Consider the following 110334-nt stretch of genomic DNA (forward strand, 5'->3'; position numbering starts at 1 on the left):
AGCCCCTCCGAGCCGAAGACGTCCTTCTGGCCCAGCCGGGTGAGGATCCCCGCCGCGGGCAGTACGGCGATCGGCAGTTGAAGGCTCCGCCCCATCTTCTGCAGTCCCTGGAACAAGCCGTTCCACCACTTTTGCCGTGGCACTGCTGCGGCGCTGCTCGCACTCATCGGCGTCCTCCCTGACCGGCCCGTTTTTGGCAGCCGGGGCACGTGCGGCACACTGGTGTAGACCAGTTGTGGGCAGGCTGCTGTTGATCGTTATCATTCGATAGATACCAGCCATGTGCTCGCGTAGATGGGCCAACCGTGCGTTAACGTGACAAAGCGAACCGCACGGGCCGGAACCATGTACCTGGCCGCCGAGACTCGTTCTTCGTAACACTCAGGGAGACACACATGGCCACCAAGGCTGAGAAGATCGTCGCCGGGCTCGGCGGTATCGAGAACATCGAAGAGGTCGAGGGCTGCATCACCCGCCTGCGCACCGAGGTCATCGACCCCAGCAAGGTCGACGAAGCCGCGCTCAAGGCCGCCGGCGCCCACGGCGTCGTCAAGATGGGCACCGCGATCCAGGTCGTCATCGGCACCGACGCCGACCCCATCGCCGCCGACATCGAAGACATGATGTGAGCTGAGCCCACCGGCTCGCTCCACCACCCGACGGCCCCGAACCGGACGCACCCGGACGGGGTCTTCGCGTTACGCCGCAGGGACTAGGCTCGGAGCATGTCTCGCATCGACGGCCGTACGCCCGAACAGCTCCGCCCGGTCACCATCGAACGAGGATGGAGCAAGCACGCCGAGGGCTCCGTCCTCATCTCCTTCGGCGACACCAAGGTCTTCTGCACCGCCTCCTTCACCGAAGGCGTCCCGCGCTGGCGCAAGGGCAGCGGCGAAGGCTGGGTCACCTCCGAGTACTCGATGCTGCCCCGCTCCACCAACACCCGCGGCGACCGCGAATCCGTCCGCGGCAAGATCGGCGGCCGCACCCACGAGATCTCCCGCCTCATCGGCCGCTCGCTGCGCGCCGTCATCGACTACAAGGCCCTCGGCGAGAACACCATCGTCCTGGACTGCGACGTCCTCCAGGCCGACGGCGGCACCCGCACCGCCGCCATCACCGGCGCCTACGTCGCCCTCGCCGACGCCGTCGCCTGGGGCCAGCAGAAGAAGCTCATCAAGGCCGGCCGCAAGCCGCTCACCGGCACCGTCGCCGCCGTCAGCGTCGGCATCGTCGACGGCGAACCCCTCCTCGACCTCTGCTACGAGGAGGACGTGCGCGCCGAGACCGACATGAACGTCGTCTGCACCGGCGACGGCCGCTTCGTCGAGGTCCAGGGCACCGCCGAGGGCGAGCCCTTCGACCGCAAGGAACTCAACGCGCTCCTCGACCTCGCCGCCGGCGGCTGCGCCGACCTCCAGGCCCTCCAGCTCGGCGCACTGGAGCTCCAGACGCCGTAGCGGGCGTCCACCGCCGCGGCAGCGGCACCGAAGCGGCAACTGCACCGCAGCGGCAGCAGCGGCGGCAACCGCCGGGCCCCGCCCGGCGTCTGAGAAGGTACGGGCGCACGGTGTCACCACCGTGCGCCCGTCCACATACCCACGCCCGTATCCACGCCTCCGGGGGGACCCGAATGAAGCCTTCGCCCAAGCCGAAGCACCGCATGGTCGCCGTCGCCGTGGCGGCCGTACTCGCCGTCCCGGCCCTCGCCTCCTGCGACGCGATCTCCACGGCCATGGACTGCGCCAGCACCGCCGTGGCCATAGCGGACAGCGCCAACGACCTCCAACAGGCGGTCTCGCAGGCCGGCAACAGCCCGCAGGACGCCCAGAACGCCCTCAACCAGATCGACGCGAACCTGAAGAAGATCGGCGACCAGACGGACAACACCGACCTGGGCAAGGCCATCGACTCGATGACCACGGCCGTCAAGAACGTCCGCACCTCCATCGAGAACGGCAACGCGAACCCGGACATCAAGCCGGTCGCCGACGCGGCCTCCGAGATCTCCAAGGTCTGCACCCCGGGCTGACCGGACCGCGCGGCACGGGATAATCGGCCCATGACCTCGCCGCGCCTGATCCTCGCCACCCGCAACGCGGGCAAGATCACCGAACTCCACGCCATCCTGTCCGCCGCCGGCCTGCCCCACGAGCTGGTCGGCGCGGACGCGTACCCGGAGATCCCCGACGTCAAAGAGACCGGCGTCACCTTCGCCGAGAACGCCCTCCTCAAGGCCCACGCCCTCGCCCAGGCCACCGGCCTGCCCGCGGTCGCGGACGACTCCGGCCTCTGCGTGGACGTCCTGAACGGCGCCCCCGGCATCTTCTCCGCCCGCTGGGCAGGCACCCACGGCGACGACAAGGCCAACCTCGACCTGCTCCTGGCCCAGCTCGGAGACATCGCCGACGAGCACCGCGCGGCCCACTTCGCCTGCGCCGCCGCCCTCGCCCTCCCGGACGGCACGGAACGCGTGGTCGAAGGCCGCCTCCTGGGCACCCTGCGCCACACCCCGGCCGGCACCGGCGGCTTCGGCTACGACCCGATCCTCCAGCCGCTGGGCGACACCCGCACCTGCGCCGAACTCACCGCGGCCGAGAAGAACGCCATCTCCCACCGCGGCCAGGCCTTCCGCGCCCTGGTCCCGGTCATCCGCGAACTCCTGGGCTGACGCCGGACACGCCGAAGGCCCGGCTACGAGAGCCGGGCCTTCGTGTGGGTGCGGCCGGTGGGATTCGAACCCACACGGGATTTCTCCCACGGCGTTCTAAGCGCCGCTCGGCTGCCTGTTACGACACGGCCGCTTGGTGCTGTCATGGTAGCGGCCGGATCGTGAGCGCGACGCTGGGCTCCTCATTCGGATCGTCGACGGCCTCCACGGCACCAGGTGTTCGTGGTCGCGTGGCAGTTGGGGCACAGCAGTCGCAGGTTCTCGCGGCGGTCGTCGCTCCAGTCGCCGTTGATGTGATCCACCTCAAGCGACATCGGTAGCCCGCACCATTCAGGAGGTGCGCCGCACCGATCGCAGAGCTCAGGGACGCCGACATCGCGCAGCGCGCGGCGCAGAAGCAGGCTCTTCGTCCGTCGCTCCCCAGCGTGCTTGACGAGGATGTCCTCCGCCGCCCTGAGCGGAGTGGTTCCAGGCTTCCCGCGCTGGTGCGACTGTCCCAAGAAGTGCGACGTGTCGTGTCCTTCGTCGGCGATCCAACTGCGCAAGTACGCGCGCCGCCGGCTGTTGTCGGGCATCCCCAGACGCCGAAGGGTCTCGGCGATGCTGACGGAATCGGCTATGGCCCGTCCGAGTTCGTCCATGGACGGCCGATCAAGACGCCGGTTGCTCATCCCTGCCGCCTCTTGCCTCGGCCTCGATAGCCGTCCGTCGTGGAGTGGCAGTTGGGGCAGAGGAACCGCAGGTTCTCAGGCCGGTTGTCGCGCCAGTCGCCATTGAGATGGTCGACCTCCAGGGGGAGCGGATCGCCGAGCCAGACGGGCTCGATGCCGCACTGGGCGCAGCGCTCTTCCATGCCGAGAGCCGTCAAGGCGCGCTTGAGGCGTTCACCAGGGATCCGGCGTGCGCTCTCGGGTGCCTGTGCCACGAGCAGTGACTCCGGCGTTCTCCGGGCGTGGTACCTACCCGCGGCGGAAGACGGTGTGAAGTGCGATGTGTCGATCCCCGACGTCTTGACTCTTCGGCTGATGTGGGTGTGGTGCCCGCCCACGTTGTCCAGCCCCAGGCGTCGGAGTACCTCGCACATGTTCGTCGACGCTGACACCGCCTCCTGAAGGATCTCCTTCGTCCATTTCGCCCTTTCCTGTGCGAAATGTGCGATGTCCACCCCCAGGGCCCGCATCCGGTCGCGGATGTACCGGCGCGAGCCGCTCTTCGGGTCCACCCCCAGCTTCTCCAGCGCCTCGGTCAGCGTGCGCGACGTGCCCGCCGCCTGCGCCAGCCTCTCCCGTGTGTACGGGCTCACCGCCATCGGCCCCCTCCGTTCCGGCCACGTGTTCGCAGCCTCGTACGGAGTAACGGACCGATAGTCGGACGGTTACGGCGGATTTCGTCCGATAAACGGAGCAGCCCGCACCGGTTGGGTGCGGGCCGCTCCGTCGGGGAGGGGGTGGGTCAGATGCCCAGGTCCTTGATGATCTTGGCTACATGGCCGGTGGCCTTGACGTTGTAGAGGGCGCGCTCGACCTTGCCCTCCTCGTCGACGATCACCGTGGAGCGGATGACTCCGGTGACCGTCTTGCCGTACAGCTTCTTCTCGCCGAAGGCGCCGTACGCCGTCAGGACCTCCTTCGAGGGGTCTCCGACGAGGGTGACCTTCAGGTGCTCCTGCTCGCGGAACTTCGCCAGCTTCTCCGGCTTGTCCGGGGAGACGCCGATGACGTCGTAACCCGCCTGGGCCAGTACGGCCAGGTTGTCCGTGAAGTCGCAGGCCTGCTTCGTGCAGCCGGGGGTCAGGGCCGCCGGGTAGAAGTAGACGATGACCTTGCGGCCCTTGTGGTCGGCGAGCGAGACCTCGTTGCCGTCCGCGTCGGGCAGGGTGAAGGCGGGGGCGGTGTCGCCCGGCTGAAGTCGCTCACTCATGTCAGCAGTCTCCTCGGGAGGGGATCGTTACGGTCCGAGACTAAGCTGACAGACTGTTCATGGTGGGCCATGCCCCCCATACGACCGACCACGACGACGGAGGCAGCGCGGTGCCGGAAGCCAGGACCCCCGCACAGATCGAGGCGGACATCGTCCGCCGCCGCGAGCAGCTCGCCGAGACGCTCGACGAGATCGGCGTGCGCATGCACCCGAAGACGATCATCGGGGACGCGAAGGCCAGGGTCGCCTCGACGGTCGACCACACCGCCGGGCGTGCCTTCGTGGCCGTGAACCGCCTCGTGACGGACGTGAAGGGCGGGCTGTGCCACGACGACGGCGCGCCGCGGGTCGAGCGGATCGTGCCGGTGGCGCTGTTCGCGGCCGGTGTGGTCGGACTGATCGTGCTGTCCGTGCGCCGCAAGCGCTGATGACCCGGCGAAGTGCGCGGCGCGCGCGGGCGGGTAGGTTCGGGGCGTGAGCGACAACACCACCACCCACGACAAGCTGCCCATCCGCATGCTGCACGACCGTGTGCTCGTCCGGTCCGACTCGCCGGAGGGCGAGCGGCGCTCGGGCGGCGGCATCCTGATTCCGGCCACGGCCGCGGTGGGCAAGCGGCTCGCCTGGGCCGAGGTGGTCGCGGTCGGGCAGAACGTACGGAGCGTGGAGCCCGGTGACCGGGTGCTGTACGACCCGGAGGACCGGGCCGAGGTCGAGGTGCGGGGGGCGACGTACGTGCTGATGCGCGAGCGGGACCTGCACGCCGTGGCCGCGGAGCGGCTGGAGGGGTCCAAGGACTCCACGGGGCTGTACCTGTAACCGCGCGCCCGCACCTCGCCCGCACCGCTACGACCGCTGATCTTCGAAAAGGGCTGGTGGCCCAGGTCACCGGCCCTTTCCGCTGCCCTTTTGCTACGGTGGAGGGGAACCCCGACGAGACGCGCCGTACCGGGTAGCCGTGGCTGTACGACAAGACGACGCACCCCGTTCGCTCTCGTTCCGGAGGTGCCTGTCATGGCCTGGGTTCTGCTTCTCGTCGCCGGTCTGCTCGAAGTCGGCTGGTCGATCGGTATGAAGTTCACCGAGGGCTTCACCCGCCTGTGGCCCAGTGTGTTCACGGGCGCCGGCATCGTCGCCAGCATGGTGCTGCTGTCCTACGCCGCGAAGACCCTGCCGATCGGTACGGCGTACGGGGTCTGGGTGGGTATCGGTGCGGCCGGTGCGGCCGTGTTGGGAATGGCGGTGCTGGGGGAGCCCGTCACCGCCGCCCGGATCTTCTTCATCTGTCTGCTGCTGGTCGCCGTGGTGGGGCTGAAGGCGACCTCCGGTCACTGACCGGGCACGGCTCATTCCAGGAAATCGGCCGATGGGCGCCGGCCCTGGGTGGCGCCGCCCTGGGTCTGGCCTCCCTGCGTCTGGCCGCCCGTGGTCTGGCCCGCGGTGGTCTGGCCTGTGGTGTTCTGACCGCCGTTGGTCTGGCCGCCCTGGGTCTGGCCTCCGTTGGTCTGGCCGCCGGTGGTTTCGCCGCCGGTGTTCTGGCCGCCGTTCGTCTGGCCCTGGTTCTGGCCCTGGTTCCGGCCCTGGTTCTGCCCTTGGTCCTGGCCCTGGCTCCGTCCCTGGTCCTGTCCCTGGTTCTGGCCCTGCGTCCGGCCGTTCTGCGTCTGTCCGCCGGTCGGCGGGGTCGGCCGGGTCGGCGGGGCGGGGGGCTCCGGGGAGCCGCTGTCCGGGGTCTGCTGCCCGGTGTCCGGCGGGAACGGCGGGGGCACGGGCTGGGCCGCGCCCTGCTGGAGTTCGAGGTCGAAGTCCAGCGGGTCCGAGGACTCCAGGGCCGTCTTGGTGTACGCCGCCCAGATACGGGCCGGGTAGCCGCCACCGCCGATGCGGTTCTCGCCGAGGGCCCCGTAGAGGGGCTGCGGGACGCCGGTGTCGGGGTCCTGGCCCATCATCGCGACCACCGTGACCAGGTCCGGGGTGAACGCGGCGAACCAGGCGGCCTGGTCGTTCTCCGCCGTGCCGGTCTTGCCCGCGGCCGGGTGCCCGGCGGCGAGGGCCGCCGTCCCGGTGCCGTTGTCGACCACGCTGACCAGTACGGACGTGGTGGTGTCGGCGGCCTCCCGGTCGATGACCTGCTTCGGGGTGCGGTCCGGCAGGGGGAGGTTCTCCCCGTCCTTGGAGATCTTCTCCACCAGGGTGTAAGGGGTGTAGCGGCCGTGGTCGGCGAGGGTCGCGTAGGCCTGCGCCATGTCGAGGACGCTCGCCTGCACCGTGCCCAGGGCCATCGCCGGGCCCGTCCGGAAGTTGGGGGTGTTCTCCGGGACGCCGAGGGCGACGGCGGTCCGCTTGACCTTCTCCGTGCCGACGTCGACGACCATCTGCGCGTACACGGCGTTGACGGAGAGGTCGGTGGCGGTGCGGACGTTGATGTTCCCGTAGGACTGCTGGCCCTCGTTCTCGGGGTTGAAGGGGACGTCACTGCCGACGACGGGGCGTCTGTTGTCGCCGTTGTAGACGGTGTTGGGGGTGATGCGCACGCCGTCCTGGGTGCGGGAGCCGTTCTGCACGGCGGACGCGAAGACGAACGGCTTGAAGGTGGAGGCGACCTGGTAGTCGTGCCGGGTCGCGTTGTTGACGTACTGCTTGGTGTAGTCGATGCCGCCGTACATGGCGACCACCTTGCCGGTGGCCGGGTCGATGGAGACCCCGCCGACCCGGACCAGGCGGTCCGCCTTGCGCGCGTCCGGGTCGAGCTTGCCGATCACCTGGTTCCGGGCGGCGTCGACGAAGGCGGTCTGGCGGCGCTTGTCGATGGTCGTGGTGATGCGGTAGCCGCCCTCGGCGAGGGTCTTGTCGTCGAGGATCTTGCGCTCGACGACGTAGTCCTTGACGGCCTCGACGAGGTAGCCGCGCTGTCCGGAGAGCCCGGCGACCGGGCGGACCTTGCCCGGCTCGGGGAAGCGGGCCGCCGCGCGTTCGGCCGGGGTCATCCAGCCCTTCTTCACCATGCCGTCGAGTACGTAGTTCCAGCGCGCGACGGCGCGGTCGCGGCTCTGGGGGTGGGCGACGACGTCGAAGGCGCTGGGGGAGTTGAGGAGGGTGGCGAGGTAGGCGCCCTCGGCGGTGGTGAGTTTGCCGACGTCCTTGCCGTAGTAGGCCTGGGCGGCGGCCTGGATGCCGTAGGCGTTGCGTCCGAAGTAGCTCGTGTTCAGGTAGCCCTCGAGGATGTAGTCCTTCGACTTCTCGCGGCCCAGTTTGATCGCGATGAAGAACTCCTTGGCCTTGCGCTTGAGCGTCTGCTCCTGGCCCAGGTAGTAGTTCTTCACGTACTGCTGGGTGATGGTCGACCCGGACTGGGTGCCCTTGCCGGTGGCCGTGTTCCAGGCGGCGCGCAGCATCGCCTTGGGGTCCACGGCCCTTTCGGAGTAGAAGTCCCGGTCCTCCGCGGCCAGTACGGTCTCCTGCACGGTGCGGGGGACCAGTGAGAGGGGCACGTTGACGCGGTCGACCTCGCCGTCCCGGGCGAGCTGGGATCCGTCGGAGTACAGGTAGACGTTGGACTGGGCGGTGGCGGCGGCGTTGGCGGGTGGGATGTCGACCAGCAGGTAGCCGGCGAGCAGGGCGCCGCAGACGAGCAGGGCGGCCAGCAGGAGGGTGCCCACGACCGTGCGCCAGGTGGGGACGGCGCGGCGCCAGCCGGTCCGCCGCCGCCTGGTCTTGTCGGTGGGGGCGCCGTTGCCCGCGCCCGCTCGTTCGCCCCGGGACTCTCTCCGGGGCTCTCTCCTGGGTTCGTTCCGGGGGCCGGCGGGCGCCGGCCGGGGTCCGTCCGGGGCGTCGGGGTCGCGAGGGGTCCAGCCCGGGGGTGGTGACTGGTCGCTCATCTCCAGGGCTCCTCGCGGCTGCCGTACCAAATATCCACATCTGTACCTCATGGTGTCTACCTGATGGCCGGTGATTCTGCTCCGGACGGGCATAAATCGGTCGCGTGGATCGCCCCTCCGCACTAAGCTCGCGCGCTTTGGCCGACGTAGGAACGACGTAGGAACGACGTAGGAACGACGTAGGAACGACGTAGGAACGACGCAGGAACCACGTGGGAAACGGAGGGGTACGGTGCGTCAGAGAGCCGGGCTCTACATGGCCGTCGCGGCCGGCGGGTTCCGCCGGTACGCCACCTACGGGACGGCGACCGCGGCCGGGGTGTTCACCAACACCGTGTTCGGGTTCATCGTCGCGTACACGTACATCGCGCTGTGGGACGAACGGCCCGGCCTCGGCGGGTACGACCAGGCGGAGGCCCTGACGTTCGTCTGGGTCAGCCAGTCCCTGCTGGCGGCCGGGGCGCTCATCGGGGGCGGGTTCCAGGAGGAGCTCCAGGAGCGTGTGCGCACGGGGGACATCGCCGTCGACCTGTACCGCCCGGCGGACCTCCAGATGTGGTGGCTCGCCTCCGATCTGGGCCGGGCCGCCTTCCAGTTGATCGGCCGCGGGGTGCTGCCGCTGGTGGCGGGGGCGCTCGCGTTCCGGCTGGCGCTGCCCGCCGATCCGCTGCGCTGGCTGCTGTTCCTGGTGTCCGTGACGCTCGGGGTGGTGGTGGGTTTCGCGCTGCGCTACCTGCTCGGGCTGGCGGCGTTCTGGCTGATGGACGGTGCCGGGATCAACCTGATGGCCACCGTCGCCTCGATCTTCTTCTCCGGGATGACGCTGCCGCTGACGGTGTTCCCGGGCGCCTTCGGGGAGTTCGTCCGGGCCTTGCCGTGGGCGGCGATGCTCCAGGTGCCGCTGGACGTGCTGATGGGCAAGCACGCGGGGGCCGGGAGCGCCGCCGGGGCGCTGGGGTTCCAGGTGGCGTGGGCGGTCGTACTGCTGGGCCTGGGGCGGCTGATGCAGTCGGCCGCGACGCGGAAGGTGGTGGTCCAGGGTGGCTGAGGCGACGCTGGAGCGGCCGTCGGCCGGGGTGTTGGACGTACCGGAGCGCAGCCGGGTCGTGGAGGGGCTGCGCGGCTACGGGCTGATCGCGGGGATGTGGATCCGCTCGACGATGACGTACCGGACCTCGTTCTTCCTGTCCACGTTCGGGAACGCGGCGATCACCCTGCTGGACTTCGTGGCGATCTACATCATGTTCTCGCACGTGGAGGAGCTGGGCGGCTTCACGCTGCCGGAGATCGCCCTGTTGTACGGGTCCTGTTCGGCCTCCCTGGGCCTGGCCGACCTGCTGCTCGGCAACACCGACCGGATCGGCGTCCGGATCCGGGACGGGTCGCTCGACACCATGCTGGTGCGGCCGGTGCCGGTGCTCGCGCAGGTGGCGGCGGACCGCTTCGCGCTGCGCCGGGTCGGGAGGATCGTGCAGGGGCTGGCGGTGTTGGGCTGGGCGGTCTGGTCGCTGGGCGGCGAGGTGGCCTGGACGCCGGGGAAGGTGCTGCTGGTGCCGGTGATGATCACGGCCGGGGCGGCGATCTTCGGCGCGGTGATGGTGGCCGGGGCGGCGTTCCAGTTCGTCGCCGGGGACGCGGCGGAGGTGCAGAACTCCTTCACGTACGGCGGCTGCACGATGCTCCAGTACCCGCCGACGGTCTTCGCGAAGGACCTGCTGCGCGGGGTGACCTTCATCCTGCCGCTGGCCTTCGTCAACTGGCTGCCCGCACTGCACGTGCTGGGCCGGCCCGATCCGCTGGGTCTGCCGGGGTGGGCGGCTTATCTGAGCCCCCTGGTGGCCTTCGCGGTGTTCCTGCCCGCGTCGCTGGCGTGGCGCGCGGGAGTTCGTTGGTACCGGAGCACGGGGAGCTGAGGCCACGATGGGCACGGACACACTGATCTCGTTGGACGGGGTCGAGAAGGTCTTCGACGTACGGCGCCGGGTGGGCCTGGTGCGGCGGGAGAAACGGCAGGTCAGGGCCGTGGACGGGATCAGCTTCGAGGTCGCGCGGGGCGAGATGGTCGGCTACATCGGGCCGAACGGCGCCGGGAAGTCGACCACGATCAAGATGCTGACCGGGATCCTCACCCCGAGCGGCGGCCTGCTGCGCGTCGCGGGCATCGATCCGGCGCGGGAGCGGATGCGGCTCGCGCACCGGATCGGGGTGGTGTTCGGGCAGCGCACCACGCTGTGGTGGGACCTGCCGCTGAAGGACTCGTACGGGCTGATGCGGCGGATGTACCGGATCCCGCCGGCGCGGTTCAGGGAGAACCTGGAGCGGTGCGTGGACCGGCTGGACCTGGCCGAGCTGCTCGACGTACCGGTGCGGCAGCTGTCGCTGGGGCAGCGGATGCGCGGGGACATCGCGGCGGCGCTGCTGCACGATCCGGACGTGCTGTACCTGGACGAGCCGACGATCGGGCTCGATGTGGTGAGCAAGGCCAAGGTGCGGGGATTCCTGCGGCAGTTGAACGAGGAGCTCGGCACGACGGTGCTGCTGACGACGCACGACCTCCAGGACATCGAGCAGCTGTGCGAGCGGGTGATGGTGATCGACCACGGGCGGCTGATGTACGACGGGCCGCTGGGCGGGCTGCACTCGGCGGGGTCGGTGGGGGAGAGCGAACGGACGCTGGTGGTGGACCTGGATCGGGAGCTCGCGCCGATCGAGGTGGCGGGGGCGCGGGTGGTGAAGGTGGAGGGGCCGCGGCAGTGGCTGGCGTTCCCGGCGGGGGCCTCGGCCGCGCCGCTGGTGGCTGCGGTGGCGGCGGCGTACCCGCTGGTCGACCTGTCGGTGCGGGAGCCGGACATCGAGGACGTGATCGCGCGGATGTACGCGGGGCGGGGGTGAGGTGGGTCCGGGATCGGAGGGGTGGGTCGGAGGCGTGTCGGGTCGGGGTCGGTCGGGGTCGGGGTCGGGTCGGGGTGGGTCAGGGGTGATTCAGGGGTGAGCCAGGGTCAGGTGCCGGGCGTAAGTCATACAACTCCCCGGGATCACTGCATAGGCTGGGCCTCATGAGTGACGAGCGGCCCGAGAAGCCGTTGCCGGAGCTGAGGGCGTCGGATGCCGACCGGGACCGTGTGGCGGAGCGTCTGCGGGACGCCGTCGCCGAGGGCCGGCTGGACATGGAGGAGTTCGAGGAGCGGCTGGAGGCGGCCTTCAAGTCCCGCACGTACGCCGAGCTGGAGCCCCTGACGCGGGACCTGCCGGCGGTACCGGGAGCGGCGGCCCCGCTTGCCTCCGCCCATCCCGCGCACCCGGCGCACCCTGCTCCGGCCGGGTCCGGGACGGCGTGGCCCGCGCGGATCGGCGGGGCCGGCACCTCCGCCACGGCCGTCGCCGTCATGTCGGGGTTCCAGCGCAAGGGGCACTGGACGGTGCCCGCCCGGTTCAACGCGGTGGCGTTCTGGGGCGGGGGCGAGCTGGACCTGCGCGAGGCGAACTTCGCGCAGCGCGAGGTGGTGATCACCTGCGTGGCCGTCATGGGCGGCATCCAGATCATCGTGCCGCCGGGCGTGGAGGTCGACGTACGGGGCGTCGGGGTCATGGGGGCCTTCGACCAGCGCCCCGGTTCGACCCCCGCGGAACCGGGGGCTCCGAGGGTGGTGGTGACGGGCTTCGCCTTCTGGGGCGGGGTGGAGGTGCGGGTCAAGCCGCCGAAGGGGTCCAAGCAGCTGGGCCGGGAGAAGCCGCGCAAGGAGCTGTAGGCGGGGCGGGCGGCGGCGCCGGCAGGTATCCGGGGTTCCCCACCCGGGGCATCCGGGGCATCCGGGGCATCCCGGGATCACCCCCGGGGGTCATCCCTCGGGGGGACCGGTACGGCGCGCCGGGAACTCCTCGGACCTCCCGGGAGTCGGATGCTATGCAGACAAAACCGGCCACTGGGGGAAGGCAGGAGCGAACACGTGGAAGACGTGGAAGACGTGGACAACCGCATCAGAGCGGAAGCCGGGGCCGCCGCCACGGCCGCACCACCCACCCGCGGCGCCTTCGTGTTCAGCGCGGCGGACGAGGAGCGGCAGCGCGGCGTCCGCCGGATGAAGGCCACCGCCACCGGGCTGCTGCTCCTGGTCGCCCTGACCTACGTACTCGCGAGATGGGCGCAGCACACCGGCGCGGGCGCCTGGGCCGGGTACCTGGCGGCCGCCGCCGAGGCCGGCATGGTCGGCGCCCTGGCGGACTGGTTCGCCGTCACCGCGCTGTTCCGGCGGCCCCTCGGCCTGCCCATTCCGCACACCGCGATCATCCCGACCAAGAAGGACCAGCTCGGGGTCTCCCTCGGGGAGTTCGTCGGGGAGAACTTCCTCTCCCCGGACGTGGTCAGAGCCCGGCTGCACGCGCTCGGCATCGGGGGCCGGCTCGGCGCCTGGCTGGCGGATCCCGCCCACGCCGACCGGGTCACGGCGGAGCTGGCCGCCGCGCTGCGCGGAGCCCTGACCGTACTGCGCGATTCCGATGTGCAGGCCGTCGTAGGAGAGGCGATCACGAGACGGGCCGAGACCGCCGAGATCGCGCCCGGCATGGGGAAGACGCTGGAGAAGGTCGTCGCGGACGGCGGGCACCACCGCGCCGTCGACCTCATCTGCGCCAAGGCCCACGACTGGCTCGTCCTGCACGGGGACTCGGTCATGGACGCGGTGCAGGGCGGTGCCCCCGGCTGGACGCCCCGGTTCGTCGACCGCAAGATCGGCGACCGGGTCTACAAGGAGCTGCTCCGCTTCGTCACCGAGATGCGGGACATGCCGGCGCATCCGGCGCGGGGCGCGGTGGACCGGTTCCTCACGGACTTCGCCGCCGACCTCCAGTCGGACAGGCAGACGCGGGCGCGGGTCGAGCGCCTCAAGCGCGAGATCCTGGCGCGGGGCGAGGTGCAGGACGTGATCGCCTCCGCCTGGACCGCCGTCCGGGCGATGATCATCTCGGCGGCGGAGGACGAGCAGAGCGAGCTGCGCCTTCGGGTGCGCTCGTCGCTGATGTCCCTGGGGGCGCGGCTGGCCACGGACGGCCGGCTCCAGGGCAAGGTGGAGGGCTGGACCGAGGGCGCGCTGGTGTACGTGGTCACCACCTACCGCGCCGAGATCACCTCGCTGATCACCGACACGGTGGCGGGCTGGGACGCCGAGCACACCTCGCGCAAGATCGAGGCGCACATCGGGCGGGACCTCCAGTTCATCCGCATCAACGGCACGGTGGTGGGCGCGCTGGCGGGGCTGCTGATCTACACGGTGTCGAGGGTGTTCTGGTCCTGAGGGGGCCCAGGCGGGGTGCGCGGCGTCTGACGGACCGCGCCGCGCCGCGGCCTCGCCGTGCGGCGCCTCGGCGCGCTGTCCTGGCGCGCGGGGCCCCTCGGGGCGGGGGGAGACCCCGTGGCGCCCGAGGCCGCGTCCGAGGCCGCGCCCGACGCGGGGCAAGGCCCCCTCCGGGCACGGTGAGACCCCATGCCGCGGCCGCGCCCGAGGCCGCGGCATGGGGCTCGGACTCGGCCTCGGACTTGGCATCGGCACTCGACCGGCAAGGCCCGAAGGAAGCCGCGTCCTCGGCCGACAGAACCCGAAGGAAGTGGCGGACCTAGCCGCGGTCGGCGACGGCCCAGGCGGCGGCCGCGACCACCCCTGCGGCGCCGAAGACGGCCGGCCAGGCCCCGACCTTCTTGGCCAGCGGGTGCGCGCCCGCGAAGCCGGCCACGTACAGCGCGCCGAGCCCGGCCGCGGCCGGGGTTCCGGCCCGGCGGTGCCATTCCCGGCCGGCCGCGAGCCCGGCGGCGCCGAGGACGACGCCGCCCAGGGGGCGCTTCTTGGTCCAGCGGGCGACGGCGTAACCGCCCACCAGCCCGGCCGCCGCCACGATCGAGGTCGGTACCCGCTCCATGTGCCCCACTCCCTCTGCGCGTTCTGACGAAATCGTCTCGACGCCGACTCGACGGATGATCCGAAGAACCATCGATCCCACCGGCCCTACGAGGCTAACGCGGGCCCCGGGTGACCCGGCGGGCACCCAGCCCTCCCAGCACCAGCACGGCCCCGCCGACCACGGCGTCCGGCAGCCCGTCGCGTACCGAAGGCGGCAGCAACGCCACGATGCCGAGGACGAGGAGAAAGGCGAGGGCGCACCAGCCGGCCGCCCGAAGGAGTCTGTCCACGGCTGCTCAACGCGCCCGCCACGTCTGCCGACACGCGGAGCGGAGGGGATTTGTCGCACACTCGCCGGATCCGGGTGATGTCCGCCTCAGCAACCCGGAGCGCATAAATTCACTCTCCCAAGACAAACGGGAAAATCCCCACCAACACCACTGGCCCCACCCTCGACATCAGGAGCCCGGACATCGTGATCTGCTACGGACAGGCCGTCCTCGACCTCGCGGACGAACTGGTCGACGCCTACGCGGACGTCTTCTCCGCCCCACCGTGGAACGAGGACGAAGAAACCATTCGCCAGTTCGCGTCCCGCCTCCCGGTCGACGCCCGGCGCCGTGGTTTCCGTACGGCCCTCGCCCAGTCCACGGCCGGCATCGACGGCTTCGCCACCGGCTGGCTCACTCCGGCCGCCTTCCCGAAGAACCGCGCGTACGCCCAGGTCGCGGCCCAGCTCGGCCCGGCCCGCGTGAAGGAACTCCTCACCGGCGCGCTGGAGATCGACGAGCTCGCCGTACGCCCCTACGCGCGCGGCCACGGCACCGGGCGCGCCCTGCTCACCGAGATCACCGCCGACGCCCCGGACGGACGGGCCTGGCTGCTGACCTCCCGACTGGCCCGGGACACGGTGGCCACGTACCGCCGCCTGGGCTGGCACGAGGTCCCCGCGCTCCCCGGCACCGAGACGGGCGTGATCGTCTTCCTGGCCCCGGACCACCCGAACCGCTGACCCGGGGCCGCGGGTACGCCCACCCCCCGCCGGGCATACCCGCGCCATGATCACCCCCCACCCCCGCCCCACCCAGCCCCGCCCCACCCAGCCCCGCCCCACCCAGCCCCGCCCCACCCAGCCCCGGGCCTCCCAGCCCCGGGCCTCCCAGCCCCGGGCTACCCGCCCTCCAGCCGCCCAGCCCCCGGCACCCCACACCCGGGCGACCCAGTCACCGGCTCCCCAGCCCCGGGCTACCCGCCCTCCAGCCGCCCAGCCGTCGGCCGCAGCCTGCGCAGCCGCGCAGCGCCCCGCGGTACCGGGCCCGGCCGCACAGGGCCCGCCGTCGCAGGCTTCGACCACCCAGAGCCCGGCAGCACAGCGCCTGGCCGCGTCGATCCCGCCGTCGCAGTCCCCGGCCAGCCAGTCCCCGGCCAACCAACATCGGGGTGCCCAGCCCTCGGCTGTGGCCTGCGCAGCCGTGCAACGTCCGGCGCCGCAAGGCCCGCCTGGGTCGCGCCTGCCGTCGCAGTCCCCGGCCGCCCAACCCTCGGCCATGGCTTGCTCAGCCACCCAAGGCCAGGCCACGCAGGGGCCGCCCGCTCAGGCCCCGACCCCTCCACGCCCGGCTGTGCCGTGCCCGCTGCCACAGGCTTCGGCTCCCCAGGTCCAGCCGCCGACTGTGGACCGCTCGTCCGCGCAACACCCGTCAGCGCAGGGCTTGGCTGTGTCGAGGCCGCCGTCGCAGCGTCCGGCCCCCCAGGGCCCGGGTTCCCAGCTCGCTGCCTCCCAACGCCCGGCCTCCCAGAGGCAGTCCGGCCAAGGCCCGGTCACGCAAGGCCAGGCCACGCGGGCTCAAGCCACCCAGACCTCAGACTCCCAACGCGCGGCCACTCACACCTCGGCCCCACAGAACCAGACCCCCCAGCCCCCAGCCACCCAGCGCCCAGCCGCACAAGGCCCGCCCGCCCAGGCCCCGCCCCCCGCGCGCCGGGGTGCCGGGGACGGCGGGGACGGGGCGGCGCGGCTTGCGCGGCTGGCCCGGCGCCAGCTGAACCTGGCCACCCGCCACCAGCTCACCACCACCGCCGCAGTGCCCGACGGCACCGTCACCTCCCGTACCCGCCCCGGCGGCCCCTGGCAGCGCTTACTACCCCGCGTCTACCTCCTCCAGACCGGCCCCCCGGACCACCGCCAACGCGCCCTCGCCGCAGTCCTGTACGCCGCCGAGCCCGCCGCCGACCCCCTCTCGGGAGACTCGGCCGCCCTGACCGGCGGCGCCGCCCTCGCCCTCCTCGGCATCCGCGAAGCCCCGTACACCCCGGCCGACGTCCTGATCCGCGCCCCGCGCCGGATCGCCGCCACCGACGCCGTCCGCCCCCTGGCCACCACCCGCTGGCCCCGCACCATCGCGGTCTCCGGCATCCCGTGCACCCGCCCGGTCCGCGCCGCCGCCGACTTCGCGGCCCGCACCGAGGACCCCGCCCTCATCCGCTCGGTACTGGCCCACGTGGTCCAGGCCGGCTGGTGCCACCCGCAGGACCTGCACGCCGAACTCCGCACCGCCCGCCTCCTGTCCCGCCCCGCGATCGCCTCGGCCGCGGCGGAACTCCTGGCCGGCGTCCGCTCGGTCGCCGAGGCCCAGGCCCGCGACACCCTCTCGGTGACCGACCTCCCGACGCCCCTGTGGAACGCCCGCCTCTACACCCCGGACGGCGCCTTCCTGGCCAGCCCCGACGCCTACTGGCCCGACGAGGGCGTGGCCCTGGAGATCGACTCGGCCGAGTACCACTACACCCGCGACGCCTGGCACGCCACCCTCCGGCGCCGCCTCCGCCTGGAGTCCCACGGCGTCCTGGTGATCAGCGCGACCCCGTCGATGATCCGCGACACCCCGGCCGAAGTCCTCGCAGCCCTCCGCACCCTCCTCACCCTGGCCACAACCCGCCCCACCCCACCCACAGCCCTGGCCCGCGGCCACGTCCAACTGGAGCTCCGCTTATAGGCAGTGGGCTCAATCAGCGATCGCTTGACATCATGTGTCCATGTCTGAGCGATCAAGTTCTGTTGAGTTCGGAACTCCTGCCGGTGTGACCGAAGGGCAGTGGTTCAAGGGGCATAAGGAGCTGCACGCGGCGGGTCTCCATCGCTTCTCCGGGCGTGGGATCTCCGGTGTCGAGAAGACGGGTGCTGACTCGATCGTCCTCTCCGGGGGGTACGTCGATGACCGCGATGAAGGCGACTTGATCATCTATACCGGCGAAGGGGGGCGGGACCGCGACTCGGGGGAGATGGTGGCCGATCAGTCCCTTGCCTACAAGGGCAACGCTGCCCTCGTCGTGTCGCAGGCGATGGGGCATCCGGTGCGGGTGATCGAAGGGCTGGGAATCACGGGCGGCAAGCGTCGACGGGCGACGAAGGGTTACCGGTATCGCGGCCTGTACCGGATCTCCGAGCACTGGCACCAGGTCGGACAGGACGGCTTCGTCATCTGTCAGTTCAAGCTGTTGAAGTTGCAGCCGGGGGAGCAGGTCGCGCCACAGGCGGTCGACCCGCTGGAGGGAGCTGCCACCAACCTCGAAGAGCAGGTCCGCCGATACATCTCCCAGGACAGGCTCGTTCGGGACTCATCAGTGGTGCGCGCAGTCAAGGCCATGTACAAGAACACCTGTCAGATCTGCAGCCTCAGACTCGTCGTCTCTCCAGCGGGCGAGGCGTACAGCGAAGGCGCGCACATACAGGCCGTGGGGAAGCCGCACCTCGGCGTGGACAGGATCGACAACGTCCTGTGCCTCTGCCCCAACTGCCATGCGCTCTTCGATCGAGGAGCCCTGCAACTCACCGATGAGCTGCACGTCATCGACGGCCTCACCGGCCGGTTCCGCTCGGTGCTTGCACGGGCCAAGGGGCACGACATCGGCATCGAGTTCGCGCGCAAGCACCGAGAGCGCTGGGCCGGCAGGCTCACCAAGTAGGTCTCCCTACGCCCCGTGGCACTCCGCGTACGGCTTGCCCGAGGTGCACCAGCAGGGGGAGGAGGGGGTGGGGGGCCAGGGGGTGGCTTTGCCTCGGGCGGCGAGGGTGGTGGCGTACTCGGCCAGGAGGGACGGGGAGGCCGGGGAGGTCTTCTCGGACGCGGCGAAGGCCTCGTACGAGGGGACGCTCGCGGTGACGATGCCGAGGTTGGTGGTGCCCGAGGCGGCGAGGGCGCGGAGGGAGGCCTCGGTGGCGGCGAGGTGGGCCGCGTGGGAGGGGTACTCCGCCGTGAGGGTGGGGTACGAGGAGACGAGCTCCGCCAGCTCCGGCTGGGGCCAGTGGAGGATGGCCACCGGGAAGGGGCGGGAGAGGGCGGCGCGGCGGTCGCCGAGTTCGGCGCGCAGGCGGGCGATCTCGGCGCGGAGCTCGGCCGGGTCGTCGGAGCCCAGGGCCCAGATGCGCTTCGGGTCGTGGAGCTCGTCCAGCGGGATCGGGCCGATGTGGCGGGTGTCCGCGACCATGTCCCATTCGTCGTGCGGGAGCCCGAGGAGGCGGCGGACGCGGTGGCGGCCCGTGAGGAGGGCGGTGGTGGCCTGGGTGAGGGGGGTGTTGTCCGGGATGAGGAGGTTGGCGGCCTCGGTGAAGGTCTCCTCCGACGCGGTCAACTCGTCGTGGGCTTCGAGGGCTTCGGCGATGACCTCCCAGGGCGCCGGGTCCGCGGGTGCGGCGGCGCGGATGCCCTGGATGAGGGCGCGGGCCTCGGCCTCGTGGCCGTACTCCCACAGGTTCGCGGCCTGGAGCGCCTTGATGAGGTGCGGGTCGGCCGGATCGCCGGCCAGGAGTTGGTCGTAGAGCGTGCTCGCCCGTTCGCGTGCGTCGGCCAGTTCGAGGTGGGCCGCGGCCTGGAGGAGCAAGGGCTCCTGGTCCTCGGGGTAGCGGGTCGCCGTGCGGATGAGGCGCTCGGCTTCGGCGATGTGCTCGGCAGGCGTGTCGGGGCGCATGGTTCACACCGTACTGCCGCTGGTCAGTTGACGGGGGAGGTCTTAAGGTGCCGCCCGTGCGGGATCACGTACCTGTGGTGGTGCAGGGCAGGGGTCGGCGGGGCCGGCGGGCCGGCTTCGCGGGAGCGCTGTGGGCGGCGGCGGAACTGACCGTCACGGTCGGGCTGGTGGTGTTGTTGCTGGTGGTGCACCAGGTGTGGTGGACCAACCGGCAGGCCCTGGCCGCCGCGCGGGAGGAGGTCCAGGCCCTGGAGGACTCCTGGAAGTCGGGGGAGGGAGAGGAAGCGGGGGCGGGAGGGGATGCGGGGGAGTCCGGGGAGTCCGGGGAGTCCGGGCAGGTGGGCGGGGCGGGCGGGGCTCCGGTCGAGTCTCCGGTCGTGGAGAGTCCAGGTCCCGGTCCCGGTCCGGGTTCGGGGGGCCTGGGCGGTCCGTCCCCCGAGGGGCGGCCGGTGGCCGGCGCCGCCCGGCCCGTCGTGCCGCCCGCGCGCGAGCAGTCGTACGCCGTCCTGCGCATCCCGCGCCTCGGCCTCGTCGTCCCCGTCGCCCAGGGGATCGACAAGCGCGCCGTGCTGGACAAGGGGTACGCCGGGCACTACCCGGGGAGCGCGCAGCCCGGCGCGCAGGGGAACTTCGCGCTGGCCGGGCACCGGAACACCCACGGGGAGCCGTTCCGGTACATCAACCGGCTGAGGGCGGGGGACGAGCTGACAGTGGACGTGCGGGGCAAGAAGTACACGTACGTGGTCGGGAAGATCCTTGCCGAGACCACCGAGCGGGACACCGGGGTCATCGCGCCCGTGCCGCGCAGCGTGGTCAAGCCGGACTACGGCTACAGCGAGCCCGGCGCGTACATCACGCTGACCACCTGCACCCCCGAGTACACGTCGAAGTACCGGCTGGTGGTGTGGGGGACCCTGAAAGGCTGAACTCGTAGGGTGGGGCAGTGCGCGTGAGATGGATGAAACGTCCGCAGTTGCTCTGGCTTGGGGTTCCGTTCGTCCTCTTCCTCGGCGCCTTGCCCTTGGTGAACCGGGTGCATCCGCAGGTCGGCGGGCTTCCGTTCCTGTGGGTGTGGTTCATCGGGGCGACCCTGGTGACCCCGCTCGCCGTCTGGCTGGCCTGGCGGGGTGACCACCGGTGAGCCAGGCGGCGGTGGCCACCGGGGTGTTCGCCGTGTTCATGGTGGCGACCGTGGGGCTCGGGCTCTTCGCGGTGCGCGGGCGCGGCGGGGGTAGCGGTGGCGGTGGGGGTGGGGGCGGCGGTGGTCTCGCCGAGTGGTCGGTGGGCGGGCGCTCGCTGGGGACCGTGTTCATCTGGGTCCTGATGGCGGGCGAGGGGTACACCAGCTTCAGCTACCTGGGCGCGGCCGGCTGGGGGTACAACTACGGAGCCCCGGTCATGTACGTGGTCGCGTACATGACCTGCGGGTACGCCGTCGGGTACGTGGTCGGGCCGCTGCTGTGGGACTACGCGCGGCGCCACGGCCTCGTCGGGATCACCGACATGGTGGCCCACCGGTACGGGAGACCGTGGCTCGGGGCCGCCGTCGCGGTGCTCGCGACCGTCTTCCTGCTGCCCTACATCCAGCTCCAGATCACGGGGATGGGCGTGGTCGTGTCCACGATCTCCTACGGGGCGGTCTCGTTGGAGACGGCGTACTTCGTGGCCTTCGCAGTGACCACCGGGTTCGTGGTGGTGAGCGGGCTGCGCGGCAGCGCCTGGGTGTCCGTGCTGAAGGACGTGCTGGTCATCGGCACGCTCGGCTTCCTCGCCGTCTACGTACCGCTGCACTACTTCGGCGGCTACGGGGAGCTGTTCGACCGGCTCGTGGCCGAGCGCCCGCAGTGGCTGACGCTGCCCGGGCACGGGAGCGGGGCGGACGGGCGGGGGGAGCTGGGGATGGGGTGGTTCGCGAGCACCACCGTCCTCAACGCGCTCACCGTGGTCATCTTCCCGACCACCGTCGCCGGATACCTGGGCGCGCGCAGCGCCGACGCGCTGCGCCGCAACGCCATGCTGCTGCCCGCGTACAACGTGCTGCTGTTCGTGCCGATGCTGCTGGGGATGGCCGCGCTGTTCGTGGTGCCGGGGCTGGTGGGCGCGGACTCCAACCTGGCGCTGTTCAAGCTGGTCGTGGACTCGCTGCCGGCGTGGGCGGTCGGGGTGATCGGGGTCGCTGCGGCGCTGTCGTCGATCGTGCCGATGGCGGTGTTCATGCTGGTCATCGGCACGATGTGGGGGCGGAGCGTGCTGTCGCTGGTGCCGCGCTGGAGTGCGGGGGAGCGGCAGAAGACGGCCTCGCAGGTGGTCGTGGTGATCGCCGGGTCGGTGGCGCTGGTGATGACGTACGTGGCCCCCAACACGCTGGTCCGGCTCTCCCTCGTGTCGTACGAGGGGATGGCGCAGCTGGTGCCGATGCTGCTGCTGGGGCTGGTGTGGCGGCGGCTGACGGTCTTCGGGGCGGTGAGCGGTCTCGTGGCGGGGGTCGGGCTCGTCTGCGGGCTGGTGTTCACCGGCAACGACCCGGTGTGGGGGGCGAACGCGGGGATGGTGGCGCTCGCCGTGAACCTGGCGGTGGCGCTGGGGGTTTCCTGGCTGGGGCCCCGGGACGAGGCGGATGTGCGGCCAGACGAGGTGGTGTTGGCCCGTGACCCGGGGCCGGACGCGGGGAACGGTACGGGACCCGGGGCCGTTGTCGGTACGGGCGGTTAGTATCGATCGCGAGTACCCGATCTCGTACGAGAGTTCGTGCGGGAGGGGTTGTCGGCAGGCCGGGCTGTGCGCAGCCTGTGCACGGGAGGGGAAGGGGGCGGTCCGCATGACTGGGCGATCCGGCGCGCGTTCGTCGTCCTCCGCGTTCCCGTCCCCGTCGTTCCCGCTCCTGTTCTCGCGGGGATCGCAGCTGGTGGTGACCCTGCTGCTGCTCGGCGGGTTCCTCGGGCTCCTGCTCGGGGAGAACGGGCTGGCCGCCGCTGTCGTCGCCCTTGCCGCGGCTGTCGCCGTGGGCGCCGCCGCCCTGGCCGCGAGCCTCGTGCGGCCCGTGCCGCCGCACCGAATACGCACCGCGATCCGTGATCGCGAGCAGCGCACGGCGTTCCTGCCGCAGCGCGATCCCGACGCCTCCGGCCGCTCGCGGCCCAGGGCACCGGGCCGCCTCGTCCCGACGGCCGCGTAGGGGCGCGCACATCGCCTTGTCCTGCTGACTGATCACTGCTGTCGCCCCTCGCGGGTCGTCACGCCGAAATGCATCTCTTTCGACGTTCGACGAGACCCCTCGGAGGGCCCGCGTGTCCGTTTTCACCCACCTTGTTGCTGAGCTGGGCCGGCTGCTGGAGCCGGTACTGGCCGACTCCGCGACCGCTGCCGCGATCGTGCTGTTCACCGTGCTCGTACGGCTCGCCCTGCACCCCCTGAGCCGTGCCGCCTTCCGGGGTGCGACCCCGGCGGCGGGCTGCCTGCCGATGCTGCTCCAGCTGCCGGTGTTCTTCGTGATGTACCAGGCCTTCTCCTCGGCGGAGGTGGGCGGGGCGGCCAATGAGCTGCTGGGCCACCGGCTGTTCGCCGCGCCACTGGGGGGCCGCTGGGCCGACGCGCTCGGGGAGGGTGGCGTGTTCGGGGCGCCGGGGCTGGTGTTCCTCGGGCTGTTCGCGGCCATCGCGGTGGTGGCCGCGTGGAGCGCGGTGCGGGGACGGCGGGCCGCCGCGGCCGCGCCGCTGGTGCCGGCCGCCCTGCCTGCCGCCGCGGGCAAGAGCGCCAAGGCGGGAGCCAAGGCTGGGAGCAAGGCGGGGGGCGCGGTGAGCGCCAAGGCGGGCCCGAAGGCGGGTGGCCTGGGGAAGGCGGGGCTCGCGGCCGGGACTCCGCCGCAGCTCACGTCCGAGCAGCAGGCGGCGATGCGCAAGCTGGGCGGCGTACTGCCCCTGCTGTCGTTCGGGACGCTGATCACCGCCGCCGTGGTGCCGCTGGCCGCCGGGCTGTACCTGCTGACCACCACCGCCTGGTCGGTCGCGGAACGCGCCTGGCTCCAGTACCGCAAGGAGCGGCAGGCCGCCGATGGAGCGCTGCGTTCCAGTCTGTGAACAGGGTCTTGCGGATTGGTCGTGCATCTTGGAGGATCGACCAATCCTCCGATGGCCGCAACCCATCGTCCGGCCCGGGGCATGCCCATGGGCCGACCACCCTCGACCACGGGAGAATGCCCATGAAGCTGCTGCGTGTCGGACCGGTCGGGTCGGAGCGCCCTGCGCTCCTCGACCAGGACGGGACCCTGCGGGACCTTTCCGGCCTGATCACGGATGTGGACGGCGCCCTGCTGGCCGACGACTCCGTGCTGTCCCGGGTACGGGAAGCCGCGGCGTCCGGGGAGCTTCCGGTACTCGCCTTCGAAGGCCTGCGCATCGGTTCGCCGATCGGCCGCATCGGCAAGATCGTGGGCATCGGGCTGAACTACTTCGGGCACGCGGCGGAGGTCGGCGCGGAGCCGCCGGCCGAGCCGATCCTCTTCCTCAAGGCCGCGGACACCGTGGTCGGCCCGGACGACAACGTGCTGATCCCGCGCGGCAGCGTGAAGACCGACTGGGAGGCCGAGCTCGGCGTCGTCATCGGCGCCACGGCCCGCTACCTGGCCTCCGCCGAGGAGGGCCTGGCGCACGTCGGCGGGTACACGCTGGTCAACGACGTCTCGGAGCGCGAGTTCCAGATCGAGCGCGGCGGCACCTGGGACAAGGGCAAGAACTGCGAGACCTTCACCCCGCTGGGCCCCTGGCTGGTCACGGCCGACGCGGTACCGGACCCGCAGCGGCTGGACGTCAAGCTGTGGGTCAACGGTGAGCTCAAGCAGGACGGCAACACCTCGGACCAGATCTTCCCGGTCGGCGAGGTCGTGCGGTACCTGAGCCAGTTCATGACCCTGCACCCGGGAGACGTCATCGCCACCGGCACCCCGGCGGGAGTGGCCATGGGCCAGCCCGAGCCGAAGCCGTACCTGCGGGCCGGTGACGTGGTGGAGCTGGAGATCGAGGGCCTCGGCCGGCAGCGGCAGGAGTTCAAGAGCGCGTAGGGGCGCGCCCGGCCAGTGGCCGTGGGCCGCGGCCGATGCGGGGGAGGGGCGGATCGCCGGAGGGCGGCCCGCCCCTCTCGGGCTCCCGGGGGCGGGAGGTCTCGTACGCCGCGCACCGCTACCGGCGGGGCGGCGGGCCGGTGCCGGTGCCGGTGCCAGGCAGGCTGGTGCCGGGGTGCCGGGGTGCCGGGGTGCCGGGGTGCCGGGGTGCCGGGGTGCCGGGCCCAACGGGTGCCGGGGTGCCGGGTGCCTGGGTGCCGAGGTGCCGGGCCCACGGGTGCCGGGGCGCCGCGTCGAGGTGCCCGGCCGTCGAGCCGCCGGTCAGGACGGGTTCGTGGCCGCCCCGACCGCTCGGTAGCGACGCCGCTAGGCCCTGGCGTCAGAGTGGCTCCCCCAGCTACCGCCGGGAGGTGCCCCCCCGGGCCCGCGACGCCCGGCACCGGGGCTCGTCGCCTTGTCGGGGCGCCCGAGTACGTCTCGTACACGGGCGGCCCTCGGCCTTGCGATGCCTCCCCTCGCCCCTCCGCGGGCCTGGGGAGACCCCATGCCGCCGGACGGCGCGGGCCTTAACGGCGCCACTTCGACGACAGGGTCTAGGTCAGCTCCACCGTCACGCCCTCGCGCGACGAGCGGTGGGCCGCCTCCAGGACCGCCAGGCACTGCGCCGCCTCCGTCGCCGTGACCGGAGCCGGGCCGCCCTCGCGCAGCGCGGCCGCGACGGCCGCGTAGTACGCCGGGTAGTCGCCCGGCACAGTCCGCGTCGGGGTGCCGCCACCCGTCAGCGGCGATTCGCCCGAGCCCAGCCGCCCCCACATGTGCTCCGGTTCCACGCCCCACGGCTGGTCCCCGGAACCCGGCCGCAGCCCCTCGCGCAGGGCGGCCTCCTGCGGGTCCAGCCCGTACTTCACGTAGCCCGCCCGGGAGCCGAGGACCCGGAACCGCGGTCCCAGCTGCGCGGCGGTCGCGCTGGCGTACAGGTGCGAGCGGACCCCGCCCGCGTGGGTGATCGCGATGAAGGTGTCGTCGTCCGTCTGCGCGCCCGGACGGCGTACGTCGGCTTCCGCGTAGACCCGTACGGCCGGACCGAACAGCACCAGTGCCTGGTCGACCAGATGGCTGCCGAGGTCGTACAGCAGGCCGCCGATCTCCTCCGGCGCGCCGGACTCCCGCCAGCCGCCCTTCAGCTGCGGCCGCCAGCGCTCGAAGCGGGACTCGAAGCGCTGCACATCGCCCAGTTCGCCGTCGGCCAGCAGCCGGCGCAGGGTGAGGAAGTCGTTGTCCCAGCGGCGGTTCTGGAAGACGGACAGGAAGGTGCCGGTCTTCTCGGCGAGGGCGGCGAGTTCGCGGGCCTCGGCGGCGGTCGCGGCGAGCGGCTTGTCCACGACGACCGGAACGCCCGCGGTGAGGGCGGCCGTGGCGAGCGGGACGTGGGTCTTGTTGGGGCTGGCGATCACGACCAGGTCGACGGCCGGCGCCTGGCCCGCGCCGGCCCAGAGCTCTTCGGGGGATTCCGCGATCCGGACGTCCGGGTAGGCCTCACGGGCCTGGGCCTGGCGGCCCGGGTCGGAGGTGACGACCGTGTCGAGGACGAGCCCTTCGGTGGCGGACACCAGGGGGGCATGGAAAACGGAGCCGGCGAGTCCGTAGCCGATGAGTCCGACGCGGAGCGGGGAGGAGGCGTTCATGGGCATACTTTGGCAACAGCGTTGCCTAAGTGCAAGGGGAGTCGGCAGGGTGAACCAGGGCAATGAGGCTAATGAGCGCAATTGGGGCAGTCGGGGCGGTGTGAACCTGCCGGCCCTGCGCGGTCACAACGAGGCGCTCCTGCTGGACCTGCTGCGCGGCGCGGGTCCGGACGGGCTGGGCCGGACCGAGCTCGCCGCCCGTACGGGCCTCACCCCGCAGGCCGTCAGCAAGATCATGGTCCGGCTGGCCGCGGACGGACTGGTGGCGGAGGCCGGTCGAGGCGCCTCGACCGGCGGCAAGCCGCGCACCCTGCTGCGGCTGGTCCCCGGGGCCCGGCACGCGGTCGGGGTTCACCTGGACCGCGACGAGCTGCGCGCCGTCCGGGTCGACCTCGCGGGCGGCGTCGTCGAGCGGCATCGCGGCCCGCTGGACTTCGGGGCGGGCCCGGCGGTGGTGGTGGACGCGGTGGTACGGGCGGTCGCGCGGGTTTCCGATGTCGGCGGGGCGGGGCTGCCGCTGCTCGGGGTGGGGGTCGCGGCACCGGGCCCGCTCGACTGGCGGACCGGGGTGTTCGGGCGGGTGACGGGGTTCCCGGAGTGGGAGGGGTTCCCGCTGCGGGAGGTCCTGGCGGGGCGGCTGGGGCCGGACCTGCCGGTGGTGGTGGACAAGGACACCAACGCCGGGGTGGCCGCGGCGGGCCCCGACCCGGGCGGCTCCGTGTACCTGCACGTCGGGACCGGCCTGGGGGCGGGGCTGCGGCTGGCCGGCGAGGTGTACCGGGGGGCGCGCTCGGCCGCCGGGGAGTTCGGGCACCAGGTGCTGGAACTGGACGGGCCGGAGTGCCGGTGCGGGGGGCGGGGGTGCGTGGAGGCGCTGTGCCTGGGCGCGGTGGCGCGCGGGGACCTGGCCGAGGCGGCGCGGATCCTGGGGGAGGGGGCGGCGAACGTGGTGGCGCTGCTGGATGTGGACCGGGTGCTGCTGGGCGGGCGGGTGGTAGACGCCGACCCGGAGGTGTTCGTGGCCGGGGTCCGGGCGGTGCTGGCGCGGCGGAACCTGGCGCCGGTTCCGGTGGCCCCGGTGGCCCCGGTGTGGGCCTCGGTCCCGGTCTCGGGGTCGGCCCCGGCCCAGGCGCCGGCGGCGCCGGTGGTGGCGGTGGCGGTGGCCGGGGGCGGGGTGGCGGAGGGGGCGGCGGAGCTGGTGCTGGGCGGGTTCTTCGGACGGGTCGGTGGGCTGGGCCGGTGACCCGTGCGGGGCGGGGGCTCTGCTGCGGCGCCGCTGCCGGGGGCCGGGCCCGGGGTCCCGTCGCCTCAAACGCCGGCGGGGCTGGGTTTGCCAGGCACGGCCGGAGCGGCCCGGCGGGCGGAGGTGTTCGGCGGGGCCGGGGGTCGCCAGGTGTGGCCTGGGCTCCGGTGGTGTGGTGCGGCGCCGTTGCCGGGGGCCAGCCCCCGGGCCCCCGCGCCTCAAACGCCGGCGAGGCTGGGATTTGCTGGCCGGGTGGCCGGGTGGCCGGGTGGCCGGGTGGCCGGGTGGCCGGGCTGCACGGTGGCGGCTGGTCCGGCGGAGCCGGCCGGGGCCCGGCTTGACCGGGTGGGCCGATCAGGGGTAAACCGGGGCGACCCAGGCGTGGCGGTCCGAGAGGGGTCGGGCGGGCCTGGCAGGGTGCGGGCAGGCCGGGGTGATTGTCGCCTCGTCTGATCATCGTTCCCGTCCGGCGAGCTGCGAAGGTCTTCCATGCGACTGCGCAAAGCCCTTGCCCTCCCCGCCGCACTACCGGCCGTGCTGCTCCCGGCCGTCCTCTCCGCAACCCTCCTCCCCGGCCTCGCGCCCGCCGCCGCCGCGATCGGCCACGCCGCCTCCTCCGCAGCAGTCGGCCACGCCGCCTCCGCCGCGGTGGGCAACGCCGCTTCCGTCAACGCCGCCGCCGGCCATGCCCCCGACACCGCCGCGGTCGGCGCCACCATCACCACCGCCGCGGTCGGTACCACCGCCGCCTCGGTCGGCAACGCCGCCTCCGAGGTGGTGAGCCATGACGTCCCCGCGCGCGCCGCAGTGGGCCACCCCGCCCCCGCCGCAGCGGTCGGCAAAGCCGCGGTCGGCAACGTTCCCCTCGCCCCGCTCGGCAACGGCACTCCCGTCAACGCCCCGGTCGGCCACCCCGCCCCCGTCCCCGCCGCAGCGGCCGGCAACGGCACTCCCGCCGACGTCGCAGTCGACAACGCCCCCGCTGCCGCGGCCGGTACCACCGCCACCGGCCCCATCGGCAACGGCGGCGGCGCCTACCCCGCGCCCGCGCTGCCCTCCCGGGTGCAGGCCACCTGCGGCGACGGCAAGAGCACCGCCTTCCCCATCGGCGCCCGGATCCGCGGCGGACCGGCCGTCTACCGGACCGGCGGCGGGGCGCAGTCATGGTTCCTGGACCTGACCAACACCACCCGCGACGAGTGCACCGACATCCACCCCGTGGTCGTCTTCACGGACAAGGCGCGCGCCCTGCGTCCCGCCCACCTCCGGATGGAGTTCGACGCCCCCGGCGGCCCCTACCCCGTCACCCTGGAGCACACCGACCGCGACGAGATCATCGCGGTGTTCGACGGCGGCGACGCCTTCTCCGGGTTCTCCGTCGGCGCGGGCGGCTCCCTCACCGTCAAGGTGCAGCTCGCCTTCGCGCCCGACGCCCCCCACGGCGAGGTCGTCGCCGATGCCGCCCTCGTCCAGCGCAAGGCCGACGACGGCGACTGGGTCGGCGAGGCCGGCGGCTACCGGTTCTTCCTGGAGGGGCCGGACGAGCCCGTCGAGGCGGGATCGCTCGCGCACACCGGCCCCCGGGACTGGGCCTTCGGGGTCGGCGCCGTGGCCGCCCTCGCCACCGGCGGCGGACTGCTGATCGGAGCCCGCCGCCTGCGATCCACACCCTGAGGCCTGAGGCCCCCGGGGCCCCGCCCGTACGCCGACCCCCGTACGTCGACCCCGGCATGGCCGACCCGGGCACGGCCCCCCGACGCCGACGTGGGCACCGCCGACCCCCGACGCCGACCCGGGCACGGCCACCCCCGCACAGCCGGCCCCCCACAGCCCCCCCCGCACAGCCACCCCCGTACACCTCGCCCGCGTACAGTCCCAGGGTGGAAGAACAGACCCGGCACCAGCCCCACCCCCACCCCCACCACCCCGGCCTGCCCGTGCGTTCGGGGATTCCCGAGCACGGCCGCATCCCCAAGTACTACGCCGTCAAGGCCCGGGTCTCCGTACTCGTCGAGGAGCTGGGGGAGGGCGGGCTGCTGCCCACCGAGCGGGATCTCGCCGAGCAGTACGAGGTCTCGCGCGAGACCGTCCGGCAGGCCCTGCGCGAGCTGCTGCTGGAGGGCCGCCTGCGCCGCTCGGGCCGCGGCACCGTCGTCGCCGGGCCCAAGCTGGAGCAGCCGCTCGCGCTCGCGAGCTACACCGAGGGCGTGCGCCGCCAGGGCCGCCGACCCGGCCGCAACCTCATCGGTCTGGAGCGGTTCCCCTGCCCCGCCGAGCTGACCCGCGGCATCGGCGCCGAGGCCGGCGAGCCGGTCTGGCACCTGGAGCGCGTCCTGCTCGCGGACGACGAGCGGGTCGGCCTGGAGAGCACGTACATCCGCGTCGCCCGGGCGCCTCGGCTGGACAGTGATTTCCAGCCGGACTCCTCCTTCTACGAGTACCTGCACGACAGCCTCGGCATCTCGTTCGGCGACGCCGACGAGCGGCTGGAAACGGTCCTCGCGACCCCGCGCGAGGCGCTGCTGATCGGCACCCCTCCGGCTCTTCCGATGCTGCTCATCCACCGCTTCTCGCGGGATCAGGATGGCCGTCCGCTGGAGCGGGTACGTTCGCTCTACCGTGGCGACCGGTTCAGCTTCACGACCCGCCTGCGGCCCGAATAGCCGAGACCGATCCTCATCGAACCACCCTGAAAGGGGCGTAATGAAATCACAGAAAGATAACGGGTCTAGTCCAACAGTCGAGGGCTGTTCACCGGCGCGCCACCGGGCGGCCCCGCGCGGGCCATGGGCCGCCCGCACCGTGGACGGCGTGAGAGTCATAGTCGTCGGAGGCGGCGTGGTCGGCACCATGCACGCCTGGCAAGCAGTCCAACGCGGCCACGAGGTCGTCCAGATCGAGCGGGAGGCCGAGGCGCGCGGCGCGTCACTGCGCAATTTCGGCCAGATCTGGGTCAGCGGCCGGGCCGGGGGCGAGGAGCTCGACACCGCCCTGCGGGCCCGCGAGCTCTGGGAGCGGATCGGCGCGGAGGTGCCCGGTCTGGGCTTCCGCGCGATCGGCTCCCTCACCCCCGTCCGGGGCGCCCACGAGTACGCGGTCGCCGAGGCGGCCGTGGCCCGGCCCGACGCCGCCGCCCGCGGCTACAAGCTGGTCACCGCGGCCGAGGCCCGGCAGATCAACCCCGCCCTGCGCGGCGCCTTCGAGGCGGCCCTGTGGTGCGAGCGGGACGCGGCCGTGGAGCCGCGCACCGCACAGCTCCACCTCCGGGAGGCCCTGCGCGCCACCGGCCGGTACACCTTCCTCCCCGGGCGCGAGGTCCGCGAGGTCACCGGCCCCGGCGCCGTCCGCGACGACCACGGCGACGTCCACCGCGGCGACGCGGTGATCCTGGCCACCGGCGCCTGGCTGAGCGGCCTGGTCCGCGAGCTGGCGCCCGAGCTGCCCGTGCGCCGCGTCCGGCTGCAGATGATGCAGACCGCCCCGCTGGGAGAGGCGCTGACCACCTCGGTCGCCGACGCGGACAGCTTCCGCTACTACCCCGCGTACGCCTCGCCCGCCCTCGACGCCCTGAGCGCCGGACAGCCGCAGGCGCCGGTCGCCGCCGAGCACGGGATGCAGCTCCTGATGGTCCAGCGCCGCGACGGCGGACTGACCATCGGCGACACCCACGAGTACGAGCACCCCTTCGCGTTCGACACCCTCGAAGACCCCTACGAGCACCTCACCGGGGTCGTCGAGTCCTTCCTGGGCCGCCCGCTGCCGAAGATCCACCGGCGCTGGGCGGGCGTGTACGCGCAGTGCACCGACACCACCCGCGTCGTCCACCGCCAGCAGGTGAGCGAGGGCGTCTGGCTGGTGACCGGACCCGGCGGGCGCGGCATGACCTGCTCGCCCGCCATTGCCGAGACCACCGCGAACGAACTGGGCTGGTAACCAGCATGAGCAACGAATCCACGAACCACCTGATCGTCCTGGACATGGCCGGCACCACCGTCGCCGACGGCGGTCTCGTCGAGCGGGCCTTCGAGCGCGCCGCCGCGCACCTGGGCGTCGAGCCCGGCAGCGCCGACCACGACGCGAAGCTCCGCTACGTCCGCGACACCATGGGCGAGTCGAAGATCTCCGTCTTCCGCCACCTCTTCGGTACGGAGGACCTGGCCCGCCGCGCCAACTCCGCCTTCGAGCAGGCCTACGGGGAACTCGTCGACGGCGGCCTCATCGCCCCCGTCCCCGGCGCCCGCGAGACCATCGAGGAACTGCGCGCCGGCGGCCGCACCGTCGTCCTGACCACCGGCTTCGCCCGCGTCACCCAGGACGCCATCCTCGACGCCCTCGGCTGGCAGGACCTGGCCGACCTGACGCTGTGCCCCGCCGACGCGGGCGGCCGCGGCCGGCCCTACCCGGACATGGTGCTGGCCGCGTTCCTGCGCACCGGCGCGGTGTCCGACGTACGCGAGACGGTGGTCGCGGGCGACACGGCGTACGACATGCTCAGCGGTCGCCGCGCCGGGGCCGGGATCGTGGCGGGCGTCCTCACCGGCGCCCACGACCGGGCCACCCTGGACGGCCACGGGGCGACCCACGTGCTCGGCTCCATCGCGGAACTCCCCGGGATCCTCGCCCGGACGGCACGGGAGTCCGGCACGTGAGCGGCATCCGCTTCGACCGCGTCTCGGTCGCCTACCACGGCACCACCGTCCTGGACTCCCTCGACCTGACCGTCGAGCAGGGCGAGGTCATGGCCCTGCTCGGCCCGTCCGGTTCGGGCAAGACCACCGCGCTGCGGGCGGTCGCCGGGTTCGTGCGCCCCGTCGCGGGACGCGTGCTGATCGGCGGCCGGGACGTCACCGCCCTGCCGCCGCACCGGCGGGGCATCGGGATGGTGGTCCAGCAGTACGCGCTGTTCCCGCACATGCGGGTCGAGGACAACGTCGCCTTCGGCCTGAAGGCACAGAAGGCCGCCAGGGCCGAGATACCCGGCCGGGTCGCGCAGGCCCTGGAGATGACCGGGATGGCCGCCTACGCCAAGCGCTACCCCCGCGAGCTCTCCGGCGGCCAGCAGCAGCGCGTGGCCATCGCCCGCGCGCTCGCCATCCGCCCCGGGGTGCTGCTCCTCGACGAGCCGCTGTCCGCGCTGGACGCGCAGCTGCGGTCCGGGATGCTCGCCGAACTGGCCCGGCTGCACCGCGAGCTGCCCGACGTGTCGATCCTGTACGTCACCCACGACCAGGTCGAGGCGCTGACCCTGGCCGACCGGATCGCCGTCATGGACAGGGCCCGGCTCCAGGACTGCGGCACCCCGCAGCAGCTCTACCGGGCGCCGACCACCGAGTTCACCGCCTCCTTCGTCGGCAACGCCAACCTGCTGCCGGTCACCGTGGCCGACGGCGGCGCGGTGTTCGAGGGGCGCGCGCTGGAGCTGGACCGGGGCCGCGCGGCGCCGGGGGCGGGCGCCACCCTGTGCGTACGCCCGCACCTGATCGGCCTCGGCGAGGGCCCCAACGCCCTGCGCGGCAAGATCGCCGAGGTGCAGTGGCGCGGCTCGACGCACCGGCTGTACGTGGACGTCGACGGCCACCGCATCAAGGCGGACCTGCCCGAGCTGCGCGAGACGCCGGCCCTGGGCGACGAGGTGACCCTGCACTTCGAGCCCCGGGACGCCGTCCTGCTGTCGGCGGGGGTGTCCGATGGCTGAGGCCTCCGCGCCGGCCGCTCCGGGGCCGCAATCCCCTCCGGCGGACACCACGAACACCTCGGACACCACGAACACCTCGGACACCACGAACGCCACGGACACCACGGATACTTCGGACGCCTCGGCCGCCTCCGCCGCACCGGCCCCGGCGATCCCGCACCAGCCGCTGCGCGTCCCCGCGCCGGGCCCGCCCGAAGGCCAGGCCACCGGCCCCGCCGCCCCGACCACCGGCCCCCCGGCCCCGGCCCCGGCCGCGCGAGCGCCCCGTACCCTCCCCGGCCTGCTCTGGTCCCTCCCGCCGGTGGCCGTGCTCGCGCTGGTCTTCCTCTACCCCGTCGCGCTGGTCGTCCAGCAGTCCCTCACCCCCGAGAACGGCGGCGGCGCCTTCGACGCCTACTCCTCCGTCTTCGCCTCCACCGCCTTCCGCGAAGCCCTCGGCACCACCGTCTGGCTGGCCGTCGGGGCCACCGCCGGCTGCCTCGTACTCGGCTTCGCGCTCGCGCTGGTGATCGCCTTCGTGCCCTTCCCCGGAGCCAAGGGCGTCGCCAAGTTCATCGACGTCTTCCTCTCCTTCCCCTCCTTCCTCATCACCCTCGCCCTCCTCTTCATCTACGGCACCGTCGGCATGGCCAACGGGGTCTGGACCGATGTCCTCGGCGTCGCGGACGGCCCCTTCCACTTCCTGACGACGCCGTGGGGCGTACTCCTCGCGGAGATCACCTACTTCACGCCCTTCGTGATGCGCCCGCTGCTCGCCGCCTTCTCTCAACTGGACACCGCCCAGCTGGAGGTGGCCTCCTCGCTCGGCGCCGGACCCGCGCGGATCATCCGGCGCGTGATCCTGCCCGAGGCCCTGCCGGCCCTCGCCGCCGGCGGCAGCCTCGTCCTGGTCATGTGCCTCAACGAGTTCGGGATCGTCCTGTTCACCGGGGCCAAGGACGTCACGACGCTCCCGATGCTCGTCTACGGCAAGGCGATCCTCGAATCCGACTACTCGGCCGCCTGCGTGGTCGCCGTCGTCAACATCGCGATCTCCGTCGGCCTGTTCGGCCTCTACCGGGTGGTGAGCAAGCGTGCTGGTGCATAGCAAGGCCGGCCGCTGGGCCGCCTGGAGCCTCTTCGGCCTCCTCTTCCTTCCCCTCTTCGCCCTGCCGCTGCTCGTCGTGGTGGCGGCCTCCTTCGCCACCCACTGGTCCGGCGCCTTCCCCTCCGGCCCGACCACCGGGAACTACGCCTCCGCGGTACAGGGCGAGTCCCTCCAGGCCCTGACCACGTCCCTGGTCACCGCCCTGGCCGCCAGCCTGCTCGCGCTCACCGTCGGCACCTGGGCGGCGCTGGCCGCCGCCGGGCTGAACAAGCGCGGGAAGCGGTCCCTGGACGCCCTGTTCATGCTGCCCGTCGCCGTGCCGTCGGTGGTGGTGGGGCTCGCCGTGCTCGTCGCCTTCAGCCGGCCGCCGCTCCTGCTCAACGGGACCAGCAGCATCGTCATCCTGGCGCACGCGATCCTTGTCACGGCGTTCGCCTACCAGTCGGTCTCGGCTGCCATCGTCCGTCTCGACCCCGCGTACGAGCAGGCGGCGGCCTCCCTGGGCGCCCGTCCCGCGTACGTCCTGTGGCGGGTCAAGCTCCCCCTGCTGCTGCCCTCCCTCACCGCGGCGGCCGGGCTCTGCTTCGCCCTGTCCATGGGCGAGCTCAGCGCCACGATGATGCTCTACCCGCCGGACTGGATGCCCCTGCCGGTCCGCGTCTTCACCGCCACCGACCGGGGTTCGCTCTTCGGCGGATCCGCCGTCGCCGTGGTCCTGATGGCCACCACCCTGCTGGTCCTGCTGGCCGTCTCCCGCATCCGCACCAAGGCGTCCTACCGCTGAACCCCCGGCCCCCGGCCCCCCGAACGCACCCCCCGGCCGCCCCGGCCCCCGAACACCCACCGCGCACCGCTGAACCTCTGCTGACTCCCTTTCCCCGTAAGGAAGCTCCATGCCCAGCAACCCCGGCAGCCGTCCCCGTCTCCTGCGCACCACCGCCGCCGTCACCGGCAGCCTCGCCCTCGCCGCGGGCCTCACCGCCTGTGCCGGATCGGCCTCCTCCGCCGACTCCAAGGGCGGCGAGAAGGTCGTCACCGTCTACAGCGCCGACGGCCTCAAGAGCGAGAAGGGCGACGGCTGGTACGACAAGGTCTTCGCCGACTTCACCAAGAAGACCGGCATCGAGGTCAAGTACGTCGAAGGCGGCTCGGGCGAGATGGTGCAGCGCGCCGTCCGCGAGAAGACCAACACCCAGGCCGACGTACTGATCACCCTGCCGCCCTTCATCCAGCAGGCCGACGGCAAGGGGCTGCTCCAGGCCTACCGGCCGCAGGGCTCCGACCAGGTCAAGGGCGGCGACAAAGCCGCCGACGGCAAGTGGACCTCGGTCGTCAACAACTACTTCGGCTTCGTCTGCAACAAGAAGGAGCTGACCGACGCCCCCAAGACCTGGGAAGAGCTGCTCGACGCCAAGTTCAAGGGCAAGCTCCAGTACTCCACCCCCGGCGTCGCGGGCGACGGCACCGCCGTGCTCATCAAGTCGATGCACGACTTCGGCGGCAAGGAGCCGGCGATGGAGTACCTGAAGAAGCTCCAGGCCAACAACGTCGGCCCGTCCTCCTCCACCAGCAAGCTCGCGCCCAAGACCGACAAGGGCGAGCTGCTGGTCGCCAACGGCGACGTCCAGATGAACTTCGCCCAGTCCAAGGCCATGCCGAACCTGGGCATCTGGTTCCCCGCCAAGGACGGCGGCAAGCCGACCACCTTCGCCCTCCCGTACGCCGCCGGCCTGGTCGACAAGGCCCCGCACACCGAGAACGGCAAGAAGCTCCTCGACCACCTCCTCGGCGAGGACGCCCAGAAGCTGGTCAGCGAGGTGGGCGGGGGCTTCCCGGCGCGCGGCGACGTCAAGCCGACCGACGCCAACGCCGTCGAACTCACCAAGATCATGACGGGTGTCGAGGTCTTCGAGCCCGACTGGGCCGACATCGACAAGAACCTGACCGGCTACGTGGACGCGTGGAAGTCGGCCACCGGAAGCTGACCGGTCACTCCCCGGACACCCACGACCGGGACAGTGACAGATGGATAACGGGTCTGGACCGAAGGCCGCACCCTCGGTCCGGACCCGTCGCACGCCACTCGCGCCTTCCCACGATTACTCCCGGAGGAGTACGTGCCCACTGTCCTGCCGCCGCGCCGGGTACTGACGGTCGCCGCAACCGCAACCGCAACCACCGCCGCCCTGCTGGCCACCGCTCTCGGCGCGCACACCGCCACCGCGGCCCCCGCCGCCAACACCGACAAGGTCCTCGTCATCGGCCTCGACGGCGTGGTCCTCGACCGCGTCAAGGCCGCCGACGCCCCCCACCTCAACGGCCTGATGGCCGCCGGCCTGACCGCGAAGAGCACCCTCTACGCGAACCCCATGGCCGCCACCTCCTCCGGCCCCGGCTGGTCCACCATCGCCACCGGGGTCTGGCCCGACAAGCACGGGGTGAAGGACAACTCCTTCACCGGCAAGAACTACGCCGCCCACCCGGACTTCCTGACCCGCATCGAGAACGCCAGGCCGACGCTCAACACGTACGCGGCCGCCGACTGGGAGCCCATCACCTCCACCGACCAGAACGGCCCGATCTTCTCCCCGAAGGTCGACAAGCGGCTCTCCCTCAAGGGCGACCGCGACGGCTACGGCAGCGAGGACCCGAAGATCGCCGCCGCGGCCGCCGCCGAACTGCGCGACAAGAACCCGGACGCCGCCTTCGTCTACCTCGGGGAGGTCGACCACGCGGGCCACTCCTCCGGTGCCGCCGGCCAGGAGTACCTCGACACCATCGCCCGCGTCGACGTACTGGTCGGACAGCTCCTCACCGCCGTCCAGAGCCGCCCGACGTACGCCCAGGAGAACTGGAAGATCCTGGTCACCACCGACCACGGCCACACCGACGCGGGCGGCCACGGCGGCTCCACCCTCCAGGAGCGCGGCACCTTCGTCATCGCCAAGGGCCCCGGAATCCCCGCCGGTTCGGTCCGCGCCGACGTACGCCTCGTCGACGTCGCGGCGACCGCCCTCGCGCAGGTCGGCGTCACCGGCTCCGCCCTCGACGGGGTCCCGCTGAACGCCCCCGACAACGACCCCTTCGACGCCCTGCGCCCCAACCTCCAGGCCCGCGTGGACGAGACGGGCATCCCGGCGGGCGTCAAGGGCTTCACGCACACCCCGCCGGCCGGCTGGGCCGTGGACAACTCCCGGATGGGCGCGGGCGGAGTCACCGAATGGGCCGGCTGGGCCTTCGCCACCGACGAGTTCTGGAGCCAGTCGCAGCGCGACCAGTGGCGTGAGCTGAACGTCCGCTCGCGCGACGTGTTCGCGGTGGCCGACTCCGACGAGTGGGACGACAAGAGCCACACCGGAACCTTCGACTCCACCCTGATCACCCCCAAGTGGCCGGTCACCGGCGGCACCACGAAGGTGCTGAGCTACCAGACGCACTACCGCCACGACGCCGGACAGACCGCCCAGGTCCTGGTCTCCTACAACGGCGCCGCCCCGGCCGTGGTGAAGAACTACACGGCCGACGCGGTCGCCAGGACCGAGACCGTGAACCTCCAGGTCCCGGCCGGCGCCACCGACGTCCAGATCCGCTTCCGCTACACCGGCACCAACAACTGGTACTGGACCGTGGACAACGTCACCCTCGGCTGAGCCCGCCGGCGTGACCCGCGGCGGGCCGCTGTCCGGGCCGTGGACGGGTACTCCGCCCACGGCCCGTCCCGGCTAGGGTGGTACAGACCAGAGGCCCCCGAGGTCAGAGGCCCCGCAGAGCGGAGAACAATCCCGTGGCAGAGCGCAAGCCGATCGAATCCTGGCTCACCGACATGGACGGGGTCCTCATCCACGAGGGCACCCCGATCCCCGGCGCGGATGCCTTCATCAAGCGGCTGCGCGAGTCCGGCAAGCCCTTCCTGGTGCTGACCAACAACTCCATCTACACCCCGCGCGACCTCCAGGCGCGCCTCAGCCGGATGGGGCTGGACGTCCCCGTCCAGAACATCTGGACCTCGGCGCTCGCCACCGCCAAGTTCCTCGACGACCAGCGCCCCGGCGGCACCGCGTACGTCATCGGCGAGGCCGGACTGACCACCGCCCTGCACGACATCGGCTACATCCTCACCGACCACGAGCCCGACTACGTGGTCCTGGGCGAGACCCGTACGTACAGCTTCGAGGCCATGACGAAGGCCGTCCGGCTGATCAACGGCGGCGCCCGCTTCATCTGCACCAATCCCGACGAGACCGGCCCCTCCACCGAGGGCCCGCTGCCGGCCACGGGCGCGGTGGCCGCGCTGATCACCAAGGCGACCGGCAAGCAGCCGTACTTCGCGGGCAAGCCCAACCCGCTGATGATGCGGACCGGCCTGAACGCCATCGGCGCGCACTCCGAGAGCAGCGCGATGATCGGCGACCGGATGGACACCGACGTGCTGGCCGGGCTGGAGGCGGGCATGCAGACCTTCCTCGTGCTGACCGGTCTGACCTCCGCCGAGGACACCGAGAAGTTCCCGTACCGCCCCACCAGGACGGTCGATTCCATCGCCGATCTCGTCGACCTGGTCTGACTCGGGTCCGTCGAGGGTTTAGCGCGTACGGCTGACACGTACGGGCCAAGGGTGCGCCGCTCCGGATGCGGAGCGGCGCACCGCGCGTGAATCTCCTTGTTGAGGAGGTTCACCATGCGCAGTGCTCTGATCGCTCTCCGTTTCACCGGGGTGGCCGTCGCCCTGACGGCCCTCACCGCCGTGACCGCGCCCACCGCCGTCGCCGAGGAATGGGACCGCGACCGGGACCGCGGAAGCGTCTCGGTCAGGCCCGATCCGGCCGAACCGGGGGACCGGGTCAAGCTGGAGGTACGCGGCTGCGACTGCGACGGGGCCATCGCCACGTCCTCCGTCTTCGCCTGGGAGGCCCGGCTGTCCCGCGGCCCGGGCGACCGGCAGACGCTGTGGGGCGAGGCCACCATCAGCCACCACGCCGATCCGGGGCGGCACGAGATCCGGGTCAAGTGCGAGGGCCGCGAAGGGATCCGCGGCTCCATCCTGATCCACCACCGCCCGAACCCGCACCACACGCCGGTCTGGCCGGTCCACGCGGGCGGCGGGGGCATGGCCTCCGAGCTCGCCGCCTCCTCCCGGCTCCTGGAAGCGCGGGGATCCGGGGCGCAGGCCCAGCAGCTCCGGCCCGAGGCCCAGCCGGGCCAGCCGGACCAGCCGGGCCAGCCGGACCAGCCGGGCCAGGCGGCCCAGCAGGCTCAGGCCGCGGCCGCGAAGAAGAGCCACGGCGGTGACGGCCCGGGGCTGCCGCACACGGTGATCGGCGCCATCCTGGCCGCCGCCGCGACCCTGGCCGTCGCCGGCCGGGCCCTGACCCTGCGCCGCCGTCGCAGCGGCGAGTGAGGGACCGCCTCCGGTGAACGGGGAGCCGAGGAGCTCCGGCGGATCCCGCATGCTGACCTTCGCAGCGTGGTCGGTGCTGGTGTGCGGCCTGTGGCTGTGGGGCCGTGAGATCACCGGAGTCCCGGACCCGCCCGCCGGCCAGCCGGGTGCGGTGGCGGTCCCCGGTCTGCCCGCGGCGCACGCGCCGCTGGAGGGCGCCCTTCCGGCACGGGTCGACGTCCCGTCCCTGGGAGTCCAGGCCCCGGTGATCTTCCGCAAGCTGGACGCCCAGGGCGCGATCGAGCCGCCGCCGTACGAGAGCCCGGGCACGGTGGGCTGGTGGAGCGGCGGCACCCTGCCGGGCGCGGCGGGGACCGCCCTGATGGTCGGCCACGTGGACACGAAGTCCAAGCCCGCGGTGTTCTACGGCCTGAGCACCGCCAAGGCGGGCGGCAAGGTCCGGGTGGTGCGGGCGGACGGCTCGGTCGCCGAGTTCACGATCGAGGACGTACGGCTCTACGAGCGCGCGGGCTTCGACCCGCACAAGGCGTACGGCCCGCGGATCGAGGGCCGGGCGGAGCTGAGGCTGGTGACCTGCGGGGGGACGTACGACAAGGCGGCGAAGGCGTACTCGGCCAATGTGGTGGTCTCCGCCTACCTGACGGGGGTGAGCGTCCGGCCCGGCGCCGCGGCGTGAGGCGCGGCGCCCGGCCTGACGGGCCGCCGCCGCCGTAGGGCCGGACGGTGGAACGAAGAAGCCCCCCGCAGCTTTCGCTGCGGGGGGCTTCTCCCGTCTGTGCGCCGCCAGGGACTCGAACCCCGGACCCGCTGATTAAGAGTCAGCTGCTCTAACCAACTGAGCTAGCGGCGCTTGGTGACAGGCAAAACTCTACCCCACCTCCAGAGGTGCTCGTGACCAGCCGCGCCGGTGTTGTCCGATTAACCCATGTTTAAGAGGTTTGTCGTGCACGATATGTCTGGGCCGAGCCGATCTGATGCCCCGCCAGATACGTGCCCGGCCGGACCATGGACGAGCAGGGGAGTGGACGGAACCGCATGACGATGCAGCCTCCGATGCATGTGCAGCTGCCGACGCTGATGCCGATGCCGGTCTTCGAGGAGTACGAGCCCGCAGGCGACTGTGTCTGCCTGGGGTGCGTACAGCGACGTCGCACCCTCGCCCGCGGGCGGGCCATACCGCTTCGCGACGGCGGCCACCCCGCGGCCCGCGGAGTCCGCCGTGCGCTGGTGCTCGCCACCGCGGCCGGCGTGGTCCTGGGCGGCGGCGGCTCGGCTGCCCTGGCCGCGGCCACCCCGGTGCCCGGCCCCGGCCCGGTGAGCCTGGACGACCCAGGCACCGACCCCGGCACCGACCCCGGCACCCCGCAGGGCGACCGGGCCCCGCTGCACGGGCCGAAGGGCCGCCCCGGCAAGCCCCCGGGCCGGCCGGGAGCCCCCGCGCCGGCGCGGCGGACCGACCGGTCGACGATCATCAACCGGGCGAAGCTGTGGCTGGACGCCCAGGTCCCCTACAGCATGTCCGAGTACTGGACGGACGGCTACCGGCAGGACTGCTCCGGGTACGTCTCGATGGCCTGGAACCTTGGTACGAACGAGTGGACCGGCAGCCTCGACAAGTTCGCCACCCTCATCACGAAGGACGAGCTGCTGCCCGGCGACATGCTGCTCTTCCACAACCCTGCCGACCCCAGCAAGGGCTCGCACGTCACGCTCTTCGGCGGCTGGGCCGACGAGACGCGGACGCACTACATCGCGTACGAGCAGACACCCCCCGTGACGCGGAAGCAGGCTACGCCGTACGCGTACTGGAAGAACTCGGCGAAGTACCTCCCCTACCGGTTCAACGGGGTGACGGGCGGCATCCCGGGGACCACCCCGACGCCGCCGACGACCCCCGTGACCCAGCCGGCTCCCGGCGCGAAGCCCGTGTCGGCGACCTTCCCCGGTGCGTCGAAGTTCGGCCCGGGGGCGGACAACGAGTACGTGGCCCAGCTCGGCGCGATGCTGATCGAACGCGGCGGCATGCGGTTCTACCCGAAGGGCGCCAGCACCAAGTGGACCGAGTCGGACCGGCTGGCCACCCAGGCGTTCCAGCTGGCCCAGGGCTGGACCGGCGCGGAGGCGGACGGCCTCCCCGGCGCGCACACCTGGCGGCTGCTCGCCCAGAAGCAGGGCAACGACATCAGGCCGACGGCCATGACGAGGCCGGCCCGGCCCGGACCCGCCGGGATCCCCGAGTACCCGGGGGGTTCGTACTTCCGCCCCGGCCAGTCCCATCCGGCCGTCGCCGCCCTCGGACTCCAACTGGTGAAGAAGGGCTTCGGCAAGCACTACACCTCCGGCGTGGGCCCGCGCTGGAGCGAGGCCGACCGCCGCAACGTCGAGGCCTTCCAGCGCGCCCAGGGCTGGCGCGGCGCCTCGGCCAACGGCTACCCGGGCCCGGAAACCTGGCGCCGGCTGTTCGCATGACGGAGGCAACGATGTACCCCACCCGCACCACGTCCACGACGGGCACCTTCCCCGTCCCCCCGGCGGGCTCCCGCCCCCAGACCACCCCCGCCCCCCACCCGTCGCCGGCCCCGGCCGCTGCGGCTACGGGCCGGCCGGGCCCGGGTGCGTCGCCGTCCGATGCGGCTACGGGCCGGCCTGGCCCGGGTGCGTCGGCCTCCGGCGCCCCGGCGCCCCGCCCGGGCCGCTGGACCTCGACGCCGTCGGGTCCGGACCGGCGGGCGTCGGCTGCCGCGTCGGGCATCGATCAGCCCGGCCTGGAAGGGCCTGCCCCCGCGGGCGCGGAGCCCGCCGCAGGTCGTTGGCCCTCGATTCCCACGGGTTCGGAGGGCCGGGCGGCGGTTGCCGCTGTGGTTACGGACCAGCCCGGCTTGGAGGCGTCGGCCCTCGGGGGCGCGGAGTCCGCCGCGGGCCGTTGGTCCGCGACTCCGTCGGGTTCGGACAGCCGGGCGGCGGCTGCCGCGTCGGGCACGGCGTCGCCGGCCGATCCTGCTACGGGCCCGGGGGCGTCGGCCTCCGGCGGCGCGGCGCCCCGCCTGGGGCGTTGGACCTCGACGCCGTCGGGTTCGGACCGGCGGGCGTCGGCTGCCGCTGCGGTTACGGACCAGTCCGGCCTGGCTGCTTCGACCCCCAGCGGCCCGGGCTCTCGTCCCGGCCGTTGGGGCACGAGCCCGTTGGCTTCGGACGGGCATGCGGCGCATGCCGCAGGGGGTTCGGCCGGGCCGGGTGAGGGGTCCGTTCCAGGCGGGGCGGCCTCCCGCCCGGGCCGTTGGGGCACGACCCCGTCGGGCTCGGACGGCCCGGCGGTGCTCGCGGCTGCGGGTACGGACCAGCCGCGTCCGGAGGGTTCCGCCCCCGGTGGCCCGGCTTCCCGCCTGGGCCGCTGGACCTCGACCCCGTCCAACCCGGCCCCGGCGGAGCCGAGCCACGGCCCGGCGTGGGCGGATGCCGCCCCGGGCCCGGGCCCGGCTTCCTCGGGGCCGGCCGGGCCGGACCACCGCCCTGGGTGGGCGCCCGCCGCCTCGGCCCAGGCTTCGCAACTCCCGGCGGGACCGGCCGATGCGGGCGCACACACCGCCGGGCTGCCCGGCGCCCCGGCCGTACGGTCGGCGCCGGTGGCGGCCCCGGAACCCCGCGCGGCACGGGCGGCCGAGGCCCCCGCCCCGGCGTCACCCGAACCGGCGGGCCTCGTCCCGCCCCGCGCGGCCGAAGCCGTGCCCCCGGTCCCGGCGCCCGGCCCCGCCCGCTGGGCCGACGGGCCGCGGACCCACGCGCCCGAGCCGGCCCGAGCGGCGGAGCCCCACGGCCCGGCCCAAGCCCGGGCGGAGTCGGCGGCGGAGCCCCCGGCCGGCCGTCCCGCCCGCTGGGCCGATGCTGCCGCCGCCGAGGCTTCCGTACGCGCACCCGAGCCGTCGGCCCCCGGCCGCGACCGCTGGACCGACGCCTCGCCTCGGGACGCGGCCACCTCCCACGCCCGGACCCAGGCCCGGGATGCGGGCGGGTCGTACGGTTTCCAGTCGCAGTCGCAGTCGCAGTCGCAGTCGCAGTCGCAGTCGCAGTCGGAGCCGGCAGCGGCCTCTGCTGTGTCGGACCCCGTGGTCTGTGCGGTCGGGGCCCCCGCCCCTGGCTCGGAGTCGGCGGCGGAGCACCGCACTTCGGTCCCGGCCGAGTTCGGCCACCCGGGCCGGGACGCGGGTGGGTCATACGGGTTTCAGGCGCAGTCGGCGGAGCACCGGACTTCGGCCCAGGCCGAGCCGGTAGCCGAGTTCGGCCACCCGGCCAGGGCGGCCGAGCCCGTGCCGGTCGGCCAGGACGCGGGCGCGTCGTACGGGTTCCAGGCGCAGTCGGAGTCGGCTGCGGCCCCCGCCGGGCCGGAGCACCGCGCGGTCCGGGAGGCCGGAGTCCCGGCGGGTCCCGCCGAGGCGGTGCCCGGGCAGTCGCAGGCCGCGTACAGCGGTGACGGCCCCGCCGAGCCGCAGGCGCGGCCGCACCCGGACGGGGTGCCGGCCGCGCGCGGAGAAGCCGACCCGGCGTCGGGCATCCCGCACCCCCAGGTCGCCTCAGCCCGCCGCCCCGCTCCCGAGCCCTGGCCACAGGCCGTCCAGTCGCCCCCCGGGCACCCCCAGGACGAGCTCTGGCCACCGGCCGAGCCCGCCGTCCGCGGCGTCCCGGGCCCCGGCGTCCCGGACACTGGCTTCGGCGACACCAGCGTCCCGGGCCCCGGCTTCGCGGACACCGGCATTCCCGGCCCCGGCTTCGCGGACACCGGCTTCGCCGCCACCGGCGCCCCCGCCCCCGGCGTCGCGGACACCCGCGTTCCCGGCCCCGCCGTCGCGGACACCGGCTTCGCGGACACGGGCTTCGGCGACACCAGCGTCCCCGCCCCCGGCGTCGCGGACACCGGCTTTGCCGCCACCGGCATTCCCGGCCCCGCCGTCGCGGACACCGGCGCTCCCGGCCCCGGCATCCCCGGCCCCGCCGTCGCGGACACCGGCGCTCCCGGCCCCGGCATCCCCGGCCCCGCCGTCGCAGACACCGGCGCTCCCGCCCCCGGCGTCCCCGGCCCCGGCCTCGTCGGCACGGGCTTCGCGGACGCCCACGCCCACGCCCCCGCCGTCGCAGACACCGGCGTCGCAGACACCGGCCTCCCCGACCCCGCCGTCGCCGACATCGTCGCCCGGGCCGTCGCCCGCGGCATGGCCGGGCGCGCCGACCGCGAGGAGGGCGAGGGGGAGGACGACACCCTCGGCCTCCCCCGGATCGCGCCCGCCCGCGGCGCCACCGTCACCGAGGTACCCGTACACCTCCCGTTCCGCGGGCAGCCCCACGCACCGCAAGCGGCCGCACCGCAGCCCGGCGCCGGCGCCCTGCCCGCACCCCCCGTCACGCGCCCCGCCGCCGGCCGCCGTGTCCCCCGGGGCGACGACCGGCTCCGGGAGCACCGCGGCCCCGTGCTCCCCGGCTGGATCGCCGTCACCATCGGCGCCCTCGCCCTCGTCGGCTGCTCGGCCGTGCTCTGGCGCGCCGGGGCCGTACCCGACGCCCTCGCCGCCGCCTTCGGGCTGACCCCCCGCGCCTACCACGGGCTCCGCGCCACCCACTGGCCCCCGCTCGCCTTCCTCGGCATCGTCGCCCTCCTCGCACTCGGCGGGCTCGGCCGGGCCAGGGCAGGCCACGCCTGGGTGCTCACCCTCTTCGGCAGCTACCGCGGCACGGTCCGGCGTACCGGACTGACCTGGGTCAGCCCCCTCCTGCTGCGCCGCCGGGTCGACGTACGGCTGCGCCACTGGCGCAGCGAGCCGATGCCCGCCGTCGACTCCGGGGGCCTCGCCCTCCAGGTCGTCGTCCAGGTCGTCTGGCAGGTGAAGGACACCGCACGCGCCACGCTCGCCGTCGAGGACCACACCGAGTACCTGGCCGAGCAGGTCGAATCGGCCATGGCCCGGGTCCTGTCGCAGCTTCCCGCCGACGCCTTCCACGAGGCCGCCCCGAGCCTGCGGGACGCCGAGGCCGTCGGTGACGCGCTGACGCGGATGCTGGCCACCGAGACGGAGGCCGTCGGGGTCGAGGTCTTCTCGGCCCAGCCCACCCGGATCGAGTACGCCCCGGAGGTGGCGGAGGCCATGCGCCGCCGCCGGGTCGCGGCGATCGACGCCAAGCACCGGGACTCGGTGCTGACCGCGGTCGTCGACGCCGTCGACGACACCGTCCACCGGCTGACCTCGCGCGGGATCGTCGAGCTCGACGACTACGAGCGCAAGGCCCTCGTCAAGGACCTCACCGTCGCCTTCTACACCGGGCGCGCCGACCAGTAACAGCAGAACCAGCACAACCAACCCAACCAGCACAACCAACACAACCAGCAGAACCAGCGCAGACAGCGGGGAACGGGTGGCCGGTAACTACCGGACCACCCGTTCTCCCATTGGTATAGACATCGCCAACTCCCGTCAATAATCTGAGACTTGGTCTAGACCTAGCAACCATCCCCACGCGTGCGCACGCTCTCGCCAGACTCCCCCCACGTCCAAGGAGCATCATGCGTCCCTTCCGCATGCCCAAACGGTCCGGCGCCGCCGCGCTCGGCCTCGGCGTCCTCGCCGGCGTCACCCTCCTCGCGGCCCCCACCGCCAGCAGCCACGGCTACACCGACACCCCCATCAGCCGCCAGAAGCTCTGCGCCAACAAGACCGTCTCCGACTGCGGCCCCATCCAGTGGGAACCGCAGAGCGTCGAGGGCCTCAAGGGCTTCCCGGCGGCCGGTCCCGCCGACGGCCGGATATGTTCCGGCGGCCACAGCGAGTTCGCGCAGCTCGACGACCCGCGCGGCGGCTCCTGGCCCGCCACCAACGTCACCAGCGGCCAGAGCTACGGCTTCCGGTGGCAGTTCACCGCCAACCACTCCACCACCGACTTCCGCTACTACGTCACCAAGAACGGCTGGGACCCCACCAAGCCCCTCACCAGGGCCGCACTCGACCCCCAGCCCTTCCTCACCGTCGCCTACAACGGCGCCCGCCCCGCCATGACCACCGTCCACCAGGGCGCCATGCCGAGCGGGAAGACCGGCCGCCACATGATCCTGGCCGTGTGGACCGTCAACGACACCCCGATGGCCTTCTACTCCTGCTCCGACGTTCAATTCTGACGTAGCGTCAGCTAACCTCCGGCGGCATGCGGACGACGACGACCACAACGCCCGAAACCGTCGCGGAGCTCATAGCGCGCCAATGGGGCGACCACCGGCCCGGCCTGAAGCACGAGGACACCGTCCTCACCCGGCACCGGACCGCCCAGGAGGCCGCCGCGCGCGCCGCGCTGCTCGTCGACCTCCTGCCGCCGGGGGCGGAGCCGCACGTGGGGGTGCTGCTCGACAACACCCCCGAATTCCCCTCCTGGCTCGGCGCGGCGGCCCTCGCCGGGGCCGCCGTCGCCGGGATCAACCCGACCCGGCGCGGCCCCGAGCTGGCCCGCGACATCCTGCACACCGACTGCCGGATCCTGGTCACCGAGCGCGCCCACCTGCCGCTGCTGCGCGGCCTGGACCTGCCGGGCGTACGGATCCTCGTGACCGACACCGAGGAGTACGCCGCGCTCCTCGCGCCGTACGCCGACGCGAAACCGGGGGACGCCGTGCTGGCCGGCGGCCCCGGGCCCGCCTCCCGGCTGCTCCTCTACTTCACGTCGGGCTCCACCGGCGCCCCCAAGGCGGCCATCTGCACCCAGGGCCGGCTGGCCGCCGCGGGCGGCTCGCTGGCCCGGCAGTTCTCGGTCACCCCCGACGACGTCCACTACATCTGCATGCCGCTCTTCCACGGCAACGCGGTGATCGCCGACTGGCTGCCGGCGCTGGCCGGCGGCGCGGCCGTGGCGCTGCGGCGGCGCTTCTCGGCGTCCGCGTTCCTCGACGACGTACGGGCGTACGGAGCCACGTACTTCACCTACGTCGGACGGGCCGTCCAGTACCTCCTGGCGACCCCGGCCCGGCCCGACGACCGGTCGCACACGCTGCGGCTCGGATTCGGCACCGAGGCCGGCGCGGTGGACGCGGCCCGCTTCACCGAGCGCTTCGGGGTCCGGCTGGTGGAGGGCTACGGAGCCACCGAGGGCGGCGCGTCGGTGGTCCGCACCCCCGACACCCCGGCGGGGGCGCTGGGGCGGGCCGGCGCGGGGGACGACCTGGCGGTCATCGACCCGGAGACGGGGGCGCAGTGCCCGGCCGCCGTACTGGACCCGTCGGGGCGACTGCTCAACGGCCGCGAGGCCATCGGGGAGCTGGTCAACCGGGGCCGGAGCCTGTTCGAGGGGTACTGGCGCAACCCGGACGCGGAGGCGGCGCGGACCCGGGACGGGTGGTACTGGACCGGGGACCTCTTCTTCCGGGACTCCGCCGGGTTCCTGTACTTCGCGGGCCGTACGGACGACCGGCTGCGGGTCGACAGCGAGAACCTGGCGGCGGCCGTCATCGAGAACGTCCTGGCGCGGTGGGAGGCGGTGGCGGCCGTGGCCGTGTACGCGGTACCGGACGAGGTGGCGGGGGATCAGGTGATGGCGGCCCTCGCGCTCCGGCCGGGGTACGCGTTCTCCCCGTCGGAGTTCGCGGCGTTCCTCGCCGCGCAGCCGGACCTGGGTACGAAGATGCCGCCGCGCTATGTCCGGGTGGTGTCCGAGATGCCGACCACGGCGACGAACAAGGTCCACCGGGTGGCTCTGCGCAGGGCGGGGTTCCGCTGCCCCGATCCGGTGTGGTGGTCCCCGCCGGGGGAGACGGGGTACCGGGAGTTCGACGCGGAGGCGCTGGCGGGCGTACTGGCGGGGTACGAGGCGCGGGGGCGGCGGGAGCTGCTGGATCGGTAGCCCGCGCACGGCCGGGCTCGTGACGGGCCGCTCCGCACCCCGGTCGACAGCGGGAGGCGTCGGCGAGACGATGGATGGACCGATCCGTGAGTTCCCGGACGGGAGAGATCGATGAACCGACGTCTCAACCTGGCAGTGCTCGTTACCGTGACGGTGTCCTCGCTGGCGCTGGGACCAGCGGCGTTCCTGGCGGGACCGGCCGGGGCCGCACTACCCAGTGCCTCGTGCAGCGTGACGCAGAACGCTAAGGACCCGGAGATCTTCGATATCCAGGGCAAGGGTTTCAAGCCGGGAGAACCCGTACAGCTCCAGATCAAGTCGGGCTTCGGGGTCTCCTTCCCGGTGACGGCTGACGGGACGGTCTCGACCGGCGCGGCCAAGAACCTCGGTCCCTTCACCATGAAGCAGGGCGACGGGCCCAAGATCACGTGCACCACGGTGAAGGAGGCCGAGCAGCAGGACGCCCGGGCCGAGTACGGCAAGGGCTACCGGCAAGGGGTCGCCGACACCAAGGAGGACTGCAAGAAGGAACCGCCGAAGCAGGGCGTCGCCCCCCTGGACCCGAACTACGAGAAGGGCTACGCCGCCGGTTCGGCAGCCGCACTGGCGCAGTTCTGCAAGTGAATCGGCGGGGCGCCCGGAGCCTCCGGAGGGGAGAAGGGCCGGGGAGTGGAACCGGCAGGGGCGAACGGCCCTCTTGGAGGGGAAAGGGGGGCGGGTATGACAGCAGTGTGCGGTTCGGTCGGGGTTCGGCGCCTGGTGGCGGCGGCGCTCCTGTGCGGCTTGCTCACGGCTTGTGGGACCCGGGTTTCCGGAGAGTCCTCCGGCGCCGCCCCGGCCTCGCCGACCTGTGCGCCCAATCCGCCCACCGAGGACGAGACCGGCGGTGCCCCGGTCGTCCCGACCGAGGAGGAGACCGGCGGTGCCCCGGTCGTCCCGACCGAGGAGGAGACCGGCGGGGCCCCCGACATCCCCACCGAGGAGCAGACCGGGAGCGGGCCGGTCATCCCCACCGAGGAGCAGACCGGGAGCGGCCCGGAGGTTCCCACTGAGGACCGGGTCGGCCACTGCCAGGTCGTCGACGGGTGGTTCGACATGACCCGGGACTTCGCCGCGTACTACGACCGGCACGGCAACGGCTTCCTGCCCCCCGGCAGCATCCGGCAGGTGCGGCTCCGCAAGACGGCGGAGAACACCGAGGCCTGGGTCACCTTCGCCACCGACTCCGTGGGCAAGGGCGTCGGCGATGACGCCCGGCAGATCGGCGAGGTCTTCAAGGCGTGGCGGCACGAGGTCTACGGGGACAAGGGCACGGTCGGCTTCCGGACCGACCAGGACATCCGGGTGACCACCACCTGGTAGGGCCTGCCCCACCCCCGGGACGCCCCCTGGGGCCATGGTCCGGCCGGGACGGCACCCCCTAGCTTGGGCCGCATGCACGTGGACGACGTACGCAACCCCTGGCAGGCCCTGGCCTCCCCCCGGTACCTCCGGTCCGCCCTGCCCTGGCGGGCCGCCGGGTATCTCGCCGGGTCCGCGGCCACCGGCCTCCCGCTGCTGCTCGCGCTGGTCCTGCTCGCCGGGACCGGTGCCGTGCTCAGCCTCGCGGTGGTCGGCCTGCCGCTGCTCGCCCTGCTGGGGCTGGCCGGCGTACCCGTCGGGGCCGTCGAGCGGCTGCGGCTGCGACTGTTCGAGCCGGGGCCCCTGCCCAGCCCGCACCGCACCCCGGCCGAGCCCGGCCTCGCCGCCTGGCTGCGGCTGCGCTACCGCGAGCCGGCGACCTGGCGGGAGCTGGCGTACGCCGTGCTGCACGGCTTCCTCCTCTGGTGGCTGGACCTCTGCGCCCTCGCCCTCTTCCTCGGCCTGCCCCTGCTGCTCCTCGCCACCCCGCTCCTGCTGGCCCTCGGCGACGGGGAGGTCAAGGTGGTGAAGCTCTGGCTGATCACCGGCTACCCGCCCGCCTTCGCGATCGCCGCCGCCGGACTGGCCTTGCTGCCCCTGCTCCTCCACCCCCTCGGAGCCGTGGCCCTGGCCCGCGCCGCCCTCGCCCGCCGGCTCCTCACCTCCGCCGGGGACGACGAACGGCTCACCGAGGTCACCCGCTCCCGGGCCCGCCTCGTCGACGCCTTCGAGGCCGAGCGCCGCCGCATCGAGCGCGATCTGCACGACGGAGCCCAGCAGCGCCTGGTCGCCCTCACCATGACCCTCGGCCTGGCCCGTCTCGACGCGCCCCCCGGCCCGCTGGCCGCGCAGCTGGCGAAGGCCCACGAGGAGGCCGGCAAGGTCCTCGCCGAGCTCCGCGAACTGATCCACGGCATCCACCCCCAGGTGCTCACCGACTACGGCCTCGGCGGCGCCCTCGACGACGTCGCCGAACGCTCCGCGCTCCCCGTGGACACCGACATCGAGCTGCCCCGGCTCCCCGAGTCCGTCGAGGCGGCCGGCTACTTCGCGGTCTGCGAGGCCCTCGCCAACGCCGCCCGGCACAGCGGCGCCGCCCGCGCCGAGCTCACCGCCCGGCACACCGGCACCGCCCTGCTGATCGGCGTACGCGACGACGGGCGCGGCGGCGCCGACCCGGCGGCCGGTTCCGGGCTGACCGGACTGGCCGACCGGATCGCGGTTCTCGATGGCACACTGACGATCACCAGCCCGCCCGGCGGTCCGACCGTCCTGAGCCTGGAGATCCCGTGCCCGGTCCGTTGAGAGTCGTCCTCGCCGAGGACGGGGTCCTGCTCCGCGAGGGGCTCGTCGGCCTGCTGACGCGTTTCGGCCACGAGGTGGTGGCCGCGGTGGGGGACGCCGACGCGCTCCGCAGCGCCGTCGCCGCGCACGCCCCGGACATCGTGGTCACCGACGTACGGATGCCCCCCGGCCTCACCGACGAGGGCCTGCGCGCCGCCGTCGAGCTGCGCGCCGCCCGCCCCGCCCTGCCGGTCCTGGTGCTGAGCCAGTACGTGCAGCGCTCGTACGCCGCGGACCTGCTGGACTCCGGCGACGGCAGTGGTGTCGGCTACCTCCTCAAGGACCGGGTCGGCCAGGTCGAGCAGTTCCTCGACGCGGTGGTCACGGTCGCGGACGGCGGCACGGTGGTGGACCCCGAGGTCGTACGCCAGCTGCTGCGCCGGCGGCGCGACCCGCTGGCCGCGCTGACCCCGCGCGAGCGGGAGGTGCTCGGCCTGGTCGCGGAGGGGAGGTCGAACGGGGCCATCGCCCGGGAGCTGGTGGTCTCCGAGGCGGCGGTGGGCAAACACATCGGGAACATCCTGGGAAAGCTGGACCTGCCGCCCGCCGAGGAGACGCACCGCCGGGTCCTGGCGGTCCTCGCGTACCTCCGGGGGTAATGGTTTTGAGCACCCCTGAGGACCGGGTAGTATTTTCTCTGTCAGGCGCCGCTAGCTCAGTTGGTTAGAGCAGCTGACTCTTAATCAGCGGGTCCGGGGTTCGAGTCCCTGGCGGCGCACCTGTACTTCGGGCGGTTTCCGGTTCACCGGGAACCGCCCGAAGTGTTTTCTGCGGCCGTCGTCGGCGTCGTCGGCGTTGCCGGCCGTCCCGGCCGCGCCCGCCGGTAGCCGCCCGCCGGCCGCCGCTAGACGTTCAGAGCGTGAGCGACAGCAGCAGCGGCGCGGCCTTGCGGTTCAGGGCGTCCGCCGCGGCCCGCAGCCGGTGCGCGTGCTCGACCGGCATCGACAGGGCCAGGCAGCCCACCGAGGCCCCGGCCGTGATCGGTACCGCCGCGCAGACCGTGCCCACGGCGTACTCCTGGAGGTCCAGCACGGGCACGGTGGCCGGCTGGCTGTCGAGCTTGGAGAACAGGATCCGCTCGTTCACGATCGTCTTCGACGTCAGTCGGGCGATCTTGTGCCGGGAGAGGTGGTCGCGCCGCCCGTTCTGGTCTAGCTGGGTCAGCAGGCACTTGCCGACCGCGCTGGCGTGCGCCGCGGACCGGAAGTCGACCCACTCGTGCACCTTGGGGGTGCGCGGGCTGTCCGCGAACTGCGTGATCCTGACCTCGCCGTCCACGTAACGGCTGATGTAGACCGCAGCGCCGACCGAGTCCCGCAGCCGGTCCAGGGTCTCCTGGAGCTTCTCCTGGAGGGCCAGCTGCCGGTCGACGCCGGAGCCGAGCAGGACGAGCGAGTCCCCTATGGCGTAGGCACCGTCGGACACCTGTAGTACGTATCCCTCCCGGCGCAGCATGAGCAGCATCGGCGCGAGATGGGCCGCGGGCAGGCCGGTCTCACGCGCGATCTGTATGTCGCTCACACCGCCGGTGTGCCGTGCGATCGTTTCGAGTACGCGAAGCGCGTACTGCACCGAATGGAACGGCGCGGTCGGCTCGGGCTTCAGCGCCACGGTTTTCCCCCTACCAGGTTGTTACCGCTTGCCCTACCACGATAGCCATCAAGAGGCCCACGTGGAGCGCCTGTTGATGAGATTGATGGCTCAATCAAGTCCCTCAGCCAGGCCTTGCTCCAGAGGCATATGCCGTCGGCATGGCCAGCTCGACGGTCTGCCCGGGAATGCCCGGGCTCCGCCGATGGTTCGAATTCTTCGTACAGACGAATTCTGCGATCGGCAGAGCCGCACGGGACGGGAGCGACGATGAGTGACGCCGGGGACACGGGGACCAGGGCAGACGCGGACGCCGGGACGGCCGGTGCCGCGCACCCGGTCCGCGGCACCGTACGGGGGCGGGCGCCGGTGCCGCTCTCGGTGCTCGACCTCGTCACCGTCGGGGCGGGCAGCACCGCCGGCGAGTCCCTGCGGACCAGCGTGGCCATCTCCCGGCTGGCCGAATCCCGGGGCTTCCACCGGCACTGGGTCGCGGAGCACCACTCCATGCCCGGAGTGGCCAGTTCCTCCCCGGCGGTGATCCTGGCCCACCTCGCCGCCCACACCTCCCGCATCCGGCTCGGCTCGGGCGGCGTCATGCTGCCCAACCACGCCCCGCTCGCCGTCGCCGAGCAGTTCGGCACCCTGGAGGCCCTCGCCCCGGGCCGGATCGACCTCGGTCTGGGCCGCGCGCCGGGCACCGACCCCCGTACGGCGGCCGCGCTGCGCGGGCCCGGGCGGACGGAGGAGGCCGCGGACGAGTTCCCCCGCCGGCTCGCGGAGCTCACCCGTTTCCTCGACGACGACTTCCCCGACGGCCACCCGTACGCCCGGGTGCACGCCGTGCCGGGCCCCGTGCAGGGCCCCGGCGGGCGGCCGCCGATCTGGCTGCTCGGCTCCTCCGGCTTCAGCGCCCGCCTCGCCGGGGAGCTCGGCCTGCCCTTCGCGTACGCCCACCACTTCTCGGCCGCCGGGACGCTGCCCGCGCTGGACCTCTACCGGCAGAGCTTCCGGCCCTCGGCCGTACTGGACGCCCCGTACGCCCTGATCGGGGTCTCGGCGCTGGCCGCCGACACCGACGAGCAGGCCCGGGCGCAGGTGCTCACCGGCGCGCTGTCGATGCTGCGGCTGCGCAGCGGCCGGCCCGGGCTGGTCCCGACGCCGCAGGAGGCGGCCGCGTACCCGTTCACTCCGCTGGAGCGGGAGTTCGTCGACAGCTGGCTCGCGAACATCGTGCACGGCACCCCCGACGAGGTCCGCGACGGGCTCGACGGCCTGGTGAAGCGGACGGGCGCGGACGAGCTGATGCTGACCGCCAACGCCCATGGCGGCGACGCCCGGTTGAGGTCGTACGGGCTCGTCGCAGATGCGTACGGCATGCCGGTGGAAGGCTCGACCGCGGCTTGAGCGGACGCGAACGGGGTTCGGCTGGTTTGTTGCCGAAACCTTGCCGGAAGATGGCTTAGTGCAGCCTTAAACCGCTCGTCACCCGGGGTGGCGGGCGGTTTCTGATGTGCGCTCAGGTCTCTGACGAGGGGATTTGGCGGCTGAGTGGTCTAGTCCTTCTTTGGTCCAAACCATTGACTGGGACCTCGGGTGATCGCTATCACTTCTCTCACCTGAAGCTGACGCTCTCTCCTCCCACCCCCCGGAGGCAGTTCATGCACATCCGTAAACCCCTCATCGCGGCCGCCGCCACGGCCGCGCTGGCAGCCGGAGCGCTGGCCACCTTCGCGGGGCTCGGCACCGCACAGGCGGCGGACACCGCCACCACGGCGAGCGCCGGCGGCGTGAAGATCGCGTACTACGACCAGTGGAGCGTGTACGGCAGCGCCTTCTACCCGAAGCACCTCGACACCCGGGGCATAGCGGGCAAGCTGGACGTGATCAACTACTCGTTCGGCAACATCCACCCCACCAACCTCACCTGTTTCGAGGCGAACAAGGCGGCGGGCGACGACAACAACCCCAACGCCGGTGACGGCGCGGGCGACTCGTACGCGGACTACCAGAAGTCCTTCAGCGCTGCGGACAGTGTCAGCGGGGTCGCCGACAAGTGGGACCAGCCGATCGTGGGCGTCTTCAACCAGTTCAAGCAGCTGAAGGCCAAGTACCCGCACCTGAAGATCAACATTTCGCTCGGCGGCTGGACCTACTCGAAGTACTTCAGTGACGCGGCCAAGACCGACGCCTCCCGCAAGAAGCTCGTCTCCTCCTGCATCGACCAGTACATCAAGGGCAACCTGCCGGTCGAGGGCGGCTACGGCGGCGCGGGCAGCGCCGCCGGGATCTTCGACGGCATCGACATCGACTGGGAGTACCCGGGCTCGTCGGGCGGCCACCTGGGCAACCACTACGCCCCCGAGGACAAGCAGAACTTCACGCTGCTGCTCAAGGAGTTCCGCGAGCAGCTCGACGCGTACGGCCAGGCCAACGGCGGCAAGAAGTACCTGCTGACCTCCGCCCTCCCGGCCGGCCAGGACAAGATCAAGTACATCGAGACGGACAAGATCGGCGCGTACCTCGACTACGCGAACATCATGACGTACGACATGCACGGCGCCTGGGACGGCGACGGCCCGACGTACCACCAGTCCCCGCTGTACTCCCCGGCCGGCGACCCCACCGACCCGATCGCCCCGGGCACCCAGAAGTACAGCATCGACAACGCCATCGACTCCTGGATCGACGGCAACCCGGCCTACGGCATCACGGGCGGCTTCCCCGCCAACAAGCTGACCCTGGGCTACGAGTTCTACTACCGCGGCTGGAAGGGCGTCCCCGCCGGGGCGAACAACGGCCTCGCCCAGTCCGCGACCGGCCCCTCCGGCGCCCGGCCCACCAGCCAGCAGGCCGGCATCGCCAACTACAAGGAGCTCGGCGGCATCGTCGACAACCCGGCGAGCACCTTCTGGGACGACCAGGCCAAGGCCTCGTACTTCTACAAGGACGGCGAGTTCTTCACCGGCCTGAACCAGAAGTCCGTCCAGGCCCGGGTCGACTACGGCAAGCAGCGCGGCCTGGCCGGCGCGATGATGTACTCCCTCCTCGGGCTGGACAACAACACCACGCTGCTGAACCAGATCTCGGACGCCCTCGGCGGCACCACCCAGCCGCCGACCACCCCGCCGACCACGCCTCCGACCACTCCGCCCACGACCCCGCCGACCACGCCCCCGACGACCCCGCCCACGGGCTGCGGTTCGGTCCCGGCCTACGTCGCGGGCACGGTCTACACCGGCGGCAACGAGGTCTCCCACAACGGCCACAAGTGGAAGGCCCAGTGGTGGACGCAGAACGAGGCGCCCGGCACCACCGGTGAATGGGGTGTCTGGAAGGACCTCGGCGCCTGCTGATCTCCCCCCACCCCGCGCCGAGCGGCACCCCGCCCCGTCCCGGATTCCGGGTGCGGGGCGGAGGTGTGTCACATGGTTGCCGGATTCCGGACGCCGGAGCGTGTCGGGCTCGTTACGCTCGGCCACAAGCTCGTTCTCCGCTTGGGGGTGCCGTCTCATGGTTCAGGCCCGCGACATCGATCCCAGTGCCTCGCCGCTGGACTACTACAGCTACGAGCTGCGCCGGCTGAGGGAGGAGGCGGGCCTGAAGCAGGCGCAGTTGGGCAGCATCATCTTCTGCACGGGCTCCCTGATCGGCATGATCGAGAACGGTCGGCGGGTGCCGACCCGCGACTTCTCCGAACGAGTGGATGCTGCGCTCGGCACGGGTGGTGTGTTCTCCCGCCTGGTGGGTCTGGTCCTGCGGAGCCAGCTGCCAGCCTGGTTTCAGGCTTATGCGGAGATGGAGGCCAGGGCGACGCACATCTCCTCGTTCCAGCCTCAGCTGGTCTACGGGCTCGTGCAGACCGAGGCGTACGCGCGAGCGGTCCTCCAGGCGGGGTGGGGAGAGAAGCTCGACGAGGCGGTCGCCGCGAGGATTGAGCGCCAGCGCATCCTGACCCGGGAACGTCCGCCGCTCGTCTGGGTGGTGCTGGATGAAGCGGTGCTGCACCGGCCGTTCGGCGGCCGCGAAATAATGCGGGACCAGCTGGACCACCTGCTGAAGTTCCGGGATTCCCGCGAGACGCGGATCCAGATCCTTCCCTTCAGCGCCGGCCATCACCCGGCCACTGTTGGGGCGTTCAACGTTCTCCGGTTCGAAGGTGACCCGGATATCGTCTATGCCGAGAGCTACGGTTCGGCTCATGTGACAGCGAATCCCGAGACGGCCAGTGACTGTGCACATCGCTACGACCATTTGCAGGCCGCAGCACTCTCTCTGGAGGAATCGGCGGCTCTGATCGCCCGTGTACGGGAGGAACGTTATGGGGACTATGCAGGACCTGACGGGCATGCTCTGGCGTAAGTCCAGCTACAGCGGCGGGACCGGCGGCGACTGCGTCGAGTGTGCCCCCGTCGGCGCAGCCGCCTGGCGCAAGGCCTCGTACAGCGGAACCACCGGAGGAGACGGCCTCGTGGCCGTCCGGGATTCCAAGCGGCCCGACGGGCCGGCCTTCACCGTCGCCCCGGAGGCGTTCGGCGCGTTCGTCCGGAGCCTCTGACCGCACGCCTGAGCGGCAGCCCCTCGGCGGGGCTGCCGCTCAGGCCGGAGGGTGCGGGCCCGGCCCGTCCGGCTGCGCGGCGCCTCCGGCCTGGCGGTCGATCATGCGGGCGATCACGTCCGGGGCCACCGCCCGGGAGTAGAGCCAGCCCTGGCCCGTGTCGCAGCCGACGCGGCGGAGCCGGGCCGCCTGGCCCGCGGTCTCCACGCACTCGGCGGTGACCGTGAGGCCCAGCCGGTGCGCGAGCTGGACCAGCGCCTCGACGATGGTCTCGTCGGCCGGGTTCGGGTGCGCGCCCTCGTCGTAGCGGAATCCGCGCACGAAGGAACCGTCCAGTTTCAGAACTGATACGGGGAGCCTGCTGAGGTAGGCGAGGTTCGAGTAGCCGGTGCCGAAGTCGTCGATGGCGATCCGTACGCCCATGTCGCTCAGGGCCTGGAGGGCCTGGAGGGGGCGTCCCGCCGAGCCCATCACCGCCGACTCGGTCAGCTCCAGTTGCAGCAGCTGAGGGGCCAGCCCCGTCTCGGCGAGGATCTCCGCGACGTCGCCCACCAGGTCCGAGTCCCACACCTGCCGTACCGCCACGTTGACGGAGACGAACACCGGGGAGTCGCTGGGCTGCTCGATCTGCCAGCGGCGGGCCTGCCGACAGGCGGTCCGCAGCACCCACTGACCCAACTGCACGATCGAGCCGTCCTCTTCGGCGATCCCGATGAACCGATTCGGCGTGAGCGTGCCGAATTGCGGGTGTTTCCAGCGCACCAGGGCCTCGACCCCGCGCACCGTCCCGCTCTCCAGGTCCACCAGCGGCTGGTACTCCAGCTCGAACTCGCCCCGCTCCACGGCCGGCCGCAGCGTCGAGGAGAGCGCCTGCCGTGTCATCCGGTGCGCGTTGCGCTCCGGGTCGAAGAGGGTCCAGCGGGCTTTTCCGTCCGCTTTCGCCCAGTACAGGGTCGTGTCCGCGGCCTGCATCAGCCCGGTGGCGGAGGTCCCGGCCGTCTGGCGTTCCACGACCCCGATCGACGCGGAGACCGACAGCCGCTGCCCGGCCAGGTCGAACGGCTCCTGTACGGCGGCCAGTACGCTCTTCGCCAGGTCCGCGAGCTGCTCCGTGCCGGTGGAGTCCTCGACGAGCAGGGCGAACTCGTCGCCGCCGAGCCGCGCCACCAGATGCCCGCCCGTACGCCCGTAGCCGGACTGGTCGGCGCACTGCGTCAGGCGGGCCGCGACGGCGGTCAGCAGCCGGTCCCCGACCCGGTGGCCCAGGGTGTCGTTGACCGCCTTGAACCCGTCGAGGTCCAGGTAGCACAGCCCGATCCGGCCCGTGCCGCCCTGCTCGTACGAGGAGTGCTCCAGCGCGGCCGAGAGCCGCTCGAAGAACAGCGCCCGGTTCGCCAGCCGGGTCACGGGGTCGTGCATCTGGAGGTGCCGCAGCCGGGCCTGGAGGTCGCGCCGGTCGCTGATGTCGGCGACGGACAGCAGGACGTCCCGGGTTCCCGGGACGGGCCCCACCGTGACCTCGGTCCAGACCGAGTGCCCGTCGGGGTGTTTGAGGCGGCGGGTGCAGCGCAGCCGGGCCTGCCGGCCGCGGAGCACCTCCTGGTAGGCCTGCCAGGTGCGGGCCTCCGCCGCCAGGTCCACCAGGTCGGCGGCCTGCTGCCCGACCAGCGGGCGCGGCTCGGTGCCCAGCAGGGCGGCGAGGGCCTGGTTGGCGGCGACGACGCTGCCGTCCCGGTCGACGACGGCCATCGCCAGGTGGGCCGCGTCGAAGGCGGCCCGGAAATCGTGTGCTCCGGATGCGGGCCGGGACGGCGAGGCCGCCACCGCCCCTGCTCCCGGTCCGGTCGACATGCCCGGCACGGCCGGCACTGCTGGGTGACGCTCCGTAATGGCCGATCGGATGCTGTCGGCCGCCGAACCGGTTCCCTCTGAGGTTCCGCTCACCGTTGGCTCCCGCAGTGCTCGTGAGTGTCCGTGCAGGAAAGTGTGCCGATCATAGAGGCTGCCGGACGGCCCTATCCAGCGGCGTCGCCGGGTTGGGGGCGGCACTTCGACGAGATGACGCCGTGCTGACGGATCGTCGGTCCGATTGCGGGCGATCGTTTCTGCGCGCCTGTGAGCGCACCGGGACCTCGGCTGATCTCCCGTGATCGGTCGTGACGTTCTGTAGGCAGGGGCGTAAAGGTCAGGGGTCACCGGCTTGCCGTACTGCTCACTCGTGTGGGGCAGCGGAACAGGGCATTAGTAAGACAATCGCCTCAAGGTGGACGAGAGAGTACGAATCCACCACCGGAGGTCGATGTGTCGCGACAGCAGACACCCGGGGGAGTGGACTGCTCCCGCATTCGAAGTGCGGCCGCCGTCTTCACCTCCATGGCGGCGCTCGCCGCCATGTCGCTCGTCGCCGGTCCCGCCGTGGCCGATTCGGGGGCGGGCCCCTGCGCGCTGACCCGTACCGCGGCGCACCACTCCCTCGGCCTGGACACCTGGAACGGCGCCTACCCCAAGCCCGTGCGCACCCTGAACGCGGTCATGGTCTTCCTCTCCTTCCCCGACCACCAGCCCAAGGTCGCTCCCGAGGACCTGACCCGCGACTACTTCCCCACGACCAGCGACTTCTTCGAGCGGGCCTCCTACGGCCGCTTCCGGCTGACCCCGCACCCCCAGGAGCAGTGGATCCGGATGCCCAAGCCGTCCACCGCGTACGGAATACAGCGCGACTGGGCCCCGGAGGACCGGGCGGCCTACCTGCGGGACGCGGTCGCCACCGCCGACCCGACGGTGGACTTCAGCCGGTACGACGTCGTGTACTTCGTCGCCGACCCGGACGCGGCCGGGGTGGACTCCGACGCCACCAAGGTCGTGAACTTCGACCGGCCGATCCGCGCGGACGGCACGGACCTGCGGCGCATCGTCACCGTCTTCGAACAGCACCCGCCGGACCGCAACGTCCTCGCGCACGAGACCGGGCACGTCTTCGACCTGCCCGACCTCTACCACCGGCCGACGGACGGCAAGGGCGACTGGGACACCTACGTCGGCGACTGGGACGTCATGGGCAGCCAGTTCGGGATGGCCCCGGACCTGTTCGCCTGGCACAAGTGGAAGCTGGGCTGGCTCGACCCGTCCCAGGTCGACTGCGTCCGTACGGGCTCCTCGCTGCACACCCTCCTGCCGCTCGCGGAGGGTGTGCAGCGGGGCGCCACCGGCGGGACCCGGCTCGCGGTGGTCCGTACCGGCCCCGGCAGTGCGATCGCCATCGAGGCCCGCGGCTCCGCCGGCAACGACGGGGACACCTGCACGGAGGGCGTGCTGGTCTACCGGGTCCGCAACGAGGCGGCCTCGGGCGGCGGACCCATCGAGGTGCTGGACGCGCATCCGGCCACCGAGGCGTGCTGGGACCGCTCGGTGTACCCGCCGCTGGCGGACGCGCCACTGGAGGTGGGCGAGTCCTTCACGGTCCCGGGGGAGCGGATCCGGATCGAGGTGGCGGACCGCACCCCGTCCGGCGCGTACACCGTGAAGATCACCACGTAGGAGCGGGACACGAAAAAGGCCCCCACTCGCGTGGGGGCCTTTCTCCGTCTGTGCGCCGCCAGGGACTCGAACCCCGGACCCGCTGATTAAGAGTCAGCTGCTCTAACCAACTGAGCTAGCGGCGCTTGCTGACGTCGTAGACATTAGCATCCGGATCCGCCGAACCAAAAATCGATACCTGCAGGCGGGCGGCGTGCAGGAAGGCCCAGAGCAGCGAATCCGCACCCGGCAGCCAGGGCCGCCGGGCATCCGGCGCCACCAGCCAGCGGGACGGGCCGGGGGTCGCGGCCAGCGGGGGCACGGTGACGGCGTCGCCGTGCCCGTGGCAGAGCGGGGCGGCGGTGGCCGGGCTCCACTCCTCCCAGGCCAGCAGGGCGGGCAGCCGGTGGGCCGTACCGGGCGCGGCGAAGAGCAGCATCCGGCCGCGGTGCACGGCCGCGGGCCCGCAGCCGGGGCCCTCGGCCCAGAGCAGGTCCAGCATCCGGCGCCCGAGCACGAGCGGGACGTTGACGACGTCGAAGGCGCTCCCGCAGGGCAGCACGGCCGACGCCGTGGGCCGGCCCTGCCAGGCGGCGAGCGCGCTGCCCGGGTCCGCGCACGCGGAGGCGAGCCAGGCCGCGCCCTCGGGGGTGACCAGGGTCGCGGGCGCGGGAGCGGTGCGGGCTTCGAGGGCGGGGCAGCCGGTCAGGGTCGTCATGCCCTCAGGTCTACCGGGGGTAGTGCTCCGCTTCCGGGGAGTTACGGGAATCCGGGACAGCCGGGGCGGGACCGGAGTATGGTGCGCCCCGCATATGCCAGTTGCCGTGGCCGCGGGGTAGCCGGGCGCGGTGCGCCGGGCGGCGCAGGGGCCGCCCGGCAGGGGGTCACGCCTCGTCCGGGCGGCCTTCGCTCAGCAGGGTCTCGCCGAACTCGATCATCTTGACCGCGTAGTCCTCGGTCCACTCCGCCTGCTCCGCGATGGCCGCCGCGGGCAGCCGGTCGAAACGGCGCGGGTCCGCCAGCTGCGCCGCCGCGATCGCCTGGAACTCCACCGCCCGGTCCTGCGCGGCCCGGAAGGCCAGCGTCAGCTCGGTGGCACGGGTCAGCAGCTCCCGCGGGTCGTCTATCGACTCCAGGTCGAAGAAGTGCTCCGGGTCCGTGGCCACCTCCGAGGGCTCGAAGAGCAGCGGCGCGGGCCGCAGCCTCCGCTCGGTGCGCTCGGGCTCTGCCATGCGTGTCCTCCTGCTGCGCGTACGAAATCCCTTCCGGGCCACCCTCCATTGTCCAACGTCGCGCAAGGGTGCACCCGTGGCCTCAGACGGCCGCCGGCTCCTTCGCCAGCGCCGCGACGTCGTCGAGCACCCCGGCGAGCTCGCCCGCGAGCCCCTCCGGCGCCTCGAATCCCTCGTCCCCGACCAGTGCGTTGATGCCGGGGATCGCCACCGAGCGCCCGGCGGGCACCATGCCGACCCGGTTCAGCACGGGCTTGAGCATCTCGGCGGCCGGCGCTCCGCCGGTGGGGCCCGCGCTGTAGCTGACGATGCCGACCGGCTTGCCCTGCCACTCGCGGTAGAGGAAGTCGATGGCGTTCTTGAAGGGGGCGGTGTAGCCGCCGTTGTACATCGGCAGGACGAAGACGAACGCGTCGGCGGAGTCGATCAGGGCGCTCCACGCCAGGGTGTGCGGGTGGGTGTAGATGCCGCTGGAGGCGTACTCGGGCTCGTCCAGGAACGGCAGCGCGATCTCCGCGAGGTCGACCGGGGTGACGTCGAATCCGCCGTGCGCGCGGGCCTGGCCGGTGACCCACTCGGCGAGCGGGCGGCCCGAGGAGGTGGGGCGGGTGGCGGCGGAGATGACGTACAGGCGGGTCATGGCGTGAACTCCCTCTGGCTTTGGGCGTGGTGCGTGGGTGCGGTGCATGGGTGCACTCTGGTGGTTGACGTGTCACCTAGCAAAGCCGGGCGGTCTTGATATGTCAACTAGATAGGTGACGTGTCATCGACCTGGTTAGAGTTGTCCCATGAGCAAAGCCCCCGACCCCGCACCCCGCTGGCTCAGCGATGCCGAGCAGCAGGCCTGGTACGCGTGGCGGCGGATGTTCCCGCTGGTCAACGCCGGGATCGCGCGTGATCTGACCCAGGACAGCGCCCTCTCCGAGGCCGACTACGACGTCCTGTCCGTCCTCGGCTCCACCGAGGACCACCGCATGCGGATCAGCGGGCTCGCCCACCTGATGCAGTGGTCCCGGAGCCGGCTCTCGCACCAGCTCACCCGGATGGAACAGCGCGGCCTGGTCCGCCGCGAGGAAGTGGCCTCGGACGGCCGCGGGGCCGAAGTGGTGCTGACCGCGGCCGGGGTGGACACCATCACCACGGCGGCGCCGCTGCACGTGGAGTCCGTACGGCGGCACCTGATCGACACCCTGACCGAGGAACAGCTGCGGACCCTCGCCGAGATCGGCGAGGCGGTCCGCACGCGCCTCGGCATCGAACGCAAGCGGTAGCGGCCCTACGGCTTCCAGCCCACCCGGTGCTCCGCCAGGTGCGCCAGCACGGAGTGGTTCGCCTCCCAGCCATCCGGAAACTTCACCGATACCCCCAGCTGCACCGGCTCCGTCGACGGATGGTCGTCCAGCAGCTCCGCGATGCCCGCCCGGGCCACCACCACGCACGCGTGCCGGTGCCGGGAGGCCAGTACGCACAGCCGGCCCGTCTCCAGATGGAAGGCCGTCGCGTCCGGCCGGCCCGACAACGGGTGCAGGACCACCGTCAGGTCGTACTCGCGCCCCTGGAGCCGGTTCGCGGTGTCCACGGTGACCCCGGCGACCCCCAGCCCGGCCAGGGCGGCCCGGACGGCGGCGGCCTGGTCCCGGTGCGCGGTGCCCACCGCGATCCGGTCGGCGGTCAGCGGCGCCGGGCCCCCGGGATGCTCGTCCACCGTCACCGCGCCCCGGTCCAGCGCCCGGCGGACCACCAGGGCCACCGCCCGCACCGCCTCCGGATCGGTGCGCGGGGTGTGCCGCGCGGGCAGCTCCAGCAGGCCCCAGCCCGACTCGGCGGCCTCGTCCAGCACCCGGTCCGGGCCGGACCCGTCCGAGGCGACCCCGTACGACAGCCGCCGCTCGCCGGGGCCCGTACCGCTGCGGAACCGGCTGTACGGGTAGAAGGCGCGCGAGACCAGCGGCGCGGCCGTCGCCGGGAGCCGCCAGGACACCGGCAGCCGGTGCTGCGGCAGCCCCGGGTTGTGCGCCAGCAAGGTGGACACCGCCGACGCCGAAGGGTCGTAGGACAGCCCCGCCCACTGCTCGGCGCCGACCACGCTGAACGGGTCCAGCTGCCCCGGGTCGCCCACGAACAGCGCCCGCTCGAACAGCCCGGCCACGGCCAGCAGCGCGTCCGAGCGCATCTGGTACGCCTCGTCCACGATGGCGTGCTCCCAGGGCTCCGTGTCCTTCACGTACGCCCACTTCGCCGCCGTCGAGATGGTGATCGGCAGCTCGGCGAGGTCCCCGGCCTTCGCGGACAGGGTCACCGAGGGCAGCTCGCGCAGCGCCGGGTCGTAGGCGTCCCCGTCGCTGCTGTGCAGCCGGCCGACCTTCAGCCCCGGGTCCTTGCCGTGCAGCCGCAGCACCAGGTCGTCGACCTGCGCGTTGGTCTGCGCGACGACCATCAGCCGGCGCCCGGCGGTGGCGAGCTCGCGGGCCGCGCGGACGACGAGCGTGGACTTGCCGGCCCCGGGCGGGGAGTCGACCACCACACCCCGCTCGGCGCCGTACAGGGTGTCGTGCAGGATGGCGGCGGTCGCCTTGTCCGCGGCCGCGCCCGGATCGAAACTCACAGCAGGTCCTCGGCGGTCAGGGGATCGGGCGCGGAACCGGGCAGCACGCCGGCGGTCAGGTGCGCCGGGGGCCCGCCGTGCGTCCACGGGGTCCGCTCCGGATCCGGCAGCTTGGGGCCGCCGCGCGCGTCGTGCTCGAAGAGCGTCCAGCACACGCGGTCGCCCTTCTCCGGCACCGAGCCGGACACCGGCTCCTTGCCGCTGCCCATCTTGTCGAGCAGCCGCAGCACGATCTGCCCGGCCTCCTCGAAGCGTACGAACTCGGCGGCCTGCGGGCGCCCGTCCAGCGAGCGGTACACCTTCCCGCCCCCGCCCTCGGCCAGCTGCGGCCGGTCCTCCGAGGCCACCGTCACCAGCGGGCGCGGGCGCGGCCGCTTGGCCTCGGTCCACTCCATGACCACCTCGGTGACCTCACCGGCGAAGGCCTCGCCCGACAGGCGCCGGCCCGCCATCACCAGCGGGTCGTCGAGCGCCTCCTGGGCGTCGAGCCGGACCTGCTCGGTCTCCCGGGTGGCCAGCTTCTGGGCCGCCGTCACCGCGTCGTCGCGGCGCGGCTGCGGGGGCTCGCCCGCCCGGACCCGGTCGCGGTGGCCGGTGTACGACCAGCGGTCGCGGGTCCAGCGCTCCTCGGCCCGCTGCGCGGCGGGCAGTTCGCGCAGCAGCTCCAGCGAGCGCCACACCGCCGCCCAGGTGGGCCGCATCTGGTCCGCGACGAGTTCCCGCACCGCCCGCTCGGCCCGGTCCAGGGCGTCCCGCTCGCCCGAGGCGCGCGCCGCGTCGTAGCGGGCCATGGCCGGGGCCAGCAGCTTGTTGTCGAAGGCCGGGTCGGTGGCCGGTCCGGCCGGCGGGACCAGCAGCCGGCCGTCCCGGTCGCGGGCCAGTTCGGCGCGCAGGGCCGCCTCGGCGCCGGTTTCGCCCTCCGGCGGGGCTATCCAGGCGAGGAGGGCGCCCAGGTGCTGGTCCTCCAGGTTGCTCTGGCCGGTCGCCCAGTGCCGCCCGAGCAGTTCCGTCGCCGAGAGCAGCATGGCGGATCCGGGGACCCGGGAGCGCTCGCCGAGATGGGTGAACCAGCGCCCCAGCAGCGGCACCCGGGCGGGGGCCGGGTACGGGTTCTCCGGGTCCTCCTCGGCCGTCCGCCGGAACCGCATCGACCGGCCGAGGAGGCGGACGTACTCCACTCCCGCCGCGCTCGGCACGATCACCTGCGGGGCGTCCAGGCACAGCTCGGCGGCGACCTTGCTCCTGGCGCCGGTCTCGGGATCGGTCTCGGTGCGCTCCACGAGCTCGACGTCGTCCGCGTACGAGTCCACGTACGGCAGCACCAGGTCCGCCAGCTCCGCCAGGAACGCCCAGCGCAGGTCCCGGTCGCGCGGCTGCGGGACCACGAGCAGCCCGGGCCGGGCCGGGTCCGTGCCGACCAGGGCCCCCAGCGGGGCGCCGGCCTCGCCGGCCGTGGTCAGCGGTACGAGGACCAGCGGGCGCTCGCTCAGATGCCGGTGCCGCACGGTCGCCAGGGCCTGGGCGCGGCCCGCGCGGACCGCCTGCAGCCGCGCGAGGGTGTTCAGCAGGGGCATGCGACGGCCTCCGGGGAGGTGCGGGCGGGGGCGAGCGCCAGGGCCTCGGCGCGCAGCCGGGCGGCCTGGTGCAGCGCGGCGGCGGTGGGGTCCTGGTCGGGTCCGGCCTCGGAGCCGGCTCCCGCGGCCGCCGCGAGGGCCTGCTCGACGGTGGTCAGTCCGCCCAGCTCGCCCCGTAGCGAACGGCCGAGCGCGGTGACCTCGTCGGCGGCGCGGGCCCGCTCCCGGCAGTGGAAGGCCAGCTCGCAGGAGGCCAGGCACTCGGGGGCGTACGCGGCGGAGACGGCGGACACCGCCTCGGTCAGCTCCTCGGCGGGCCGGGCGGGATCGAAGCACAGCCCCTCGGGCAGGGCGGTGGCCAGTTCCTCGACCCGGGTCAGCCGCTCCAGCTGGCGCAGGGTCACGGAGCGCTCGCGCCGGATGTCGACGAGGGCGGCGGTGGGCAGGTTGGAGAAGTCCTTCGGGCAGACCAGCAGCACCTGGTGGCCCACGGTGGCGCCGGGCAGTTTCCCGGCGGTCTTCTCCAGGGCGAGCACGTACACCGCGGACTGCCGGGCGGCGGCGCCCACCTTCGCGGCGTCGGCGCCCCCGTCGATCATCGGGAACGATTTGATCTCCACCACGGTCCAGCGGCCGTCGGGGTGCACCACGACGGCGTCCGGTTCCAGGTAGGCGGGGGCGCCCGCCACCTCCAGGGCCAGCATCGGATGGTCCAGCAGCGTCCAGGTCCCCGCGGTGGTGGCCTCGCGCAGGGCCAGCGCGGTCCGGGCGGCACGGCCCTGCGGCCCCGCGGCCGTGAGGTCGGGCACCAGGGCGTCCGGTCCGGGGGCTTCGCTGCCGGCGCCGAGGTGCTCGTGGACCAGCCGCAGCAGCTCGGCGCCCCCGTCGCCCTTGACCTTGGCCTCGAAGGAGTTGCCGCGGACTATGGCGAACTGCGACTGCCCGAACGCGGCCGGGGAGCCGAGGGCAGCGGCGAGCGCCGTCTTGTCCACGCCGGCCCCGTCGAGCAGGGCCCGTCTGCCGCAGCCCGGGTTCGCGGCGAGCGCGGCGAGCGCCCGGGCGTCGAGCGGGCGGGGCGGCACGGCCGGGCCGCGCAGGTCAGCGAGCCGCTGCCGCAGTGTCGTCGTCTGCGGTGTGTGCTGCGGAGGGCCGCCGGTCGGGTAGGAGCTCACGGGCGGAAGTGTCCCATCCGCCACTGACAATCGTGGTCTTACGCCGGAAAACGGCAGCTCCCGAGCCGGATCGGACGGCGCCGAGGCGCTGAGCGGCCCAGAATCCGAGGCCCATCACGACGGCTCCGCCGACGGCGTCCAGGAAGTAGTGGTTGGCGGTGCCCATGACCATCAGCGCGGTGACGGCCGGGTAGGCGGCCCCGAGCGCGCGCAGCAGCGGGCGCCGTCCGTGCGTCCACAGCACGACCCCGCACCACAGGGCCCAGCCGACGTGCAGGCTCGGCATGGCCGCGTACTGGTTGGTGAACGATCCCAGCCCGCGCGGGGCGCTGGCCTCGCCGCCCCACCAGCCGTAGGCGCTGTACTGGGCCATCGTGTCGGTGAACCCGTACGGGCCGTCGAGGAGCCGGGGCGGGCAGGTGGGCAGCAGGCAGAAGCCGACCAGTCCGAGGAGGGTGGAGACCGTCAGCCAGGTGCGGGCGGTGCGGTAGTGGTCGGGGCGCCTGCGGTAGAGCCAGACCAGTACGGCCGGGGTGACGAGGTAGTGCAGCGAGGCGTAGCCGAAGTCGGCGGGTATGCCCAGCCAGGGGGTCCGCGTGAACAGCCGGTTGAGCGGCCGTTCGAAGTCGATGCTCAGCAGCTCCTCGGTGCGCAGGAGGGCGAGTCCGTGCTCGACTGCGAGGCCGACGTCGCCCCGCGCGAGGAGTCTGCCGCCCGAGTACGCGCCGTAGACGAGTCCCAGGAGCAGCAGTTCTGCCCACCATCGAGTGGGCCGCTGCCGAGTGGTCATACGGTGTAGGACGCCTGTGCGACGGGAGGAGTTGCCCGGTGTTCGTGTGATGGATGATGGATGGACGACGGAATCGCCTTCAAGCGGGCGTTTTCCGTGCGCATCCGCGACGACCGGGAGAAACTCACATGGCCCCCCGCATCCTGCTGGCCCGCCACGGCCAGACGGCGTGGTCCCAGCTCGGCAAGCACACCGGACGCACCGACGTGCCCCTGCTGGAGGAGGGCCGGCGCGGCGCGAAGCTGCTGGGCGAGCGGCTGGCCCGGGAGCCGTGGGCGGGCCTGCGCGGCCTGGAGGTGCGCACCAGCCCGCTGGTCCGTGCCAGCGAGAGCTGCGACCTGGCGGGGTTCGGGGTCCGGGCGGAGCCCTGGGACACCCTCATGGAGTGGGACTACGGCGACTACGAGGGCATGACCCCGGCCGAGATCCAGGCGGTCCGTCCCGGCTGGCTGATCTGGCGCGACGGGGTCCCCGGCGGCGAATCCGTCGCCGATGTCGCCGCCCGCGCGGACGAGGTGGTCGCCTGGGCCCGCTCGGCGGAACGCGACGTCCTGGTCTTCGCCCACGGCCACATCCTGCGCACCCTGGCCGCCCGTTGGCTCGGCTTCGAGGCCTCTTTCGGCGCCCGGATCCGGCTGGAGCCCACCTCGCTGTCGGTCCTGGGCTGGGCGTACGGGGCTCCCGCGCTGGAGCGCTGGAACGACACCGGGCACCTGGACGGCTGAGGCCACGGGGCGCAGGTCAAGTGACGTACGCCCGGGACGGGTCGGCGGACCGTGGTGAGCTCCACGCGGGTGCGGGTGCGGGTGCCTGTGCGGGCGTCGGGCCCGGAGCCGTCACAGCGCCGCGTGCCGGGTCAGGAAGGCTCCGACGCGCGGTGAGCGCTGGTGCGGGACCAGGGCGCCGGCCGTCCCCGCCAGCATGGACCGGATGCGGGTCGACTGGACCTCGGTGAGCAGGTCCAGCACCCGGCCGCCCGCCCAGGCGGCCTCGTCGGGCGCGCCCGCGCGGGCCAGGTTGTCGGCCAGTTCGGCGGTGTAGAGGGCCACGTTCCGCGCGAAGTGCGGGTCCTGGAGGTCCGCCGCCCGGCGGGCGTGCCGGGCGGCCCGGGCGTGCTCCCCGAGCGAGGCCCAGCAACGGGACTCCAGGGACTCCAGTTCGGCCTCCCCGAAGAAGGACATCCACTCGGGGTCGGCGCTCGCCGGGCCCCGGGAGAACTCCGTGTGCGCCCGGGTCAGCGCCTCCTCGCAGGCCCTGCGGTCGGCGAGCCCGGCCCAGCCGCCGGCCTCCCGGAGCGCGAGGAGGGAGAGCAGCCGGGGGGAACCCAGCGAGCGGGCGGCGCGGCGGCCAGCCTGGGCCGCCCGTACCGACTCGCGGTGGCGCCCGCAGTCCCGGGCCAGGAAGGCCATGTTGCTGAAGGCGTGTGCCTCCAGGGCCGCGTCCCCCGACACCCGGGCCGTCGCCAGGGCCTCCGCGTAGTGCGAGCGGGCGTCGTCGAAGCGGCCCGAGTCGTGGGCCAGCCAGCCCACCGAGACGGCGAGTTCCCCGGCGCCCGCGTGCAGCCGGTCCTCGGTGGACTGCCGGGTGGCCCCCGCGTCGAGCAACGCGTAGGCGGTGCGCAGGGGTTCGGCCGCCCTCCGGTACAGGGCGTCGGCCCCGTGCCGGTCGTCCAGCAGCCGGATCTGGCGTACGGCCTCTTCGACGGCGGCGGCCTCCGACTCGCCGGCGCGGGTGGGCAGCCGGCGGGAGTCGCCGGTCAGGGTGAGGCTGAGCGTCGCGGCTGCCACGGTCGCGGAGCCGCCCGCCATGAACGCGCGACGCAGCACGTCGCTCTCCTTGGAACGGTGGATGGGGTGGGAGAAGGCGGGGGTTTCGGGGGCGGCGCGCTGCGCGGACCGGCCGCGTACCGTCTCGCGCGGGGAGAATCCCAGGTCGGCCAGGGTGCGGCCGGGGAACATGTGCAGGAAGACGCGCTCGTAGGCGTAGTTGGGGCAGCGGATCTCGCCGGACTCGACCCGGCCGATGTAACGGGCGTCGCAGGAAACCGTTTCGCCGATCTCCCGTGCCGCCCGGCGGACCAGGCCCGCGAACTCGGCGGGGGAGCGCGCTCCGCGCAGTCGCCGGAAGGAGGAGTTGGGTGAGTGGGGGAACGCCGCCATGGACGTGGCCTCTCTGGACTTCGGGCTTTCTTCAGGCTGGGCCCGGCGGGCATGAACGTACCGGCAGCGGAGGCGCGTTCATGCGATGTTTGCCTACAAAACGGATATCTCACCCGCGATCCGCCATGAACTGCCATCCTTTGCGGCATCGTTCCGCCGCACCTGTTGACGATCCGCCGCGTTGAACCCATGCGGAGTGGCCCGCACGCGGATCGAGGAGGGGTTCCCTTGGTGGAGGGCGGCATGGAGAGCAGTGGAACGAACACCGTGCCCGAGCCGGGCGCGACCCTGGGAACGGCCGGGACCGTGGGCACGGCCGAGGCGCCGGACCTGGTGACCGTGCCCACGCGCCAGGGCCTGGAGGCGGTCGACATCATCCGCCGCGCCACCGGCCGCTCCGCCACCGGCGTCGGCCCCGTCCTGCACGACGGCTCCGGCGGCACCCTCGGCTTCATCGTCCCGCCCGGCACCGCCGACGCCTGGGACCTGCCCGGCAGCGCCTGTACGCAGACCAACGGGCGCGGCATGCGCTTCGGTGACGTCGACACCGCCTCGCCCGCGGCGGGCGGCACCGGCTGGCTGCTGCCGCCGGAGGCCGTCGGGCAGGTCACCGACCCCGAGGTGCTGCGCGCGGCGCTCGGCGAGGCCGCCCGGCTGATCGAGGCGGCCGACAACTGCCGCTGATGCCCTGACCAGCGATAATGGGGGAATGGCAGGGAAGAGCAAGGGCAGCAGGCGCAGAGGTGACTCCGAGGCGGTCGTCGGGCAGGTGGACGGCGGCCAGGCCGAGCTGGCGCCCGACCGCGAGCGGTCCCGGGCCTGGACCCTGCTGATCGACGGGGCTCCGCAGTCGCACGTGGACCTCGACGACCCCGGGTACCTGGACTTCTCGTACCAGCGGCGGATCGGGCACCTGATCGACCTCGTCGCCCCCGCCCGGCAGCCCCTCAACGTGGTGCACCTGGGCGGCGGCGCCTTCACCCTGGCCCGCTACACCGCCGCGAGCCGCCCCCGCTCCACCCAGCAGGTGGTGGAGATCGACGCCGGCCTGGTGGCCTTCGTACGGGAACACCTGCCGCTGGACCCCCAGGCGCGGGTCCGGGTCCGGGCGGTGGACGCGCGGGCCGGCCTGGCCAAGGTGCCGGACGGCTGGGCCGACCTGGTGATCGCGGACGTGTTCAGCGGCGCCCGCACCCCGGCGCACCTGACCAGCGCCGAGTTCCTGGACGACGTACGCCGGGCCCTGGCGCCCGCCGGCTGGTACGTGGCCAACCTCGCGGACGGTCCGCCGCTGGCGCACCTGCGGGGCCAGATCGCGACGGCCGCGTCCCGGTTCGCGGAACTGGCACTGGCGGCCGACCCGGTGGTGTGGCGGGGGAAACGCTTCGGCAACGCGGTGCTCGTGGCCGCCGACCGGGAGCTGCCGGTGGCGGAGTTCACCCGGCGGGTGGCGAGCGATCCGCACCCCGGGAGGGTGGAGCACGGGCGGGCCCTGGCGGACTTCGCGGGCGGCGCGACGGCGGTGGCCGACGCCTCGGCGGTGGCCTCGCCGGAGCCGCCGCCCTCGGTGTTCCGCTAGACGGTGTCCGGGCGGTCCGGGCGGTCCGGGCCGTCCGGACCGCCCGGGCGGGACGCCGCGGCGCGTTCCCGCAGGAGGCGCTTGTCCGGTTTGCCGCGGTCCGTCAGGGGGAGGGCCTGCGTCCAGAACACCGCGGTCGGGCGGTGGTCCGGTGCCAGCTCCGCGGCCACCAGCGCGCAGGCCGCGGCGGCGGCCCCGTCCGTGGGGGCCTGCCCGGGGGGCGGCACCAGGAAGGCGCACACCTCCTCGCCGGTGCCGGGGTGGAACCGCCCCACCACGGCCGCCTCGGCCACCGACGGGTGCCGGGTGAGCGCCGCCTCGACGGGGCCGCAGTAGATGTTCTCCCCGTCCACCATGACCACGTCCTTGACCCGGTCGTCGAGGTAGAGGTAGCCGTCGGCGTCGAAGTGCCCGAGGTCCCCGGTGCGCAGCCAGCCGTCCCGCAGCACCTCGGCCGTCAGCGCGGGCCGCTTCCAGTACCCGGCCATGACGGTCGCGGACCGGACCCACACCTCGCCGGTGGCGCCCGGCCCCAGCGCCGTCCCGTCGGCGGCCCGGACCTGCGCCCGCACCCCGGGGACCGGCCGGCCGACGGAACCGAGCAGCTCGGGCCGGTCCGAGGCCGCCGCCTCGTGGTCGGACGCCGACAGCCGGCAGATCACCCCGGCCTCGTTCATCCCGTAGCCCTGCCGCCACCGCGTGCCCGCGCCCCAGCGGGTCAGCGCCTCGCGCAGCGGGTCCGGGTGCACGGGGGAGTCCCCGTACGACACCTGGGCCAGGCCGGGCAGGCCGTCGGCGGTCGCCGGGTCGTCCAGCAGCCGGTACACCATCGAGGTCGTCAGGTACGTGGACACCGGCCCCAGGCGGCGGCAGGCCTCGGCGAACTCCCGCGTGCCGAACGGCCCGAGGACCTCCGACCGGCCGCCCGAGCGCAGCTGCTCCAGGCACCGGCCGCCGGAACGCTGGGCGAGGGAGGTGACCGACAGGTAGACCTGCCCGGCGTCCCGGGCGCCGCCGGTCGTACGGGCCGCCATCGCCCCGAACGTGGAGGCCACCCCCTTGGGCCGGCCCGTCGTACCGCCGGTGTAGGTCACCCGGGCCACGTCGTCCTCGCGCGCCCGTACCGGCACCGGCAGCGCCTTGCGGGCCCGCGCCCCCTCCAGCAGGTCCGCCAGGCCGATCCGCGCGACCCCGGTGTCCGGCACCGGGGTGTCGTGGACGACCAGAACGGGCTCGCAGTCCCGCAGCACGAACTCCAGACCGTGGGTGGCGGGGCCGACCACCACCTGGGTCAGCCGCGCGCCCAGCAGGTGCGCGGCCAGCCGGACCAGCAGCACCTCGGGCGGATTGCCGGCCGACACGCAGGCCAGGCCGGACCCGCGGCGGATCCCGAGCTCCGTCAGGGCGCCCGCCAGCCGGTAGGAGTCGGCCAGCACCTCGTCGAAGGTCAGGAGCCAGGACGGCCCGGCGCCCAGCGCGGGCCGGTCCCCGTACCGCTCGCAGGCCTCGATCAGGTCCGTGACGTACCTCGCGCCGCCCATGCCGGCCGTCCCTCCCTCGCCGCTCCCGGTCGGTGCCGACGGTAGCCGAGTGAGCGGCGGCCGCCCCGCCGGCCGGCTCTCAAGGGTCGACGATCTCCACGCGCGGAGCCGTGTCGTGCCAGGTGCAGAACACCGACACCTCGCGGCCGTCCCGGGTGAAGGTGACCCGGATCCAGAAGTCCTGCTTCCACACCTGAACCCGCCAGCCGGCCGCCGGGGTCGCCGAGACCAGCTCGGCCGAGGCCGCCCCGATGTCGAAGACCACCCGGCCGCCCGAGACCGAGTACCCCTTCACGTCCTGCGCGTGGCCCTCGTCCGGCTGCCGGTACGGGCGCGGGCTCGACGGCGCGGGCGCGGGCTTCGGCTTCTCGGGGGACTCCGAGGCGGAAGCCGAAGGGGACGGGCCGGAAGGGGTGGGGGAGGGGGACGCGGACTCCGGTGGAGCACTGGGCGAAGGCGGCGGATCGGAGCGCTGCGTGGAGGAGGACAGCGGCAGCGTGGTCAGCGGAACGGCGAGCGGAGGATCGTAGGCGGTCCCGGACATGACGGTGTGCACGCCCCACCACGACAGCGTCACCGCCGCCGCCGTGGACAGCGTCCACGCCATGGCATGTACAAGTCCTCGTCGCATCAGGGGACATACTGCACCACCCGTCACAGAGGTGGCCCGCCACCTCCCCGGGTCGCCCGAATGGACTACGGTGCGGCCATGGCTAGTGTGCTCGTGGTCGAGGACGACCAGTTCGTACGTTCCGCCCTCATCCGGCACCTGACCGAGGCCTCCCACACCGTGCGGAGCGTCGGCACGGCCCTGGAGGCCCTGCGCGAGGTCGCCCACCACCGCTTCGACGTGGTCATCCTCGACCTCGGGCTGCCCGACCTCGACGGCGCCGAGGCGCTGAAGATGCTGCGCGGGATCACCGACGTGCCGGTCATCATCGCGACCGCCCGCGACGACGAGGCCGAGATCGTCCGGCTGCTCAACGACGGCGCCGACGACTACCTGACCAAGCCATTCTCCGTCGAGCACCTCTCCGCCCGGATGGCCGCCGTACTGCGCCGCTCCCAGGCGGCCGGAGCCGAACCGCCGAGCGTGCTGCGGGTGGGCGGGCTGGCCATCGACCCGCTGCGCCGACAGGCCCAGCTCGACGGGGCGGTACTGGACCTCACCCGTCGGGAGTTCGACCTGCTGGCCTTCCTCGCCGGACGGCCCGGGGTGGTCGTGGCCCGGCGCGAACTGCTCGCCGAGGTGTGGCAGCAGTCGTACGGGGACGACCAGACCATCGACGTCCACCTGTCCTGGCTGCGCCGCAAGCTCGGCGAGACCGCCGCCCGCCCCCGCTACCTGCACACGCTGCGGGGTGTGGGCGTCAAGCTGGAGCCGCCGGCGTGAGGTGGGCGCTGGTCAAGGTGTGCCTCGCGGTCACCGCCATGGTCGTGGTGGCCTTCGCCGTCCCGCTGGGGCTCGTGGTCCAGGAGATGGCCAGCGACCGGGCCTTCTCCAACGCCGAACGGCAGGCGGCCACCATGGGGCCCACCCTGTCCATCACCACCGACCCGGTGCAGCTGCGCAAGGCGGTGGAGTCCACGCAGATGGGCGCCGACCGGCGGATGGCCGTACACGTACCGGCCCTCGGGGACAGCGCCCCCGTGGACATCGGCGAGGGCTGGGCCGGCGAACACGCCGTCGCACAGACCCGCAAGATCGCCCGCGCCACCACCGCCAAGGTCTCCGGCGGGGGTTCGGCGCTGCTCCAGCCCACCGCACTCGGCTCCGGCGACATCGCGGTGGTCGAGATCTACGTGCCGGAGAGCGAGGTCAGCAACGGGGTCGCCACGGCCTGGATGGTGCTGGCGGCCGTCGGGCTCGCACTGATCGTGGGCTCGGTGGCGGTCGCGGACCGGCTCGGCGCCCGCCTGGTGCGTCCCGCCGAACGGCTCGCGGACGCCGCGCACCAGCTGGGCGAAGGACGGCTCGGCGCGCGGGTACCGGAGGACGGGCCCAAGGAACTCCGCTCGGCGGCCGTCGCGTTCAACTCCATGGCCGACCAGGTGGTGGAGCTCCTCGCCAATGAGCGGGAGCTGGCCGCCGACCTCTCGCACCGGCTGCGGACACCGCTGACGGTGCTGCGGCTGAACGCGGCCTCGCTCGGCGACGGCCCGGCCGCCGAGCACACCCGGGCGGCGGTGGAGCAGCTGGAGCGGGAGGTCGACACGATCATCCGTACCGCCCGTGAACAGCGCGCCCCGCACACCTCGGCGGGCGCCGGCTGCGACGCCTCGGAGGTGATCCGCGACCGGATGGACTTCTGGTCGGCGCTCGCGGAGGACGAGGGCCGCGAGGTCCGGCTGGCGGGCGTCGACCGTCCCGTACGGATACCCGTGGGCCGGCCGGAGCTGGCCGCCGCCCTGGACGCCATGCTCGGCAACGTCTTCCGGCACACCCCCGAGGCCACCCCCTTCGCGGTGGACGTCCACGACGCGGGGGACGCCGTCATCGTGCTCGTCTCCGACGCGGGCCCCGGCATCGAGGACCCGGACGCGGCGCTGCGGCGCGGCAACGACGGCGCCCGCGACGGCTCGACGGGGCTGGGCCTGGACATCGTGCGCCGGGTCGCGGAGTCCACGGGCGGCGACGTCCGGCTGGGCCGCTCGGTGCTCGGCGGGACCGAGGTCCGGGTGTGGATCGCCCTGGACGGCCGTGCGCGGGGCGAGGCCCGCCGGAGCCGGCGCAAGCGGCGGGGCGCCTGAGGCAACGCGGCGCGGGGTGGGGCCAGTCGGGGTCCGCCCCCGGGAGCCGGGGTCGCCGGGGGCCAGTCGGGGTCGCTTGAGGATCATCGGGGGCGCGCCTGGCGGGCGGTAAGTCCGCAGGTCGGTACGGTCCGCGGCATGGACACCCTCATCTTCGGCGGGCTCCTCGCCACGCTGATCGCCATGTACCGGGAGTCGTCCCGGACGGTCGTACTCGGTGCCTGGTGGGTCATGCTCATCGCCGTGATCCTGCTGATGGCGCACCACATCACCAGCAGCCTCGCCCTGACCCTGAACTACTGACCCGATGGCCACGATGAGCAGCCTCCTGCCGGAGACCCCGCTGGAGGGCGGACTGCTGGGCCGGGTCCAGTACTGGTTCGCGTGCTTCTTCACCATCGGCTGGACGGCCGTCGTCTGCGGCGGCCTGTTCTACCAGTTCGGGATGTGGGAGTACCCGTGCCCGCTCTGCGTCGTGCAGCGGATGTTCATGGTGCTCGCGGCGATCGGGGCCGGTCACATCATCCGCACGGCGCTCGCCGTCGGCGCGGTGACGGGCCGCGACTACATGATGGGCTGGGGCCTGGCGCTGGTCGCGGTGGCGGCGGGCTCGTTCGCGGCGTGGCGGCAGACCAGCCTGCACCTCCTGCCCGGCGACAAGGGCTACGGCAGCGAGGTGCTCGGGCTGCACCTGTACGTGTGGGCGTGGATCCTCTTCACGGCGTCCGTCGTGGCGATCGGTACCGTCCTGGCCTTCGCCCACTCCACCGCCGACCGGGCCATTCCGACGGCCGGCCCGGGGGTGTACCGGACGGTGGGGCTGCTCGCGCTGTGGCTCCTGGGCATGGTCATCGCCGTGAACCTGGTGGCCGTCCTCTTCGAGGAGGGCTTCAACTGGTTCCTCCCGGACGATCCGACGCGCTACGAGCTCCCCTATGACATCGGCATCCTGGATGGGAAGTGAGCATGAGCTACGCAGTCCTGGGAACCGGCACGGTCGGCCGTACGGTCGCCGCCCGCCTGCGCTCCCTGGGGCACGAGGTGGTCATCGGCACCCGCGACCCCGAGGCCACCCGCGAGCGCGCCGAGTTCGCCGACGGGCAGCTGCCGCTGGCGTCCTTCGCGGAGGCCGCGCGGGAGGGCGAAACCCTGGTCAACGCCACGGGCGGGATGGTGAGCGTCGCCGTGCTGACGGAGGCGGGCGCGGCGGACCTGGACGGCCGGATCCTGATCGACCTGGCGAACCCGCTGGACTTCGCGCAGGGCTTCCCGCCCCGGCTGGGCGTGGTCAACGACGACAGCCTGGGAGAGCGGATCCAGCGGACGTTCCCCCGGCTGCGGGTGGTCAAGACGCTGAACACGATGAACTGCCGGGTCATGGTCGAGCCGGCGCGGGTCCCGGGGGACCACAACGTGTTCCTGTCCGGCGAGGACCCGGAGGCGAAGCAGGACGTACGGGCCCTGCTGCGCTCCTTCGGCTGGCCGGACGCGCGCATCCTCGACCTCGGCGGCATCGAGTCGGCCCGCGGCACCGAGATGGTGCTCCCGCTGTGGCTGCGGCTGATGGGCACGCTGGGGCACGCGGAGTTCAACTTCGAGATCCGGACGGCGGACGTCACGCCCTGAGGCCCCGGACGGCGGTGGTGCCGGCCCGGCGGCCTCGGACGGCGGAGGTGACGGCTTGGCGGCCCCGGACGGCGGAGGTGCCGGCCCGGCGGCCTCGGACGGCGGTCCAGATGTTGCCGCCGCCGTTCCCCGCCCGGAGGGTGGCCATGACGGACCCCCGCCACAGCCACCCCCGGCGAAGCACCCCCGCCGGCACCCACCGAGGAGCCCCCGCATGCGAGTCATGCTCCGCGCCCACATGGACACCCACGCCTCCAACGAGGGCATCAAGAGCGGCGCCCTGGACCAGGCCATCGGCAGGCTGTTGGAGAGCGTCAAGCCCGAGGCCGCCTACTTCGGCCTCGCCCAGGGCGTCCGCTCCTGCTGGATCGTCTTCGACCTCCAGGAGAGCTCGGACCTGCCGCCGCTCGTCGAGGACCTGTTGATGCAGTTCAACGCGGAGGTCGAGGTGTGTCCGGTGATGGACCACGACGACCTGGTCAAGGCCATGCGGAGCATGAAGGCTACGAAGTCTTCGTAGCGCCGGCGTCCGCGGCCCGGAGGGCGACGCCCCCGACGGCCTCGGGCGCGACGGCCTCAGGCGCGGCGGCCACGCCCCCGGCGGCCGCGCCTTCGGCCTCGGGCTCGCCGGCCTCCGCTGCGGCGCCCGCCCCGAAGCGGACCCGGCCGGCTCCCGCCACCACGGCCAGCACCGCCGAGGCGGCAGCCGCCCCGCACGCCACGGCGAACGCGGCCCGGTACCCGTACGCGCCCGCAAGCGGACCGGCCACCGCCGCGGCCAGGGCCTGGCCGACGATCAGGCCGCTGCCCACCACGGTCATGGCCTCGCCCATCCGCTCCGCCGGGCCTGCGCGTTCCACCAGCCCGAACAGCGCGATGAGATGCGGGGCCACCGCGAGTCCGATGCCGCCGATGGCGAGCGCCGCCCCCCACAGCCCCGACACGGCCAGGAGCGGCAGCGTCAGCGCGGCCTGGATCCCGATGGTCCAGCGCAGCCGCACGGTCAGGTCGGCCGACCCGGGCCGGGCGACGGTCACGAACCCGGCGATGGAGCTGGTCACGGCCATCGCCGCCCACACCAGCCCGGCCGTGCCCGGCTCGCCCAGGGACTCGGCGAGGGCGTTGACCCCCGTATTGGCCCCGCTCCACGCGCAGCCCTGGAGTACGGCCATCGTGAACAGCAGGACCAGACCCGGCGACCACAGTCGTACGTCGGCACGTGCCCCGGTCGCTTCGACCGGCCCGGGCGCGGTCGGGTGCAGGGCGAAGAGGGTGCCGAACACCAGGATCAGCGCCGCCGCGAGCAGCAGCGCGGAGGCGGGGTGCACCGTCACCGCGAGGATCCCGGCGAGCGCGGGCCCGACCATGAACCCGACCTCGTCCAGCGTGGTGTCGAAGGAGAGCGCGGCCCCCACCAGGGCCTTGTCCTCGCCCGCCAGCCGCGCCCAGCGGGCCCGGGCCAGCGGCCCGACCTGCGGGACGGTGAGACCGGCCGCGACGGCGAGCGCCATGCGGACCGGCAGCGGCAGCCCGCCGAGGACCGACGCGACCAGGGCGAGGAGGACGACGGCGTTGGCGCCGCAGGCGGCGAGCAGCACGGGGCGGTGGCCGCGCCGGTCGGCGAGCCGGCCGATGACCGGGCCGCCGAGGGCCTGGCCCAGCCAGAGCGCGGCCGCCACGGCGCCGGCGGCACCGATGCCGTCGCGCGCGTTGATGAGCAGGAGCGTTCCGATGGGGCAGAGCGCGGCGGGGAGCCGGGCGAGGAACGCGTACACGGGAAGGGCTGTGCCGCCGAGTGCGAACACTCCGCGGAAGCCGCTCGGAGCGGCTGTGGAACCGGACATGGACATCCTCCGTCAGCACGCCGACCCTCCCGTATCTCCGGCGCGCGTATTGCCCGTTGGGCCGGACGATAGCCGTGGAAGCGCAGCCTCGGAACCCCCTGCCCAGGGTGTGGGCAACGGCCGGAAATCCGGCCCGGAGGTCAGGAGTCGGCGCCCGCGTTGAGACGCTTGGCCTGGGCGCGGCCGACTTCCGCGGCGCGGTGCAGGTAGTCGGCGATGATGGCGAGCTCGCTGTCGGAGTAGCTGTTCAGCACGGCCCCGAAGGCCTGGCCGGGGGTTTCCCAGGCGGCGCCGATGCGTTCGCGGGCTGCGGGGGCGAGGGCGACGAGGGAGCGGCGGCGGTCGTGCGGGTCGGCGTGCCGCTCGACCAGGCCGGCCTTGGCCATCCGGTCGACGAGGCGGGTGGCGGAGCCGGAGGTCAGGCCGGTGAGGCGGGCGATGTCGCCGGTGCTGACCGGGCCGGGCTCCATGTCCAGGAGGTGCAGGCACTGCATGTCGGTGGGGTGCAGTCCGAGGTGGTCGGCCATGGCCTGGTTGAAGAGCGAGTAGTCGGCGTAGTGGCGGCCGCTTTCCGTGATGATCCGCGCGAGGAGTTCCGCGCGGCTCCAGTCCTCGCGGTTCCCATGGGGTTTGTGGTTCCCGTGAGGCTTGTGGTCGTCGTGGGGCTCGCGGTTTCCGTGGGGCTCGCGGTCGTCGTGGCGTTCACCTGAACGAGGGGAATCGGTTGACATCGGCTTCTCCATGCTCCAAATTTATCTGCGTGGCGCAGGAAATGCGTCACGCAGAATCTGTGTCACGTGTCCCATCCTAAGGAAAAGGAACCTGTCATGTCGATCCTCGTCACCGGCGGCCGCGGCGCCGTCGCCCGCGGGCTCTCCGCCCTCCTCTCCGCCCGCGGCATCCCGTACCGCCTCGCCTCCCGCGAGCGGGACACCCCCGATGCCGTCCACCTCGACCTCTCCGACCCCGCGACCTTCCCCGGCGCGCTCGCCGGAGTCCGATCCGTCTTCCTGTACGCCGAGGCCTCCGCCGTCGAAGCCTTCGTCAAGGAGGCCGTGAGCGCCGCAGTGGAGCATGTGGTGCTCCTGTCCTCCTCCTCGGTGCTGAGTCCGGACGCCGCCGACAGCCCGCTGTCCGCCTCCCACCTCGCCGTCGAGGAAGCCCTGCTGGCCTCCCCGCTGCGCACCACCCTGCTGCGGCCCGGCTCCTTCGCGAGCAATGCCTACGGCTGGTCCTGGTCGCTGAAGTCCGGCCGCCCGATCCACCTGCCGTACCCGGGCTCCTACTGCGACCCGGTCCACGAGGCCGACATCGCCGAGGCCGCTCTGGCCGTCCTCACCGAGCCCGCTCTCGGAGGTCGGGCCTACACCCTGACCGGCCCCCAGTCGCTCACCTTCGCCACCCAGCTCGCGATACTCGGCGCGGTCCTCGGCCGGCCCGTGCCCTTCGAGCAGGTCTCCGCCGAGCAGTGGAAGTCCGAGGTCGACGGCTACATACCCGGCCCGTACGCCGATGCGCTCCTCGACTACTGGGCGGCGAACGAGGGCCTCCCCGTCGAGATCACCGACGATGTGGAGCAGCTCACCGGCCACCCGGCGCGCAGCTTCGAGACCTGGGTGGAGGACCACGCCGCCGAGTTCGCGATACCCGCGTGAGCGCAGCCGGTGCCCGTCAGGGCGTGGGCGGCGCCGAGTCCACCGGCTCCGGCCGGGACTCCGGACCGGTCCGCGCGAGGCCCGGGGTGGGGTAAGTGAACCGGGGCAGGAACAGCTGGGTGACCGGGCCGACGGCCAGGGCGTACAGGACGGTGCCGACGCCCGCGCTGCCGCCCAGCAGCCAGCCCCCGGCGAGGACGGCGAGTTCGATCGCGGTCCGGATGGAGCGGATGGACCGCCCGGTGCGGTCCGAGGCGCCGGTCATCAGGCCGTCGCGGGGGCCCGGGCCGAAGCGGGCGCCGACGTAGAGGGCGATGGAGAAGCCGTTGAGGGCGACGCCGCCGATGAGCAGGGGGATACGGGCGGGAAGGTCCAGGTGGGCCGGGACGAGGTGGAGCCCCAGGTCGGACGAGCAGGCGAGGATGGCGATATTGGCGAAGGTGCCGAACCGGGGGCGCTGCCTGAGGGGGACCCAGAGCAGCAGGACCAAGACCCCCACGAGGGCGCTGATCGCGCCGAAGCTGAGCGGGGTGTAGAGCGCCAGGCCCTCGTACAGCACGCTCCACGGGTTGACCCCGAGGGAGGAGCGGATCATGAGCGACAGGCTGAACCCGTAGAGGGCGAGCCCGGTGAAGAGCTGCGGAAGCCGCCGAAGGGGGCTCACGGCCAGGGGCAGGTACGTGAGATCGGGCAGGGGTTGGGGCAGGGGTTGGGGCTGGGGTTGGGGCCGGGGCAGGGGCCGGGGTTGGGGTTGGGGTTGGGGCAGCGTGACGGCGCGGGGCATCTGGTTCTCCGGGACGGGTGAGGTGCCGTGAGGCAGGCGGGGTGGGGCCGAACGTAGTCAGCCCGCGGCGCGGAGTCCTGGTCCAATTCCGGCACACTGGACCAGTGCGGATCTCCGAGGAACAGCTGGTCAGGGCCGTGGGCGAGTGGCGGCGTCCGGCCGTCGCGCTGGCCGAGGCCCTGGACGGCGCGGTGCGCGAGGCCGTCCTCGACGGACGGCTCCGGGTGGGCGGGACGCTCCCCGCCGAGCGCCGCATCGCCGCCGGGCTCGGCATCAGCCGGGGGACCGTGGTGGCCGCCCTGGACCGGCTGCGGGACAGCGGCTGGGTGCGCACCCGGCAGGGCAGCGCGAGCACCGTCCAACTCCCGCCCCGGGGCGCCGAGCGCATCGCCCCGCTGGCCGCGAGCGGCAGCGGCGCCTCCATCGACCTGCGCAGGGCCGTACCGGCCGCCCCGCAGCTCAGCTACCTCGCCGCCACCGCCCGAGCGGTCGCCCGGGCCGCCCCCGTGCTGGCCGAGGACGGCTACTGCGGCGCCGGCCTGCCCGCGCTGCGCGCCTCGATCGCCGACCGGTACACCCGCCAGGGCCTGCCCACCCGGCCCGAACAGATCCTCGTCACCTCCGGAGCCCGCGCCGCCCTCGCCCTGCTCGCCGCGCACCTGCGCCCCCGCGTCGCCGCCGTCGAGAACCCCACCTACCCCCGCGCGCTCGCCGCCCTGCGCGGCACCGGGGCCCGCCTGGCCGGTTTCCGGGTCGGCGCCGACGGCTGGGACGCCGACCAGCTCGGGAAGGCTTTCGCCGCCGCGCACGACGGACTGGCCTACCTGGTACCGGACTTCCACAACCCCACCGGCGCGCTGATGGACGGCCCCACCCGGCAGGCCGTCGCGGAGGCAGCCCTGCGCCACCGGGTGACGGTGGTGGCGGACGAGACCCTGCGCGAGGTGAACCTGGGCGCGCGGCCGACGTGGCAGCCGCGGATCCGCCGCGCCGTCCTGATCGGCTCCGTCAGCAAGACCATCTGGGCCGGACTGCGCGTGGGCTGGATCCGGGCCCCCGAAGCGGCCCTGATCGCCGAGCTCCAGCACCACCCCCTGTGTGAACCGCTGTCCGCGCCGCCCATGGAACAACTCGTCGCCGTCGAGCTCCTGAACGAACTCGACCCCCTCCTGCTGCGCCGCCTCGCGGAACTGCGCGCACAGCGCGACCACCTCGCCGACCGGCTCGGCGGCGACGACCGCTGGCAGTTCACCGTCCCGGACGGCGGCCTGGTGCTCTGGCTGAGGCTCACCGGAACCCCGGCCGACACCGTGGTGGCCCGGGCCCGTTCGGCAGGCCTGGAGCTCTCGCCGGGCCAGCGGTTCGCCCTCGACGGCACGCTCACCCGCTACCTCCGCGTCCCGTTCACCCCGGCGCCCCCCACCCTCGACCGGATCGCGCAGACCCTCGACGCCGCCTCTCGATAGACGCCGCCTCTGTATATTCGGGACATTCGGAGAGTCCCTAGAGGGTCTAGGAAGAGCAGAGGGAGGTGGGCGCATGGCGCCGCGCGCGGGGCTGACGGCCGAGCGGGTCACCCTGGCCGCCGCCGACATGGCGGACGAGGCCGGGTTCGACAGGATCACCGTGTCCGCGCTCGCCCGGAGCTTCGGGGTGAAGGACGCGAGCCTGTACTCGCACGTCCGCAACCTCCAGGACCTGCGCATCCGGGTCGCGATCCTGGCCGCCGGCGAGATCGCCGACCTGATCGGCACGGCGGTGGCGGGGCGGTCCGGCAAGGAGGCGCTGGTCGCGTACGCCGACGCGTACCGGGACTACGCCCTGCGCCACCCCGGGCGGTACGCGGCCACCCAGATCCAGCTCCCCCCGGAGCGGGGCACGCGGTCCGCGGGCCACCTGCGCTTCGTGGAGCTCACGTACGGGGTGCTGCGCGCCTACGGCCTGGCCGAGCCGGACCTGACCGACGCGGTCCGGCTGCTGCGCAGCACCTTCCACGGGTACGCGGGCCTGGAGGCCACCGGCGGGTTCGGGCACCCCCGCGACGTGGGCGCGTCCTGGGAGCGCATCGTCGACGCCCTGCACATCGCGCTGGCCAACTGGCCGCCCGGCCGGGGCTGACGTCCGGCCGGGGCTGACCCCCGGCCGGCCGACGCCCCGGGCCGCCGTACTGCCTTCCGCGCCCCGCCGCCGGACGCGCGCAGACGTCACAAAGTGCCGCTGCGGGCCAGCGCGGCGTACCAGCGGGCGCTGGAGCGCGGGGTGCGGACCTGGGTTTCGTAGTCGACGTGGACGATGCCGAAGCGCTTGCTGTAGCCGTGGCTCCACTCGAAGTTGTCCATCAGGGACCAGAGGAAGTACCCCTCCACCGGGGCCCCGTCGGCCATCGCCCGGTGGATCGCCGCGAGGTGCTCGCGCAGGTAGCCGATGCGCTGCGGGTCGTGCAGATCGGGGGCGTACGCGGCGCCGTTCTCGGTGACCAGCAGCGGCAGCCCCGGCGCCTCGCGGGAGAAGCGCAGCAGCAGGTCGTAGAGCCCGGTCGGATCGATCGACCAGTTCATGTCGGTGAGTTCGCCCGGCGGCTGGTGGAAGGAGACGGATTCCGCCCCCGGCCAGGGGGAGTGACCGGTGGCCCCGTGTCCGTCGGCGCGCGGACCGTCCGCGCCCGCCGAGACCACCGCCGGGGTGTAGTAGTTCACGCCGAGGAAGCTGAGCGGCTGGTGGATCAGCGCCTCGTCGCCCGCCCGGACGAAGGACCAGTCGGTCAGCGCGGCCGTGTCGGCCATCAGGTCCTCGGGATAGCCGCCGTGCAGCAGCGGCCCGGTGAAGACGCGGTTCGCGAGGGCGTCGATCCGCCGCTGCGCGTCCAGGTCGGCCGCCGAGCCGGTCAGCGGCCGCACCGCGCTCGGGTTGAGCGCGATGCCGACCCGCGCCGAGGAGGGCAGGGCCGAAACGGCCAGCCCGTGCGCCAGGTTGAGGTGGTGGGCGGCCCGCAGGGAGTCGGCGGGGCAGGTGCGGCCGGGCGCGTGCACCCCGGAGGCGTAGCCGAGGAAGGCGCTGCACCAGGGCTCGTTGAGGGTGGTCCAGCGTTCCACCCGGTCGCCGAGGCGCCGCGCGACCGTCTCCGCGTACGAGGCGAAGGCGTACGCGGTCTCCCGCCGCGGCCAGCCGCCCGCCTCTTCGAGCTCCTGTGGCAGGTCCCAGTGGTACAGGGTCGGGCAGGGCTGGATCCCGGACGCGAGCAGCTCGTCCACGAGCGCGTCGTAGAAGCCGATCCCACCTGAGAGCACCCGCGGCCAGGACACCGAGAACCGGTACGCCCCCAGCCCCAGTTCGGCCATCAGCCGGACGTCCTCGCGCCACAGCCGGTGGTGGTCGGCCGCCACGTCGCCGGTGTCGCCGCCGTGCACCTTGCCCGGTGTGCGGCAGAAGGTGTCCCAGATCGACGGTCCGCGCAGCTCGGCCCCGCCCTCGATCTGGAAGGCGGCCGTGGCCGCGCCCCACAGGAACCCGTCGGGGAACTTCATCTCCGTCATCCCTTCACCGCTCCCTGCATGATGCCGCCGACGATCTGGCGGCCGAAGAGGACGAACACCAGCAGCAGCGGGAGCGTGCCCAGCAGCGCACCCGCCATGATCACGGACTGGTCGGGGATGTAGCCCCGGCCCAGCCCCGTCAGGGCCACCTGCACCGTCGGACTGCCGTTCTGGGTCAGCGCGACGATCGGCCAGAAGAAGTCGTTCCAGGCCATCACGAAGGTCAGCATCCCCAGCACCGCCATCGCGGGCCGGGCGGCCGGGAACACCACGTGCCACACGATCCGCAGCGAGCTCGCCCCGTCCGTGCGCGCCGCCTCGACCAGCTCCATCGGCAGCGCCTGCGCCAGGTACTGCCGCATGAAGAACACCCCGAAGGCGGACACCAGGCCCGGCAGGATCACCGCCTGGAGCCGGTCGGTCCAGGACAGCTCCGCGATCAGCATGTACAGCGGGACGACGCTCAGCTGCGGCGGGATCAGCATCGTGGCGACCACCAGTGCCATCAGCAGCCGCTTCCCCCGGAAGCGGAGCCTGGCGAAGGCGAAGCCCGCCAGGGTGGAGAAGGCCACCGTGCCGGCGGCGACCGTCCCGGCGACCACCAGCGTGTTGAGCAGGGCGGTGCCCATGTTGGCGTCGGTCCAGGCCACCGACAGGTTGTGGCCCAGGTTCCCGCCGAACCAGAACGGCGGCGGGGTCTGCGCGAGCCGGGTGTTGTTGCGGGAGGCCGCGATCGCCGTCCACACCAGGGGGAAGAGGGAGCCGAGGGTGAAGATGCCGAGGATGACGTACGTCGGTTTCCCCGCGCGCAGGGACTTCATCGGGACACCCTTCGCAGCAGCCGGGCCAGGCCCGCGATCACCAGCAGGATCAGGAACATCGCCCACGCGATGGCGGAGGCCCGCCCGAGGTGCAGGTTCACCCAGCCCTGCTCGTACAGGTACAGGCCCAGCGTCTGGAACTGGTGGTCCGAGCCGCCCGTGGCCCCCGCCCCGCCGTTGAACAGCAGCGGCTCCCCGAAGAGCTGGGTGGCGCCGATGGTCGACACGACACAGGTGAAGAAGATCGTCGGGCGCAGCGAGGGCACGGTGACGTGGACGAACTGCCGCCACCGCGAGGCCCCGTCCAGCTCGGCGGACTCGTACAGCTCGCCGGGCACGGCCTGCATGGCCGCCAGGTAGATCAGCGCGTTGTAGCCCGTCCACCGCCACACCACGATCGTGGAGACCGCCAGTTGGGAGGCGAAGGGGCCGTTCTGCCAGTCCACCGGGCCGAGGCCGACCGTCGACAGGCCCCAGTTGACCATCCCGTAGTCCCGGCCGAAGAGCAGCACGAAGACCAGGGTGGCGGCGGCCACCGAGGTCGCGTACGGGGTGAGCACCGCGACCCGGAAGAAGGCGGAGCCCCGCATCCGGTAGTTGAGGAGATGGGCCACGCCCAGCGCGACGAGCAGCTGCGGCACCGTCGAGAGCAGCCCGATGGTGAAGGTGTTGCGCAGCGCGTTCCAGAAGAACTCGTCGTCCCACAGCCGGGTGAAGTTCCGCAGCCCCACCCACGTCATCGCGTCCGGGTCGGTCAGCTCCACCTGGTGCAGCGCCGCCCAGCCCGTGTACAGCAGCGGGAACAGCCCGAAGGCGGCGAAGAAGAGGAAGAAGGGCGCCACGAAGGCGTACGGACTCCAGCGCAGGTCCCACCGGTAGCGGCGGGAGCGCCACGTCTGCCTCCGGCCGCCCCCCTCCGCCGCCGGCCGCGTACTGCCGCCGGCGGAGGGGGCGAGCACAGCCGTCTCGTCCGTCACAGCAGCCTCACTGGTCCAGGGCGTTGTCGATCGCCTTCACCGCGGCGTCCCAGCCCTCCTGCGGGCTGCGGCCCTTCTGGTCGACCTGGAGCATCCCGATGTCGGCCAGGTTCTGCGCGATGACCAGGTCCTTCGGGCCGATCAGCGTCACCGGGACCCCCTCGGCCGCCCGCGCGAAGATCTCCCCGATCGGAGCGCCGCCGAAGTAGGCGTGCTGCGCGCCCGACACCGCCGGCAGTTTGTACGCCGCGCTCGCGCTCGGGAAGCTCCCGCGCTTCTCGAAGAGCTTCGCCTGCTGCGCCGGGGCCGTCAGCCAGGCGGCCAGCTTCGCCGCCTCCTCGGCGTGCCTGCCCGCCTTGGGCACCACCAGGAACGAGCCGCCCCAGTTGCTGGGCTTCGGGGCCGGCGCCACGTCCCACTTGTCCTTGCCCGCCGGCCCCGCCTTGTCCTGGATGTAGCCGAGCATCCACGCCGGGCAGGAGACGGTGGCGAAGTTCCCGTTGGAGAAGCCCTGGTCCCAGGCCGGGGTGAACTGCTGGAGCTTGGCGCTGAGGCCCTCGGTGGCGAAGGAGGCCGCCAGGTCGAAGGCTCCGCGCACCGCCGGGTTCGTCTTGTAGACGACCTTGCCCCGCTCGTCGTAGAACCGCTGCGCGCTGCTGCCGGTCACGGCCGCCATCACGCCCGACGCCGAGTCCACGAAGGCCTTCCCGTCGCCCGCCTTCGCCTGGTAGGCCTTGCCGGCCTCCAGGTACTTGTTCCAGTCGCCCGCCCACAGCGCGCCCACCGCCGCGCGGTCGGTGGGCAGCCCGGCCGCCGCGAAGAGGTCCTTGCGGTAGCAGATGCCCTGCGGGCCGATGTCGGTGCCGAGGGCGACCGTGGACCCGTTCGAGGCGGTGCCCTGCGCCCACTTCCACGGCAGGTAGGCGCCCTTGTCCACGCCCGGTGCCTTGCCGAGGTCGACCAGCTTGTCCGCCTGCGTCGCGGTGATCTCCGCGATGTTGTTGACCTCGACGGCCTGGATGTCGGCGAGACCGCTGCCGGTGCCCAGGTGGGTGAGGAGCTGCGGGTAGTAGTTCTCGTTGCGCTCGATGGAGGTCTGCTCGATCTTCACCCCCGGGTTCTGCGCCATGTACTCGTCGTAGAGGCCCGCCTCCTGGAGCCCGAAGGCTCCGAACACCCCGACGGTGAGGGTGGTCTTCGCCTTGCCGCCGGCCGGGGCGCCCTTTTCCGGGCTCTCGGCCGGGTCCTGCGAGCACCCCGCGAGGAGCAGCGCCGCCGCGCCCACCGCACCGACCACGGTCACAACACTTCTTCGGGCTCGCATCAGGATCCTCCCTGGGGGATGGAACGTGCCGGGTGTCGTGTGCCACAGTGTGGGAGCGCTCCCACCATCGTCAAGAGGCAGTCAACAGGTAGATTCACAGCCGGGAGGAAGCCATGAACGGGCACGGGCGCAGCGGGGGACGGCCGACGCTGGAGGAGGTCGCGGTCCGGGCGGGGGTCGGGCGCGGCACGGTCTCCCGGGTGATCAACGGATCCTCCAAGGTCAGCGAGCACACCAGGGCCGTCGTCGAGGCCGCCGTCGCGGAGCTCGGGTACGTGCCCAACCGCGCGGCCCGGGCGCTCGCCGCGAACCGCACCGATGCCATCGCCCTGGTCATCCCCGAACCCGAGGCCCGCTTCTTCGCCGAGCCGTACTTCTCCGACGTGGTCCGCGGCGTCGGCGCCACCCTCGCCGAGACCGAGGTCCAGCTGGTGCTCACCCTGGCCGGCAGCGAGCGCGAGCGCCGCCGGCTGGCCCAGTACCTGTCCGGGCACCGCGTCGACGGGGTGCTGCTGGTCTCCGTGCACGCCGGGGACCCGCTGCCGGAGCTGCTGGCCGAGCTGGGCATCCCGGCGGTGATCAGCGGACGCCGCTCGGCCGCCGAGACGCTGCCCAGCGTGGACTCCGACAACCTCGCCGGAGCGGCCGGGGCCGTACGGCACCTCCTCGGGCGGGGCCGCCGGGCGGTGGCCACCATCACCGGACCCCTCGACGTGTACGGGGCCCAGTGCCGCCTCGACGGCTACCGGCAGGCACTGGCCGCCGCCGGGCTCCCGGCTGACGAGCCGCTCGTCGCGGTCGGCGACTTCACCGAGGAGGGCGGCCGCCGGGCCATGCGCGAGCTGCTGGAGCGCCGCCCCGGGCTGGACGCCGTGTTCGCCGCCTCCGACGTCATGGCGGCCGGCGCCCTGCGCGAGCTGCGCGCGGCCGGCCGGCGCATCCCGCAGGACGTGGCCCTGGTCGGATTCGACGACTCGGTGGTGGCCCGGCACATGGACCCGCCGCTGACCAGCGTGCGGCAGCCGATCGAGGAGATGGGCCGCACCATGGCGCGGGTGCTGCTGGAGCGGATCGCGGGGGAGCCGGAGCGCGCCGGGAACACGGCCGTTGTGCTGCCGACCGAGCTGGTGGTCCGGGAGTCCTCATGAGAGGGCCCGCACACGCGAAAGGCCCCGGTCCGCTCTCGCGGGCCGGGGCCTTTCCACAGGGTGAGTGACGGGACTTGAACCCGCGGCCACCTGGACCACAACCAGGTGCTCTACCAACTGAGCTACACCCACCATGTCCGGTCGGAAAACCGACCGGCCGAAGAAAAGGGTACAGGGTCCGGGAGGGTGCTCGCTCCCCCGTTCCCCGGCGCCGGTCTCCGGAAGGTGCCGCCGGGTCCTACTCGCCCGGTACGACGTGCTTGGCGGCGATGGTCCGTGCCGTGTCCGAGTCGGGCCCGGGCTGCGGCACGAAGACCGCCTCGCGGTAGTAGCGCAGCTCGGCGATGGACTCCTTGATGTCCGCGAGCGCCCGGTGGTTGCCGTTCTTCGGGGGACTGTTGAAGTACGCCCGCGGGTACCACCGGCGCGCCAGCTCCTTGACCGAGGACACGTCCACGATCCGGTAGTGCAGGTAGCTCTCCAGCGCCGCCATGTCGCGCAGCAGGAAGCCGCGGTCGGTGCCGACCGAGTTCCCGCAGAGCGGAGCCTTGCGGGGCTCCTTGACGTGCTCCCGGACGTACGCCAGGACCTGCGCCTCGGCGTCGGCCAGGGTGGTCCCGCCGGCCAGCTCGTCGAGCAGGCCGGAGGCGGTGTGCATCTCGCGCACCACGTCGGGCATGGTTTCCAGGGAAGCGTCCGGCGGGCGGATCACGATGTCCACGCCTTCGCCGAGCACGTTGAGCTCCGAGTCGGTGACCAGTGCGGCCACCTCGATAAGTGCGTCGTCCGTCAACGAGAGCCCGGTCATCTCGCAGTCGATCCACACCATGCGATCGTTCATGCGCCCCACCTTATGCGCTCTGCGGCCGATCGGGCCGGGCCCGCACGTGCCGAAGGCCCCTCGCATCGGGGACGGCCGACGTGAGGGACCTTCGGTGGTTCGTGCGGCAGGCGGCTACGCGTGCTCGCGCAGTACCCGGCCCGGGGCGTACAGCTCCGTCACCGACGGACCGGCAGCGGCCAGGGCCGCCGCCGCCCGCTGGGGCTGCGGAGTGCGCTGGTGCGGAACCGGGGTCTCCTGGATCTGAGACACCTGCGATACGTCGGCCTGCGGCCGGCGTGCCCGGTAGGCGGACCGGTAGGCGGCCGGGGAGGACCCCAGCTGCCGCCGGAAGTGTCCGCGCAGCGCGACGGGCGAACGGAATCCGCAGCGCCCGGCGACCTCGTCGACCGAGTAGTCGGAGGTCTCCAGCAGCCGCTGTGCCTGGAGCACCCGCTGGGTGATCAGCCACTGCAGCGGCGCGCTGCCCGTGAGCGAGCGGAACCGCCGGTCGAAGGTGCGCCTGCTCATGTAGGCGCGGGCCGCCAGCGTCTCCACGTCGAACTGCTCGTGGAGGTGTTCCAGTGCCCAGGCGACGACCTCCGCCAGCGGGTCGGCGCCGATCTCCTCCGGCAGCGACCGGTCGAGGTAGCGTTCCTGGCCGCCCGTGCGGCGCGGCGGTACGACGAGCCTGCGGGCCAGGGCCCCGGCCGCCTCGCTGCCGTGGTCGGTGCGCACGATGTGGAGGCACAGGTCGATTCCGGCCGCGGTGCCCGCGGACGTCAGCACGTCGCCGTCGTCGACGAACAGCTCGCGCGGGTCGACATGGACGGACGGGTACCGCTTGGCCAGCGTCGGCGCGTACATCCAGTGCGTCGTCGCGGGCCGGCCGTCCAGCAGACCGGCGGCGGCGAGCACGAAGGCCCCCGTGCACAGTCCGACGATCCGGGCCCCCTCCTCGTGCGCCAGACGCAGTGCGTCCAGCGCCTCCGGCGGCGGCGGTGAAGTGATGGAGCGCCAGGCGGGAACGACGACCGTGCCTGCCCGGGCGATCGCCTCCAACCCGTACGGCGCGGTCAGTTCGAGTCCGCCGGTGGTCCGCAGCGGACCGTCCTCACCGGCGCACACGAGCAATCGGTAGCGTGGAACTCCCGCGTCCTGCCGGTCGATGCCGAACACGGAGAGTGGAATGGAACTCTCGAAGATCGGGCCGCCGCTGAACAGCAGCACGGCGACGATCTCTCTGCGGCGACGCCCCGCGAGCTTCCGGCCCGCGTCAGCGACGACGGCGGTGGAATCCTGGCTCATGGCGCTAAGCCCCCCTTGGGTGTCGCGACTCCTTGGTCTGGTCGCACCTGCACGTTTCCCCTCGGCCTTGCACGTGGATCCCCCGCCGTAAATACATGATCGAATCTACTGCGTCCCGTGCTGTCGGCGTGACAAGTTCAGCACGCAGCGCTATGTCGACTTGGCAACTTGGCGAAAAGCATTCGATCAGGAAGCGTTCCACTCCGCTACCCGCGCGGGAAGCGTGCAGTCCGGCCATGGCCAGTACCCATAGGGTCGAGAGCCCCCCGGGGCTCTGTCGTCGCTGGTGGTAGGGGGGTTGGGGGGACATTCCGGCAAGGGGGGCAGCCTGCCGGGAACTTGGCTGAAAACAGGCGGGTGTGTACGTGCGAACCGGTCAGTCGTGGGGGGAGATCGCACCAGAACCGTGACAGCCGCGGTGGGAACCCGCCCCGCTGCGCGAGTGCCGGCCGCGGTGGACGGACGGAAGCGGTTCCTCCGCGCGCACCCGGGCGGCGGCCCGTTCCGCCTTCTCGGAGTACCGCAGCAGCACCCGGCAGGCGGCGGTGACGGCGGCCAGGCCCAGGGTCGCGACCGCGGCCCCGCCGAAGGAGGTTCCGTAGACGACCAGGACCACGGGGACGAGCAGGCAGCTGAAGGCGGCCCAGCGCACCACGTCACCCGCCGGGTCGTCCTGCGGGTGCCGCAGGGGCTGCACGGACGAGTGAAGTGCGGCGGGGGCGAGACGGCTGGACGCGCCCGCGGAGTGGGCGGGCGGGACGGACCGGTCGGCCGGCGTCGGCGGAGCGGGCTGGACGGGGTGAACCGGATGGCCGGGCACGGCGTACTCCCTGCGGGCTCTTCCTGGGCGGTCGGACCTGTGTCCAACGGCGGGCGGCGGGGCTCGGTCACTGCGCGCACGGGTGGCACACCGCCGGCTCGTCACTGGCTGTAGGGGGCAGCCGCCATTGCCAATGCGCCGTCCCTCCGGCATGCTCCCTGGGACGCTCTCCAGGGGCGGCAAGCCCTGTGCAGGACAGGAGTGTCGCCGTACCCTGGTGGGTAAGGGCTTGGGAAGATGCTTCCCGGACAGAGCTCCGTCACACTGCGTCGCCGAAATCGCCCCTGTCGCTTCCCCCGAGGATCCTTCGCCGAGACACCCATGGCCGGTCACGAATTCTCCGAACCCGCGGACCGCAAGCGCAAACCCCTCGCCGACTCCGCGTCGGCGGACCTGCGCGCGGCGGAACAGACGCGCCTCCCCTGCGACCCGGCCTTCCGGCACGGGGTCGTGGTGGGCTTCGACGGCTCCACCTCCAGCGAGCGGGCGCTCGCGTACGCGATCGGGATGGCCCGGCGCTCGGGGTCCGGTCTGATCATCGTCCATGTGGCCAACCGGCTCCCCACCACCGTGTGGGCCGGCTGCGAGCCGCCGGTCTTCGTGGACGTGCCGGACCACCGCACCGAGGTGCTCGGGCTGGAGCTGGCCTGCGCGGACTACCTGACCGAGGTGCCGTGGATCCTGGTCGAGCGGGGCGGGGACATCTGCCACGAGCTGGAGGAGGTCGGCCGGGAGTACTCGGCGGACGCCATCGTGGTCGGCTCCACGCACGGGATCGTCGGCCGGATCTTCGGTTCGGTGGCCGGGAGGCTGGCCAAGCGGGCGCAGCGACCGGTCGTTGTCATTCCGTAACCCTCTGTATGCCGATTGTGCGGTTGTGAACCCCCATGTAAAGGGTAGATAAATGCTGCTGGGACGCAGCAAACAACTGCAGATCGAAGGGAGCCCGCCGTGGACAACGGTGTCTCTGCGGGAAGCACGGCCTCTACTTCCACCCTCGGCCACATTGCCCTGGGTCTCACCCTTCTCGCGTTCGGTATCGGCCACACCGGCATCATCGGCGGAGTGACCGCGGCCGACTCCGTATCGCTCGCCACCTACGTCGGCGGCCTCGCCCTGTTCGTCCTCGGGATCCTGGAGTTCCGCAGCGGCAACGGGTTCAACGGCACGGCGTTCGCGGGCCTCGGTGCCTTCTGGTTCGCCTGGGCCACGGCGGCCGACGGAAAGGTTTCGGCAGATGCTGCCGGAGCGTTCCTGGTCCTCTTCGCCCTGCTCGGCCTGACCCTCACGGTGGGGGCGGCGAGCGGACTCTTCGGCCAGGGCGTGTACGGCCTGTTCACCCTCTCCCTGGTGCTCCTCGCGATAGGCGCCTTCGCCGACAGCGGGACGCTGGCCAAGGCCGCCGGCTGGGTGGCGGCGGTCGCCGGGCTGCTGGCCTGGTACGGGGCCACCGCGGCGCTGGCGCACTGGCCCATGGCGCTGGGCAAGGCCAGGGGCGGGGCGGTGGCCGCGAGCTGAGCCGTGCGGACGGACGGCGAAGGCCCCCGGGGATCCCCGGGGGCCTTCCTCGTGCGCGGAGCGTCGCCGCGCCGCTCGCGGCGGCGCGGGGCGCCGTCGGCTACTCGACCGTGACGGACTTCGCGAGGTTGCGCGGCTTGTCGATGTCCCGGCCCATGGCGAGGGCGGTGTGGTACGCCAGCAGCTGGAGCGGGATGCCCATCAGGATCGGGTCGAGCTCGTCCTCGTTCTTGGGCACGAGGATGGTGTGGTCGGCCTTCTCCTGCTCGCGGTGGGCGACGGCGAGGATACGGCCGCTGCGGGCCTTGATCTCCTCCAGCGCGGCGCGGTTCTTCTCCAGCAGGTCGTCGTCCGGGACGATCGCGACCGTCGGCATCGCCGGCTCGATGAGCGCCAGCGGGCCGTGCTTGAGCTCGGAGGCCGGGTAGGCCTCGGCGTGGATGTAGGAGATCTCCTTGAGCTTGAGGGAGGCCTCCAGCGCCACCGGGTAGCCGCGGACGCGGCCGATGAACATCATCGACTTGGCCTCGGCGTACTCGGCCGCCAGCTTCTTGATGTCCTCCTCGGTCTCGAGGATCTCCTGGATCTGCGCGGGCAGCTTCCGCAGGCCCTCGATGATCCGCTTGCCGTCGGTGACCGACAGGTCCCGGATCCGGCCCAGGTGCACGGCGAGCAGGGCGAAGGCCACGACCGTGTTGGTGAAGCACTTGGTGGAGACGACGCAGACCTCGGGGCCGGCGTGCACGTACACGCCGCCGTCGGCCTCGCGGGCGATCGCGGAGCCGACCACGTTGACCACGCCGAGGACGCGGGCGCCCTTGCGCTTGAGCTCCTGCACGGCCGCGAGCACGTCGTACGTCTCACCGGACTGGGAGACCGCGATGTAGAGGGTGTCGGGGTCCACGACCGGGTTGCGGTAGCGGAACTCGGAGGCCGGCTCGGCGTCGGCGGGGATGCGGGCCATGCCCTCGATGAGGCCGGCGCCGATCAGGCCCGCGTGGTAGGAGGTGCCGCAGCCGAGGATCTTCACCCGGCGGATGCCGCGCGCCTCGCGCGGGTCCAGGTTCAGGCCGCCCAGGTGGACGGTGGAGAAGCGGTCGTCGATCCGGCCGCGCAGCACGCGGTCGACCGCGTCGGGCTGCTCGGAGATCTCCTTGTGCATGTACGTGTCGTGGCCGCCCATGTCGTACGAGGCGGCCTCCCACTCGACGGTCTCGGGCGTGGCCGTGGTCGTCGTGCCGGAGGTGGTGTAGGTGCGGAAGTCGTCGGCCTTGAGGGTGGCCATCTCGCCGTCGTCGAGGGTGACGATCTGGCGGGTGTGGGCGACCAGCGCGGCGACGTCCGAGGCGACGAACATCTCCTTCTCGCCGATGCCGAGGACCACCGGGGAGCCGTTGCGGGCGACGACGATGCGGTCCGAGAAGTCGGCGTGCATGACGGCGATGCCGTAGGTGCCCTCGATGACCTTGAGCGCCTCGCGGACCTTCTCCTCCAGGGTGTCGGCCTGGGAGCGGGCGATCAGGTGGACGAACACCTCGGTGTCGGTCTCGGACACGAAGACCACGCCGTCGGCCTCGAGCTTGGCGCGCAGCTCCGAGGCGTTGTCGACGATGCCGTTGTGGACGACGGCGACCTTGCTGTCGGCGTCCAGGTGCGGGTGGGAGTTGATGTCGCTCGGGGCGCCGTGGGTGGCCCAGCGGGTGTGGGCGATACCGGTGGTGCCGGCGAAGCGCTTGGGAACCCGGGACTCCAGCTCGCGGACCCGGCCCTTGGCCTTGACGACCTTCAGGGCCGCGGACTTCGGGCTGTTGACGACGATGCCCGCCGAGTCGTAACCCCGGTACTCCAGCCGCTGGAGACCCTCCAGCAGCAGCGGTGCAACGTCACGCTTGCCGATGTAACCGACGATTCCGCACATACGGTTCTGCCCCTCCTGAAGTCCTGTACGAGTGCTCGTGCCGCTGCCCGGGCGGCTGTCCGCCGTGCCGCCCGTCAGCCGTAGACGATGCGGCGCAGCTGCCGCAGCGAGAGCTCCGGCGGTGCCACGGCGCGGTGCGGCAGCTCGGCCGCGATCCGCTCGAAGATTTCCGTGTTGACCGCGCCGCCGGACTGCAGTTCGCGGTGGCGGCGGCGGACGAACTCCTCGGTCGTCTCGTCGAAGTAGGCGAGCACGTCGAGCACCACCCGGGCGGCCTCGCCCCGCTGGAGCGAGGTGCTGCGCACCAGGTGGTCGACGAGATCGTCATGCGACGGGCGACGGTCGAGCACTCGTAGATACTGACGGGGAGTGGGCCGGAACGCAAAGATCCTGCCCGAAATCGGGCAGGATCGCGCTGGTCTGGACCAGAGGAATGGTGAATTCCGGGCCTGGTGGGTCAGAAACGACCCAAAATTGCCGCTTTCGCCGCCGAGAACTCCTCGGGCGTGAGGATCCCCGCCTGGTGCAGCTCACCGAGCTCGCGGAGCCGGCGCAGCAGGGCGTCGTGATCGGCTCCCCCGGCCGGCGCGCGCTCGGGCGCCGGGAGCGCCTCGGGCTCCGGCCGTGCGAAGGGGTGCGGCATCCGCACCGTCACGGCCGCCGCGACCAGTGCGGTGACGAGCTCCTTGCGCCAGCCGAAGAGCTCCACCGCGCACAGGTCGTACTTCGGGGAGGGGGTCGCCTGGGCGCCCGTGAGCGTGAACCGGATCCAGCCGTTGGTGAGCCCGCGCGAGGGGACCCACTCCACCGCCCGTACGTCCGCCGCCCGCAACTGGGTGGAGCCGGCGGACTGCTTGGCCTCCTCCGCGGCCCAGTTCCACTCCAGGGTCAGGCGGTCGCCGTCGAAGGACACCGTCCCGCCGCCCGCCACGGCCGTGAGCGGCACCGACGGGCCGGGCAGCAGGTACCGGTCGGCCGGGCCGGGGTCCACCTGCTCCAGCAGCAGTGCGTTGCGGATCGCGTCCACGAAGTACTCCGCGACGCCGGTGCGGTCCGGCTCCACGGTCAGCCGGTACGGGTCCGAGGACTCCGGCAGCCGCCCGCTCGTCGCCTGGAGCAGGGGACAGGCGCCCTCGCGCAGTCTGAGCCGCAACCGGCCCGATTTACGGCCGGGTTCGTAGGAGATCCCGGCGATCGCGTGCAGCGGCACGGCCAGCTCGCCGAGGGCCTGGCGCAGCGGGCCGGTCTCCTTGTCGCGGCCCGGCACGATGCGCACTGTGTCCCCGTCGAAGGTCCAAGTGCCGTCCTTCTGGATGATTTCCGCCATCCTGCGATTCTCGCACCGGCATGTCGGGCCCGGTTGACCTATACCTGGGCGCATGAGAGTCCTGCGACGCACGCTCGGCACCCTCCTCGTCCTCGGCGCGGCCGCCGTCTCCTGCGCAGCCGCCCACGGCGACGACGCCAGACCCGGCGGCGAGCGCCCCGCCGCCCTGGCCTCCTACGAACAGCTCCTGCCCGCGCCCGCCTCCGCGCGGGCCGAAGGCGCCGGGTACCTCTTCGGGGCGGACACGGTCATCCGTACCGGCCGCGGATCCGACGAGGAGGTCCGCCAGGTCGGGGAGCTCCTCGCCGAGCAGCTGCGCGGGCCCAGCGGGCTGCCGCTGCCGGTGGTGGAAGAGCCGGAGGGCGACGGGATCCGGCTGCGGATCGACGGCTCCGGCGAAGGCCTCGGGGCGGAGGGCTACCGGCTGGAGGCCGGCCCCGACGGGGTCACGCTGACCGCGCGCACCCCGGCGGGTCTCTTCCACGCGGGCCAGACCCTGCGGCAGCTGGTGCCGGTGCGGGGGACGGGGGTGGTGCCGGGCGGGAAGGTGGAGGACGCGCCGCGCTTCGCCTACCGGGGGGCCATGATCGACGTCGCCCGCCACTTCTTCACGGTCGAGCAGGTGAAGCGGTACGTCGACCGGCTCGCCCAGTACAAGGTCAACACCCTGCACGTGCACCTGACCGACGACCAGGGCTGGCGCATCGCGATCGACTCCTGGCCGCGGCTGGCGCAGTACGGGGGCGGCAGCGAGGTCGGCGGCGGGCCCGGCGGCCACTGGACCAAGGACCAGTACCGCGACCTGGTCGCCTACGCGGCGCGCCGGTACGTGGACGTGGTCCCGGAGATCGACATGCCCGGCCACGTCAACGCGGCGCAGGCCTCGTACGCCGAGCTGAACTGCGACGGGAAGGCGCGGGAGCGGTACACGGGCACCAACGTGGGCTTCAGCTCGCTGTGCGTCGGCAGCGAGCGGACGTACGAGTTCATCGACGAGGTGCTCGGCGAGCTCGCGGCGCTGACTCCGGGGAAGTACCTGCACATCGGCGGGGACGAGGCGCACGTGACACCCGCGGCGGACTACGCGGCGTTCATGGACCGGGCGCAGCAGGTGGTGGCCGGGCACGGCAAGACGGTGGTGGCCTGGCACCAGCTGGCGTCGGCGCGGCCGGCGGCGGGCGCGGTGCTCCAGTACTGGGGGCACGGCGGCACGTCGGCGGCGGAGAAGGCGAAGGTGGCGGCGGCGGCGAAGGCGGGCCATCCGCTGATCCTGTCCCCGGCGGACCGGCTCTACCTCGACATGAAGTACGACGCGAGCACGAAGCCGGGGCTGGCCTGGGCCGGGTACGTGCCGGTGCAGAAGGCGTACTCCTGGGACCCCGGGGCCTACTTCCCCGACGTGCCGCAGGCGGCGGTCCTGGGGGTGGAGGCACCGCTGTGGACGGAGACCATCGCCACGCGGCAGGACTGGGAGTACATGGCGTTCCCGCGGGTCCTCGGCCTGGCCGAACTGGGCTGGTCGCCGGCGGCCTCGCTGAACTGGGACGCGTACCGGCAGCGGCTGGCGGCGCAGGGCCCCCGGCTGGACGCCCAGGACGTCAACTACCACCGCGCCCCGGACGTGCCCTGGAGCTGAGGGGCAGCAGCGGCAGGCACGGGCGGGCTCCCGAGGGACCGTATCGGGAGCCCGCCCGTGGGCTCGCTACCGCCGCGCGAAGGGCGCGACGGGGTTCTTGAGGGTGCCGATCAGCTGGAGCGCGGCCGACGGGTCGGCGAGGTCGACCATCTGCTTGTTGTTGCGCAGCTGGAGCCGGTTCAGGCAGGACAGCTGGAACTCCTCCGCGAAGAGGTCGTACCGCTCGAAGCGCTCCGCCAGCTGGGGCATGGACTCCTGGTAGTCGTGGCCGCAGTCCGCGACCGCCTTCCAGAAGGTGTCCTCCTCGCAGATGCCTTCCGACACCAGGATCGAGTTCAGGAAGCGGAAGAAGCAGTCGAACACGTCCGTGAAGACGGACAGCAGCTTCATGTCCTCCGGGACGTCCGCCCGGACCCGCTCGACCGCGGGCGGCAGGACCGCGTCCGGGTCCATGACCACGATCTCCTCGGCGATGTCCTTGAAGATCGCCCGCTTCACCACGCCGCCCTCGATGACGAGGATGGTGTTCTCGCCGTGCGGCATGTACGCGAGGTCGTACTGGTAGAAGCAGTGCAGCAGCGGAACCAGGTAGGCCTTGAGGTACGACCGCAGCCACTCGGCGGGGGTCAGGCCCGACTCCTCGATGAGCGCGCCGACGAAGGACCTGCCCTCCGAGTCCACGTGCAGCAGCGAGGCCATCGTGGCGAGCCGCTCGTCGCCCCGCAGCGAGCCCACCGGCGACTCGCGCCACAGCGCGGCCAGCATCTTGCGGTACGGCGAGTAGCGGTCGGTCGCGCGCTCGTACTGGCGGTGGTGGTATCCGATCGCCGCACGCTCGCGGATGATCGAGAAGTCCACGGACTGGAGCACCGGGTCCGACTGGATCAGCTGGTGGAGCCAGTCGTTGATCGCCGGGGTGGCCTCCATGTAGGCGGCCGAGAGGCCGCGCATGAAGCCCATGTTGAGGACCGAGATGGCGGTCTTGACGTAGTGCTTCTCCGGCGCGCTCTGGTTGAAGAACGTACGGATCGACTGCTGCGCCAGGTACGCGTCGTCGCCCTCGCCGAGCAGCACCAGCCGGCGGTTGGCGATCTCGGCGGCGAAGGTGACCGTGGTCTTGTTCCACCACTGCCAGGGGTGGACCGGGAAGAGGTGGTAGTCCGCCAGGTCCAGGCCCAGGTCCGCCATCTTGGCCGCGAAGCCGGCGACGGCCTGCTCGCCGAGCTCGTCGCGCATGAAGGAGTCGTGGTCCAGGCCCGCGCCCGCGGTGAAGGTGGAGACGTCCTTGTGGGCCGCCGCCCACACCAGGTGGACGGGGCTCGCGGTCTCCGGGGCGTAGGAGAGGTACTCGTGCACGCCGAAGCCCAGCCGGCCGTTGTTGGCCACGAAGCAGGGGTGGCCCTCGGTCATCCCGGTCTCGATGTCCTGGAAGGAGGACTTCGCCAGGACCGACGCGGGGACCTGCGGCTTCGTGTACTTGAAGCCGGAGCCCGCCAGGGTGGAGGAGATCTCCTCCAGGTACACCGGCAGGACCTCCGCGCTCAGGCCCAGGGCCTCACGCAGCTCGATGTGGAAGTCGAGGGCGTCCAGCTCCAGCTCGGCGCCGTCGCGGTGCCGGGTGATCGAGGACTCGTCCACCGACCAGTGGTCCAGGGCGTGCAGGACGGCCGTGAAGCGGTACTCGACCGAGCCGTCGTCGCTGAGGACCGCGTAGCGGGCGTCGCCCAGCGGCTTCGGGGTCAGCAGGCGCTCGTGGGAGAACTCCGCCAGGGCCTTGCGGACCAGCGCGCGGTTGGCGCGGGCCCACAGTTCGGGGGAGAGGTGGGAGACGGCGTCGGCGAGGCTCATATCGACGCGCCCTTCAGGCCGGTGGCCGCCTCGAACTGCTCGCGGGTGCAGAAGCTCAGCAGGGCTTCCTTCTCCGGCTTGGTCACGGGGCCGTCGGGCACGAAGCCGACCGCCTCGTTCAGGGCGTGCACGGCGGTGTTGTGGACGTCCGGCTCGACCACGACGCGGCGGGCCGCGGGGTCGGCGAAGAGGGCCGCCATGACGGTGGTGATGACCGCGCGGGTGAACCCGTGCAGGGGGGTGTCGCTGGGCGCGACGAGGAAGTGCATGCCGACGTCGCCGGGCTGGGCCTCGTACAGGCCGACCAGCTCCAGCCGGCTCGGGTCGTACTTCTCCATCAGGAAGGCCGGACGGCCCTCGTGGAGGCCGATGAAGGCGTCGTGGTGCTCGGCCGCGGCGATCTTCATGTACTCGCGCTCGACGTCCGGCAGCGAGGCGTCCTGCATCATCCAGAAGGCGGCTTTGGGGTGCGTGACCCAGCCGTGCAGCAGCTCCGCGTCGGCGAAGGGGTCGAGGGGGCGTACCGCGAACTCGCCCAGGTCCGGGTCGGTGCGGGTGAAGAGGGTTTCGGTGGTGCTCATGCGAGGGGGCCTTCCGGGGCTGCGAACTGCTGGAACGCGATGGACTTCTCGACCTTGTAGTACTCGCGGCCGAGGAGCTCTCCGATGATGTACGCGTTGCGGTACGCGGCCATGCCCAGGTCGGGCGAGGTGATGGAGTGGTTGTGGACCGTGCCGTTCTGCAGGAACACGCCGCGGCCGGTGGTGTCGATGCTGTAGTTGCGGGCCGCGTCGGGGCGGCCGTGCCCGTCGAAGTTCAGCCGGTCGCGCACCGGGGCCAGGAACTCCGGCAGGCTGTACTTGTAGCCGGTGGCCAGGACCAGTCCCTCGGAGGCGAGCGAGAAGTCGCGCTCCTGCTCCTCCTGCCGCAGGCCCAGGGTGTAGGTGCCCGTGGTGGTGTCGTACGCGGCGGAGTTCAGCGAGGTGTTGGTCAGCAGGGTGGTCGGCACCGGGCCGGGCATGCTGATCTTCTTCTGGTAGAGCAGGTCGAAGATGGCGTTGATGAGCTCGCCGTCGATGCCCTTGAAGAGGTTCTTCTGCTGGGTCTCCAGCCGGTAGCGGGTCTCCTCCGGGAGGGCGTGGAAGTAGTCCACGTACTCGGGGGAGGTCATCTCCAGCGTCAGCTTCGTGTACTCCAGCGGGAAGAACCGCGGGGAGCGGGTGACCCAGTTGAGCTGGTACCCGTACGTGTCGATCTCGGCGAGGAGGTCGTAGTAGATCTCCGCGGCGCTCTGGCCGGAACCGACCAGGGTGATCGACTTCTTCTTCTGGAGCTCGGCCTTGTTCTGCATGTAGGCGGAGTTGTGGGTGAAGTCCCCGCCCAGGCCCGCGCAGGCCTGCGGGACGAACGGCGGGGTGCCGGTGCCCAGGACCAGGCGCTTGGCCAGGTGCGTCTCGCCCTTGTCCGTGTGGACCTCGTACAGGCCGGCCTGCTCGTCGTACGTGACCTCGGTGACGGAGGTGGAGTACCGGACGTTGTCGAGGCGGTCGGCGGCCCAGCGGCAGTAGTCGTTGTACTCGGCCCGCAGCGGGTAGAAGTTCTCCCGGATGTAGAAGGAGTACAGCCGGTCCTTGTCCTTCAGGTAGTTCAGGAAGGAGAAGGGCGAGGTCGGGTCGGCCAGGGTGACCAGGTCCGACATGAACGGCGTCTGGAGGTGTGCGCCGTCCAGGAACATCCCGGCGTGCCACTCGAAGTGCGGCTTCGACTCGATGAAGAGGCCGTCGAGCTCGTCGATCGGCGCGGTCAGGCAGGCGAGTCCCAGGTTGAAGGGACCGAGGCCGATACCGATGAAGTCGAAGGGCCGGCGGGGCTCACGAGGCGTGGACAAGGGATTCTCCCAGGTACTGCTCGGCGTGGGACGCGAGGAGGTCGAGGACGGCCGCGATGTCGGCCGTCGTGGTCTGCGGGTTGAGGAGGGTGAACTTCAGGTACTGCTTGCCGTCCACCTTGGTGCCGGCCACCACGGCCTCACCGGAGGCGAACAGGGCCTTGCGGGCGTGCAGGTTCGCCTCGTCGACGAGGTCGGCGCGGACCTCGCCCCCGGGCACGTAGCGGAAGACCAGGGTGGAGATCTGCGGCTTCACGACCACCTCGAAGCGGGGGTCGGCGTCGATGACGTCCCAGCCCGCGGCGGCCAGGTCGATGACCTCGTCGAAGAGCGAGCCGATGCCGTCGGCGCCCATGACGCGCAGGGTCATCCAGAGCTTGAGCGCGTCGAAGCGGCGCGTGGTCTGGATGGACTTGTCGACCTGGTTCGGGATCCGCTCCTCGGCCATCCGGCGCGGGTTGAGGTAGTCCGCGTGGTACGTGGCGTGCTTGAGGGTGTCCCGGTCGCGGACCAGCATGGCGCTGGAGCTGACGGGCTGGAAGAACGACTTGTGGTAGTCGACCGTGACCGAGTCGGCCCGCTCGATGCCGTCGAGGAGGTGGCGGCGGGTGGGCGAGGCCAGCAGTCCGCAGCCGTAGGCGGCGTCCACGTGCATCCACGCGGAGTGCTCCCCGGCCAGGCGGGCGATCTCGTGGAGCGGGTCGATGGATCCGAAGTCGGTGGTGCCGGCGGTGGCGACGACGGCCATAGGGAAGAGGCCCTCGCGCTCGCAGGCCTCCAGCTCCAGGGCGAGCACGGCGGTGTCCATGCGGCGGTTGCGGTCGACCGGGACCGAGACGACGGCCTCGTAGCCGAGTCCGAGCATGGCGGCCGACTTCTTCACGCTGAAGTGGCTGGCCTCGGAGGTGAAGATGCGGAGCTTGGGGAGCACCTCGGACTTGGGCAGCTCGCGACCCGTGCCCAGGGCCTGCTTCATGACGATGCGGCAGGCCTCGTCGCGGGCCAGCAGCAGCGCGTGGAAGTTGGACTGGCTGCCGCCGGAGGTGAAGATGCCGTCCGCGCCCTCGCCGAGGCCGATGCGCCGGGCGGTCCAGTCGATCAGGCGGCGCTCGATGAGCGTGCCGCCGATGGACTGGTCCCAGGTGTCGAGGGAGGAGTTGACGGCGGAGAGGATCGCCTCGCCGAGCACGGCGGGTATGACGACCGGGCAGTTGAGGTGCCCCAGGTAGCGCGGGTGGTGGAAGTACACCGCGTCGCGCAGGTAGACCTCTTCCAGTTCGTCGAGGGCCGCGGCCGCGCTTTCGAGCGGCTTGTCGAGGTCGATCCCGTCGATGACCGGGGCGAGTTCGTCGACGGACATACCGGTGTGGGGCCGTTCCGTGGTCGCGATCTTGGCGGCGACGCGGTCGACGCCTTCGGTGACGGAACGCCGGTAGAGGTCCGCGGTCGTCTCGTTGAGCAGATGCGAACGCATCAACTTTCCTCCGGGCAGGGGAAGAGGTGGGGTGTGTGTTGCTTAGGTTAGCCTAACCTAATTTGTATACAAAATAAGACGGGCCCCACCGGGAAGGCGGGGCCCGTCTCTCAAGTTCCTTGCGTGGGGCGGGCGTTCGGCGGCCGGCAGGCGACAGCTCGCGGCACTACAGCTCGGCGGTCGGGTCCTCACTGGGAGCCTTGCCCGAGTAGGCCTCGGCGAGGAGCTCCTCCTCGCTCGCGCCCAGGCGCCAGTAGCCGGTGAAGCGCACCGCGCGCCGGTCGACGGAACGTTCCTGCACGAGGTGGCGGCGTACCGCGCGGATCGTGCCGGACTCGCCCGCGATCCAGGCGTACGGAGCCTTCGCGGCGGGCAGTTCGGCCGCCCGGATCACGTCCAGCAGCTGTTCGGTGCGCTCGCGGCCCGTGCCGCTGTCGCGCACGATCCAGGTGATGTCCGCGTCCGCGAGGGTCGGCAGGACGAGCCGGTCGTCCGCGTGCGGGACCTCGAACCAGGCCTTGACGCGGGTGTCGGACGGGAGCCGGTCCAGGATCGCGGCGGCCGCGGGCAGCGCGGTCTCGTCCGCGTACATCAGGACCGCGTCGGTGGCGGCCGGCGGCTGGAACCGTACGGACTTGTTGTCCGCGACGGCGGGGCCGATCGCGAGGATGCGGCGGCCGGTGACGGCCCGTCCGGCCCACCGGGACGCCGGCGCCGTGACATCGGCCGCTGCCGCGGCGGGATCCCCGTGGAGGACGAAGTCGATGTCGACCTCGTCCACGCCCTCGGGCGTACGGCGCTGCTCGCGCACGGTGTACGAGCGCATCACCGGCCGGTCCGCGTCGGGCATCTGGCGCCAGGCGGCGAACCAGGTGTCCTCGTCCGTGGACGGGAGCACGGTGTGCTCGTGGGCGGGCGGCGGCAGGAAGAGCGAGAGGCTCTGGTCGTAGCCGCCGGAGCGGAAGTCCGCGAGGGACTCACCGCCGAACGTGACGCGCAGGAACGAGTGGCCGAGACGGCGGGTGCGGAGCACTTCGAGCGAGAAGAACCGGAAGTGGGCCACGGCCGGGGCCGCGTCGGGTGCGGTGACGGTCATGCGGTGGGTCCCCCCTGGGATTCGGTACGGCGTCCGTTGCCGGACGCCGAGGGTCAGCTGACCTTCTTGGCGTTCTGGACGGCCTTCGCGAGGTCTTCCAGCAGCTTGGCGCACTTGTCGTACGAGAAGATCGGCTCGGTCACGCGCGGGGTGATCTGGCCGGCCTTGACGGCGGGCATCTCGGCCCAGGTCGGCTTGGCCTTCAGCTCCTCCGGCTGGAGGGTGCCCGTGCGGTTGTCGAGGAGGACGACGTCGGCCTTGTACTTGCCGGCGTTCTCCCAGCTGAGGCTCTCGAAGAAGCCGCCCTCGTCCAGCTTCTCCGGGATGACGAACTCGACGCCGAGCGACTCGAAGTACTTCAGGTCGGCGGAGGTCTTCGGGGTGGAGACGTAGAACAGGTCGGCGGCGCCGGAGCCGACGAGCACCTTGATGCCCGGGTTCGCCTTGGTGGCCTCGCGGACCTTGGCGGCGGCGGCCTCGAAGCGGGCCTTGGCGTCGACCGTGGACTTGGCGTTCATGTCGGCGCCGAGGGACTTGGCGAGGTCCGCGGTGCGGGCCAGCGACTGGTCGAGGGAGGCGTCGCCGCCCACCTTGATCGCGGCGGCCGGGGCCAGCTTCAGGATCTTGTCCTTGGAGGCCTCCGGGACGTACCAGTAGGTGCCGTCCCAGGTGTTGGTGACCAGCAGGTCGGGCTGCAGGGCCGCGTACTTCTCGACGTTGAACTCGTCGTAGACGTTGCCGAGGATCTCGACCTTGGAGATGTCCATCGTGCCGGCCTGGACGTCGGGCTTGCCGTCGGCGGTCTTGGTCGGGCCGAAGACGCCCTTGACCTTCACGCCGTAGTCGGACAGCGCGGCGGCGGTGCCGGTGAAGGCGACGATGTTCTTCGGCGTGGACTTGGTGGAGACGTCCTTGCCGAGGTCGTCCTTGAAGCTCCAGGGGCCCGAGGCAGCGGCCTTGTCCTCGCCGTTCCCGTCCTTCGCCTTGTCGCCGCCCCCGCACGCGGTGAGTGCCGCGACGAGGCCGAGGGCGCCGCCGGCCGCGATGAGACCGCGGCGGGTGAGGAGGGAGGATCGGGACTTGGGCATGTCGATGTCCGCTTTCGTGCGTGCCAGGCGGCCACTGGGCCGTTCGGAGGGAAGGTTAGCCTAACCTTGGCCGAAAGCGATAAGGGGGCCCTAAGTTTTCGGGCCCCCTCCACTGAACTGTTACCTGACCGGCGACGAGCCGCCGCTCAGGGCCCGGCCGTTGGTCAGCCGGCGAAGCCCAGCTCACGGGCGATCAGCATGCGCTGCACCTCGCTCGTGCCCTCACCGATCTCCAGGATCTTGGAGTCCCGCCACATTCGAGCCACGGGGTACTCGTTCATGAACCCGTAGCCGCCGTGGATCTGGGTGGCCTCACGGGCGTTGTCGACGGCGACCGTGGAGGAGTACAGCTTGGCGATCGCCGCCTCCTTCTTGAAGGGCTCGCCCGCCACCAGCCGGGAGGCCGCGTCGCGCCAGCCCACGCGGGCCATGTGGGCGCGCATCTCCATGTCCGCCAGCTTGAACTGGATGGCCTGGTTGTCCCCGATGGGCCGGCCGAAGGCCTTGCGCTCCTTCGCGTACTTCACGGACTCGTCCACACAGCCCTGCGCCAGACCCGTCGCGAGCGCGGAGATGGCGACCCGGCCCTCGTCGAGGATCCGCAGGAACTGGGCGTAGCCGCGGCCCTCCTCGCCGACCAGATTGGCCAGCGGCACCCGTACGTCGCTGAAGGACAGCTCGCGGGTGTCCGAGGAGTTCCAGCCGACCTTGGAGTACGGGGCCGCCACCGTGAAGCCCGGCGTGCCGGACGGGACCAGGATCGAGGAGATCTCGGGGCGGCCGTCCGCCTTGCGGCCCGTCACGGCGGTGACGGTGACCAGACCGGTGATGTCCGTACCGGAGTTGGTGATGAAGCACTTGGAGCCGTTGATCACCCACTGGTCGCCGTCCTTGACGGCCGTGGTGCGGGTACCGCCCGCGTCGGAGCCGCCGTCGGGCTCGGTCAGGCCGAACGCGCCGAGCACCTCGCCGGAGCACAGCCGGGGCAGCCACTCGCGCTTCTGCTCCTCGGTGCCGAAGAGGTAGAGGGGCATGGCGCCGAGGGAGACCCCCGCCTCCAGGGTGATGGCGACCGAGGAGTCGACACGGGCCAGCTCCTCCAGGGCGATGCCGAGGGCGAGGTAGTCGCCGCCCATGCCGCCGTACTCCTCCGGGAAGGGCAGGCCGAACAGGCCCATGCGGCCCATCTCGCGGACGATCTCGTACGGGAACTCGTGCCGCTCGTACAGGTCGCCGATCTTGGGCGCCACGACGTCGTGGGCGAACTCCTCGACGGTGCGGCGGAGTTCCTCGTGCTCGGGGGTGAGCCGGTGGTCGAGGGGCATGTCTTCGTTACTCCTTGTGGGAGAGGGCGCGGACGGTTCGGGAGGGGCTGGGCCGCCCCAGCTGTTCGGCCATCCACACGCTCGTGGCGGTGAGGGCGGCCAGATCGACCCCGGTCTCGATGCCGAGGCCGTCGAGCATCCACACGAGGTCCTCGGTGGCGAGGTTGCCGGTGGCGCTCTTCGCGTACGGGCAGCCGCCGAGGCCGCCGGCGGAGGCGTCGACCGTGGTCACGCCGTGCTGGAGCGCGGCGAGGGTGTTGGACAGGGCCTGGCCGTAGGTGTCGTGGAAGTGCACGCCGATCCGGTCGGTGCCGACGCCCTCCTCGTTGAGCTGGCTCAGGAGGGTCTGGACGTGCCCGGGGGTGGCGACGCCGATGGTGTCCCCGAGGCTCAGCTCGTCGCAGCCGAGGTCCAGGAGGGCCTTGGCCACGGAGACCACCTGGTGGACGGGGACCGGCCCCTCCCAGGGATCGCCGAAGCACATCGAGAGGTAGCCGCGCACATGGGCCCGCTGCTCCTTCGCACGGGCCACCACGGGCTCGAACATGGCCAGCGACTCGGCGACCGTGCGGTTGAGGTTGCGGGCGGCGAAGGTCTCCGTGGCGGACCCGAACACGGCGATGCGGGTGGCCCCGAGCGCGAGCGCCCGGTCGAGCCCGCGCTCGTTGGGGACCAGGACGGGCAGGTCCGCCGGCACGTCGGACAGGAGCGGGAAGAGCTGCTCGGCGTCCGCGAGTTGGGGCACCCACTTGGGGTGCACGAAGCTGGTGGCCTCGATGGTGGTCAGCCCGGCCGCGGCGAGGCGGCGGATGAACTCGGCCTTGACCTCGGTCGGTACGGCCGTCTTCTCGTTCTGCAGCCCGTCGCGGGCGCCGACCTCGTGGATGCGGACCCGGGCCGGCAGTTCCGGAGCCGGGACCGTCATGGGCAGCCCGTTCACTCGGCCTCCTCCTCTTCGTCCGCGGTGACCACGGCCAGGACCTGGTCCATGGCGACCGTGGTGCCGGGGGTCACGTCGAGCTCGGTGACGGTGCCGGCGTGCGGGGCGGAGATGACGTGCTCCATCTTCATCGCCTCGACGACCAGCAGGCTCTGCCCGGCCACGACGTGGTCCCCGACGGCCACCTTGACGACGGTGACGGTGCCGGGCATGGGGGCGGCGAGGGTGTCGGCCCCCGCACCGGCCGCGCCGTGTGCCGCTACGGGGTCGTGGCGCTGAACGTGCCAGCTGTCGCCGTCGCGGCCGAGCCAGGTCCCCTCCGGGGAGGCGGCGTGGCTGAAGCGGTGGGTGACGCCGTCGAGTTCGATCGTGAGGTGGTCCGGGGTGCGGGTGAGGACGCGGCCGCGGGCCGGTGCGCCGGGGCTCTGCCCCAGACCCCCCGCCTCGATCGCCGGCGAGGCCGGATCCGGCTGAGCGAGGGAATCGCCCGCGGTCAGGAGGAGCTCCGTGACGGCGCCGGCGTCGGGACCGGCCGGGCGGGTGCGGACCTGCACCGGGTCCTGGCCGGGGAGGCGGAAGTGGTGGACCGTCCAGGCCGGGGTGCCGCCCAGGCGCCAGCCGTTGCCGGCGTCGAACGGGTCCGCCCACGATTTCAGCCCGCCCGGCGTGTGAGGACCGGGGTCTGGGGCGGAGCCCCCGCGCGGCGGAGCCGCAAATCCGGTACGCCGGGAAGGGGCGGGGTGGGGGACGTTCAGCAGCGAGGCGGCCGCATACACCTCCGGCGGGATCCCCTCCGGGAGCAGCCCGGTGAGGTCCCGCTCCACCAGGCCCGTGTCCAGGTCGCCCGAGACCACGTCCGGGTGGGCCAGCAGCCTCCGCAGGAAACCGGCGTTGGTCTGAACGCCCAGGATCACCGTGTCCGCCAGGGCCCCGCGCAGCACGCGCAGGGCCGTCGCCCGGTCCGGCCCGTACGCGATGACCTTGGACAGCATCGGGTCGTACGCGGAGCCCACCGGCACGCCCGCCGTCAGCCCGGAGTCCGTACGCACCGCGCCGCCGTCCGGCTCCGAGAGCGCCAGGACCGTACCGCCCGACGGCAGGAACCCCCGCGCCGGGTCCTCGGCGCAGACGCGGGCCTCGATGGCGTGGCCGGTCAGCCGGACGTCCTGCTGCGCGAAGCCGAGAGGGGCCCCCGCCGCCACCCGCAGCTGCTGCTCCACCAGGTCCAGGCCGGTGATCAGCTCGGTCACCGGGTGCTCGACCTGGAGGCGGGTGTTCATCTCCATGAAGTAGTAGGAGGACGGGTCCCCGCCCGGGACGATGAACTCCACGGTGCCCGCTCCGACGTACCCGCACGAGCGGGCCGCCTCCACGGCCGCCGCGCCCATCGCCGCGCGGGTCTTCTCGTCGAGCAGGACCGAGGGGGCCTCCTCGATCACCTTCTGGTGGC

The 110334-nt window shown here is 72.7% G+C and carries 107 protein-coding genes, 5 tRNA genes, 1 pseudogene and 1 riboswitch (2 of these 114 only partly in view); of the genes and pseudogenes, 65 read left to right on the plus strand and 48 right to left on the minus strand.

The features are described from left to right. A protein-coding gene (locus tag ACZ4TG_RS11435) for a PTS transporter subunit EIIC (RefSeq protein WP_468161669.1) crosses the window boundary here: on the minus strand, positions 1–167 show its beginning. The gene continues 1135 nt to the left of window position 1, outside the view; the window shows 167 of its 1302 coding nt (coding positions 1–167); it begins with the start codon at positions 165–167; its stop codon lies beyond the left edge, outside the window. 222 nt (positions 168–389) lie between these two features. Between ACZ4TG_RS11435 and ACZ4TG_RS11440 the strand changes: the two are divergent. From ACZ4TG_RS11440 to rdgB, 4 genes and pseudogenes are all read left to right on the plus strand, one after another. After that, a pseudogene (locus ACZ4TG_RS11440) lies at positions 390–629 on the plus strand (PTS sugar transporter subunit IIB); the annotation flags it as partial. A 96-nt stretch (positions 630–725) separates the two neighbouring features. Next, positions 726–1460: a ribonuclease PH gene (gene rph / locus ACZ4TG_RS11445; protein WP_468161671.1), complete on the plus strand. Its 735-nt coding sequence runs from the start codon at positions 726–728 to the stop codon at positions 1458–1460. A gap of 173 nt (positions 1461–1633) precedes the next feature. Beyond that, positions 1634–2032, plus strand: a complete 399-nt coding sequence (locus ACZ4TG_RS11450) for a hypothetical protein (protein WP_468161673.1) — start codon at positions 1634–1636, stop codon at positions 2030–2032. 30 nt (positions 2033–2062) lie between these two features. Beyond that, complete coding sequence (gene rdgB, locus ACZ4TG_RS11455; protein ID WP_468161675.1) at positions 2063–2671, plus strand: RdgB/HAM1 family non-canonical purine NTP pyrophosphatase; 609 nt, start codon at positions 2063–2065, stop codon at positions 2669–2671. 49 nt (positions 2672–2720) lie between these two features. Here rdgB and ACZ4TG_RS11460 read toward each other — a convergent pair. From ACZ4TG_RS11460 to bcp, 4 genes are all read right to left on the minus strand, one after another. Next, positions 2721–2804, minus strand: a tRNA-Leu gene (locus tag ACZ4TG_RS11460). A 49-nt stretch (positions 2805–2853) separates the two neighbouring features. Then, entirely contained in the window at positions 2854–3342 is a 489-nt protein-coding gene (locus ACZ4TG_RS11465) for an HNH endonuclease signature motif containing protein (protein ID WP_468161677.1), read from the minus strand. Continuing rightward, the gene (locus ACZ4TG_RS11470; protein WP_468161679.1) at positions 3339–3980 is read right to left on the minus strand and encodes an HNH endonuclease; all 642 of its coding nucleotides are present in this window, start codon (positions 3978–3980) and stop codon (positions 3339–3341) included. The genes ACZ4TG_RS11465 and ACZ4TG_RS11470 overlap by 4 nt, the downstream gene beginning before the upstream one ends. Positions 3981–4123: 143 nt before the next feature. Continuing rightward, complete coding sequence (gene bcp / locus ACZ4TG_RS11475; protein WP_388002646.1) at positions 4124–4591, minus strand: thioredoxin-dependent thiol peroxidase; 468 nt, start codon at positions 4589–4591, stop codon at positions 4124–4126. A gap of 110 nt (positions 4592–4701) precedes the next feature. Here bcp and ACZ4TG_RS11480 point away from each other — a divergent pair, with 110 nt between their 5' ends. The 3 genes from ACZ4TG_RS11480 to ACZ4TG_RS11490 all read left to right on the plus strand — a co-directional run bounded on the left by ACZ4TG_RS11480 (position 4702) and on the right by ACZ4TG_RS11490 (position 5926). Next, positions 4702–5019: a DUF3618 domain-containing protein gene (locus ACZ4TG_RS11480; RefSeq protein WP_468162099.1), complete on the plus strand. Its 318-nt coding sequence runs from the start codon at positions 4702–4704 to the stop codon at positions 5017–5019. Positions 5020–5065: 46 nt separating this feature from the next. Next, positions 5066–5410 carry a GroES family chaperonin gene (locus tag ACZ4TG_RS11485; RefSeq protein ID WP_468161681.1) on the plus strand — a complete coding sequence of 115 codons (345 nt, stop codon included), beginning with the start codon at positions 5066–5068 and terminating at the stop codon, positions 5408–5410. A gap of 81 nt (positions 5411–5491) precedes the next feature. Then, a riboswitch (guanidine-III (ykkC-III) riboswitch) is annotated at positions 5492–5575 on the plus strand. A gap of 30 nt (positions 5576–5605) precedes the next feature. After that, positions 5606–5926 (plus strand): DMT family transporter, encoded by a 321-nt coding sequence (locus ACZ4TG_RS11490; RefSeq protein WP_030158619.1) that lies wholly within the window; start codon positions 5606–5608, stop codon positions 5924–5926. 11 nt (positions 5927–5937) lie between these two features. On the opposite strand, the gene ACZ4TG_RS11495 is transcribed toward ACZ4TG_RS11490, so the two are convergent. Then, entirely contained in the window at positions 5938–8466 is a 2529-nt protein-coding gene (locus ACZ4TG_RS11495; RefSeq protein WP_468161683.1) for a transglycosylase domain-containing protein, read from the minus strand. A 256-nt stretch (positions 8467–8722) separates the two neighbouring features. Between ACZ4TG_RS11495 and ACZ4TG_RS11500 the strand changes: the two genes are divergently transcribed. The 5 genes from ACZ4TG_RS11500 to ACZ4TG_RS11520 all read left to right on the plus strand — a co-directional run bounded on the left by ACZ4TG_RS11500 (position 8723) and on the right by ACZ4TG_RS11520 (position 13757). After that, positions 8723–9514, plus strand: coding sequence for an ABC transporter permease (locus ACZ4TG_RS11500; RefSeq protein WP_468162100.1), 792 nt, complete (start codon positions 8723–8725; stop codon positions 9512–9514). A 94-nt stretch (positions 9515–9608) separates the two neighbouring features. Next, entirely contained in the window at positions 9609–10379 is a 771-nt protein-coding gene (locus tag ACZ4TG_RS11505; RefSeq protein ID WP_468162101.1) for an ABC transporter permease, read from the plus strand. 7 nt (positions 10380–10386) lie between these two features. Next, positions 10387–11358, plus strand: a complete 972-nt coding sequence (locus tag ACZ4TG_RS11510) for an ABC transporter ATP-binding protein (RefSeq protein WP_468161685.1) — start codon at positions 10387–10389, stop codon at positions 11356–11358. A gap of 164 nt (positions 11359–11522) precedes the next feature. Continuing rightward, the gene (locus ACZ4TG_RS11515) at positions 11523–12215 is read left to right on the plus strand and encodes a DUF1707 SHOCT-like domain-containing protein (RefSeq protein ID WP_468161688.1); all 693 of its coding nucleotides are present in this window, start codon (positions 11523–11525) and stop codon (positions 12213–12215) included. A gap of 150 nt (positions 12216–12365) precedes the next feature. Then, positions 12366–13757 carry a DUF445 domain-containing protein gene (locus tag ACZ4TG_RS11520; protein ID WP_468161690.1) on the plus strand — a complete coding sequence of 464 codons (1392 nt, stop codon included), beginning with the start codon at positions 12366–12368 and terminating at the stop codon, positions 13755–13757. 319 nt (positions 13758–14076) lie between these two features. Here the strand turns inward: ACZ4TG_RS11520 and ACZ4TG_RS11525 are convergent, their stop codons facing one another. Together ACZ4TG_RS11525 and ACZ4TG_RS11530 are read right to left on the minus strand one after the other, a co-directional pair. Next, positions 14077–14376, minus strand: a complete 300-nt coding sequence (locus ACZ4TG_RS11525) for a hypothetical protein (RefSeq protein WP_468161692.1) — start codon at positions 14374–14376, stop codon at positions 14077–14079. Positions 14377–14470: 94 nt separating this feature from the next. Beyond that, complete coding sequence (locus tag ACZ4TG_RS11530; protein WP_468161694.1) at positions 14471–14647, minus strand: hypothetical protein; 177 nt, start codon at positions 14645–14647, stop codon at positions 14471–14473. Between the two features lie 185 nt (positions 14648–14832). Between ACZ4TG_RS11530 and ACZ4TG_RS11535 the strand changes: the two genes are divergently transcribed. The 3 genes from ACZ4TG_RS11535 to ACZ4TG_RS11545 all read left to right on the plus strand — a co-directional run bounded on the left by ACZ4TG_RS11535 (position 14833) and on the right by ACZ4TG_RS11545 (position 18323). Beyond that, on the plus strand, positions 14833–15369 hold the full coding sequence (locus tag ACZ4TG_RS11535; protein ID WP_468161696.1) for a GNAT family N-acetyltransferase: 537 nt from the start codon (positions 14833–14835) through the stop codon (positions 15367–15369). Positions 15370–16441: 1072 nt separating this feature from the next. Then, positions 16442–17353: a hypothetical protein gene (locus ACZ4TG_RS11540; RefSeq protein ID WP_468161698.1), complete on the plus strand. Its 912-nt coding sequence runs from the start codon at positions 16442–16444 to the stop codon at positions 17351–17353. 40 nt (positions 17354–17393) lie between these two features. Continuing rightward, positions 17394–18323, plus strand: coding sequence for a YDG/SRA domain-containing protein (locus ACZ4TG_RS11545; protein WP_468161700.1), 930 nt, complete (start codon positions 17394–17396; stop codon positions 18321–18323). A gap of 6 nt (positions 18324–18329) precedes the next feature. Here ACZ4TG_RS11545 and ACZ4TG_RS11550 read toward each other — a convergent pair whose 3' ends face one another. Next, the gene (locus ACZ4TG_RS11550; protein WP_468161702.1) at positions 18330–19325 is read right to left on the minus strand and encodes an SEC-C domain-containing protein; all 996 of its coding nucleotides are present in this window, start codon (positions 19323–19325) and stop codon (positions 18330–18332) included. Positions 19326–19381: 56 nt separating this feature from the next. Between ACZ4TG_RS11550 and ACZ4TG_RS11555 the strand changes: the two genes are divergently transcribed. The 6 genes from ACZ4TG_RS11555 to ACZ4TG_RS11580 all read left to right on the plus strand — a co-directional run bounded on the left by ACZ4TG_RS11555 (position 19382) and on the right by ACZ4TG_RS11580 (position 24381). Then, positions 19382–20251, plus strand: coding sequence for a class E sortase (locus tag ACZ4TG_RS11555; RefSeq protein WP_468161704.1), 870 nt, complete (start codon positions 19382–19384; stop codon positions 20249–20251). A gap of 32 nt (positions 20252–20283) precedes the next feature. After that, positions 20284–20466, plus strand: coding sequence for a DUF3311 domain-containing protein (locus ACZ4TG_RS11560; protein ID WP_468162102.1), 183 nt, complete (start codon positions 20284–20286; stop codon positions 20464–20466). A 38-nt stretch (positions 20467–20504) separates the two neighbouring features. Further along, positions 20505–22037: a sodium:solute symporter family protein gene (locus ACZ4TG_RS11565; protein ID WP_468162103.1), complete on the plus strand. Its 1533-nt coding sequence runs from the start codon at positions 20505–20507 to the stop codon at positions 22035–22037. A gap of 106 nt (positions 22038–22143) precedes the next feature. After that, on the plus strand, positions 22144–22500 hold the full coding sequence (locus ACZ4TG_RS11570) for a DUF6412 domain-containing protein (protein ID WP_468161707.1): 357 nt from the start codon (positions 22144–22146) through the stop codon (positions 22498–22500). A 112-nt stretch (positions 22501–22612) separates the two neighbouring features. Further along, positions 22613–23401 (plus strand): YidC/Oxa1 family membrane protein insertase, encoded by a 789-nt coding sequence (locus ACZ4TG_RS11575; RefSeq protein ID WP_468161709.1) that lies wholly within the window; start codon positions 22613–22615, stop codon positions 23399–23401. Positions 23402–23523: 122 nt separating this feature from the next. Next, positions 23524–24381: a fumarylacetoacetate hydrolase family protein gene (locus ACZ4TG_RS11580; protein ID WP_468161711.1), complete on the plus strand. Its 858-nt coding sequence runs from the start codon at positions 23524–23526 to the stop codon at positions 24379–24381. A 593-nt stretch (positions 24382–24974) separates the two neighbouring features. Here ACZ4TG_RS11580 and ACZ4TG_RS11585 read toward each other — a convergent pair. Next, positions 24975–26066 carry a Gfo/Idh/MocA family oxidoreductase gene (locus ACZ4TG_RS11585; RefSeq protein ID WP_468161713.1) on the minus strand — a complete coding sequence of 364 codons (1092 nt, stop codon included), beginning with the start codon at positions 26064–26066 and terminating at the stop codon, positions 24975–24977. Between ACZ4TG_RS11585 and ACZ4TG_RS11590 the strand changes: the two genes are divergently transcribed. From ACZ4TG_RS11590 to ACZ4TG_RS11650, 13 genes are all read left to right on the plus strand, one after another. Further along, positions 26065–27309, plus strand: coding sequence for an ROK family protein (locus ACZ4TG_RS11590; RefSeq protein ID WP_468161715.1), 1245 nt, complete (start codon positions 26065–26067; stop codon positions 27307–27309). The two genes, ACZ4TG_RS11585 and ACZ4TG_RS11590, sit on opposite strands and share 2 nt — an antisense overlap. A 489-nt stretch (positions 27310–27798) precedes the next feature. Beyond that, on the plus strand, positions 27799–28983 hold the full coding sequence (locus ACZ4TG_RS11595; protein ID WP_468161717.1) for a hypothetical protein: 1185 nt from the start codon (positions 27799–27801) through the stop codon (positions 28981–28983). A gap of 206 nt (positions 28984–29189) precedes the next feature. Beyond that, positions 29190–29972, plus strand: a complete 783-nt coding sequence (locus ACZ4TG_RS11600) for a GntR family transcriptional regulator (protein WP_468161719.1) — start codon at positions 29190–29192, stop codon at positions 29970–29972. 148 nt (positions 29973–30120) lie between these two features. Beyond that, on the plus strand, positions 30121–31242 hold the full coding sequence (locus ACZ4TG_RS11605) for a TIGR03364 family FAD-dependent oxidoreductase (RefSeq protein ID WP_468161721.1): 1122 nt from the start codon (positions 30121–30123) through the stop codon (positions 31240–31242). A gap of 5 nt (positions 31243–31247) precedes the next feature. Then, positions 31248–31958: a phosphonatase-like hydrolase gene (locus ACZ4TG_RS11610; RefSeq protein WP_468161723.1), complete on the plus strand. Its 711-nt coding sequence runs from the start codon at positions 31248–31250 to the stop codon at positions 31956–31958. Beyond that, positions 31955–33004, plus strand: a complete 1050-nt coding sequence (locus ACZ4TG_RS11615; protein ID WP_468161725.1) for an ABC transporter ATP-binding protein — start codon at positions 31955–31957, stop codon at positions 33002–33004. The genes ACZ4TG_RS11610 and ACZ4TG_RS11615 overlap by 4 nt, the downstream gene beginning before the upstream one ends. Then, on the plus strand, positions 32997–34091 hold the full coding sequence (locus ACZ4TG_RS11620; protein ID WP_468161727.1) for a 2-aminoethylphosphonate ABC transporter permease subunit: 1095 nt from the start codon (positions 32997–32999) through the stop codon (positions 34089–34091). Before ACZ4TG_RS11615 ends, ACZ4TG_RS11620 begins: the two co-directional genes overlap by 8 nt. After that, on the plus strand, positions 34078–34875 hold the full coding sequence (locus tag ACZ4TG_RS11625; protein WP_468161729.1) for an ABC transporter permease: 798 nt from the start codon (positions 34078–34080) through the stop codon (positions 34873–34875). Before ACZ4TG_RS11620 ends, ACZ4TG_RS11625 begins: the two co-directional genes overlap by 14 nt. 109 nt (positions 34876–34984) lie before the next feature. Continuing rightward, positions 34985–36076 (plus strand): 2-aminoethylphosphonate ABC transporter substrate-binding protein, encoded by a 1092-nt coding sequence (locus ACZ4TG_RS11630; RefSeq protein ID WP_468161731.1) that lies wholly within the window; start codon positions 34985–34987, stop codon positions 36074–36076. A gap of 132 nt (positions 36077–36208) precedes the next feature. Beyond that, complete coding sequence (locus tag ACZ4TG_RS11635) at positions 36209–37741, plus strand: alkaline phosphatase family protein (RefSeq protein ID WP_468161733.1); 1533 nt, start codon at positions 36209–36211, stop codon at positions 37739–37741. A gap of 134 nt (positions 37742–37875) precedes the next feature. Continuing rightward, a complete protein-coding gene (locus ACZ4TG_RS11640) occupies positions 37876–38655 on the plus strand; it encodes an HAD-IIA family hydrolase (protein ID WP_468161735.1) in 780 nt (259 codons plus the stop codon). Between the two features lie 114 nt (positions 38656–38769). Then, complete coding sequence (locus tag ACZ4TG_RS11645) at positions 38770–39489, plus strand: hypothetical protein (protein ID WP_468161737.1); 720 nt, start codon at positions 38770–38772, stop codon at positions 39487–39489. 49 nt (positions 39490–39538) lie between these two features. Next, the gene (locus tag ACZ4TG_RS11650; protein ID WP_468161739.1) at positions 39539–40165 is read left to right on the plus strand and encodes a class F sortase; all 627 of its coding nucleotides are present in this window, start codon (positions 39539–39541) and stop codon (positions 40163–40165) included. Between the two features lie 100 nt (positions 40166–40265). Here ACZ4TG_RS11650 and ACZ4TG_RS11655 read toward each other — a convergent pair. After that, a tRNA-Lys gene (locus ACZ4TG_RS11655) sits at positions 40266–40339 on the minus strand. A gap of 227 nt (positions 40340–40566) precedes the next feature. Between ACZ4TG_RS11655 and ACZ4TG_RS11660 the strand changes: the two genes are divergently transcribed. The 9 genes from ACZ4TG_RS11660 (at position 40567) to ACZ4TG_RS11700 (ending at position 51817) form a co-directional block, all read left to right on the plus strand. Next, positions 40567–41958 carry a peptidoglycan-binding protein gene (locus ACZ4TG_RS11660; RefSeq protein WP_468162104.1) on the plus strand — a complete coding sequence of 464 codons (1392 nt, stop codon included), beginning with the start codon at positions 40567–40569 and terminating at the stop codon, positions 41956–41958. 1154 nt (positions 41959–43112) lie between these two features. Next, a complete protein-coding gene (locus ACZ4TG_RS11665) occupies positions 43113–45812 on the plus strand; it encodes an SPFH domain-containing protein (protein WP_468161741.1) in 2700 nt (899 codons plus the stop codon). Between the two features lie 239 nt (positions 45813–46051). After that, positions 46052–46645, plus strand: a complete 594-nt coding sequence (locus ACZ4TG_RS11670) for a lytic polysaccharide monooxygenase auxiliary activity family 9 protein (protein ID WP_468161743.1) — start codon at positions 46052–46054, stop codon at positions 46643–46645. Between the two features lie 26 nt (positions 46646–46671). After that, positions 46672–48354 carry an AMP-binding protein gene (locus ACZ4TG_RS11675; RefSeq protein ID WP_468161745.1) on the plus strand — a complete coding sequence of 561 codons (1683 nt, stop codon included), beginning with the start codon at positions 46672–46674 and terminating at the stop codon, positions 48352–48354. 231 nt (positions 48355–48585) lie between these two features. Next, complete coding sequence (locus tag ACZ4TG_RS11680; protein WP_468161747.1) at positions 48586–48978, plus strand: hypothetical protein; 393 nt, start codon at positions 48586–48588, stop codon at positions 48976–48978. Positions 48979–49074: 96 nt separating this feature from the next. After that, on the plus strand, positions 49075–49716 hold the full coding sequence (locus ACZ4TG_RS11685) for a hypothetical protein (RefSeq protein WP_468161749.1): 642 nt from the start codon (positions 49075–49077) through the stop codon (positions 49714–49716). A gap of 72 nt (positions 49717–49788) precedes the next feature. Then, complete coding sequence (locus ACZ4TG_RS11690; protein WP_468161751.1) at positions 49789–51060, plus strand: sensor histidine kinase; 1272 nt, start codon at positions 49789–49791, stop codon at positions 51058–51060. Beyond that, positions 51045–51698 carry a response regulator gene (locus tag ACZ4TG_RS11695; protein WP_468161753.1) on the plus strand — a complete coding sequence of 218 codons (654 nt, stop codon included), beginning with the start codon at positions 51045–51047 and terminating at the stop codon, positions 51696–51698. Before ACZ4TG_RS11690 ends, ACZ4TG_RS11695 begins: the two co-directional genes overlap by 16 nt. A gap of 45 nt (positions 51699–51743) precedes the next feature. Then, positions 51744–51817 (plus strand) — tRNA-Lys (locus tag ACZ4TG_RS11700). Between the two features lie 134 nt (positions 51818–51951). On the opposite strand, the gene ACZ4TG_RS11705 is transcribed toward ACZ4TG_RS11700, so the two are convergent. Continuing rightward, positions 51952–52710 carry an IclR family transcriptional regulator gene (locus ACZ4TG_RS11705; RefSeq protein ID WP_468161755.1) on the minus strand — a complete coding sequence of 253 codons (759 nt, stop codon included), beginning with the start codon at positions 52708–52710 and terminating at the stop codon, positions 51952–51954. Between the two features lie 249 nt (positions 52711–52959). Between ACZ4TG_RS11705 and ACZ4TG_RS11710 the strand changes: the two genes are divergently transcribed. The 4 genes from ACZ4TG_RS11710 (at position 52960) to ACZ4TG_RS11725 (ending at position 57247) form a co-directional block, all read left to right on the plus strand. Beyond that, positions 52960–54096, plus strand: coding sequence for an LLM class flavin-dependent oxidoreductase (locus ACZ4TG_RS11710; RefSeq protein ID WP_468161757.1), 1137 nt, complete (start codon positions 52960–52962; stop codon positions 54094–54096). A gap of 254 nt (positions 54097–54350) precedes the next feature. Next, a complete protein-coding gene (locus tag ACZ4TG_RS11715) occupies positions 54351–56045 on the plus strand; it encodes a glycosyl hydrolase family 18 protein (protein WP_468161759.1) in 1695 nt (564 codons plus the stop codon). Between the two features lie 157 nt (positions 56046–56202). Then, a complete protein-coding gene (locus ACZ4TG_RS11720) occupies positions 56203–57051 on the plus strand; it encodes a helix-turn-helix domain-containing protein (RefSeq protein ID WP_468161761.1) in 849 nt (282 codons plus the stop codon). Continuing rightward, on the plus strand, positions 57011–57247 hold the full coding sequence (locus ACZ4TG_RS11725) for a DUF397 domain-containing protein (protein WP_468161763.1): 237 nt from the start codon (positions 57011–57013) through the stop codon (positions 57245–57247). The genes ACZ4TG_RS11720 and ACZ4TG_RS11725 overlap by 41 nt, the downstream gene beginning before the upstream one ends. A 39-nt stretch (positions 57248–57286) precedes the next feature. Here ACZ4TG_RS11725 and ACZ4TG_RS11730 read toward each other — a convergent pair whose 3' ends face one another. Then, positions 57287–59098 carry a putative bifunctional diguanylate cyclase/phosphodiesterase gene (locus ACZ4TG_RS11730; protein ID WP_468161765.1) on the minus strand — a complete coding sequence of 604 codons (1812 nt, stop codon included), beginning with the start codon at positions 59096–59098 and terminating at the stop codon, positions 57287–57289. Between the two features lie 450 nt (positions 59099–59548). On the opposite strand from ACZ4TG_RS11730, the gene ACZ4TG_RS11735 reads away from it, so the two are divergent. Further along, a complete protein-coding gene (locus ACZ4TG_RS11735) occupies positions 59549–60784 on the plus strand; it encodes a M6 family metalloprotease domain-containing protein (RefSeq protein WP_468161767.1) in 1236 nt (411 codons plus the stop codon). Between the two features lie 51 nt (positions 60785–60835). Here ACZ4TG_RS11735 and ACZ4TG_RS11740 read toward each other — a convergent pair. From ACZ4TG_RS11740 to ACZ4TG_RS11755, 4 genes are all read right to left on the minus strand, one after another. Beyond that, positions 60836–60909: transfer RNA gene (locus ACZ4TG_RS11740), tRNA-Lys, on the minus strand. Next, a complete protein-coding gene (locus ACZ4TG_RS11745; RefSeq protein ID WP_468161768.1) occupies positions 60900–61481 on the minus strand; it encodes a bifunctional DNA primase/polymerase in 582 nt (193 codons plus the stop codon). Before ACZ4TG_RS11745 ends, ACZ4TG_RS11740 begins: the two co-directional genes overlap by 10 nt. A 166-nt stretch (positions 61482–61647) precedes the next feature. Next, positions 61648–61995 carry a hypothetical protein gene (locus tag ACZ4TG_RS11750; protein ID WP_468161769.1) on the minus strand — a complete coding sequence of 116 codons (348 nt, stop codon included), beginning with the start codon at positions 61993–61995 and terminating at the stop codon, positions 61648–61650. A gap of 82 nt (positions 61996–62077) precedes the next feature. Continuing rightward, positions 62078–62635: an NADPH-dependent FMN reductase gene (locus ACZ4TG_RS11755; RefSeq protein WP_468161770.1), complete on the minus strand. Its 558-nt coding sequence runs from the start codon at positions 62633–62635 to the stop codon at positions 62078–62080. Between the two features lie 148 nt (positions 62636–62783). Here ACZ4TG_RS11755 and ACZ4TG_RS11760 point away from each other — a divergent pair, with 148 nt between their 5' ends. Next, on the plus strand, positions 62784–63266 hold the full coding sequence (locus ACZ4TG_RS11760; RefSeq protein WP_468161771.1) for a MarR family winged helix-turn-helix transcriptional regulator: 483 nt from the start codon (positions 62784–62786) through the stop codon (positions 63264–63266). 5 nt (positions 63267–63271) lie between these two features. On the opposite strand, the gene ACZ4TG_RS11765 is transcribed toward ACZ4TG_RS11760, so the two are convergent. The 4 genes from ACZ4TG_RS11765 to ACZ4TG_RS11780 are packed head-to-tail and all read right to left on the minus strand — an operon-like array spanning position 63272 to position 68136. Beyond that, positions 63272–64600 (minus strand): AAA domain-containing protein, encoded by a 1329-nt coding sequence (locus ACZ4TG_RS11765; protein WP_468161773.1) that lies wholly within the window; start codon positions 64598–64600, stop codon positions 63272–63274. After that, positions 64597–66174 carry a hypothetical protein gene (locus ACZ4TG_RS11770; protein WP_468161774.1) on the minus strand — a complete coding sequence of 526 codons (1578 nt, stop codon included), beginning with the start codon at positions 66172–66174 and terminating at the stop codon, positions 64597–64599. The genes ACZ4TG_RS11765 and ACZ4TG_RS11770 overlap by 4 nt, the downstream gene beginning before the upstream one ends. Then, the gene (locus ACZ4TG_RS11775) at positions 66162–67346 is read right to left on the minus strand and encodes a hypothetical protein (RefSeq protein WP_468161775.1); all 1185 of its coding nucleotides are present in this window, start codon (positions 67344–67346) and stop codon (positions 66162–66164) included. Before ACZ4TG_RS11775 ends, ACZ4TG_RS11770 begins: the two co-directional genes overlap by 13 nt. Further along, positions 67273–68136: a phosphatase PAP2 family protein gene (locus ACZ4TG_RS11780; RefSeq protein ID WP_468161776.1), complete on the minus strand. Its 864-nt coding sequence runs from the start codon at positions 68134–68136 to the stop codon at positions 67273–67275. The genes ACZ4TG_RS11775 and ACZ4TG_RS11780 overlap by 74 nt, the downstream gene beginning before the upstream one ends. Positions 68137–68264: 128 nt before the next feature. On the opposite strand from ACZ4TG_RS11780, the gene ACZ4TG_RS11785 reads away from it, so the two are divergent. Beyond that, the gene (locus ACZ4TG_RS11785) at positions 68265–68861 is read left to right on the plus strand and encodes a histidine phosphatase family protein (protein WP_468161777.1); all 597 of its coding nucleotides are present in this window, start codon (positions 68265–68267) and stop codon (positions 68859–68861) included. Between the two features lie 111 nt (positions 68862–68972). Here the strand turns inward: ACZ4TG_RS11785 and ACZ4TG_RS11790 are convergent, their stop codons facing one another. Continuing rightward, positions 68973–70295 carry a tetratricopeptide repeat protein gene (locus ACZ4TG_RS11790; RefSeq protein ID WP_468161778.1) on the minus strand — a complete coding sequence of 441 codons (1323 nt, stop codon included), beginning with the start codon at positions 70293–70295 and terminating at the stop codon, positions 68973–68975. A gap of 243 nt (positions 70296–70538) precedes the next feature. Between ACZ4TG_RS11790 and ACZ4TG_RS11795 the strand changes: the two genes are divergently transcribed. Both ACZ4TG_RS11795 and ACZ4TG_RS11800 read left to right on the plus strand, forming a co-directional pair. Beyond that, on the plus strand, positions 70539–70979 hold the full coding sequence (locus ACZ4TG_RS11795; protein ID WP_468161779.1) for a hypothetical protein: 441 nt from the start codon (positions 70539–70541) through the stop codon (positions 70977–70979). A 25-nt stretch (positions 70980–71004) separates the two neighbouring features. After that, complete coding sequence (locus ACZ4TG_RS11800; RefSeq protein ID WP_468161781.1) at positions 71005–71874, plus strand: spermidine synthase; 870 nt, start codon at positions 71005–71007, stop codon at positions 71872–71874. On the opposite strand, the gene ACZ4TG_RS11805 is transcribed toward ACZ4TG_RS11800, so the two are convergent. Beyond that, the gene (locus ACZ4TG_RS11805) at positions 71871–73415 is read right to left on the minus strand and encodes a class I adenylate-forming enzyme family protein (protein WP_468161783.1); all 1545 of its coding nucleotides are present in this window, start codon (positions 73413–73415) and stop codon (positions 71871–71873) included. The two genes, ACZ4TG_RS11800 and ACZ4TG_RS11805, sit on opposite strands and share 4 nt — an antisense overlap. A gap of 79 nt (positions 73416–73494) precedes the next feature. Continuing rightward, positions 73495–74046 (minus strand): hypothetical protein, encoded by a 552-nt coding sequence (locus ACZ4TG_RS11810; protein WP_468161785.1) that lies wholly within the window; start codon positions 74044–74046, stop codon positions 73495–73497. Positions 74047–74124: 78 nt separating this feature from the next. On the opposite strand from ACZ4TG_RS11810, the gene ACZ4TG_RS11815 reads away from it, so the two are divergent. From ACZ4TG_RS11815 to ACZ4TG_RS11835, 5 genes are all read left to right on the plus strand, one after another. Beyond that, entirely contained in the window at positions 74125–74808 is a 684-nt protein-coding gene (locus ACZ4TG_RS11815; RefSeq protein WP_468161787.1) for a response regulator transcription factor, read from the plus strand. Then, positions 74805–76166: a sensor histidine kinase gene (locus ACZ4TG_RS11820; RefSeq protein ID WP_468161789.1), complete on the plus strand. Its 1362-nt coding sequence runs from the start codon at positions 74805–74807 to the stop codon at positions 76164–76166. Before ACZ4TG_RS11815 ends, ACZ4TG_RS11820 begins: the two co-directional genes overlap by 4 nt. A 138-nt stretch (positions 76167–76304) precedes the next feature. Next, positions 76305–76469 carry a DUF5993 family protein gene (locus tag ACZ4TG_RS11825; RefSeq protein ID WP_468161791.1) on the plus strand — a complete coding sequence of 55 codons (165 nt, stop codon included), beginning with the start codon at positions 76305–76307 and terminating at the stop codon, positions 76467–76469. Between the two features lie 13 nt (positions 76470–76482). Further along, on the plus strand, positions 76483–77130 hold the full coding sequence (locus ACZ4TG_RS11830) for a disulfide bond formation protein B (RefSeq protein ID WP_468161793.1): 648 nt from the start codon (positions 76483–76485) through the stop codon (positions 77128–77130). A 2-nt stretch (positions 77131–77132) separates the two neighbouring features. Further along, positions 77133–77792, plus strand: coding sequence for an NADPH-dependent F420 reductase (locus tag ACZ4TG_RS11835; protein WP_468161795.1), 660 nt, complete (start codon positions 77133–77135; stop codon positions 77790–77792). Here the strand turns inward: ACZ4TG_RS11835 and ACZ4TG_RS11840 are convergent. Beyond that, positions 77782–77940: a hypothetical protein gene (locus tag ACZ4TG_RS11840; protein WP_468161797.1), complete on the minus strand. Its 159-nt coding sequence runs from the start codon at positions 77938–77940 to the stop codon at positions 77782–77784. The two genes, ACZ4TG_RS11835 and ACZ4TG_RS11840, sit on opposite strands and share 11 nt — an antisense overlap. A 66-nt stretch (positions 77941–78006) precedes the next feature. Between ACZ4TG_RS11840 and ACZ4TG_RS11845 the strand changes: the two genes are divergently transcribed. Continuing rightward, positions 78007–78312 (plus strand): hypothetical protein, encoded by a 306-nt coding sequence (locus tag ACZ4TG_RS11845; RefSeq protein WP_468161799.1) that lies wholly within the window; start codon positions 78007–78009, stop codon positions 78310–78312. Here the strand turns inward: ACZ4TG_RS11845 and ACZ4TG_RS11850 are convergent. Together ACZ4TG_RS11850 and ACZ4TG_RS11855 are read right to left on the minus strand one after the other, a co-directional pair. Further along, positions 78296–79636 (minus strand): MFS transporter, encoded by a 1341-nt coding sequence (locus ACZ4TG_RS11850; protein ID WP_468161801.1) that lies wholly within the window; start codon positions 79634–79636, stop codon positions 78296–78298. The two genes, ACZ4TG_RS11845 and ACZ4TG_RS11850, sit on opposite strands and share 17 nt — an antisense overlap. 140 nt (positions 79637–79776) lie before the next feature. Further along, on the minus strand, positions 79777–80367 hold the full coding sequence (locus ACZ4TG_RS11855; RefSeq protein ID WP_468161803.1) for a MarR family winged helix-turn-helix transcriptional regulator: 591 nt from the start codon (positions 80365–80367) through the stop codon (positions 79777–79779). Positions 80368–80463: 96 nt separating this feature from the next. On the opposite strand from ACZ4TG_RS11855, the gene ACZ4TG_RS11860 reads away from it, so the two are divergent. After that, complete coding sequence (locus tag ACZ4TG_RS11860) at positions 80464–81291, plus strand: NAD(P)H-binding protein (protein ID WP_468161805.1); 828 nt, start codon at positions 80464–80466, stop codon at positions 81289–81291. 16 nt (positions 81292–81307) lie between these two features. Here ACZ4TG_RS11860 and yczE read toward each other — a convergent pair whose 3' ends face one another. Next, positions 81308–81955, minus strand: a complete 648-nt coding sequence (yczE, locus tag ACZ4TG_RS11865; protein WP_468161806.1) for a membrane protein YczE — start codon at positions 81953–81955, stop codon at positions 81308–81310. 224 nt (positions 81956–82179) lie between these two features. On the opposite strand from yczE, the gene ACZ4TG_RS11870 reads away from it, so the two are divergent. Together ACZ4TG_RS11870 and ACZ4TG_RS11875 are read left to right on the plus strand one after the other, a co-directional pair. Beyond that, entirely contained in the window at positions 82180–83541 is a 1362-nt protein-coding gene (locus ACZ4TG_RS11870) for an aminotransferase-like domain-containing protein (protein ID WP_468161808.1), read from the plus strand. Positions 83542–83614: 73 nt separating this feature from the next. Next, positions 83615–84193 (plus strand): TetR/AcrR family transcriptional regulator, encoded by a 579-nt coding sequence (locus ACZ4TG_RS11875; RefSeq protein ID WP_468161810.1) that lies wholly within the window; start codon positions 83615–83617, stop codon positions 84191–84193. Positions 84194–84279: 86 nt separating this feature from the next. On the opposite strand, the gene ACZ4TG_RS11880 is transcribed toward ACZ4TG_RS11875, so the two are convergent. Genes ACZ4TG_RS11880 through ACZ4TG_RS11895 form a run of 4 tightly spaced genes read right to left on the minus strand, consistent with a single transcriptional unit; the run spans position 84280 to position 88730 of the window. Next, entirely contained in the window at positions 84280–85608 is a 1329-nt protein-coding gene (locus ACZ4TG_RS11880; RefSeq protein WP_468161811.1) for a GH1 family beta-glucosidase, read from the minus strand. Beyond that, positions 85605–86429, minus strand: coding sequence for a carbohydrate ABC transporter permease (locus tag ACZ4TG_RS11885; RefSeq protein WP_468161812.1), 825 nt, complete (start codon positions 86427–86429; stop codon positions 85605–85607). The genes ACZ4TG_RS11880 and ACZ4TG_RS11885 overlap by 4 nt, the downstream gene beginning before the upstream one ends. Beyond that, entirely contained in the window at positions 86426–87406 is a 981-nt protein-coding gene (locus tag ACZ4TG_RS11890; protein ID WP_468161813.1) for a carbohydrate ABC transporter permease, read from the minus strand. The genes ACZ4TG_RS11885 and ACZ4TG_RS11890 overlap by 4 nt, the downstream gene beginning before the upstream one ends. Positions 87407–87413: 7 nt before the next feature. Next, positions 87414–88730 carry an ABC transporter substrate-binding protein gene (locus tag ACZ4TG_RS11895; RefSeq protein ID WP_468161814.1) on the minus strand — a complete coding sequence of 439 codons (1317 nt, stop codon included), beginning with the start codon at positions 88728–88730 and terminating at the stop codon, positions 87414–87416. Positions 88731–88843: 113 nt separating this feature from the next. On the opposite strand from ACZ4TG_RS11895, the gene ACZ4TG_RS11900 reads away from it, so the two are divergent. After that, complete coding sequence (locus tag ACZ4TG_RS11900; RefSeq protein WP_468161815.1) at positions 88844–89878, plus strand: LacI family DNA-binding transcriptional regulator; 1035 nt, start codon at positions 88844–88846, stop codon at positions 89876–89878. Between the two features lie 59 nt (positions 89879–89937). Here the strand turns inward: ACZ4TG_RS11900 and ACZ4TG_RS11905 are convergent. From ACZ4TG_RS11905 to ACZ4TG_RS11920, 4 genes are all read right to left on the minus strand, one after another. Beyond that, positions 89938–90010 (minus strand) — tRNA-His (locus ACZ4TG_RS11905). 106 nt (positions 90011–90116) lie between these two features. Continuing rightward, a complete protein-coding gene (gene orn / locus ACZ4TG_RS11910; RefSeq protein ID WP_468161816.1) occupies positions 90117–90719 on the minus strand; it encodes an oligoribonuclease in 603 nt (200 codons plus the stop codon). Between the two features lie 114 nt (positions 90720–90833). After that, positions 90834–92006: a helix-turn-helix domain-containing protein gene (locus tag ACZ4TG_RS11915; RefSeq protein ID WP_468161817.1), complete on the minus strand. Its 1173-nt coding sequence runs from the start codon at positions 92004–92006 to the stop codon at positions 90834–90836. Positions 92007–92382: 376 nt separating this feature from the next. Then, the gene (locus ACZ4TG_RS11920; protein WP_468161818.1) at positions 92383–92826 is read right to left on the minus strand and encodes a hypothetical protein; all 444 of its coding nucleotides are present in this window, start codon (positions 92824–92826) and stop codon (positions 92383–92385) included. Positions 92827–93147: 321 nt separating this feature from the next. Here ACZ4TG_RS11920 and ACZ4TG_RS11925 point away from each other — a divergent pair, with 321 nt between their 5' ends. Together ACZ4TG_RS11925 and ACZ4TG_RS11930 are read left to right on the plus strand one after the other, a co-directional pair. After that, a complete protein-coding gene (locus ACZ4TG_RS11925; RefSeq protein ID WP_468161819.1) occupies positions 93148–93678 on the plus strand; it encodes a universal stress protein in 531 nt (176 codons plus the stop codon). Between the two features lie 99 nt (positions 93679–93777). Beyond that, positions 93778–94344, plus strand: a complete 567-nt coding sequence (locus ACZ4TG_RS11930) for an acetate uptake transporter (protein WP_468161820.1) — start codon at positions 93778–93780, stop codon at positions 94342–94344. 100 nt (positions 94345–94444) lie between these two features. On the opposite strand, the gene glmS is transcribed toward ACZ4TG_RS11930, so the two are convergent. The 3 genes from glmS to ACZ4TG_RS11945 all read right to left on the minus strand — a co-directional run bounded on the left by glmS (position 94445) and on the right by ACZ4TG_RS11945 (position 97589). Continuing rightward, positions 94445–96262, minus strand: coding sequence for a glutamine--fructose-6-phosphate transaminase (isomerizing) (gene glmS, locus ACZ4TG_RS11935; RefSeq protein ID WP_468161821.1), 1818 nt, complete (start codon positions 96260–96262; stop codon positions 94445–94447). A gap of 74 nt (positions 96263–96336) precedes the next feature. Then, on the minus strand, positions 96337–96612 hold the full coding sequence (locus ACZ4TG_RS11940; protein ID WP_053674701.1) for a hypothetical protein: 276 nt from the start codon (positions 96610–96612) through the stop codon (positions 96337–96339). A gap of 107 nt (positions 96613–96719) precedes the next feature. Then, positions 96720–97589: a DUF4429 domain-containing protein gene (locus ACZ4TG_RS11945; RefSeq protein WP_468161822.1), complete on the minus strand. Its 870-nt coding sequence runs from the start codon at positions 97587–97589 to the stop codon at positions 96720–96722. Between the two features lie 52 nt (positions 97590–97641). Here ACZ4TG_RS11945 and ACZ4TG_RS11950 point away from each other — a divergent pair, with 52 nt between their 5' ends. Continuing rightward, complete coding sequence (locus ACZ4TG_RS11950) at positions 97642–99225, plus strand: beta-N-acetylhexosaminidase (RefSeq protein WP_468161823.1); 1584 nt, start codon at positions 97642–97644, stop codon at positions 99223–99225. A 66-nt stretch (positions 99226–99291) separates the two neighbouring features. On the opposite strand, the gene ACZ4TG_RS11955 is transcribed toward ACZ4TG_RS11950, so the two are convergent. From ACZ4TG_RS11955 to ACZ4TG_RS11995, 9 genes are all read right to left on the minus strand, one after another. Continuing rightward, the gene (locus ACZ4TG_RS11955; RefSeq protein WP_468161824.1) at positions 99292–101073 is read right to left on the minus strand and encodes an IucA/IucC family protein; all 1782 of its coding nucleotides are present in this window, start codon (positions 101071–101073) and stop codon (positions 99292–99294) included. Further along, positions 101070–101654 carry a GNAT family N-acetyltransferase gene (locus ACZ4TG_RS11960; protein ID WP_468161825.1) on the minus strand — a complete coding sequence of 195 codons (585 nt, stop codon included), beginning with the start codon at positions 101652–101654 and terminating at the stop codon, positions 101070–101072. The genes ACZ4TG_RS11955 and ACZ4TG_RS11960 overlap by 4 nt, the downstream gene beginning before the upstream one ends. Further along, entirely contained in the window at positions 101651–102961 is a 1311-nt protein-coding gene (locus tag ACZ4TG_RS11965; RefSeq protein WP_468161826.1) for a lysine N(6)-hydroxylase/L-ornithine N(5)-oxygenase family protein, read from the minus strand. Before ACZ4TG_RS11965 ends, ACZ4TG_RS11960 begins: the two co-directional genes overlap by 4 nt. Then, positions 102945–104435 (minus strand): pyridoxal phosphate-dependent decarboxylase family protein, encoded by a 1491-nt coding sequence (locus ACZ4TG_RS11970; RefSeq protein WP_468161827.1) that lies wholly within the window; start codon positions 104433–104435, stop codon positions 102945–102947. Before ACZ4TG_RS11970 ends, ACZ4TG_RS11965 begins: the two co-directional genes overlap by 17 nt. A gap of 166 nt (positions 104436–104601) precedes the next feature. Continuing rightward, complete coding sequence (locus ACZ4TG_RS11975) at positions 104602–105531, minus strand: siderophore-interacting protein (RefSeq protein ID WP_468161828.1); 930 nt, start codon at positions 105529–105531, stop codon at positions 104602–104604. A 53-nt stretch (positions 105532–105584) separates the two neighbouring features. Next, a complete protein-coding gene (locus ACZ4TG_RS11980; protein ID WP_468161829.1) occupies positions 105585–106619 on the minus strand; it encodes an ABC transporter substrate-binding protein in 1035 nt (344 codons plus the stop codon). Positions 106620–106783: 164 nt separating this feature from the next. Then, a complete protein-coding gene (locus ACZ4TG_RS11985; protein ID WP_468161830.1) occupies positions 106784–107944 on the minus strand; it encodes an acyl-CoA dehydrogenase family protein in 1161 nt (386 codons plus the stop codon). A 7-nt stretch (positions 107945–107951) separates the two neighbouring features. Then, positions 107952–108869 (minus strand): hydroxymethylglutaryl-CoA lyase, encoded by a 918-nt coding sequence (locus ACZ4TG_RS11990; RefSeq protein WP_468162105.1) that lies wholly within the window; start codon positions 108867–108869, stop codon positions 107952–107954. An 11-nt stretch (positions 108870–108880) separates the two neighbouring features. Next, positions 108881–110334, minus strand: the 3' portion of a protein-coding gene (locus ACZ4TG_RS11995; RefSeq protein ID WP_468161831.1) for an acetyl/propionyl/methylcrotonyl-CoA carboxylase subunit alpha. Its footprint extends 700 nt past the window's final position; the window shows 1454 of its 2154 coding nt (coding positions 701–2154); its start codon lies beyond the right edge, outside the window; its stop codon occupies positions 108881–108883.

This window comes from Streptomyces sp. NPDC028314 (assembly GCF_055565795.1).

Coding starts and splice junctions, on each gene's coding strand:
- ACZ4TG_RS11565 (WP_468162103.1), top strand. CDS start 20,505: ATGGTGGCGACCGTGGGGCTCGGGCTCTTCGCGGTGCGCGGGCGCGGC.
- ACZ4TG_RS11495 (WP_468161683.1), bottom strand. CDS start 8,466: ATGAGCGACCAGTCACCACCCCCGGGCTGGACCCCTCGCGACCCCGAC.
- ACZ4TG_RS11785 (WP_468161777.1), top strand. CDS start 68,265: ATGGCCCCCCGCATCCTGCTGGCCCGCCACGGCCAGACGGCGTGGTCC.
- ACZ4TG_RS11830 (WP_468161793.1), top strand. CDS start 76,483: ATGAGCAGCCTCCTGCCGGAGACCCCGCTGGAGGGCGGACTGCTGGGC.
- ACZ4TG_RS11900 (WP_468161815.1), top strand. CDS start 88,844: ATGAACGGGCACGGGCGCAGCGGGGGACGGCCGACGCTGGAGGAGGTC.
- ACZ4TG_RS11660 (WP_468162104.1), top strand. CDS start 40,567: ATGCCGATGCCGGTCTTCGAGGAGTACGAGCCCGCAGGCGACTGTGTC.
- ACZ4TG_RS11515 (WP_468161688.1), top strand. CDS start 11,523: ATGAGTGACGAGCGGCCCGAGAAGCCGTTGCCGGAGCTGAGGGCGTCG.
- ACZ4TG_RS11470 (WP_468161679.1), bottom strand. CDS start 3,980: ATGGCGGTGAGCCCGTACACACGGGAGAGGCTGGCGCAGGCGGCGGGC.
- ACZ4TG_RS11570 (WP_468161707.1), top strand. CDS start 22,144: ATGACTGGGCGATCCGGCGCGCGTTCGTCGTCCTCCGCGTTCCCGTCC.
- ACZ4TG_RS11875 (WP_468161810.1), top strand. CDS start 83,615: ATGGCGCCGCGCGCGGGGCTGACGGCCGAGCGGGTCACCCTGGCCGCC.
- ACZ4TG_RS11525 (WP_468161692.1), bottom strand. CDS start 14,376: ATGGAGCGGGTACCGACCTCGATCGTGGCGGCGGCCGGGCTGGTGGGC.
- ACZ4TG_RS11850 (WP_468161801.1), bottom strand. CDS start 79,636: ATGTCCGGTTCCACAGCCGCTCCGAGCGGCTTCCGCGGAGTGTTCGCA.
- ACZ4TG_RS11780 (WP_468161776.1), bottom strand. CDS start 68,136: ATGACCACTCGGCAGCGGCCCACTCGATGGTGGGCAGAACTGCTGCTC.
- ACZ4TG_RS11895 (WP_468161814.1), bottom strand. CDS start 88,730: ATGCGAGCCCGAAGAAGTGTTGTGACCGTGGTCGGTGCGGTGGGCGCG.
- ACZ4TG_RS11670 (WP_468161743.1), top strand. CDS start 46,052: ATGCCCAAACGGTCCGGCGCCGCCGCGCTCGGCCTCGGCGTCCTCGCC.
- ACZ4TG_RS11860 (WP_468161805.1), top strand. CDS start 80,464: ATGTCGATCCTCGTCACCGGCGGCCGCGGCGCCGTCGCCCGCGGGCTC.
- ACZ4TG_RS11770 (WP_468161774.1), bottom strand. CDS start 66,174: ATGCCCCTGCTGAACACCCTCGCGCGGCTGCAGGCGGTCCGCGCGGGC.
- ACZ4TG_RS11810 (WP_468161785.1), bottom strand. CDS start 74,046: ATGCGACGAGGACTTGTACATGCCATGGCGTGGACGCTGTCCACGGCG.
- ACZ4TG_RS11595 (WP_468161717.1), top strand. CDS start 27,799: ATGCGACTGCGCAAAGCCCTTGCCCTCCCCGCCGCACTACCGGCCGTG.
- ACZ4TG_RS11980 (WP_468161829.1), bottom strand. CDS start 106,619: ATGCCCAAGTCCCGATCCTCCCTCCTCACCCGCCGCGGTCTCATCGCG.
- ACZ4TG_RS11925 (WP_468161819.1), top strand. CDS start 93,148: ATGGCCGGTCACGAATTCTCCGAACCCGCGGACCGCAAGCGCAAACCC.
- ACZ4TG_RS11620 (WP_468161727.1), top strand. CDS start 32,997: ATGGCTGAGGCCTCCGCGCCGGCCGCTCCGGGGCCGCAATCCCCTCCG.
- rdgB (WP_468161675.1), top strand. CDS start 2,063: ATGACCTCGCCGCGCCTGATCCTCGCCACCCGCAACGCGGGCAAGATC.
- ACZ4TG_RS11580 (WP_468161711.1), top strand. CDS start 23,524: ATGAAGCTGCTGCGTGTCGGACCGGTCGGGTCGGAGCGCCCTGCGCTC.
- ACZ4TG_RS11885 (WP_468161812.1), bottom strand. CDS start 86,429: ATGAAGTCCCTGCGCGCGGGGAAACCGACGTACGTCATCCTCGGCATC.
- ACZ4TG_RS11760 (WP_468161771.1), top strand. CDS start 62,784: ATGAGCAAAGCCCCCGACCCCGCACCCCGCTGGCTCAGCGATGCCGAG.
- ACZ4TG_RS11685 (WP_468161749.1), top strand. CDS start 49,075: ATGACAGCAGTGTGCGGTTCGGTCGGGGTTCGGCGCCTGGTGGCGGCG.
- ACZ4TG_RS11585 (WP_468161713.1), bottom strand. CDS start 26,066: ATGAACGCCTCCTCCCCGCTCCGCGTCGGACTCATCGGCTACGGACTC.
- ACZ4TG_RS11590 (WP_468161715.1), top strand. CDS start 26,065: ATGGGCATACTTTGGCAACAGCGTTGCCTAAGTGCAAGGGGAGTCGGC.
- ACZ4TG_RS11750 (WP_468161769.1), bottom strand. CDS start 61,995: ATGGCAGAGCCCGAGCGCACCGAGCGGAGGCTGCGGCCCGCGCCGCTG.
- ACZ4TG_RS11835 (WP_468161795.1), top strand. CDS start 77,133: ATGAGCTACGCAGTCCTGGGAACCGGCACGGTCGGCCGTACGGTCGCC.
- ACZ4TG_RS11500 (WP_468162100.1), top strand. CDS start 8,723: ATGGCCGTCGCGGCCGGCGGGTTCCGCCGGTACGCCACCTACGGGACG.
- ACZ4TG_RS11545 (WP_468161700.1), top strand. CDS start 17,394: ATGTCTGAGCGATCAAGTTCTGTTGAGTTCGGAACTCCTGCCGGTGTG.
- ACZ4TG_RS11720 (WP_468161761.1), top strand. CDS start 56,203: ATGGTTCAGGCCCGCGACATCGATCCCAGTGCCTCGCCGCTGGACTAC.
- ACZ4TG_RS11520 (WP_468161690.1), top strand. CDS start 12,366: ATGCTATGCAGACAAAACCGGCCACTGGGGGAAGGCAGGAGCGAACAC.
- ACZ4TG_RS11790 (WP_468161778.1), bottom strand. CDS start 70,295: ATGGCGGCGTTCCCCCACTCACCCAACTCCTCCTTCCGGCGACTGCGC.
- ACZ4TG_RS11970 (WP_468161827.1), bottom strand. CDS start 104,435: ATGCGTTCGCATCTGCTCAACGAGACGACCGCGGACCTCTACCGGCGT.
- ACZ4TG_RS11950 (WP_468161823.1), top strand. CDS start 97,642: ATGAGAGTCCTGCGACGCACGCTCGGCACCCTCCTCGTCCTCGGCGCG.
- ACZ4TG_RS11650 (WP_468161739.1), top strand. CDS start 39,539: ATGCTGACCTTCGCAGCGTGGTCGGTGCTGGTGTGCGGCCTGTGGCTG.
- bcp (WP_388002646.1), bottom strand. CDS start 4,591: ATGAGTGAGCGACTTCAGCCGGGCGACACCGCCCCCGCCTTCACCCTG.
- ACZ4TG_RS11450 (WP_468161673.1), top strand. CDS start 1,634: ATGAAGCCTTCGCCCAAGCCGAAGCACCGCATGGTCGCCGTCGCCGTG.
- orn (WP_468161816.1), bottom strand. CDS start 90,719: ATGAACGATCGCATGGTGTGGATCGACTGCGAGATGACCGGGCTCTCG.
- ACZ4TG_RS11990 (WP_468162105.1), bottom strand. CDS start 108,869: ATGACGGTCCCGGCTCCGGAACTGCCGGCCCGGGTCCGCATCCACGAG.
- ACZ4TG_RS11560 (WP_468162102.1), top strand. CDS start 20,284: ATGAAACGTCCGCAGTTGCTCTGGCTTGGGGTTCCGTTCGTCCTCTTC.
- ACZ4TG_RS11845 (WP_468161799.1), top strand. CDS start 78,007: ATGCGAGTCATGCTCCGCGCCCACATGGACACCCACGCCTCCAACGAG.
- ACZ4TG_RS11795 (WP_468161779.1), top strand. CDS start 70,539: ATGGAGAGCAGTGGAACGAACACCGTGCCCGAGCCGGGCGCGACCCTG.
- ACZ4TG_RS11725 (WP_468161763.1), top strand. CDS start 57,011: ATGGGGACTATGCAGGACCTGACGGGCATGCTCTGGCGTAAGTCCAGC.
- ACZ4TG_RS11730 (WP_468161765.1), bottom strand. CDS start 59,098: ATGTCGACCGGACCGGGAGCAGGGGCGGTGGCGGCCTCGCCGTCCCGG.
- ACZ4TG_RS11645 (WP_468161737.1), top strand. CDS start 38,770: ATGCGCAGTGCTCTGATCGCTCTCCGTTTCACCGGGGTGGCCGTCGCC.
- ACZ4TG_RS11955 (WP_468161824.1), bottom strand. CDS start 101,073: ATGAGCCTCGCCGACGCCGTCTCCCACCTCTCCCCCGAACTGTGGGCC.
- ACZ4TG_RS11945 (WP_468161822.1), bottom strand. CDS start 97,589: ATGGCGGAAATCATCCAGAAGGACGGCACTTGGACCTTCGACGGGGAC.
- ACZ4TG_RS11610 (WP_468161723.1), top strand. CDS start 31,248: ATGAGCAACGAATCCACGAACCACCTGATCGTCCTGGACATGGCCGGC.
- ACZ4TG_RS11755 (WP_468161770.1), bottom strand. CDS start 62,635: ATGACCCGCCTGTACGTCATCTCCGCCGCCACCCGCCCCACCTCCTCG.
- ACZ4TG_RS11880 (WP_468161811.1), bottom strand. CDS start 85,608: ATGACGGAGATGAAGTTCCCCGACGGGTTCCTGTGGGGCGCGGCCACG.
- glmS (WP_468161821.1), bottom strand. CDS start 96,262: ATGTGCGGAATCGTCGGTTACATCGGCAAGCGTGACGTTGCACCGCTG.
- ACZ4TG_RS11715 (WP_468161759.1), top strand. CDS start 54,351: ATGCACATCCGTAAACCCCTCATCGCGGCCGCCGCCACGGCCGCGCTG.
- ACZ4TG_RS11550 (WP_468161702.1), bottom strand. CDS start 19,325: ATGCGCCCCGACACGCCTGCCGAGCACATCGCCGAAGCCGAGCGCCTC.
- ACZ4TG_RS11490 (WP_030158619.1), top strand. CDS start 5,606: ATGGCCTGGGTTCTGCTTCTCGTCGCCGGTCTGCTCGAAGTCGGCTGG.
- ACZ4TG_RS11745 (WP_468161768.1), bottom strand. CDS start 61,481: ATGACGACCCTGACCGGCTGCCCCGCCCTCGAAGCCCGCACCGCTCCC.
- ACZ4TG_RS11985 (WP_468161830.1), bottom strand. CDS start 107,944: ATGCCCCTCGACCACCGGCTCACCCCCGAGCACGAGGAACTCCGCCGC.
- ACZ4TG_RS11510 (WP_468161685.1), top strand. CDS start 10,387: ATGGGCACGGACACACTGATCTCGTTGGACGGGGTCGAGAAGGTCTTC.
- ACZ4TG_RS11465 (WP_468161677.1), bottom strand. CDS start 3,342: ATGAGCAACCGGCGTCTTGATCGGCCGTCCATGGACGAACTCGGACGG.
- ACZ4TG_RS11800 (WP_468161781.1), top strand. CDS start 71,005: ATGGCAGGGAAGAGCAAGGGCAGCAGGCGCAGAGGTGACTCCGAGGCG.
- ACZ4TG_RS11815 (WP_468161787.1), top strand. CDS start 74,125: ATGGCTAGTGTGCTCGTGGTCGAGGACGACCAGTTCGTACGTTCCGCC.
- rph (WP_468161671.1), top strand. CDS start 726: ATGTCTCGCATCGACGGCCGTACGCCCGAACAGCTCCGCCCGGTCACC.
- ACZ4TG_RS11675 (WP_468161745.1), top strand. CDS start 46,672: ATGCGGACGACGACGACCACAACGCCCGAAACCGTCGCGGAGCTCATA.
- ACZ4TG_RS11690 (WP_468161751.1), top strand. CDS start 49,789: ATGCACGTGGACGACGTACGCAACCCCTGGCAGGCCCTGGCCTCCCCC.
- ACZ4TG_RS11855 (WP_468161803.1), bottom strand. CDS start 80,367: ATGTCAACCGATTCCCCTCGTTCAGGTGAACGCCACGACGACCGCGAG.
- ACZ4TG_RS11710 (WP_468161757.1), top strand. CDS start 52,960: ATGAGTGACGCCGGGGACACGGGGACCAGGGCAGACGCGGACGCCGGG.
- ACZ4TG_RS11630 (WP_468161731.1), top strand. CDS start 34,985: ATGCCCAGCAACCCCGGCAGCCGTCCCCGTCTCCTGCGCACCACCGCC.
- ACZ4TG_RS11825 (WP_468161791.1), top strand. CDS start 76,305: ATGGACACCCTCATCTTCGGCGGGCTCCTCGCCACGCTGATCGCCATG.
- ACZ4TG_RS11960 (WP_468161825.1), bottom strand. CDS start 101,654: ATGAGCACCACCGAAACCCTCTTCACCCGCACCGACCCGGACCTGGGC.
- ACZ4TG_RS11915 (WP_468161817.1), bottom strand. CDS start 92,006: ATGAGCCAGGATTCCACCGCCGTCGTCGCTGACGCGGGCCGGAAGCTC.
- ACZ4TG_RS11805 (WP_468161783.1), bottom strand. CDS start 73,415: ATGGGCGGCGCGAGGTACGTCACGGACCTGATCGAGGCCTGCGAGCGG.
- ACZ4TG_RS11975 (WP_468161828.1), bottom strand. CDS start 105,531: ATGACCGTCACCGCACCCGACGCGGCCCCGGCCGTGGCCCACTTCCGG.
- ACZ4TG_RS11505 (WP_468162101.1), top strand. CDS start 9,609: ATGTGGATCCGCTCGACGATGACGTACCGGACCTCGTTCTTCCTGTCC.
- ACZ4TG_RS11840 (WP_468161797.1), bottom strand. CDS start 77,940: ATGGCCACCCTCCGGGCGGGGAACGGCGGCGGCAACATCTGGACCGCC.